This window comes from Nocardia sp. NPDC056000 (assembly GCF_042269265.1).
Taxonomy (GTDB): Bacteria; Actinomycetota; Actinomycetes; order Mycobacteriales; family Mycobacteriaceae; genus Nocardia.
Map to the genome: position 1 here is coordinate 1 of NZ_JBHJXS010000007.1, position 115,343 is coordinate 115,343.

111 protein-coding genes are annotated in these 115,343 nt (G+C 65.3%); 38 read left to right on the forward strand and 73 right to left on the reverse strand.

The features are described from left to right. Positions 1-471 (reverse strand): TetR/AcrR family transcriptional regulator (locus ACFC4D_RS20895; protein ID WP_376065572.1); only part of this gene is annotated, 471 nt, incomplete at its 3' end. Between the two features lie 335 nt (positions 472-806). Between ACFC4D_RS20895 and ACFC4D_RS20900 the strand changes: the two genes are divergently transcribed. Together ACFC4D_RS20900 and ACFC4D_RS20905 are read left to right on the forward strand one after the other, a co-directional pair. After that, positions 807-1,904, forward strand: coding sequence for a ferredoxin reductase (locus ACFC4D_RS20900; protein ID WP_376065574.1), 1,098 nt, complete (start codon positions 807-809; stop codon positions 1,902-1,904). Between the two features lie 15 nt (positions 1,905-1,919). Next, a complete protein-coding gene (locus ACFC4D_RS20905) occupies positions 1,920-3,248 on the forward strand; it encodes a fatty acid desaturase family protein (RefSeq protein ID WP_376065577.1) in 1,329 nt (442 codons plus the stop codon). A 47-nt stretch (positions 3,249-3,295) separates the two neighbouring features. Here the strand turns inward: ACFC4D_RS20905 and ACFC4D_RS20910 are convergent, their stop codons facing one another. The 3 genes from ACFC4D_RS20910 to ACFC4D_RS20920 all read right to left on the reverse strand — a co-directional run bounded on the left by ACFC4D_RS20910 (position 3,296) and on the right by ACFC4D_RS20920 (position 6,239). Then, complete coding sequence (locus ACFC4D_RS20910) at positions 3,296-4,588, reverse strand: YhgE/Pip domain-containing protein (protein WP_376065580.1); 1,293 nt, start codon at positions 4,586-4,588, stop codon at positions 3,296-3,298. Positions 4,589-4,824: 236 nt separating this feature from the next. Then, the gene (locus tag ACFC4D_RS20915; RefSeq protein ID WP_376065583.1) at positions 4,825-5,667 is read right to left on the reverse strand and encodes an IPT/TIG domain-containing protein; all 843 of its coding nucleotides are present in this window, start codon (positions 5,665-5,667) and stop codon (positions 4,825-4,827) included. Positions 5,668-5,861: 194 nt separating this feature from the next. Continuing rightward, positions 5,862-6,239, reverse strand: coding sequence for a hypothetical protein (locus ACFC4D_RS20920; RefSeq protein WP_376065584.1), 378 nt, complete (start codon positions 6,237-6,239; stop codon positions 5,862-5,864). On the opposite strand from ACFC4D_RS20920, the gene ACFC4D_RS20925 reads away from it, so the two are divergent. Next, complete coding sequence (locus tag ACFC4D_RS20925; protein WP_375956789.1) at positions 6,229-6,453, forward strand: hypothetical protein; 225 nt, start codon at positions 6,229-6,231, stop codon at positions 6,451-6,453. The genes ACFC4D_RS20920 and ACFC4D_RS20925 overlap by 11 nt on opposite strands. Before the next feature lie 12 nt (positions 6,454-6,465). Here the strand turns inward: ACFC4D_RS20925 and ACFC4D_RS20930 are convergent, their stop codons facing one another. Together ACFC4D_RS20930 and ACFC4D_RS20935 are read right to left on the reverse strand one after the other, a co-directional pair. Next, positions 6,466-7,470: a MaoC family dehydratase gene (locus ACFC4D_RS20930; protein ID WP_375956786.1), complete on the reverse strand. Its 1,005-nt coding sequence runs from the start codon at positions 7,468-7,470 to the stop codon at positions 6,466-6,468. Next, positions 7,467-8,357 carry an HpcH/HpaI aldolase/citrate lyase family protein gene (locus ACFC4D_RS20935; RefSeq protein ID WP_375956783.1) on the reverse strand — a complete coding sequence of 297 codons (891 nt, stop codon included), beginning with the start codon at positions 8,355-8,357 and terminating at the stop codon, positions 7,467-7,469. Before ACFC4D_RS20935 ends, ACFC4D_RS20930 begins: the two co-directional genes overlap by 4 nt. Before the next feature lie 93 nt (positions 8,358-8,450). Here ACFC4D_RS20935 and ACFC4D_RS20940 point away from each other — a divergent pair, with 93 nt between their 5' ends. After that, a complete protein-coding gene (locus tag ACFC4D_RS20940) occupies positions 8,451-9,608 on the forward strand; it encodes an acyl-CoA dehydrogenase family protein (protein ID WP_376065586.1) in 1,158 nt (385 codons plus the stop codon). 162 nt (positions 9,609-9,770) lie between these two features. On the opposite strand, the gene ACFC4D_RS20945 is transcribed toward ACFC4D_RS20940, so the two are convergent. The 18 genes from ACFC4D_RS20945 to ACFC4D_RS21030 form a co-directional block, all read right to left on the reverse strand. Continuing rightward, positions 9,771-11,081 (reverse strand): phytoene desaturase family protein, encoded by a 1,311-nt coding sequence (locus ACFC4D_RS20945; RefSeq protein WP_375956777.1) that lies wholly within the window; start codon positions 11,079-11,081, stop codon positions 9,771-9,773. Between the two features lie 14 nt (positions 11,082-11,095). After that, on the reverse strand, positions 11,096-11,959 hold the full coding sequence (locus tag ACFC4D_RS20950; protein ID WP_375956775.1) for an SDR family oxidoreductase: 864 nt from the start codon (positions 11,957-11,959) through the stop codon (positions 11,096-11,098). A gap of 39 nt (positions 11,960-11,998) precedes the next feature. Beyond that, positions 11,999-13,162 carry an acyl-CoA dehydrogenase family protein gene (locus ACFC4D_RS20955; RefSeq protein WP_375960694.1) on the reverse strand — a complete coding sequence of 388 codons (1,164 nt, stop codon included), beginning with the start codon at positions 13,160-13,162 and terminating at the stop codon, positions 11,999-12,001. Further along, the gene (locus ACFC4D_RS20960; RefSeq protein ID WP_375956772.1) at positions 13,162-13,965 is read right to left on the reverse strand and encodes an enoyl-CoA hydratase/isomerase family protein; all 804 of its coding nucleotides are present in this window, start codon (positions 13,963-13,965) and stop codon (positions 13,162-13,164) included. Before ACFC4D_RS20960 ends, ACFC4D_RS20955 begins: the two co-directional genes overlap by 1 nt. A 75-nt stretch (positions 13,966-14,040) precedes the next feature. Further along, entirely contained in the window at positions 14,041-15,234 is a 1,194-nt protein-coding gene (locus ACFC4D_RS20965; RefSeq protein ID WP_375956769.1) for an acetyl-CoA acetyltransferase, read from the reverse strand. After that, entirely contained in the window at positions 15,231-16,616 is a 1,386-nt protein-coding gene (locus tag ACFC4D_RS20970) for an OB-fold domain-containing protein (protein ID WP_375956766.1), read from the reverse strand. The genes ACFC4D_RS20965 and ACFC4D_RS20970 overlap by 4 nt, the downstream gene beginning before the upstream one ends. Then, positions 16,613-17,809 carry an acetyl-CoA C-acetyltransferase gene (locus ACFC4D_RS20975; RefSeq protein ID WP_375956763.1) on the reverse strand — a complete coding sequence of 399 codons (1,197 nt, stop codon included), beginning with the start codon at positions 17,807-17,809 and terminating at the stop codon, positions 16,613-16,615. The genes ACFC4D_RS20970 and ACFC4D_RS20975 overlap by 4 nt, the downstream gene beginning before the upstream one ends. Next, complete coding sequence (locus ACFC4D_RS20980) at positions 17,806-19,065, reverse strand: acetyl-CoA hydrolase/transferase family protein (protein ID WP_375956760.1); 1,260 nt, start codon at positions 19,063-19,065, stop codon at positions 17,806-17,808. The genes ACFC4D_RS20975 and ACFC4D_RS20980 overlap by 4 nt, the downstream gene beginning before the upstream one ends. Beyond that, a complete protein-coding gene (locus ACFC4D_RS20985) occupies positions 19,062-19,298 on the reverse strand; it encodes a hypothetical protein (protein ID WP_375956757.1) in 237 nt (78 codons plus the stop codon). Before ACFC4D_RS20985 ends, ACFC4D_RS20980 begins: the two co-directional genes overlap by 4 nt. A 9-nt stretch (positions 19,299-19,307) precedes the next feature. After that, on the reverse strand, positions 19,308-19,793 hold the full coding sequence (locus ACFC4D_RS20990; RefSeq protein ID WP_375956754.1) for an aromatic-ring-hydroxylating dioxygenase subunit beta: 486 nt from the start codon (positions 19,791-19,793) through the stop codon (positions 19,308-19,310). Then, positions 19,793-21,064, reverse strand: coding sequence for a Rieske 2Fe-2S domain-containing protein (locus tag ACFC4D_RS20995; RefSeq protein WP_376065588.1), 1,272 nt, complete (start codon positions 21,062-21,064; stop codon positions 19,793-19,795). The genes ACFC4D_RS20990 and ACFC4D_RS20995 overlap by 1 nt, the downstream gene beginning before the upstream one ends. Then, complete coding sequence (locus tag ACFC4D_RS21000; RefSeq protein ID WP_375956748.1) at positions 21,061-22,773, reverse strand: class I adenylate-forming enzyme family protein; 1,713 nt, start codon at positions 22,771-22,773, stop codon at positions 21,061-21,063. Before ACFC4D_RS21000 ends, ACFC4D_RS20995 begins: the two co-directional genes overlap by 4 nt. Then, positions 22,770-24,425 (reverse strand): class I adenylate-forming enzyme family protein, encoded by a 1,656-nt coding sequence (locus ACFC4D_RS21005; RefSeq protein ID WP_375956745.1) that lies wholly within the window; start codon positions 24,423-24,425, stop codon positions 22,770-22,772. The genes ACFC4D_RS21000 and ACFC4D_RS21005 overlap by 4 nt, the downstream gene beginning before the upstream one ends. Positions 24,426-24,433: 8 nt before the next feature. Further along, a complete protein-coding gene (locus tag ACFC4D_RS21010) occupies positions 24,434-25,207 on the reverse strand; it encodes an enoyl-CoA hydratase/isomerase family protein (RefSeq protein WP_375956743.1) in 774 nt (257 codons plus the stop codon). A 1-nt stretch (position 25,208) separates the two neighbouring features. Continuing rightward, positions 25,209-26,018, reverse strand: coding sequence for an enoyl-CoA hydratase/isomerase family protein (locus ACFC4D_RS21015; protein WP_375956740.1), 810 nt, complete (start codon positions 26,016-26,018; stop codon positions 25,209-25,211). Beyond that, on the reverse strand, positions 26,015-26,812 hold the full coding sequence (locus ACFC4D_RS21020; RefSeq protein ID WP_375956737.1) for an enoyl-CoA hydratase/isomerase family protein: 798 nt from the start codon (positions 26,810-26,812) through the stop codon (positions 26,015-26,017). Before ACFC4D_RS21020 ends, ACFC4D_RS21015 begins: the two co-directional genes overlap by 4 nt. Beyond that, positions 26,809-27,555: a 3-oxoacyl-ACP reductase FabG gene (gene fabG / locus ACFC4D_RS21025; RefSeq protein ID WP_375956734.1), complete on the reverse strand. Its 747-nt coding sequence runs from the start codon at positions 27,553-27,555 to the stop codon at positions 26,809-26,811. Before fabG ends, ACFC4D_RS21020 begins: the two co-directional genes overlap by 4 nt. Then, positions 27,552-28,004, reverse strand: coding sequence for a MaoC family dehydratase (locus tag ACFC4D_RS21030; protein ID WP_375956732.1), 453 nt, complete (start codon positions 28,002-28,004; stop codon positions 27,552-27,554). Before ACFC4D_RS21030 ends, fabG begins: the two co-directional genes overlap by 4 nt. Positions 28,005-28,158: 154 nt before the next feature. Between ACFC4D_RS21030 and ACFC4D_RS21035 the strand changes: the two genes are divergently transcribed. After that, the gene (locus tag ACFC4D_RS21035) at positions 28,159-28,857 is read left to right on the forward strand and encodes a TetR/AcrR family transcriptional regulator (RefSeq protein ID WP_375956729.1); all 699 of its coding nucleotides are present in this window, start codon (positions 28,159-28,161) and stop codon (positions 28,855-28,857) included. Between the two features lie 5 nt (positions 28,858-28,862). On the opposite strand, the gene ACFC4D_RS21040 is transcribed toward ACFC4D_RS21035, so the two are convergent. The 4 genes from ACFC4D_RS21040 to ACFC4D_RS21055 all read right to left on the reverse strand — a co-directional run bounded on the left by ACFC4D_RS21040 (position 28,863) and on the right by ACFC4D_RS21055 (position 32,646). Further along, positions 28,863-30,017, reverse strand: coding sequence for an acyl-CoA dehydrogenase family protein (locus ACFC4D_RS21040; protein ID WP_375956727.1), 1,155 nt, complete (start codon positions 30,015-30,017; stop codon positions 28,863-28,865). Between the two features lies 1 nt (position 30,018). Continuing rightward, complete coding sequence (locus ACFC4D_RS21045) at positions 30,019-31,167, reverse strand: acetyl-CoA C-acetyltransferase (protein ID WP_375956724.1); 1,149 nt, start codon at positions 31,165-31,167, stop codon at positions 30,019-30,021. A gap of 85 nt (positions 31,168-31,252) precedes the next feature. Continuing rightward, positions 31,253-31,852 carry a TetR/AcrR family transcriptional regulator gene (locus ACFC4D_RS21050; RefSeq protein ID WP_375956722.1) on the reverse strand — a complete coding sequence of 200 codons (600 nt, stop codon included), beginning with the start codon at positions 31,850-31,852 and terminating at the stop codon, positions 31,253-31,255. Then, positions 31,849-32,646 (reverse strand): SDR family NAD(P)-dependent oxidoreductase, encoded by a 798-nt coding sequence (locus tag ACFC4D_RS21055; RefSeq protein ID WP_375956719.1) that lies wholly within the window; start codon positions 32,644-32,646, stop codon positions 31,849-31,851. Before ACFC4D_RS21055 ends, ACFC4D_RS21050 begins: the two co-directional genes overlap by 4 nt. Before the next feature lie 102 nt (positions 32,647-32,748). On the opposite strand from ACFC4D_RS21055, the gene ACFC4D_RS21060 reads away from it, so the two are divergent. Then, a complete protein-coding gene (locus ACFC4D_RS21060) occupies positions 32,749-33,627 on the forward strand; it encodes a PaaI family thioesterase (protein WP_375956716.1) in 879 nt (292 codons plus the stop codon). A gap of 356 nt (positions 33,628-33,983) precedes the next feature. On the opposite strand, the gene ACFC4D_RS21065 is transcribed toward ACFC4D_RS21060, so the two are convergent. After that, positions 33,984-34,250, reverse strand: coding sequence for a hypothetical protein (locus ACFC4D_RS21065; protein ID WP_375956713.1), 267 nt, complete (start codon positions 34,248-34,250; stop codon positions 33,984-33,986). Positions 34,251-34,540: 290 nt separating this feature from the next. Continuing rightward, complete coding sequence (locus tag ACFC4D_RS21070) at positions 34,541-34,825, reverse strand: hypothetical protein (RefSeq protein WP_375956710.1); 285 nt, start codon at positions 34,823-34,825, stop codon at positions 34,541-34,543. Positions 34,826-35,116: 291 nt separating this feature from the next. Here ACFC4D_RS21070 and ACFC4D_RS21075 point away from each other — a divergent pair, with 291 nt between their 5' ends. Genes ACFC4D_RS21075 through ACFC4D_RS21085 form a run of 3 tightly spaced genes read left to right on the forward strand, consistent with a single transcriptional unit; the run spans position 35,117 to position 38,664 of the window. Further along, positions 35,117-36,577 (forward strand): glycosyltransferase family 87 protein, encoded by a 1,461-nt coding sequence (locus tag ACFC4D_RS21075; RefSeq protein ID WP_375956708.1) that lies wholly within the window; start codon positions 35,117-35,119, stop codon positions 36,575-36,577. A 60-nt stretch (positions 36,578-36,637) separates the two neighbouring features. After that, positions 36,638-37,648 (forward strand): alpha/beta hydrolase, encoded by a 1,011-nt coding sequence (locus ACFC4D_RS21080; protein ID WP_375956705.1) that lies wholly within the window; start codon positions 36,638-36,640, stop codon positions 37,646-37,648. Between the two features lie 38 nt (positions 37,649-37,686). Then, complete coding sequence (locus ACFC4D_RS21085) at positions 37,687-38,664, forward strand: alpha/beta hydrolase (protein WP_375956702.1); 978 nt, start codon at positions 37,687-37,689, stop codon at positions 38,662-38,664. Positions 38,665-38,678: 14 nt separating this feature from the next. Here ACFC4D_RS21085 and ACFC4D_RS21090 read toward each other — a convergent pair whose 3' ends face one another. Both ACFC4D_RS21090 and ACFC4D_RS21095 read right to left on the reverse strand, forming a co-directional pair. Then, a complete protein-coding gene (locus tag ACFC4D_RS21090; protein WP_375956700.1) occupies positions 38,679-39,458 on the reverse strand; it encodes an IclR family transcriptional regulator in 780 nt (259 codons plus the stop codon). Positions 39,459-39,978: 520 nt separating this feature from the next. Continuing rightward, a complete protein-coding gene (locus ACFC4D_RS21095) occupies positions 39,979-43,272 on the reverse strand; it encodes a BTAD domain-containing putative transcriptional regulator (RefSeq protein ID WP_375956697.1) in 3,294 nt (1,097 codons plus the stop codon). 389 nt (positions 43,273-43,661) lie between these two features. Here ACFC4D_RS21095 and ACFC4D_RS21100 point away from each other — a divergent pair, with 389 nt between their 5' ends. From ACFC4D_RS21100 to ACFC4D_RS21145, 10 genes are read left to right on the forward strand one after another with little or no spacing between them, the layout of a single operon-like run. Continuing rightward, a complete protein-coding gene (locus ACFC4D_RS21100) occupies positions 43,662-44,492 on the forward strand; it encodes an ABC transporter permease (protein ID WP_376065591.1) in 831 nt (276 codons plus the stop codon). Continuing rightward, on the forward strand, positions 44,489-45,349 hold the full coding sequence (locus ACFC4D_RS21105) for an ABC transporter permease (protein WP_375956691.1): 861 nt from the start codon (positions 44,489-44,491) through the stop codon (positions 45,347-45,349). Before ACFC4D_RS21100 ends, ACFC4D_RS21105 begins: the two co-directional genes overlap by 4 nt. Positions 45,350-45,351: 2 nt before the next feature. After that, the gene (locus tag ACFC4D_RS21110; RefSeq protein WP_376065593.1) at positions 45,352-46,410 is read left to right on the forward strand and encodes an MlaD family protein; all 1,059 of its coding nucleotides are present in this window, start codon (positions 45,352-45,354) and stop codon (positions 46,408-46,410) included. Beyond that, positions 46,407-47,414, forward strand: a complete 1,008-nt coding sequence (locus ACFC4D_RS21115) for an MlaD family protein (protein WP_375956686.1) — start codon at positions 46,407-46,409, stop codon at positions 47,412-47,414. Before ACFC4D_RS21110 ends, ACFC4D_RS21115 begins: the two co-directional genes overlap by 4 nt. Further along, the gene (locus ACFC4D_RS21120) at positions 47,402-48,433 is read left to right on the forward strand and encodes an MlaD family protein (RefSeq protein ID WP_375956683.1); all 1,032 of its coding nucleotides are present in this window, start codon (positions 47,402-47,404) and stop codon (positions 48,431-48,433) included. The genes ACFC4D_RS21115 and ACFC4D_RS21120 overlap by 13 nt, the downstream gene beginning before the upstream one ends. Further along, a complete protein-coding gene (locus ACFC4D_RS21125; protein WP_375956680.1) occupies positions 48,433-49,536 on the forward strand; it encodes an MlaD family protein in 1,104 nt (367 codons plus the stop codon). Before ACFC4D_RS21120 ends, ACFC4D_RS21125 begins: the two co-directional genes overlap by 1 nt. After that, positions 49,533-50,600, forward strand: coding sequence for an MlaD family protein (locus ACFC4D_RS21130; protein WP_376065596.1), 1,068 nt, complete (start codon positions 49,533-49,535; stop codon positions 50,598-50,600). The genes ACFC4D_RS21125 and ACFC4D_RS21130 overlap by 4 nt, the downstream gene beginning before the upstream one ends. Then, positions 50,597-51,577, forward strand: a complete 981-nt coding sequence (locus tag ACFC4D_RS21135; RefSeq protein WP_376065599.1) for an MlaD family protein — start codon at positions 50,597-50,599, stop codon at positions 51,575-51,577. Before ACFC4D_RS21130 ends, ACFC4D_RS21135 begins: the two co-directional genes overlap by 4 nt. Before the next feature lie 26 nt (positions 51,578-51,603). After that, the gene (locus tag ACFC4D_RS21140) at positions 51,604-52,197 is read left to right on the forward strand and encodes a hypothetical protein (protein WP_375956671.1); all 594 of its coding nucleotides are present in this window, start codon (positions 51,604-51,606) and stop codon (positions 52,195-52,197) included. A gap of 37 nt (positions 52,198-52,234) precedes the next feature. Then, positions 52,235-53,467, forward strand: coding sequence for a DUF445 domain-containing protein (locus ACFC4D_RS21145; protein ID WP_375956668.1), 1,233 nt, complete (start codon positions 52,235-52,237; stop codon positions 53,465-53,467). A gap of 6 nt (positions 53,468-53,473) precedes the next feature. On the opposite strand, the gene ACFC4D_RS21150 is transcribed toward ACFC4D_RS21145, so the two are convergent. Both ACFC4D_RS21150 and ACFC4D_RS21155 read right to left on the reverse strand, forming a co-directional pair. Further along, positions 53,474-53,707, reverse strand: a complete 234-nt coding sequence (locus ACFC4D_RS21150) for a hypothetical protein (protein WP_376065601.1) — start codon at positions 53,705-53,707, stop codon at positions 53,474-53,476. Positions 53,708-53,831: 124 nt separating this feature from the next. Then, complete coding sequence (locus tag ACFC4D_RS21155; RefSeq protein ID WP_375956662.1) at positions 53,832-55,319, reverse strand: cytochrome P450; 1,488 nt, start codon at positions 55,317-55,319, stop codon at positions 53,832-53,834. A gap of 106 nt (positions 55,320-55,425) precedes the next feature. Between ACFC4D_RS21155 and ACFC4D_RS21160 the strand changes: the two genes are divergently transcribed. From ACFC4D_RS21160 to ACFC4D_RS21175, 4 genes are all read left to right on the forward strand, one after another. Continuing rightward, positions 55,426-56,979, forward strand: a complete 1,554-nt coding sequence (locus ACFC4D_RS21160) for a succinic semialdehyde dehydrogenase (RefSeq protein ID WP_375956659.1) — start codon at positions 55,426-55,428, stop codon at positions 56,977-56,979. A 27-nt stretch (positions 56,980-57,006) separates the two neighbouring features. After that, the gene (locus ACFC4D_RS21165; RefSeq protein WP_375956656.1) at positions 57,007-57,810 is read left to right on the forward strand and encodes an SDR family oxidoreductase; all 804 of its coding nucleotides are present in this window, start codon (positions 57,007-57,009) and stop codon (positions 57,808-57,810) included. A gap of 48 nt (positions 57,811-57,858) precedes the next feature. Then, a complete protein-coding gene (locus ACFC4D_RS21170; protein WP_376065603.1) occupies positions 57,859-59,634 on the forward strand; it encodes an AMP-dependent synthetase/ligase in 1,776 nt (591 codons plus the stop codon). Positions 59,635-59,716: 82 nt separating this feature from the next. Next, positions 59,717-60,349 carry a TetR/AcrR family transcriptional regulator gene (locus ACFC4D_RS21175; RefSeq protein ID WP_375956650.1) on the forward strand — a complete coding sequence of 211 codons (633 nt, stop codon included), beginning with the start codon at positions 59,717-59,719 and terminating at the stop codon, positions 60,347-60,349. A 90-nt stretch (positions 60,350-60,439) separates the two neighbouring features. On the opposite strand, the gene ACFC4D_RS21180 is transcribed toward ACFC4D_RS21175, so the two are convergent. The 5 genes from ACFC4D_RS21180 to ACFC4D_RS21200 form a co-directional block, all read right to left on the reverse strand. Next, the gene (locus tag ACFC4D_RS21180) at positions 60,440-61,264 is read right to left on the reverse strand and encodes an SDR family oxidoreductase (protein ID WP_376065605.1); all 825 of its coding nucleotides are present in this window, start codon (positions 61,262-61,264) and stop codon (positions 60,440-60,442) included. A gap of 1 nt (position 61,265) precedes the next feature. Continuing rightward, positions 61,266-61,790, reverse strand: coding sequence for a hypothetical protein (locus tag ACFC4D_RS21185; RefSeq protein WP_375956645.1), 525 nt, complete (start codon positions 61,788-61,790; stop codon positions 61,266-61,268). A 75-nt stretch (positions 61,791-61,865) separates the two neighbouring features. Next, a complete protein-coding gene (locus ACFC4D_RS21190) occupies positions 61,866-62,741 on the reverse strand; it encodes an alpha/beta hydrolase (protein WP_376065607.1) in 876 nt (291 codons plus the stop codon). Positions 62,742-62,902: 161 nt separating this feature from the next. Continuing rightward, entirely contained in the window at positions 62,903-64,441 is a 1,539-nt protein-coding gene (locus ACFC4D_RS21195) for a flavin-containing monooxygenase (RefSeq protein ID WP_376065609.1), read from the reverse strand. A 96-nt stretch (positions 64,442-64,537) separates the two neighbouring features. Further along, the gene (locus ACFC4D_RS21200) at positions 64,538-65,551 is read right to left on the reverse strand and encodes an oxygenase MpaB family protein (protein ID WP_376066493.1); all 1,014 of its coding nucleotides are present in this window, start codon (positions 65,549-65,551) and stop codon (positions 64,538-64,540) included. Between the two features lie 42 nt (positions 65,552-65,593). Between ACFC4D_RS21200 and ACFC4D_RS21205 the strand changes: the two genes are divergently transcribed. Next, positions 65,594-66,232: a TetR/AcrR family transcriptional regulator gene (locus ACFC4D_RS21205; protein WP_375956634.1), complete on the forward strand. Its 639-nt coding sequence runs from the start codon at positions 65,594-65,596 to the stop codon at positions 66,230-66,232. 201 nt (positions 66,233-66,433) lie between these two features. Here the strand turns inward: ACFC4D_RS21205 and ACFC4D_RS21210 are convergent, their stop codons facing one another. Next, the gene (locus ACFC4D_RS21210; RefSeq protein WP_376065612.1) at positions 66,434-67,336 is read right to left on the reverse strand and encodes an oxygenase MpaB family protein; all 903 of its coding nucleotides are present in this window, start codon (positions 67,334-67,336) and stop codon (positions 66,434-66,436) included. A gap of 64 nt (positions 67,337-67,400) precedes the next feature. Continuing rightward, positions 67,401-68,030, reverse strand: a complete 630-nt coding sequence (locus tag ACFC4D_RS21215) for a TetR/AcrR family transcriptional regulator (RefSeq protein WP_376065615.1) — start codon at positions 68,028-68,030, stop codon at positions 67,401-67,403. 359 nt (positions 68,031-68,389) lie between these two features. On the opposite strand from ACFC4D_RS21215, the gene ACFC4D_RS21220 reads away from it, so the two are divergent. Next, complete coding sequence (locus ACFC4D_RS21220; protein WP_376065618.1) at positions 68,390-71,110, forward strand: alkaline phosphatase family protein; 2,721 nt, start codon at positions 68,390-68,392, stop codon at positions 71,108-71,110. Positions 71,111-71,190: 80 nt separating this feature from the next. Here the strand turns inward: ACFC4D_RS21220 and ACFC4D_RS21225 are convergent, their stop codons facing one another. Beyond that, complete coding sequence (locus tag ACFC4D_RS21225) at positions 71,191-71,406, reverse strand: hypothetical protein (protein ID WP_375956624.1); 216 nt, start codon at positions 71,404-71,406, stop codon at positions 71,191-71,193. A 369-nt stretch (positions 71,407-71,775) separates the two neighbouring features. Between ACFC4D_RS21225 and ACFC4D_RS21230 the strand changes: the two genes are divergently transcribed. The 3 genes from ACFC4D_RS21230 to ACFC4D_RS21240 all read left to right on the forward strand — a co-directional run bounded on the left by ACFC4D_RS21230 (position 71,776) and on the right by ACFC4D_RS21240 (position 75,454). Continuing rightward, a complete protein-coding gene (locus ACFC4D_RS21230; protein ID WP_376065621.1) occupies positions 71,776-72,801 on the forward strand; it encodes an alpha/beta hydrolase in 1,026 nt (341 codons plus the stop codon). A 429-nt stretch (positions 72,802-73,230) separates the two neighbouring features. Next, positions 73,231-74,457, forward strand: coding sequence for a S1 family peptidase (locus ACFC4D_RS21235; protein WP_376065623.1), 1,227 nt, complete (start codon positions 73,231-73,233; stop codon positions 74,455-74,457). A gap of 28 nt (positions 74,458-74,485) precedes the next feature. Beyond that, positions 74,486-75,454 carry an alpha/beta hydrolase-fold protein gene (locus ACFC4D_RS21240; RefSeq protein ID WP_376066496.1) on the forward strand — a complete coding sequence of 323 codons (969 nt, stop codon included), beginning with the start codon at positions 74,486-74,488 and terminating at the stop codon, positions 75,452-75,454. Between the two features lie 175 nt (positions 75,455-75,629). Here the strand turns inward: ACFC4D_RS21240 and ACFC4D_RS21245 are convergent, their stop codons facing one another. The 26 genes from ACFC4D_RS21245 to ACFC4D_RS21370 all read right to left on the reverse strand — a co-directional run bounded on the left by ACFC4D_RS21245 (position 75,630) and on the right by ACFC4D_RS21370 (position 101,353). Next, entirely contained in the window at positions 75,630-76,547 is a 918-nt protein-coding gene (locus tag ACFC4D_RS21245; RefSeq protein WP_376065626.1) for a DUF4913 domain-containing protein, read from the reverse strand. Continuing rightward, a complete protein-coding gene (locus ACFC4D_RS21250; RefSeq protein WP_376065628.1) occupies positions 76,544-78,409 on the reverse strand; it encodes a type IV secretory system conjugative DNA transfer family protein in 1,866 nt (621 codons plus the stop codon). The genes ACFC4D_RS21245 and ACFC4D_RS21250 overlap by 4 nt, the downstream gene beginning before the upstream one ends. Positions 78,410-78,473: 64 nt before the next feature. Continuing rightward, positions 78,474-79,760, reverse strand: a complete 1,287-nt coding sequence (locus ACFC4D_RS21255; RefSeq protein WP_376065631.1) for a hypothetical protein — start codon at positions 79,758-79,760, stop codon at positions 78,474-78,476. Next, the gene (locus tag ACFC4D_RS21260) at positions 79,757-80,542 is read right to left on the reverse strand and encodes a hypothetical protein (RefSeq protein ID WP_375956604.1); all 786 of its coding nucleotides are present in this window, start codon (positions 80,540-80,542) and stop codon (positions 79,757-79,759) included. The genes ACFC4D_RS21255 and ACFC4D_RS21260 overlap by 4 nt, the downstream gene beginning before the upstream one ends. Before the next feature lie 334 nt (positions 80,543-80,876). After that, positions 80,877-81,809 carry a hypothetical protein gene (locus ACFC4D_RS21265; RefSeq protein ID WP_376065633.1) on the reverse strand — a complete coding sequence of 311 codons (933 nt, stop codon included), beginning with the start codon at positions 81,807-81,809 and terminating at the stop codon, positions 80,877-80,879. 140 nt (positions 81,810-81,949) lie between these two features. Beyond that, positions 81,950-82,807 (reverse strand): hypothetical protein, encoded by an 858-nt coding sequence (locus ACFC4D_RS21270; protein ID WP_376065635.1) that lies wholly within the window; start codon positions 82,805-82,807, stop codon positions 81,950-81,952. Next, positions 82,804-83,715 carry a hypothetical protein gene (locus ACFC4D_RS21275; protein ID WP_376065637.1) on the reverse strand — a complete coding sequence of 304 codons (912 nt, stop codon included), beginning with the start codon at positions 83,713-83,715 and terminating at the stop codon, positions 82,804-82,806. The genes ACFC4D_RS21270 and ACFC4D_RS21275 overlap by 4 nt, the downstream gene beginning before the upstream one ends. 85 nt (positions 83,716-83,800) lie before the next feature. After that, complete coding sequence (locus ACFC4D_RS21280; protein ID WP_376065640.1) at positions 83,801-84,673, reverse strand: hypothetical protein; 873 nt, start codon at positions 84,671-84,673, stop codon at positions 83,801-83,803. 70 nt (positions 84,674-84,743) lie between these two features. After that, a complete protein-coding gene (locus tag ACFC4D_RS21285) occupies positions 84,744-85,742 on the reverse strand; it encodes a hypothetical protein (RefSeq protein WP_376065643.1) in 999 nt (332 codons plus the stop codon). Beyond that, the gene (locus ACFC4D_RS21290) at positions 85,739-86,170 is read right to left on the reverse strand and encodes a hypothetical protein (RefSeq protein ID WP_376065645.1); all 432 of its coding nucleotides are present in this window, start codon (positions 86,168-86,170) and stop codon (positions 85,739-85,741) included. Before ACFC4D_RS21290 ends, ACFC4D_RS21285 begins: the two co-directional genes overlap by 4 nt. 134 nt (positions 86,171-86,304) lie before the next feature. Continuing rightward, on the reverse strand, positions 86,305-86,721 hold the full coding sequence (locus ACFC4D_RS21295) for a hypothetical protein (RefSeq protein ID WP_376065648.1): 417 nt from the start codon (positions 86,719-86,721) through the stop codon (positions 86,305-86,307). Between the two features lie 137 nt (positions 86,722-86,858). After that, complete coding sequence (locus ACFC4D_RS21300; protein WP_376066499.1) at positions 86,859-87,914, reverse strand: C40 family peptidase; 1,056 nt, start codon at positions 87,912-87,914, stop codon at positions 86,859-86,861. A 63-nt stretch (positions 87,915-87,977) separates the two neighbouring features. Further along, positions 87,978-89,696 (reverse strand): hypothetical protein, encoded by a 1,719-nt coding sequence (locus tag ACFC4D_RS21305; RefSeq protein WP_376065651.1) that lies wholly within the window; start codon positions 89,694-89,696, stop codon positions 87,978-87,980. A 38-nt stretch (positions 89,697-89,734) separates the two neighbouring features. Continuing rightward, entirely contained in the window at positions 89,735-91,210 is a 1,476-nt protein-coding gene (locus ACFC4D_RS21310) for an SCO6880 family protein (RefSeq protein WP_376065653.1), read from the reverse strand. After that, positions 91,207-92,658, reverse strand: a complete 1,452-nt coding sequence (locus ACFC4D_RS21315; protein WP_376065655.1) for a hypothetical protein — start codon at positions 92,656-92,658, stop codon at positions 91,207-91,209. The genes ACFC4D_RS21310 and ACFC4D_RS21315 overlap by 4 nt, the downstream gene beginning before the upstream one ends. After that, the gene (locus ACFC4D_RS21320; protein ID WP_376065658.1) at positions 92,655-93,035 is read right to left on the reverse strand and encodes a hypothetical protein; all 381 of its coding nucleotides are present in this window, start codon (positions 93,033-93,035) and stop codon (positions 92,655-92,657) included. Before ACFC4D_RS21320 ends, ACFC4D_RS21315 begins: the two co-directional genes overlap by 4 nt. 432 nt (positions 93,036-93,467) lie before the next feature. After that, positions 93,468-94,049 (reverse strand): hypothetical protein, encoded by a 582-nt coding sequence (locus tag ACFC4D_RS21325; RefSeq protein ID WP_376065660.1) that lies wholly within the window; start codon positions 94,047-94,049, stop codon positions 93,468-93,470. 80 nt (positions 94,050-94,129) lie between these two features. Then, positions 94,130-94,363: a hypothetical protein gene (locus tag ACFC4D_RS21330; RefSeq protein ID WP_375956566.1), complete on the reverse strand. Its 234-nt coding sequence runs from the start codon at positions 94,361-94,363 to the stop codon at positions 94,130-94,132. Next, positions 94,363-95,367 (reverse strand): alpha/beta fold hydrolase, encoded by a 1,005-nt coding sequence (locus ACFC4D_RS21335; RefSeq protein WP_376065663.1) that lies wholly within the window; start codon positions 95,365-95,367, stop codon positions 94,363-94,365. The genes ACFC4D_RS21330 and ACFC4D_RS21335 overlap by 1 nt, the downstream gene beginning before the upstream one ends. Further along, positions 95,364-95,657: a hypothetical protein gene (locus tag ACFC4D_RS21340; protein WP_376065666.1), complete on the reverse strand. Its 294-nt coding sequence runs from the start codon at positions 95,655-95,657 to the stop codon at positions 95,364-95,366. Before ACFC4D_RS21340 ends, ACFC4D_RS21335 begins: the two co-directional genes overlap by 4 nt. After that, a complete protein-coding gene (locus tag ACFC4D_RS21345) occupies positions 95,657-96,199 on the reverse strand; it encodes a hypothetical protein (protein WP_376065669.1) in 543 nt (180 codons plus the stop codon). Before ACFC4D_RS21345 ends, ACFC4D_RS21340 begins: the two co-directional genes overlap by 1 nt. Positions 96,200-96,319: 120 nt before the next feature. Continuing rightward, entirely contained in the window at positions 96,320-96,832 is a 513-nt protein-coding gene (locus ACFC4D_RS21350) for a hypothetical protein (protein WP_376065672.1), read from the reverse strand. 320 nt (positions 96,833-97,152) lie between these two features. Further along, a complete protein-coding gene (locus ACFC4D_RS21355; protein ID WP_376065675.1) occupies positions 97,153-98,685 on the reverse strand; it encodes a cutinase family protein in 1,533 nt (510 codons plus the stop codon). A 6-nt stretch (positions 98,686-98,691) separates the two neighbouring features. After that, positions 98,692-99,786: a lipase family protein gene (locus ACFC4D_RS21360; protein ID WP_376065677.1), complete on the reverse strand. Its 1,095-nt coding sequence runs from the start codon at positions 99,784-99,786 to the stop codon at positions 98,692-98,694. Then, positions 99,783-101,027, reverse strand: coding sequence for a cutinase family protein (locus ACFC4D_RS21365; RefSeq protein WP_376065680.1), 1,245 nt, complete (start codon positions 101,025-101,027; stop codon positions 99,783-99,785). Before ACFC4D_RS21365 ends, ACFC4D_RS21360 begins: the two co-directional genes overlap by 4 nt. After that, a complete protein-coding gene (locus ACFC4D_RS21370; protein ID WP_376065682.1) occupies positions 101,024-101,353 on the reverse strand; it encodes a hypothetical protein in 330 nt (109 codons plus the stop codon). Before ACFC4D_RS21370 ends, ACFC4D_RS21365 begins: the two co-directional genes overlap by 4 nt. 1,241 nt (positions 101,354-102,594) lie before the next feature. Here ACFC4D_RS21370 and ACFC4D_RS21375 point away from each other — a divergent pair. Next, entirely contained in the window at positions 102,595-103,404 is an 810-nt protein-coding gene (locus ACFC4D_RS21375; protein WP_376065685.1) for a helix-turn-helix domain-containing protein, read from the forward strand. Between the two features lie 989 nt (positions 103,405-104,393). Here ACFC4D_RS21375 and ACFC4D_RS21380 read toward each other — a convergent pair. Further along, positions 104,394-104,555 (reverse strand): hypothetical protein, encoded by a 162-nt coding sequence (locus tag ACFC4D_RS21380; protein WP_376065687.1) that lies wholly within the window; start codon positions 104,553-104,555, stop codon positions 104,394-104,396. 157 nt (positions 104,556-104,712) lie between these two features. Between ACFC4D_RS21380 and ACFC4D_RS21385 the strand changes: the two genes are divergently transcribed. Continuing rightward, on the forward strand, positions 104,713-105,579 hold the full coding sequence (locus tag ACFC4D_RS21385) for an alpha/beta hydrolase (protein ID WP_376065689.1): 867 nt from the start codon (positions 104,713-104,715) through the stop codon (positions 105,577-105,579). Here the strand turns inward: ACFC4D_RS21385 and ACFC4D_RS21390 are convergent, their stop codons facing one another. After that, entirely contained in the window at positions 105,580-106,158 is a 579-nt protein-coding gene (locus ACFC4D_RS21390; protein WP_376065693.1) for a GNAT family N-acetyltransferase, read from the reverse strand. It lies immediately after the preceding gene. Between the two features lie 299 nt (positions 106,159-106,457). On the opposite strand from ACFC4D_RS21390, the gene ACFC4D_RS21395 reads away from it, so the two are divergent. After that, the gene (locus tag ACFC4D_RS21395; RefSeq protein ID WP_376065696.1) at positions 106,458-106,997 is read left to right on the forward strand and encodes an NUDIX domain-containing protein; all 540 of its coding nucleotides are present in this window, start codon (positions 106,458-106,460) and stop codon (positions 106,995-106,997) included. Here ACFC4D_RS21395 and ACFC4D_RS21400 read toward each other — a convergent pair. Then, positions 106,978-108,540 carry a hypothetical protein gene (locus tag ACFC4D_RS21400; RefSeq protein ID WP_376065699.1) on the reverse strand — a complete coding sequence of 521 codons (1,563 nt, stop codon included), beginning with the start codon at positions 108,538-108,540 and terminating at the stop codon, positions 106,978-106,980. The two genes, ACFC4D_RS21395 and ACFC4D_RS21400, sit on opposite strands and share 20 nt — an antisense overlap. Before the next feature lie 198 nt (positions 108,541-108,738). Between ACFC4D_RS21400 and ACFC4D_RS21405 the strand changes: the two genes are divergently transcribed. The 5 genes from ACFC4D_RS21405 to ACFC4D_RS21425 all read left to right on the forward strand — a co-directional run bounded on the left by ACFC4D_RS21405 (position 108,739) and on the right by ACFC4D_RS21425 (position 111,276). Then, positions 108,739-108,993, forward strand: a complete 255-nt coding sequence (locus tag ACFC4D_RS21405) for a helix-turn-helix domain-containing protein (protein ID WP_376065702.1) — start codon at positions 108,739-108,741, stop codon at positions 108,991-108,993. Continuing rightward, positions 108,993-109,370 (forward strand): hypothetical protein, encoded by a 378-nt coding sequence (locus ACFC4D_RS21410; RefSeq protein WP_375956520.1) that lies wholly within the window; start codon positions 108,993-108,995, stop codon positions 109,368-109,370. Before ACFC4D_RS21405 ends, ACFC4D_RS21410 begins: the two co-directional genes overlap by 1 nt. A 47-nt stretch (positions 109,371-109,417) precedes the next feature. After that, the gene (locus ACFC4D_RS21415; RefSeq protein ID WP_376065705.1) at positions 109,418-110,170 is read left to right on the forward strand and encodes an SAM-dependent methyltransferase; all 753 of its coding nucleotides are present in this window, start codon (positions 109,418-109,420) and stop codon (positions 110,168-110,170) included. A 107-nt stretch (positions 110,171-110,277) separates the two neighbouring features. Beyond that, positions 110,278-110,493 carry a hypothetical protein gene (locus ACFC4D_RS21420; protein ID WP_376065707.1) on the forward strand — a complete coding sequence of 72 codons (216 nt, stop codon included), beginning with the start codon at positions 110,278-110,280 and terminating at the stop codon, positions 110,491-110,493. A 252-nt stretch (positions 110,494-110,745) separates the two neighbouring features. Continuing rightward, positions 110,746-111,276, forward strand: a complete 531-nt coding sequence (locus ACFC4D_RS21425) for a DUF6879 family protein (protein ID WP_376065710.1) — start codon at positions 110,746-110,748, stop codon at positions 111,274-111,276. Positions 111,277-112,265: 989 nt separating this feature from the next. Here the strand turns inward: ACFC4D_RS21425 and ACFC4D_RS21430 are convergent. Continuing rightward, a complete protein-coding gene (locus ACFC4D_RS21430) occupies positions 112,266-112,424 on the reverse strand; it encodes a hypothetical protein (protein ID WP_376065713.1) in 159 nt (52 codons plus the stop codon). 168 nt (positions 112,425-112,592) lie between these two features. Between ACFC4D_RS21430 and ACFC4D_RS21435 the strand changes: the two genes are divergently transcribed. Then, positions 112,593-112,769, forward strand: coding sequence for a hypothetical protein (locus ACFC4D_RS21435; protein WP_376065716.1), 177 nt, complete (start codon positions 112,593-112,595; stop codon positions 112,767-112,769). 309 nt (positions 112,770-113,078) lie between these two features. On the opposite strand, the gene ACFC4D_RS21440 is transcribed toward ACFC4D_RS21435, so the two are convergent. Next, the gene (locus ACFC4D_RS21440; RefSeq protein WP_376065719.1) at positions 113,079-113,240 is read right to left on the reverse strand and encodes a hypothetical protein; all 162 of its coding nucleotides are present in this window, start codon (positions 113,238-113,240) and stop codon (positions 113,079-113,081) included. Positions 113,241-114,745: 1,505 nt separating this feature from the next. Between ACFC4D_RS21440 and ACFC4D_RS21445 the strand changes: the two genes are divergently transcribed. Then, on the forward strand, positions 114,746-115,060 hold the full coding sequence (locus tag ACFC4D_RS21445; RefSeq protein ID WP_376065721.1) for a MerR family transcriptional regulator: 315 nt from the start codon (positions 114,746-114,748) through the stop codon (positions 115,058-115,060). Positions 115,061-115,343: the final 283 nt, after the last annotated feature.

Sequence of the window (115,343 nt, forward strand, 5' to 3'; positions counted from 1 at the left end):
GCCCATCAACCGGAGCACCGCTGGATCGACTCCGGCGCCCACCGAGGGCACAACCGCGAGCTCGTCGACGGCGGCGTAGAGCCGGGCCGCCACCGGAGTGAGCTGCTCACGCAACTCGGCGTCCGTGCGCGCGGCGATCAGCAATTCGAACCAGACCGCGTTGATCTGCGCTCGCGACTGGTTTCGCGTCAACGCGAGCATCTGTTCGACGGGCGCGTCACCGAGAGCGAGAAAGCCCGCGAGGTGTCGGCGACCGACCTCTTCGGCAACCTCGACGACCAGCGCGAGCCGCGAGTCGAAATGGCGGAACAGCCCGCCCTTGGATACCCCTGCCCGGGTACAGATCTCGCCGAGGGAAGCACGGTAGTAGCCGATCTCGGCGATCGTGTCGATCGTCGCGTCCACCAACGCCGCCTTCGTGGATGCCGTGCGCTCGGCCTGGGTGCGGCGCACATGCTGGGTTTCGGTCACACCGCAGATTGCAACCAATCGGTCTCTAAATGTCAATAGGGCGAAGTTTATTGGGGGACATAGACATTCGAGCGGTGCAGCTCGAGGCATCACGGGCGCAAAACCATCTCGGTGACCGGGACTTGCCCTTGCCACTGCGGCTCTCGCACCGCCTCGGTCAGCGCGGCATGGGCCATGAGGGAATGCTGGATGTTCGCCGATAACCGCTGTCAGCAGTGACAAGGGTGGCAGTCGGGTGAACGAGCGTTCTCCCGCTCGCGGCGATTAATTCGACGGTTTGTAGGGACATCTCACAACCGGTGTTTAATTCAGTGCACAGGTGTTACGCCTCTTACATGGCGGAACGGGGTGCTCGACCGAAAGTATCGCGCGGGAGGCTGGTGCTCCTGCGAGCGATCAGACATCTGTTCACACCGCTGCGGCCTGACGACTACCTGGAGATGATCAATCCGCTGTGGACCACGCGTGAGTTGCGTGGGCGGGTGGAGAAGGTGGTGCCGGAGGGGTCGCAGGCGGCGTCGGTGTTCATTCGGCCCGGGTACGAGTGGGGTGGGCATCGGCCGGGTCAGTATGTTCGGTTGGGGGTGCTCATCGATGGCATATTCCATTGGCGCGCATACTCTTTGACCTCGGATCCGGATGCGGCCGACGGGCTGATATCGGTGACGCCGAAAGTCGTGGAGGGCGGGGTTGTTTCGCCGTATCTGGTCCGGAAGATCCAGCCGGGCGAGGTGGTTCGGCTCGGTGAGGTCGAGGGCGTGTTCACCCTGCCCGAACCGGCACCCGCGAAGCTGCTGTTCCTCAGCGCCGGAAGCGGTATCACGCCGATCGCGGGCATGCTGCGCAGTTTGGATCGGCGTGGATCGCTCGGCGATGTGGTTGTCGCGCATTCCGCGCACGAGCCCGCGCAGGTGATGTTCGATGCGCTGCTGCGGGATCTGGACCGCCGCTATCCGGGTCTTCGGCTGGACATCCGGCTGACGGGAGAGCACGGCAGGCTCACCCCCGGCGATCTGGACACCCTGTGCCCGGATTGGCGTGAACGAGAGGCGTTCTGCTCCGGCCCGCCGGAAATGCTGGACGCGCTCACCGCGCACTGGGACACGCACGGCATCGCGGACCGACTGCATATGGAACGCTTTCAGCCCATCATCGGCGGCGCGGAGCACAGCGGGCAGGGCGGACTGGTGCACTTCCGGCGCAGCGGCACCGACGCCGAATGTGACGGCGGCACACCGATTCTCGTCGCCGGTGAACAGGCGGGACTGGATCTGCGGCACGGCTGCCGCATCGGCATCTGCCATACCTGCACCGGTGTCCTGCGCTCGGGCAAGCTGCGCGATCTGCGCACCGGCGAGATCGGCGAACCCACCGGCCAGGCGGTGCGGATCTGTGTGAACACCGCCGAGGGCGACATCGACATCGACCTCTGATCGAAAGGATCCACCATGACTGCACCCAATCCCCTTGCACACCTGAGTGATCGGCAGCTGGAACAGCTCGCCGAGGAATGCGACGCCATCCACGCCGAGGTCTACGCCGACCTCGGTGATCGCGACCGCCGCTACATCAAATCCGTCATCACCACCCAGCGCCAGCTCGCCGTCGCCGGCAGGGCCCTGATGCTGGGCTCGGTCTCCCCACCGGCCTGGTTAGCCGGCACCGCTTGCCTGGGCATGGCGAAGATCCTGGAGAACATGGAGATCGGCCATAACATCATGCACGGCCAATGGGATTGGATGAACGATCCGGACATCCACTCCACGGTCTGGGATTGGGACACCGCCTCCACCGCGGAGGCATGGAAGCACTCCCACAACTACATTCACCACACCTTCACCAATATCCGTGGCAAGGACAAGGATCTCGGCTACGAGATCATGCGGATCGACCCGAACCAGAAATGGAGTCCGGTCTACCTCGCCCAGCCGTTCTACAACGTGTTGCTCATGGCCTTCTTCGAATGGGGAGTGGCCGTGCACGATTTGGATATCGAGGCCATTCGCGCCGGGGACAAACCGATACCCGAGGTCTGGCAGGACCTCAAAGGCATCGCAGGCAAGGCACGAGCGCAGATCACCAAGGACTACATCGGCTGGCCACTGGTGAGCGCGGCGGCGTTCGGCGCGGCGCAGCTGGTACTGCGCGGGCGACTGCCGCAGCCCAAGACCTCACGAATCGGCAAGGGGCTCAGGGCAATCAGCGGCAAGCGCGGTGTCGGCACGACCGCAAACCTGCTCGACAGACTGCTCCCCGGAGCCGAACGCACCTTCCTGGCCACCGTCGCCGCGACGTTCACCGCCAACATCATTCGCAACGTATGGGCGCACGGCATCATCTTCTGCGGCCACTTCCCCGACCAGACCTACACTTTCAGCCAGGACGAGGTCGACAACGAAACCCGCGGCGGCTGGTACGCCCGGCAACTGGTCGGCGCCGCCAACATCGAAGGCAGCCCGCTGTTCCACATCATCAGCGGCAACCTCGGCTACCAGGTCGAACACCACCTGTTCCCCGACATGCCGAGCAGCCGCTACGCCGAAATCGCCCCTCGGGTCAAAGATCTCTGCGAACGCTACCAACTCCCCTACAACTCCGGCCCCCTCACCCGGCAGTGGGCAATGGTCCACCGCACCATCGCCCGCCTCGCCTTCCCCGGCGGCGAGGCCCGCCCGAAACCCGGCCCCTACCACCGCGACACCGACCCGTTCACGCCGAACGGCCCCAGCGAATCCGACCGCTTCCGCAACCGGATACCGGCCGACGACAGGGCGTGAGTTTCGTATTCGCACTCTGATCGTGTAGCGGAGGCGGGGCGGTAGGTTCACTCCTCGGTAACACGGGTCCGATCAGCGCTGCGGTGCAGTCCTTTTCGGTCGTAGAAGGCAGTGATCGCCGCACCGAAGCACAGTCCGATCAGCAGGCCGAGCAAGGTCATCCAGGTGCCGTGGGCCAGACCTGAAGAGCCGCGGGCGTCGAAGTACAGAATGGCCCGGATGCCGAGGAAGACCTGGTGCATCGGCTCGAAGGTCGAGAGCCAGCCCATGGCTTTCGGGGTCGCTTCGATGGGGACGGATCCGCCTGCGGAGGGCAGACCGAGCACGATGAACAGGATCAGGTTCACCAACAGACCGGCCGATCCGAATGCGGCGAGCACCGAGAGCGCGGTGACGCCGACCGCGATGATCGCCAACGTGCTGTAGAGGAACAGCATCGGTGCCCGGTCGATGGGCATGTCGAGAAGTGTTGCGACGGCGAGGAATACGGCCGAAACGAGCGGTGCGACGATCGCCACGATCCCCCACTTGAGCAGCAGAGTCCGCAGCCGCGAGATGGGCGTCGATGGATAGTGCACGTACCAGGGGCCGTATTCGGTCGGGGTGAAGCCGAGGGCCGCGTCCACCATCGTGTGGATGATCATGGCTCCGGTGAATCCGGCCAGCAGCACCAACAGCGTGTAGAAGAAGGCCGACAGGCCGCCGCCGGTGCCGTCTGGCAGCGGTCGGAATGGCGTGATGACCACATCGACAGGTTCGGCGAGGGTCAGTTGAGCGGCCCCGGACACCGGTGGCGCCGCAGTGTCCGGCGTCGGACGGAGTTGGGCGTCGACGGTGTCGGTGAGTTGCCTGCCGACCGTCTCGTTCACCTTCGCCAGCGCCTGCTCGGTGATGCGCAGGGTGATGCTGGTGGCGTAACTACCGATGCGAGGATTGGTCTGGATGGTGATGACGGGTCGCTCTACCTTGCCGGAGACAACGCTGGCGGTGCCGAGAATGCCGAGTCGCTTGGTGAAGTCGTTCGGGATGATGATCGCGCCGTAGATCTTCCCGTCCAGCAACAGCTTCTGCATTTCGGGGATGCCCGTGACCGTCAGGTCGACCTTGTCTGCGGGAATGTTCTGCGCCAACGCGGTCGCGATCTGGTCGCCTACGTTGGTGGGCTGTCCACCCAATGTGTCACCGACGTCCTGATTGACCAGCGCGATCGGAAAGTCGTGCAGATTCTTCTCGGGGTTGACGACGTACCCGAGATACATCAGAGACAGCAACGCCATCAGCAGACCGACGACCACGATGGGCCGAGTCCATACCTGCGCGCGAACGGGTTTCCCTGTCATCGAACCGGCCCCTGTTCCTGACGATGTTCGAGAACTGCTCGGTGATCTGGCGAGAGCTAAGGCGAATTTTGCCACCTCATCGCGACTGCACCGCGGCGGCGAGCCGGGCAATTGGCGCAGCGGGTTACGACGCTCAATCCAGAGACACCCTCGACTCGCCACCGAAACGAGCACCCTGAACTGTCACGAGCAAGGTGCTGTCGCACAGCGGTGATCGGCGTCGGGCCTGTGCGCCGCTAGTCCTGATCTCCGAACTTGATTTCCAGGTCGATAACACCGGCGGTCTTGCCCCAGACCACTTCGTTGGTCGCATTGATCTGCAATCCGGCTCGGCTGGCTACCCCATACTTGTGATACAGGTTGTATGTATCGCTATCCATATGGTCGCCGCGGCATATGTACCAGAAATGTGGCACGTCTTTTGTGGTTGCTCGGACGGTGCCGCTCATACTGCCCGTGAGCTTGTTGTTCTGATTCGGCACCAGGCTGATGCTGATGCCGAATTGCAGTTTCCCGCATGGGATGTGCACGACGGTGTCGCTCGGGTCGGTAGCGCGAACGGCTCGCCATAGTTGCGAATCCGCGCCCGGCACGCCGGGCACTACTCGAACCAAGCCGTCGGCTCCGGCAACGAGCTGGCCCCAGCCGTTGAACCTCGTTTTCCCATAGATTTTGTGTCGGGATGTCTGCGTTACGCGCTGACGTGACGGCCACGTTTCGGCGAAAGCCCAGTTGAGCGCTTCATTCTCTGAATCCGGACAGATAGAAGTATCCGGCGGCGCTTCATCCTCCGCGGTGCTCGGCTCGGTGAAGTGGAACTCGCTGTCGCGACCACCGTTCGCGGGCTTCTCGCCATCAGCGAGGACGATCAGGTGCGTCCAACGGTCGCGATCGAGCGCAGGGCAGGTCAAAGTCATCTGAGTATCGCTGTTCACAGTGAACTGCGCGGGGTACTGCCGGGAGTCCCCGTCCTGGAAGAAGACCCGGGTTGCGCGAGTGAAACCCGACCCGGAGACGAATATCTGTGCACCGCCGCCGAATTCAGCTGCGTTGGGATTGATGCTGGTGACTTGTGTCATCGATCTGCGCCTCCCCTGTATCGGCGCAGAATCGGCGACTTGCGCTCACTGGTGACACTGCGACTGTCGAACCGTCCAAGATGCCTTCTGGCACAAAGGATCTGGGCGCGACCAACCCCTCAAGCCTCCCACAGAACACCACTCTGCCGCAGGCGAACGAGGTTGCTCGTAATCGGCGCCGGACGGGATTGCGGTCAGCCCCGGAACTCGATCCAGAAGGCGAAAGTGCACGTCTCGTTCTCGACGTGATCCCACGAGAAGGTCAGCACATCCGGGATCGTGACAACCGTGTTGACTTCGGTGCGTTTGACCAGGTACTCGATCGGGGTCAGATCATCTGCGGTCTGGTCGATCTCGCCATCGTGAGAGTCCTCGAGAAGGGCCGATCGAAAGTCCACGACACCGATTGTTCGCGGACGGAACACCAGGCTCACCTGATCCCTGTCCCAGTCCTTGGTTACGGTGCACGTGCCCCGGATGATCTCGCGGCCATCGACCTCATCGACGGTGTACCCGTCTACGAGAGCTTCCCCGCCGTGCTCGTTGACGAGCCTGACATTCGTGATCAGCACCGACTATCCCCTTTCAGTTCGCCCCGAGGCGTTGGAGGACGCTTCGGTCACGAGGTTATCGCAGGTTCGGCTAACCAGGTGCAACTATTGTGCGCCAACCACTTTCATCGAGGCGGTCGTCGCCGCTGAAGAGCATCAGCGCAAGGGAATCGCCAGCCGTGATCGCCGCCGCACGCCGGACCGTCCAATTCACTTCCGGCCGCTGACCACGTGAACCGGACGGCACTCAACGGTTCAAGGCGAGGAAACGCCAGTCCAGGACCGACACGCTCTCACCATCGCGGTCTGCTGATACAACTGCCCGCAGGTCGAGCAGTGTGCCGTGGGCGCCCACCGAGGTGAGGTTCTCGATCGTCAAGACGGTGCGGAGGGTGTCTCCCTCGTAGACGGGCGCGGTGTGATCGCACCCGCGCCACGCGGGGACCGTCACCAGACCCGGCAGGTCACGGTTGATCTGGGCGAGCGCGATGGCAATGGTGTGACCACCGTAGACCAGTCGGCGACCGCCTGCTGCTGACGAATCATGGTGCACCGCTGCGATGTTGAGAGTGAGGCGGGCCAGCTCGGGAGCGCTGGAGACGACATCGCCTCCCGTGATCTCCCAGGACATGCCCGCGGACAGCTCTGATGCGGATGGGGCGGATGCCGGTAGGGCGGACAGGTCCCATCCCGCGAATGAGGCTGCGGCGGTGGCGATATCGGTCTCGGTGCCGAGGGTCGTGAGATCGTCATGGCGACCGGTGTCCGCGCCGGGGTCGCGGAGAGGGATCATGGCGCAGCGGTGGAAGTCCAGAATCGGGCGGTCCCGTTGGTCGACGGTGACAACACGGAGGACGGCCATGCCGGTGTCAGCGCGGTCGGGTTTCAGCGAATTCTGCCGTAGCGCAACGACGGTGGTGGTTGTGCGCAGCGTGTCGCCGATCGCGGGGGCGCGATGGAAGGCCAGACCGCGGTAGAAGAGGTTCGCCTTCACCCGGCGTGTGGCGAGAGTCGATTGCCCGATGGCGAGATTCCAGACGAGTGCCGGATGCGCCAGCGGACCGCGACCGGTGACACGTTGGGCGAGTTCGGTATCCAGTGGCAGCCGAAGTCGGTCGCCGACGATCGACTGGTGCACCGCCGCGTGCCCGTGCGTCAGGGTCACCGCGGGTGCGCCGTCGAATCGCATACCGGGTTCGAGGTCCTCGAAGTACGGGCCATCGGTCGCGAATGACTTGGTGGCGAATGTCATTGCCGCTCCTGGATGTCGCTGATCGCCGAACCTGCGCGGGCCAGTACTCGGCGCGCCTGCGCCGCGACAGCGTCATCGATCATTCGACCGTCCCGGGTGAACGCACCGATCCCGCGCCGGTGATTCGCGTGCACGGCCGCCACAGTGGCTTCGGCGTCGGCGATCTCGTCCTCGCTGGGCCGGAAGGCGGCATTGACCACCGGCACCTGCCGGGGGTGGATCACCCACTTGCCATCGAAACCCAGTCGCGCGGATTCGGTTGCACTGGAGGCGAATTCGTCATCGACGAGCACTCCCAGCTGTGGACCGTCTATTGCCTCCACACCGGCCGAGCGCGCGGCGAACAGCATCGCGTCCTGTGCGTGGCACCAGCGGTCCACTCCCCTGCGGCCCAATGACGCTCCCAGATCGGCATAACCCAGCGCCACACCACGCAGCAACGGTGAGGCGTGCGCGATCTCCCTCGCGGCCGCGATCGCGGCCGCAGATTCCAGGAGTGCGTACAACCGCACCGGGTCGGTACGGCCCGAGCGGGCCCGCGTACCGTGCAACAGTCGATCAGCGAAGGCGATATCTCCTGGACAGTCGGTCTTGGGCAGCATGATCGAATCGGGGCCGCCCGGCTCGGCGCAGGCGGCCACATCCAGGTGGCACCACGGCGTACCGGGCGCGTTGACCCGGACCACCAGCACCGGTGCACCGGCCGCCCGCGCACGGGCCAGCATGCTCGCCAATCCTGCGCGTGCCCCGTCTTTTTCGCTCGGCGCGACCGAATCCTCGAGGTCGATGATGATGCCCTCCGCGCCGGAGTGCACCGCTTTGCCGATCAACTCGGGCCGGGTGGCCGGGACCGACAGCCATGATCTCGGCGCAATCTGCTGACCCACGAATCATCCTTTCATCCGCCTCATATTTTAATCTATATTAAAGTAAAGAACCGAGCGAGGCAGGTCCAGCTCGGCGGTGAACAAGGGAGTACCGTGAGCCAGCTGTCCGAAGAAGAGCAGTTCGTCGTCCGGACGGTCCGGGACTTCGTCGAGCGTGAGGTGCGCCCGGTGGTCCGCGAGCTCGAGCACGCGAATACCTATCCGGAGGCGTTGATCGAGCAGATGAGAAAGCTCGGCATCTTCGGGCTGGCGATTCCCGAATCCTTCGGCGGCACCGCGGTTTCCATGCCCTGCTATGTGGGCGTCACCGAGGAGCTTGCCCGCGGCTGGATGAGCCTGGCCGGGGCCATGGGCGGACATACCGTGGTATCGAAGCTGCTGTTGGCCTTCGGCACCCCAGAGCAGCAGCAGCGCTACCTGCCACGCATGGCGACCGGCGAAATCCGCGCCACCATGGCCCTCACCGAACCCGGCGGCGGTTCGGACCTGCAAGCCATGACCACCACCGCCAAGCGCGACCCCGACGGCTACACGATCAATGGCGCGAAGATGTGGATCAGCAATGCTCGGCGCTCCCAGCTCATCGCACTGCTGTGCAAGACCGATCCGATGACCCGTCCACGTCATCGAGGCATCAGCATCATGCTGGTGGAACACGGCCCGGGACTGACGGTCTCGCGTGATCTGCCCAAGCTCGGCTACAAGGGCGTGGAGAGCTGCGAACTGTCCTTCGACCGATACCGCGCACCGTTGGATGCCCTGCTCGGCGGTGTCGAGGGCGAGGGCTTCGCCCAGATGATGAAGGGCCTGGAGACCGGCCGTATTCAAGTGGCATCACGCGCGCTGGGTGTGGCCCAGGCAGCCTTCGACGACGCCTTCCACTACGCCCAGTCCCGTGAAAGTTTCGGCCAGCCCATCTGGAAACACCAATCCATCGGCCACTATCTGGCCGATATGGCCACCAAATTGGCGGCCGCACGCCAATTGGTGCTGCACGCCGCCGATCGCGCCGATACCGGCCAGCGCTGCGATATGGAAGCCGGGATGGCCAAACTGTTCGCCTCCGAGGTGGCCATGGAGATCGCCCTCACCGCCCTGCGCATCCACGGGGGCAACGGATATTCCACCGAATACGACGTCGAACGCTTCTTCCGCGACGCCCCGCTCATGATTGTCGGCGAAGGCACCAATGAGATCCAGCGCAATGTGATCGCGGCGCAGCTCGTGGCCCGGGGTGGGCTCGACCACTGAGTGAGCCGACGCGGATCACGTTGCACGACAGAGTGATCCGCCAGTCCGGCTCCGGATACGATGCTGCCCCCGTCACCATATGCGGTGACGGGGGCAGCGTCGGGGTTCAGCCGCCGCGGAGAACGCGGGAACCGCAAGCTCGGGCGCGAACGAGTCGAATCGTCATCCGCGCGCGGGCACCGGATGGGCGTCGTGGATCTTGTCCACGACGAGTTTCGCGGTTTCGGCGCAGGCGGTGGTGCCGCCGTTGGCGTATTCCTTCACACCGTCACCGACATTCCACAGATTGGCGATCGGAGTGTCGTGCGGCAGGTCGAAACCCGCGACGGCTCGCTGCGGCGGCCAGGCATCACGGGTGACCGCGATGGACAGGATCCGGGCAGAGTCGAAGCCCGCGATCTCCTCACGCAAGTCGTCGAGAATCAGTGCGGTTTCGGCCTTTTCGTCGAAGTCGCCGATGGCCGGTTTCGGGATGCCCGCCGCCGCGTACAGGTGCCAGCCCGCCGGGGCCATTTCGGGGCAGGTGGCGGTGAAGTTGGCGACGTAGCAGAGGCGGCGGCTCTTGGCGAAGCTCAGCATGCCGGGAGCCTGAGACAGCGGAGTTTGGCTGGCGAAATTCACGGTGATCATGGCGCAAGGACGATCGGCCGCCGCGACCCGATCGATGTATTCGGCGGGCAGGTTGTGCTTGCCTGCCAACTCGACGGTGGCGGCGGGGCCGATATCACTCACCGCGAAACGGCAACTGATATCGATGGTTTCGCCATCACGCTCGATGCGCGCACCGCTGACCAATCCATCATCGAAGGTGAGTTCACGTACCTCACCCGATAGCCATACCTGCCCGCCATTGGCCTCGATCACCTCGGCCAGGGATTTCCAGACCCCGATGGTGCCTTCGGGGCAGAACCCGAACTTCTTGAAGGCAGTCTTGCGTGTGAAGTAGGTCAGGAACACTCGCGCGGGTAGTTCCTCGGAGCCGACCGCGAAGATGGATCCACACATATTGCGGAAGATGCCCTGGACCGATTCGTTCTTGGTGTACTTGCGCACCCAGTCCGCGGTGGACAGTTCGTACTCGGGCAGTCCGCTGTCATCTCGTGCCGCACCCAGGCCCTTGACGAGTTTGGCGCCCTGGCGGGTGAGTTTGGACAGCAGCAGTCCCCAGCCGCCACCGGTGACGTCGACATCCTTGCCGCCGATGCGATACAGGATCGGCGGATTCGCCGGGCGCACATCGAATTTCGCGCCGACCTCATCGAAGGTTTCCTCGGTGATGCTGCCGAGTTCGATGACGATGGCTCCGTTGTTGACCTTGAATCCGTCGATCTCGGTGGTGGAGGCACGCCCGCCGACACGGTCCAGGCGCTCCACCACCAGGGTGCGATATCCCAGGTGCGAGAGTCGTGCGGCAGCGAGGAGCCCGCCCGCTCCGGCTCCGATTACCAGTGCGTCCCAATTGTTTTCGGTCATCTCAGTACCTCGATTCAGCCGAGCGGATTGGCGCCGGGTTCCGCGCCCGACATATCGGTGATCAGGTCCCATTGCGCGGCGACCTCGTCGATGCTCGGCGGCGCGGCGAAGACCGCGCCCTTGTTCTGAAACTGCTGCACGCGATACACCCGCCCGCCTCCGGCGACCACCACCGTCGCGGTGTCCGAACATTCATCGCTCATGAGATAGCCGACAACGCCCGCGACATGAGCGGGCGGCAGCTGATCGAGCATTTCCTTGGGCGCGATATCCGCGGTCATGCGGGTCGCGGCCAGGGGTGCGACGGCGTTGGCGAGGATATTGTTCCGGCCACCCTCGATGGACAGCGTGTTGACCAGGCCGACCAAGCCGAGTTTGGCCGCGCCGTAGTTGGCCTGGCCGAAGTTGCCGAACAGACCGCTGGTGGAGGTCGCCATGACAATGCGGCCGTGGTTCTGCGCACGGAAGTACGGCCACGCGGCGCGGGAGACGAAATAGCCGCCCCACAGGTGCACCCGCTGCACCGATTCCCAGTTGTCAGCTGTCATTTTCGCGAACGAGCCGTCGCGGAGGATGCCCGCGTTGTTGACCACCCCGTGCACGGTCCCGAATTCGTCGACGGCGGCCTTGACCAGGTTGGCCGCGCCCTCCTCGGTGGCGACACTGTCGTAATTGGCGATCGCGGTACCGCCCGCGGCGCGGATCTCCTCGACCACGGCATCGGCCATGGACTCACTCGCGCCTGAGCCGTCGCGGGCACCGCCCAGGTCGTTGACCACCACCAGCGCGCCCTCGGTGGCGAGCAGCAACGCGTATTCGCGCCCCAGTCCCCCGCCCGCTCCGGTGACGACGATGACCCGATCGGTTACTCCAGGCATGATTCTCCTTGCCCTGCTGGCTATTTCGACGTGTGGATATCAGTAGGATGCGGGCAGACCGAGCACGGTCTGCGCCACGAAATTGAGCACCATTTCCCGGCTGACCGGCGCGGTGCGCATGAGGCGGGCCACGAACCACATTTCGGCGAGGCCGTACTCTTTGGACAGACCGTTGCCACCGTGGGTCTGAATGGCCTGATCGAGAGCCTTCAGCGACGCCTCGGCGGCGGCGAACTTGGCGATATTGGCCGCCGCGGCGGCATTTTCGCCATCGTCGAAGATCTCGGCAGCCCGATACATGGACAGGCGCGCGAGTTCGACGGCGATATGACATTCGGCGAGCGGATGCGAAACGCCCTGGTGCGCACCGATCGGCACCGACCACACCCGCCGGTCCTTGGCATACCGGACCGCCTTGTCGATGGCATATCGCCCGATGCCCGAACTGATGGCCGCAGCCAGAATCCGCTCGGGATTCAGACCGGCGAATACCTGGCGCAGCCCACTGCCGTGCTCACCGATGAGTGCCTCGGGACCAACGCGTACCTCATCGAAGAACAGGGTGAACTGGTGATCCGGCGAGACCACGGCGGTGTCCAGGGGCTGGCGCACCACGCCCGGGGCGTCGGAGGGAACCACGAACATGGACAACGGGTTTCGCTTACTATCGTCCAGATCCCCGGCGCGGGTGATGACCAGTAGCGCGTCGGCTTCGTCGGCTGCCGAGATGAAGTATTTGCCGCCCGAGATGATCCAGTCTTCACCGTCGCGGCGAGCAGTGGTCTTGACCGCGTGACTGTTGGATCCGGAGTCGGGTTCGGTGAGGCAGAACGCCATCTTGGCGGTGCCGTCGGCCAGTTTCGGCAGCCACTGCCGCTTCATCTGCGGTGAACCGTGCGCGGCCACGATGGAACCGCAGATGGCCGGCGAGATCACCGTCAACAGCAGGGGAATACCGTGCGCGGCAAGCTCGTCGATGACCACCGCGAGTTCGGCCAGCCCCGCTCCCCCACCGCCGTACTCCTCGGGCAGGTGCACACCGAGCATTCCGGCGGCCCCCAGCTCGGCCCACAATTCGTCGACCTTGCGTCCTTCCCGCGAGCGCTCCAGAAAGTAAGCCGCACCGTACTTTTCGGCGATCTTGGCCACGCTGTCGCGCAGTAGCGCGCGCTCTTCGGTGTCGATGACAAGTCCCTGCACGATCACTGTCCTTCGAAGGTCGGGCGCCGCTTGGCCATGAAGTCGGCGATGGCGCCGGTGGCATCGGCGGTGCGGGCGGTGCGGCGCAGCGCATCGGTTTCGGCCGCCAATTGCTCGAAATACGTGCTGTTGCCGGAATCTCGGAGCAGGCGGCGCATTTCGCCATAGGCGCGGGTGGGCCCTGCGGCCAGGCGGCGGACCGCGGTGTCGGCGGCCTCGGCCAACTCATCGGCGGGCACCGTCCGGGTGACCAGGCCCCATTCGGCCGCGGTGTCGGCATAGATCACGCGATCCTCGAAGAACATCTCGGCCGCACGCCGATGGCCGATGAGCCGTGGCAGATACCACGAGTTCCCGGCATCGCTGGAGATGCCGATCCTGCCGAATCCGGTGGCGAATTTGGTGCCCTGCGCGGCGATCGCGATATCGGCGATGTACAGCAGTGAGAGTCCGCCCCCTGCGCAGGCCCCGTGCACCGCTGTCACGATCGGTACCTCCAGACGCGAGAGCAGCCGCAGCGCTTCGTGATACGGAATGGCCATCCGGGTCAGGGTCTCGGCCATCTGGTCGGGGCTCGCCTCGTTGAATGCCGCGATATCCCCGCCGACGCTGAATACCGGGCCATTGCCCGTGATCAGCACGGCCCGCACGCTCCGGTCGCCCGCCAGCTCGGTCGCGATCGCCAGGATGGCGTCACCGAACTCCTGATTCATGGCATTGCCGACCTGCGGCCGGTTCAGGCGTATGAACGCGATGTCGTCCTTGACGTCGTACTCGACCACGGGCGCATCGGCCTCGGCTGTCACAAGCTCACCTCCATTTGAATTTAATATAGATTAAATATTGGCAACCGGTCAATGAGTGCGCCGATCACCGAAACCTCAGCCCAGCTCGCGCCCTACCACCGTGATCGCCGAAACACACGCGCCGGGTCGGCCACCGAGATTGTGGGTCAACGCCATTCGCGGATCGGGTAGCTGCCGCTGCCCCGCCGCACCGCGCAACTGCAACCAGCACTCGTAGAGCATGCGCAGGCCGCTCGCGCCGACCGGATGGCCGAAGGACTTCAGACCACCGTCGATATTGATCGGAAGACGACCGCCGGCATCGAAATCGCCTGCGAGACTGTCCTTCCAGGCCGAGCCGGGGTCGCTGAATCCCATATCCTCCATGAGCACCAGTTCGGTCGGGGTGAAGCAGTCGTGCACTTCGGCGAAGTCCAGGTCGCGACGCGGATCGGTGATACCCGCCTGGAGGTACGCATCGCGCACATTGCGCACCACCTCGGGGAAGGTGGTGAAGTCGTAGGCCGGATCCACCGCTCCCCGGCCCGGACTTCCTACTGCCGAAACAGCTTTCACGTATACGGGGGCATCGGTGTAGTCGAGCGCGCGGTCGGCGGGGACGATGACCGCGCAGGCCGCACCATCGGAGACGCCGGAGCAATCGAACACTCCGAGCCGTCCCGCGACCAGTGGCGCAGTGGAGATTTTCGTCTTCGAGACTTCGGAGCGGAACTGCGCCTTGGGATTTCGCGCGCCATTGACGTGGTTCTTCCACGCGACGTGGGTCATGGCATCGCGCATGGACACGGGGTCGACGCCGTAGCGGGCGCAATAGGCCGGATCGAGCATGGAGAACGCGGCGGGTGCGGTGACCGCCAGTTCCGAGGCGGTGCCGTCGTTGGGCGGATCGCCACGTAGCAAACCGGAATAGCCCGAATCCTTGAGCTTTTCGACCCCGGTCGCCACGACCATGTCATAGGCCCCGGAGGCGACCGAGTAGCAGGCATTGCGGAAGGACTCCGTGCCGCTGGCGCAGTAGTTCTCGACGCGGGTGACCGGTGTGTAGTCCAATCCGAGCGCTTTGCTCACCAGCAGTCCGCTCTGCGCGCTGGACAGAGTGCCCAGCCAATAGGCCTCGACCGCCGTGCGATCGAGCCTCGGATTACCGGTGAAGCATTCGTCCACCGCATCGATGATCAGATCCTCGGCGGAACGATCCCAGCGTTCCCCGAAGCGGGTGCAGCCCATCGCCACCACGGCGACCTTGTCGCGAATACCTCTGCTGGTCACAGCAATACGGCCTTCCAGAAGTAGTTGTGGACGCCGCCGGCGGTGTACAGCCGCCGAAAGACCGGGCGTACCCGGCTGCCGACCGCGAGCATCTGCGCCGCACCGTCGGCGAGTTCAAGGGTGTATCGGCCGCCGCCGTCGAAGTCGACCACGGCCGCCACCACCGGCGGCGCCGGAGAATATGCCAGCCGGTCCACCGTGAAAGTCGCGACGGTGCCGGGCATATGCGCTCTCGGCTCATCGGTCATGGCATCGACACTGCGGCAGTTCTTGCACACCCGTGCGGGCGGTAAATGGACGAAACCGCAGGTGGTGCACGAGCTTGCGGTCAGTCCGAACTTCCATGCCACACCACGTGCCGACGGTGGGGCGGCAGGGCGATCGGGTTCGGGCCGTCGCGGCGGTTCGCGATCGAGCAGCCCGCGCCAACTCAGATAGGTGGTGTAGGAAACATCCACTCCGGCAGCCAACTGGGTAGCCACCGGCACCCGCTGTCGTCGCTGCTCGATCAGATCGGTGGTGCGCAACAGGATCGCATCGCACCCGTCGGCCGCCGACACCACGAGAATCGTCTCGTCGGGCCCGGCGGTATCGAGGATTCGCGCGAGCGCCAGCCCCAGATCTGCCGTCCCGCTGTGCCCGATGGGCGACACGGTCGTGGACTTGCAGCCCGACCACCGCTTTCCGGCGGTCTTCACCACACCGGCATTGGGTGAGACCACCACCAGGTGGTCCGGCTGATCACCCACCGCCATCGAATCAGGATCCCCAACTCGCGCCAGGATCGCCGCCCAGGCCCGATCGATGAGGGGTCCGTACTGGTCGACCCCGAACCTCTCTTCCCACTGCTGTCCCGCAACAGCTCCCGGCGCGCGCCACCGGTCGAGGAACTCGCCCGTGATGCTCACCTGGGAGACGATCGCGGCGAGCGAGTCGGTGGCGGGGCCGAAGACGAAGGCCGCCGCCCCATCTCCCCCACCACGTTCATCCGACGATCCGGGCCGTCCGACCCGCACATCCGCGAAAACCGCCAGTCCATGTCCGGCGGCCGCACTTCGCCACGCCGCCACGGCGCTGCGCGCGGACCCGCAGACGTCGGTCACGAAGACATCGGCGGGCAATCCCAGCGCGGCATGCACCGCCGTGGCATTCGTCTTGTCCGCGTAGGCGGGTGTGGTCGTGGCAAAGTGCAGTGACCGCACACGCGCGCGGTCCAGTGCGGCCGCCGCCGCGGCTACCGCCAGCGTGGTGCTGTCCTCGTCGTAGCCGGCGACCACCCGCGAGCCGGTGCCCGCGTCGATGGTCAGGGCCGCGCCGAGGTCGGCCAGCCGCACCCGGAAGGCGGGAAGGTAGGTGGCGTAGGAGACGATGCCGGTACTCATGCGGCCTCGAAGATCGCTGCCATGCCCTGGCCACCGCCGATACACATCGATTCCAGGGCGTAGCGGCCGCGGCGGCGTCGGAGTTCATGGACCAGGGTGGTGAGGATACGAACGCCGGTGGCTCCGATGGGGTGGCCGAGGGAGATGGCGGAACCGTTGACGTTGAGGCGGTCGTGATCGTCGAAGCCCCAGCCCTTCAGTACGGCCAGGACCTGGACCGCGAAGGCTTCGTTGAGTTCGACCAGGTCCATATCGTCGAAGGACAGTCCGGTGCGGGCGAAGAGTTTCGCGACAGCCGGAACCGGGCCGATGCCCATGCGGGAGGGGTCGCAGCCCGCGGCGGCCCAGCCGTGCAGAAAGGCGATGGGGGTGAGGCCGAGTTCGTCGAGCTTATCTTCGGCAACGATGAGGCAGGCCGCGGCGGCGTCGTTCTGCTGGCTCGAATTGCCCGCTGTGACAGTGCCATTCGGGGTGATCACCCCCAGTCTGCTCAGCGATTCGGACGTCGAGTCGGGCCGGATGCCCTCGTCGCGGGTGAACAGGACCGAGTCACCCTTGCGCTGGGGCACGTCGACCGCGATCACTTCGCTGTCGAATCTGCCGGATTCCCATGCGGCAGCGGCTCTGCGGTGGCTGCGCGCAGCGTACTCATCGGCGGCGGCCCGGGTGATCGCGTAGTCGGTGGCCAAATTCTCGGCGGTTTCGATCATGCCGCTGATGCGTCCGAAGCGCGATTCCGGTTGGGAGCGTTCACGTCCCCGGTCGAGGCGATCGTAGAAGGTGGCGTTGCCCGAGCGCGCACCCCACCGCATGTCTCGGGTGTAGTACTCGATATTGCTCATCGATTCGACCCCACCGGCCAGGACCGCGTCGGCCGCTCCGGTCTGCACCATCATGGCGGCCGTCACCACCGCTTGCAGTCCGCCGCCGCAGCGGCGATCGGTCTGAAAGCCGGGCAGCTCCACCGGAAGTCCGGCTTCCAGCGCCGCCCAACGGCCGATGCACGGGGCCTCGGAATTGGCATAGGACTGGGCCATGGCCACATCGTCGATGCGGGCGGGGTCGATACCGGAGGTGGCCACAACGGCCTTCAGTATCGTGGCGGCGAGCTGCTCGGCCGGCAGTGCGCGCAATGCGCCACCGAACGAGCCCACCGGCGTGCGCAAGGGGCTGACTATCGCGGCCCGTTTCATAGTTGTTCCTCCATACGAGCTTTCGCGAGATGCTCGCGGTGGTCGGGATGGGCGATGTCGATCAGGCGATCGGCGCGCTCGGCGAGCGAGAGGCCGCGCAGGTCGGCGATGCCGTATTCGGTGACGAAGATTCCGGCGTCCGAGCGGGCGGTGCTCACCGGGCCGGACAGGGTGGTAACGATGCGACTGCGGGCCCCGGCCGTGGAGGGCAGGGCCACGATGGGGAGCCCGCCGGGCGAGGATGCCGCCGCGCGCAGGAAATCCGCCGCCCCGCCTACCGCGCCGACGTAGGTGCCGCCCGCGACTTCGGCGTTGACCTGTCCGGTGAGGTCTACCTCTATCGCGGAATTGATTGCGGTGAAGCGGGTCTGGCGTGCGAGCACCTCGAGGTTGTGGGTGTAGGACGCGGGACGCAGTTCGATGGTGTTGCCCAGGTGTGCGGCCTCGAACAGGCGCCGGGTTCCGATCAGCATGGCCCCGATCGCCAGCGCGTGGTCTGCCCGCTTGCGGGTACCGGTGACCGCGCCGCATTCGATCAGGTCCACGACCGCGTCACCGAGCAGTCCGGAGTGGATGCCGAGGTGCCGGCGGTCCTTCAACTGCCGCAAGACCGATTCGGGAACCGCACCGATGCCGAATTGCAGTGTGGCCCCGTCCTCGATGAGATCGGCGACCGATTCGGCAAGACGGATCGTGACAGGATCCTCGGACAGTGCGGGCAATTCCACCGGTGGCCTGGAGGTTTCGATGAGGACGTCGATATCGGCATCGGTGAGATATCGCATCCCCGCCGTCGCGGGCACCTGATCGTTGACCTCCGCGATGACGACCCTGGCGGAATCGAGTGCGGCGGTGAGGTAGTCGTCGGCCAGTCCGAGGCTGTAGCGGCCGTCATCGCGCGGTGCGCACTGCACCAGCACCACGTCGGCACGGAGCGGACCCGCCGATACCAGCCAGGGCAGTGTCGAGTAGTGGCCCGGATAGATATCCAGCACACCGGCTTTGGCGAGCGCCCGGTTCGCACCGGTCCCGCAGTAGGACACCAGTCGCAGGTGATCGGCATGCTCGGGCCGGACGGTGCCCGCGAACTGGATACCGAGAAAGCAGCGCAGCCTGTCGAACCGGTCGCGCTGGGCCACCAGGGCCTCGGTGAGCGTGAGCGGTTCCGCGCACGCCTGCCCCCACACGAGGGTGTCCCCATCGCGCAGATAGGGACCGAAGTCGAAGGTGTCCGCCGGAACACGTTGCGGTGTCACCTTTCTCGCCACCGGTTCGCCGAAGGATCGAGCAGTCGTTCCATCTGCCCTTCGGCCAGCCACACGATGGTCTCCAGCTCCAACGCGTCCAGGTACCGCACCCGGCCGGTCTTCAGATCGTGCAGGCGCAGACGTGGACCGTTGGCGGTCTCATCGATACTCACCGCCACCCGCGCGAACTCACTGTGCACCACGCCCTGCCCGGCCGGCGGTGGCCTGCGCTCCGATTCCATTGCCGTATCTCAGATCAGGAAGCCGAGGGTGGGAAGCGCCTCGGCGCTGTTCACCAGGACCACGGTCTTACGCGCGAGCTTGAGCTCCCCCGCGACCCAGCGCACCACATAGGTGACCCGTCCTGCCCAGGTCTCGATACCGCGCGGCTTGGATTCGTACAGCACGAAATTGGCCCCGGCGGTGGTCTCGTCCCCCGACCGCTGCAGGATCTCGACATTGGAGATCGTGCGCCGCAGATTCGACGGCGGCGACTGCGCGTACCGCTTACCGGTGCGCAGTTGCTGCAATCGGGTCGTGATGCGGCGCCGGTTGTCGTAGATGACCGAGACGTGCGTGGCCGGATCGTGCGCGCCGCCGTCGACCGGCACCCAGTAGATGGCGTCATCGGTCCACAACGCCTCCCACGCGGTGTAATCGTGTTCGTCGGCGTAGCGGGCTTCGCGGTAGATGAACTGTTCGATCGTGTCCAGACCGATATCGCTCAGGCTGCCCATCACGCCTCCATCAGGGTCTTGTAGTGCTGCCAGAAGGCACGCATGGCGGTTTCGTCGGTCGCGCCACCGATACGGAAACCGGTGTCGTCCAATGTTTCCCGTGCCACACCACGCCGGATGTCGAGCCATTCGGGCCGTAGCTGCGCCACGCCTACCTGATTGCGCTCGTACATTTCGGTGTCATCGGCCAGCAGCATGCCCGCGGGCCCGATCGAGCCGATCGATTGCGAGAGCATGCGCCGGTTGAGCTCGTTCGCTCCGTCCAGTTGCACCGACGTGGCGAACTGCACGCATTCGGTGGCCGAAACCGGCTGGATATTGAAGACCTGGATCTCGGCGATGAACAGGTTGGGAAAGATCATCACGTGCGGTGCGCCCTCGATCATGATCTGGTCGGCTGCCGCGCCGTGCACCTCGCGCATCGCGGCCACGTACTCCGGGACGCGGTCGGCGGTGGTGCCGAACCAGCGCATGGGTTCGGCGAATTTCCGGAATTCCGGACGTAGGTCGTTCTCACTGTGCCCATTGCCGAGCGCACGGGTCACAGCGGTGGAGGCATCGCTGTAGAGCGGGCCGATGGTGGAGCCGGTCACCGAGAAGATCGAGCCGTGCACGAATTGCGGGTGGTAGCCGTCGGTTTCGTTCTCCGCCAGCAGTTTCCAGTTGGCGCGGGTACGGTGCCGGAGCCAGCCGGTGTCCAGGCGCACCTTGCCGGTGGGCGAGAGCCGTGCCAGCCGATCGATCTCCCCGGCAGCGGCGCCGAGATGTTCCAGCAGCGGCGGTACGTCGGGATTGAAGCTGCCGAACACGAACCCGTGGTAGCTCTCCACGCGCGGTACCACACCCAGTCCGAGGTCCAGCTTGACCTTGCCGTAGCCCTTGTTGAACGGATAGCCCAGCAGCTCACCGGTATTGCGGTAGGTCCAACCGTGATACGGGCAGCGGAACGAACTCGAATTGCCCTGCTGCTCATCGCACACCAGATTGCCGCGATGCGCACAGCGATTGCCGACCACGTGCACATCACCGCCGCGGTCACGCAGCAGAATCACGTCCTGCGGACCGATATTCTTGCGCACGTAATCGTTCGGCTGCGGCACCTCGGATTCATGACCGACGAACACCCAGCCGCCGTACCAGATGCGCTCGAGTTCGTCGGCGAAGACCGCCGGATCGGTGTAGAGCGATCCGTGGACGCGCTCGGGCTGGATGAGTTGTGAATAGTCCACGCGCGGAAACTCTTTCGTCACCGGCGGAATCGTCACCGTCATAGTCGCTCCATTCGTGCCTTGGCGTATTCCACGAGACGGAACTTCTGCACCTTGCCGGTCGGAGTGGTGGGAAGCTCTGTCGCGGTGAGGAATACGACGTGCTTGGGAACCTTGAATCGAGCCAGGTTCGTCTTACAGATTTCGATCACCTGCGCGGCCCCGACCGTCGAGCCCGGTGCGCGCACCACGCACGCGCACCCCACCTCACCCCAGCGCTCATCCGGTACGCCGATCAGGTACGCCTGGCTGATCTCGGGATGCGCGGTGAGCAATTCCTCGATCTCCCTGGGCATCACCAGTTCTCCGCCGCTCTTGTAGAGCTCCTTGGAGCGACCGGTCACCTCGAGATAGCCGTCCGGGCGCACCCGGCCCAGATCGCCGGAGTACACCCAGCCGTCGCGCAGTCCACGCGCGGTTTCGGCGGGCTTGGCCCAGAAGCCGAGCATGGCGGTCGGACCGCGGGAGACGAGTTCCCCTTCGGTGCCTTCGGGTAGGAACGCACCGGTATCGGGATCAGCGGTGCGGTACTGCACGAGCGCGCCCGCACAGTCCGTAAGTCCCGCGGCCCCGGCCATTTTCGGCGCGCCGACCGTCGTCGAGGTGAGCTCGTAGGGATCCTCGGGGCGGGTCAGGGTCATGGCCCCGCCGGTTTCGGTCATGCCGTAGCCGGTGACGATCTCGCTCGCACCGAGTTCATCGCGAACCCGCTCCCACAGCCACACCGGTGCGGGCGCGGCCCCGGACAACACCGCTTGCAACGAGGACAGGTCATAGCTGTGGCGTTCGGGATGTTCGAGCAGTGCGATGGTCATGGTGGGGACGCACAGGATGTCGGTGGCCCGGTGTCGCTCGATGCCGGACAGGTAGCCCTGTGGGCTGAACGACGGCTGTGGGATGACTGCACCGCCGACCATGGTGGCGGCGATGATGCCCTCCACGTAACCGAACATGTGATAGCAGGGCAGCGAGAACAGGATCCGGCGGCCGTCACCGAACGCGCGGGTCAGCGCGGAGGCGAATCCGGTGCGCAGTACGGCGTCATGGGTCACCATGACGCCCTTGGGTGAGCCGGTGGTACCGGAGGTGTACAGGATGTCGCCCACGGCATCGGGGTACACGATGCGTTCGGCTGCCGCACCGCGATAACGGTCTCCGAGTAAACCGAGCTCGGCGACGGTGAGCACACCCGCGCGCTCGCGCCCATCGGTGCTGAACTGAATCACTGTGTGCAGCTGTGGAAGTCGGGTGCCGTCGCGCTCGAGCTGCTCCCAGCCGGGCATGATCTCATCGAGCATGCCGAGATAGTCCAGCTCGGCGAAACCCGTCATGGTGATGAGCACCCGGCATTCGGATTGACCGAGTACATAGGCCAATTCGTCGGCGCGGTACAGGTAGTTCAACGGCACCGCGACCGCGCCTGCCTTGGCGATCGCGAACTTCAATGGCACGAACTGCGGATAGTTGGCCATCAGCAGACCGACATGATCGCCCTCGCACACACCCAGAGCGGCGAGTCCGTCGGCGAATTCGGTGGCGAGCCGGGCGGTCTCGGCATAGGTGAGGATGAGATCATCGGTGAGTACGAGTGGTCGATCGCCATAGGTCGCGGCCCGCTCGTCGAGCCAGCTCCCCAGTGAGCACGGTGTCCAGTCCTGGAATTGCTCGCACAGCGCCGCACGCCGGGACGCTATATCGGCCACCGCGCTCACCTGATCTCGTCGAAACGTCCGGCCGAGATCGCCTGTACGACCTCGAATTTGCGCACCTTGCCCGAGGCGGTGACCGGGAGTTCGTCTGCCACGAACCAGCGTTTGGGCTGTTTGAAGGTCGCGAGCCGGTCGCGCACATGCGCGCGTAGCGAATCCGCCGGATTCGTCGGTGAGTCCGCGCGCAGCACCACGACCGCGCTGACCGCCTCACCCCATTTCGGGTCGGGTACGCCGACCACGGTCACCTGAGCCACCGAATCGTGCTCCAGCAGCAGTGATTCCACCTCGGCGGGCGCGATGTTCTCACCACCGCTGATGATCAGATCCTTGAGTCGGCCGGTGAGAGTGATATAGCCGCGGGCGTCCATGGACCCGAGGTCGCCGGTGTGCAGCCAGCCGTCGGCGTCGACGGTGGCGGCCGTGGCAACCGGATCGCCCAGGTACTCGATCATTTGCTGATATCCGCGGGCGCAGATCTCGCCCTCCTCCCCCAGAGCTGCCACGCTGCCGTCCGCGAGCCGGGCGATCTTGCACTCCACCTGGGGAATCGGCCGACCCACAGTGGTGAGTTGATCGTGCGGACTGTCCTGGCGGCGGATCATGGTGAGCACCGGAGCCAACTCGGTTTGGCCGAACAGGTTGTGCACCGTGCCGCCGAACACCGTGCGCGCGCCGTCGATCAGGACCGGAGCCACCGTCGCGGCCCCGCCGAGGATGCTGCGAAAGCGTGGGGCGGGCAGATCGCTTCCGCGCAGGGCGTCCAGAAGTGCGCCGAGTACGGTCGGTACGAAGAACAACACGCTCGCCTGCTCGGCGACGGCCCACTCCAATACCGCTCGGGGTGCGAAGGTTTCCACCAGTAGCAGAGTCCCGCCGATATACGCGGGACCGAGGGTGCTGATCACGCAGGCCGCGGTATGGAACATGGGCAGCGGGCCGATACACACCGCGCCCGATTCGATTTCGGCCGCGCTCATAGTCATCTTGGCGACATTGACCAGCGAGCGATGGCGCAGCAGTACACCTTTCGGGTTGCCGGTGGTTCCGGAGGTGTACTGCAACATGACCGGGGCATCAGGATCGGTGGCGTTGGGTCCGCGAACGATCGGTATGGCTCCCGGCTCGGCCTGCCAGCGCGCCCGGTCGGCAAGGCTGATGATATGGGAACATTCGGGCACTCGCGCGGCGGCCTCGATCGCCGCCGCGGCCATATCGCTGCCACGGTTGGATTCTGCGTGCAGCAGTACGGTCGCACCGGAGTGCCGGAGTACGTATTCCAATTCATCGACCTGGAAGGCCGGATTGACCGCGACGAGCACGACACCGGCCAGCGCCGCACCGTATTCGATGATCGGCCATTCCAGGACGTTGGGAGCCCAGAGCGCGACGTACGCACCGGGTTCGGTGACGCGCAGCAGCGCGGTGGCGACGCGTTCGGCCCGCTCGTACAGCTCGGCGTAGCTGAGCCGTTCGATGATGGTGCCGCCGTGTGGTGTTCCGGCGAGTGCCAGGCGTTCGGGGTGGGCCCGCGCCCGATCGGCGAGTAGTGAACCGACGGTGTGCTCCGAGAGCGGCACACCGGTATCGGCGCGACGATACGCCTCGGGGAGAGAATCGAAATCGACGGGGGCCAAATGGGCTTCGATGGCCATGCGCGCTCCTAGCGGCCGTGAAATTGCGGGGCGCGGCGTTCGTGGAACGCCGCGACACCTTCGGCGAAATCCTCGGTGTCGAAGAGCCGGACCTGCGCATCGACCTCGTGATCGAGCATCGCGACCGGATCGGCGGGCCAGCGGCCCAGCGAAGCCTTCAGTTCACACAGCGCCAACGGCGCGACGGTGGCGATCCGCTCGGCATCGGCCAGCGCGCACTGCAACGCGGTGCCCGCGGGCACCACCGAGTCCACCAGGCCCAGCTCGAAAGCCGCACTGCCGGAGAGCTTTTGCGGCAACAGCATAAGCTGCTTGGCACGCGCCCACCCGACCCTGGCCGGGAGCGAGGCGAATATGCCCATATCGCCGGCCAATCCGACACCGGTGAACGCGGTGCTGAACACCGCGTCCTCGGCGGCCACCACCCGATCGCACGCGATGGCCAGTGACACGCCCGCACCGAAGGCGGCCCCCTCCACCGCCGCCAGCACCGGCTTGGTCCCGGACCAGATCGCGCGCACCACCCGTTGTGCCGCTTGGGCTCTCGGTCGGCTCGCCTCCTCCGGCATGCGCTCCATGGTGGAGATATCGCCGCCCGCGCAGAAGCCCGGACCCGCACCGGTGAGCACGATCACCCGCACCGACGGATCGGACATGGCCTGCTCGAGATGTTCGGCCAGGGCAACGCGCAAACCGATATCGATGGCATTGCGGCGTTCGGGCCGGTTGAGAGTGACGATCCGGATCGTCGCGCGATCCTCGATGAGTACGACCTCGCCCATATCACTTCCCAACGAACACGGGCGGGCGGCGTTCGATGACCGCGGCCAGTCCCTCGAGCGAATCCTGAGTACCGGACAGCTCGGCGACGGTCCGCGCCTCCTCCGCCAGCCGTTCCGGCACGCTCGCGCCCACGCCGCCCCACACCAGGCGCTTCACCGCGGCAACGGCTTTCGGAGCCATATCGCCGAAGTGCGCAGCGTAGGTGAGAGCTTCGATCTCGAGCGCGTCATCGGGGACCACCCGGGTGAGCAGACCGATCTCGAGAGCCTGCGCGGCGCTCAGCGTCGGATTGGTCAGCAGCAGTTCCATGGCCTTGCGGAGCCCGACCAGTTGGGTGAGCGTCACCGACACCCCGGCGTCCGGGGCCATGCCCACCCGCACCGCACCCGACATGAATTTCGCCGATTCGGCGGCGATGACGAAGTCCGAGGCGCAGACCAGGCCGAAACCACCTCCGCCCGCCGCGAATCCGTGCACGGCCGAGATCACCGGGACCTGGAGTTCGAGCAGCGCCGAGACGGTGATCTGCAACCATGCGGTCGCCTCACGCAGGTAGTCCGGGAGCGCTCGGCCTTTGGCGGCGAAGACCCGCACATCACCACCGGCGCAGAAGTTCGGACCGTTCCCGGTGATCAGTACCGACCTGACCGACCGATCGCCGTGGCAGGTCATGATCGTGGCGTGCAGGGCACGCAGAAACGGCACATCCATGCCATTGGAGGCCTCGGGGCGGTTGAGCCGGATGCGGGCGATACCGCTGTCGGCCATTTCCAGCAGCACCGGTGCGCGGTCCGGTGGTGAGTCGCTCATCGTGATGTCCTTTCACCGTGGGCGTTTCGGTCGGACTGATCGCGCGCGGTGAAGGCCGCGATGCCCGCACCCGCATCGCCACCGGCGAGGTGGTCCAGAACGGTGCGCTGTTCGAGGTCGAGTCCCTCGGCCAAGGGCAGTCGCAATCCCTGCTGGACAAGAGATTTCGATGCGGCGAGCGCGGTGCGGTCGCGCCGCGCCAGTCGTGCGGCGAAAGCGGGTACGGCGGTGTCGAATTCGGCGGCGGCGTAGACACGGTAGGCCAGGCCCCAGTCCAACGCCTCCGCCGCGGTGAGCCGGTCGGCGGTGAGAATGTGCGCGAGGGCGCGCTGGCGGCCGACCAGTCGAGGCAGTCGCTGACTACCGCCACCGCCGGGGATCTGACCGAACTTGGTGTGCGTGTCCGCCAGTATCGCGTTCTCGTGCAGCAGGACGATATCGGCGGCCTGGGCGAGCTCGAAACCACCGGCCATCGCGAATCCCTCGACCGCGCAGACCACCGGCACCGGCAAGGTGCCGATGAGTGAGCAGGCGGCGGCGAAGTTCGTGAACAGGCGCGCCATCGCCTCGCGGCCCTGGGCGCGCAGTCGTTCGAGTTCGCGGAAATCGCCACCGGCGCAGAAGTTTCCACCGCTGCCGCGAATGACGATGACGCGCGCGTCGCGGGCCGCGTCGAGCAGTGCGTGTTCCAATGCGCGCCCCAACTCGACCGTGATGGCGTTGAGTTGTTCGGGACGATTGAGGGTCAGGGTGGCGACATCACCGGCGCGGGAGGTCAGCACGGTATCACTCACATCAATCGCCCCCCACCGACTTCCAGGACCGCACCGGTCATATAGCTGGACAGATCCGAGGCCAGGAACAGGGCCGCACCGGCCACCTCGCTCGGTTCGCCCGCCCGCTTCATCGGAATGTCGGCCTCGCGCGCGGCGAAAACCTCGGGATTCATCGCGGCGGTCATGGGCGTGCGAATCAGGCCGGGCTGGATGGCGTTGACGCGAACACCCTTGTGCGCCAGCTCTTTCGCCGATGCTTTGGTGAGCCCGACGATGCCCGCCTTGGCGGCGCTGTAGTTGCTCTGCCCCGGATTGCCGGACTTGCCCGAGAGCGAGGACATATTGACGATCGATCCGCCACCGGCCTCGCGCATGACCGCCGAGGCCGCGCGCACGCCGAGCCAGGCGCCGCGCAGATGGACCGCGATCACCGTATCGAAATCGTCGGTGGTCATCTTGCGCAGCGACGCATCGCGGGTGACACCGGCATTGTTGACGAACACATCGAGCCGCCCGGACCAGCGCAGGGTCTCATCGACCAGTTGCTGCATCGACTCTTGTTCGGAGACATCACATTTCATGCCAATCGCGCGGCCGCCGACCACCTCGGCCGCAGCGCGCACACCGGGTTCGTTCAGATCGGCGAGCACGACGGCCGCGCCGTGCGCGTGGAACAGTTCGGCCACCGCCAGCCCGATACCACCCGCCGCGCCGGTGACGATCGCGGTCCGGCCATCGAGCAACCCGCTCGCGGCGCTCACGCGAGGAACCGGGCGATCGACTCGGCGACACAGGCGGGCTTGGCCGCGCCGTCGATCTCGATGGTGGTGATCAGGGTGGCCTGAATGCCGCCCGGCACTTCGCTGACCGACTCGAGGCGTGTGCTCGCCCGGACCCTCGAGTTCACCGGCACCGGCGCGATGAAGCGCACCTTGTCGAAGCCGTAATTGACTGCCATGGAAAGCTTTTCGATCGTGTACAGCTGATGGTTCAGCACCGGCAGCAGCGACAGCGTGAGCAGCCCGTGCGCGATGGTGCCACCGAACGGCCCGGCCGCGGCCCTGTCCGGCTCGACGTGAATCCACTGCTGATCACCGGTGGCGTCCGCGAACGCGTCGATCCGTTCCTGGTCGATGTCCAGCCACTGACTGGTCCCCAGTTCGGTGCCTGCCGCAGCGGCGAATTCGTCCAGATTGCCGAAGACCTTCACACCCATACTCCTTGATGGTTTTGAATTTAATATAGATTCAGAAAGTGACACAGGTCAACAGTTCCTACATCCCGTGCGGCACACTCCAGCGCTGGCAGAACCGCTGCGGCGCGGGCTGGCGAGTGCTGACCTGCGATAGCCGTATAGTCGACATGTGGTTAGAAAATCCGCCGCGATCGACGAGACGCCCGCCGCTCCGCCCACCGCCGCGGAGACCAAGGCCGCCCGCACCCGCACTCGCATTCTGGACGCGGCCGCATTCGTATTGAGCCGCAAGGGTTATGGCGGCACCCGGCTCTCGGATGTGGCCGAGCAGGCGAATCTGCAGGCGCCCGCGATCTACTACCACTTCCCTTCCCGCGAGGACCTCATCGAAGAGGTCATGTGGGCCGGGGTGGCGAGCATGCGTGAACACGTCACCGCGGTACTGGACGCACTGCCGCCGGAAACCGCACCGCTGGATCGCATCGACGCGGCGGTCGAAGCGCATCTGCGCCATGAACTCGAGATCTCGGACTACACGACGGCCGCGATTCGCAATGCCGGGCAGATTCCCGAGCGCATTCGTGCCCGCCAGGTCGCCGAAGAAAACGCCTACGGCGATATTTGGCGCGCGCTGTTCAGCGCCGCCAAATCCGAAGGGCTGCTGCGGCCCGAACTCGATCCGCGCGTGGCGCGCATGCTGGTGCTCGGTGCGCTCAATTGGGCAGCGGAGTGGTGGAATCCGCGCCGCGGCTCACTGGACGCGGTGGTGCGCACCGCGCAGACCATGGTGCGCAACGGGCTGTCCGCCGAGGCGGAAGACAGCGACACCGCGAAACCCAAACGCCGCACCCGCCGCGCCACCGCCTGAACGAATCAGCGACCGCTTGCGAGATCACGACCGATGAGTTCCTTCATGATCTCGGTGGTGCCCGCGTAGATCGTTTGGATGCGAGTGTCGGCGTACATGCGCGCCACCGGGTACTCGAGCATGTAGCCGTAGCCGCCGTGCAGTTGCAGGCAGCGGTCGATGACGCGTTTCTGCAACTCGCTCAGATACCACTTGCCTTTGGCGGCATCGATGGCGGTGAGTTCCCCGCCGTTGTAGGCCAGGATCGCCTTGTCCACGTACGCCTCGGCGACATCCAATTCCGTTGCCATTTCCGCGAGTTCGAACCTCGTGTGCTGGAAATCCGCGACCGCTTGCCCGAAAGCCTTGCGCTCGCGGGTGTATCGCACGGTATCGGTGAAAACTCGACGCGCTCCGGCATAGGAGACGGCAATGATCCCCATCCGTTCGGGGACGAGATTGTCGAACAGGTGAAACAGGCCGCGCCCTTCGGTGCCGAGCAGATTCTCCTGTGGCACAACGACATTGTCGAAGTACAGCTCGGCGGTGTCCTGACCGTGCAGACCGAGTTTTCGCAGTGGCGCACCGCTGCTGAATCCCTCGGCGCCGCGTTCGACCACGAAAAGGCTCAAACCACGTGAACCCGCCCGCGGGTCGGTGCGGGCCGCGACGATCACGATATCGGCACTGGTGCCACAGGAGATGAAAGTCTTCTGCCCGTTGAGAATCCAATCAGTCCCCGACCGGACGGCCGTGGTCTTGATGCCCTGGAGATCTGAGCCCGCCCCCGGCTCGGTCATGGCGATGGCTCCGATGGTGTCGCCGGTGGCAAAGCCACGCAGCCAACGCCGCTTCTGTTCCTCGGTACACAGATTCAGCAGGTAGTGCAGGATGATGTCCTCCTGCATGCTGACCGTCACCATGAACGAGGTGGCGTACACCCGCGCGGATTCCTCCCGCACGATCATCGGATAGCGGTAGTCGGTCTCCCCTGACCCACCGTATTCCGCGGGCACCGACAGCCCGAAGATCCCGTTCTCGGCGGCTGATCGAATGGCATCTCGATCGACCAGATACTGTTCGTCCCAGTGCTCGATATGGGGCACCACCTCCCGTGCGAAGTATTCGCGCACGGCCTCGCGGTAGCGCTCGTGATCGGCGGTGTACAGACTCCGTCGCACCTCAGAGCCTTTCGATAATGGTGACGTTGGCCTGACCGCCGCCCTCACACATGGTTTGCAGACCGTAGCGGCCACCGGTGCGCTCGAGTTCGTGCAGCAGGGTGGTCATCAAGCGCGCTCCGGTCGCGCCGAGGGGATGACCCAGAGCGATGGCGCCGCCGTTGATGTTCACCTTCGCCGGATCGGCCTTGGTATCTTTCAACCACGCCTGCACGACGCTGGCGAAGGCCTCGTTGATCTCCACGGCGTCGATATCGTCGATCGTGAGGCCGGTCTTCTCCAGTGCGCGCAGGGTTGCGGGGATCGGGGCGGTGAGCATCAGCACCGGATCGTCGCCGAGCACCGAGAGGTGGTGAATGCGGGCGCGGGGGGTGAACCCGTGGTCGGTCAGTGCCCGCTCCGATGCGATCAGCAGGGCCGCGGAACCATCGGACACCTGGCTCGACACCGCGGCAGTGAGTCGTCCGTCCGGCACCAGGGTTCGCAGGGCGGCCATTTTCTCGGGAGTGGTGTCCACGCGTGGGCCCTCATCGCGGGTCACACCGTCGAACGGCTGGATCTCACGATCGAATCGGCCCTCGGTCTGAGCGCGAATGGCGCGCGCATGGCTCTCGAGGGCGAAGGCTTCCATATCCTCGCGGCTCAAACCCCAACGTTCGGCGATCATTTCAGCGCTGCGGAACTGGGAGATCTCGGTCGTGCCGTAGCGGGCCTGCCAGTCCCGTCCGCCCCACGGATCGGTCGCGCCATACGGCTCGCCCGCCGCGAACGAGCTCAGGATCGGAAACTGCGTCATCTTCTGCACACCCCCGGCAATCACCAGATCCGAGGTACCGCTCATGACCGCCTGCGCGGCGAAATGCACTGCCTGCTGTGAGGATCCGCACTGGCGGTCGACGGTCACCCCGGGCACGGTTTCGGGCAGTCCCGCCGACAACGCGGCCGTGCGCGCGATGTCACCGGCTTGTGAGCCGATCGTGTCGAGACAACCGAAGACGACATCCTCGATGGCGCCGGGGTCGAAATCGCCACGTTCGACCAGGCGGCGAATGACGTGTGCGCCGAGATCGGCGGGATGGGTGTCGGTGAATCCGCCTTTGCGCCGCCCCACCGGGGTGCGGACCGCGTCGACGATGTATGCCTCTGGCATGGTTGGCCTCCTGAACTTCTTCTCATTGCTTAATTGAAATTAGATTTGATTTGTCCAGCAGAGATTGTGCGGCTCCCAGTTACCGCTAGGCCGCCAGGCCACCGCGCACGAGCAGCTGCGCGGTCATGATCACCTCGGTGACCGAGCCGCGCTCCCGGTCCCACCACTCCGCCGCCCAGTTGAGCGCGCCGACCACCAGCATGCGGGCGGTACGCAGATCCAGGTCCGCGCGAATCGAACCGTCCTGACGGCCCTGCTCCAGCAGACCGCGCCAAAGTGCGTGGTACTGCGCACTTTCCGCCGCGACGGGGGCATGCATATCTGGGGGTAGCTGGCCGCTGTTGCGGCTCACCGCGCGAGCGAAATCCGACAGTTCCAGCTCGACCCGCAGATGCGCCTCAACCGCCGCGTCGATGCGATCGAGCGAAGTGGCGTCTCCGGGAAGGGCGGCCAGCGCATCGGACACGTGCGTGCGCACCCACCGCTGTCCGACCACCATGACTTCGCCGATCAGCTCCTCGCGGGAGGAGAAGTAGTAATACATCGCGGGTGCGCGCAACTCGGCACACCGGGCGATATCACTGAGCCGGGTACCGGCGTAGCCGTTGCGCGCCAGCACCGTCGCCGCGGCGGCGAGTATGCGGTCGCGGGTGCCATTGCCCTGCTCGGATTTCGGCTCGGTCATGGCATCGTGTATCCGCCACTGACCGAGAGCACCTGACCGGTGACCTGCCGGGCCGCGGACTCCGAGGACATCCAGACCACGGTGTTGGCGATGTCCTGGGCCACGGTGAGCCGACGCAGCGGAATGTCCTTGCGCAGGAAATCGATCTGCTGCTCGTTGAAGACCGCGTCCTGTCCCGCTGCCCAAAGACTGTCCGCGCCAACAGCTTCCGGGCCTTCCGGAATGACCAGGCCCGGGCACACGACATTCGAGCGGATGCCATGGCGACCGTGCTCACGCGCGGTGGTGCGTGCCAATGCCAGCAGCGCCGCCTTGGTCGCGCCGTAGACGCCCTGGCGGATCTGCCCGAACGCGGCGTCGCTGGCGATGAATACGATCGACCCCGCGCCCGCGGCCCGCATGGGCTCGATGGCTGCCTGTGTGCACGCGATAGCGGTGAAGATATTGACCTCGACCAGGCGCTGCCAGCGCCCCCGATCGGTGTCCTGCGCAAGGAAGTTCGGCACGCTCCACCCCGCGTTGTTGACCAGCGCGTCCAGCCCGCCCCACGCCTGCACCGCACATCCCACCGCGGCCTCGGCCGCGCCCTCGACGGTCAGGTCCCCCACCGCCAACTCGACTTCGGCCGCCCCGAGCACGAGCGCTTCCGCGCGCACCCGCTCGGCTTGCGCCTTGTCGATATCCCCCAGCACGATCCGCGCGCCTTCCCGCGCGAACCCGTGCACGATCCCCCGTCCGATATTGGATGCCCCACCGGTTACCAGCACTCGCGCCCCGGCCAAACCCAGATCCATGAACGCGACCTTCCCGCCCGAGTCATATAATCTATTTTCAATTCAAAAAGATACGGCGCGCCAGCGCCGGTGGCAAGCACCGCCCTTGCCGGGAAGGCCTCCATGACATCGACCACCGCCGCGCCGGGATCGGGCACCCCCGCCACCACCGTTCGCGCCGCCGATCCCGCGCGCCGCGCAACCGAGGTCTCGGCCTACCCCACCCTCCCCACCGAGCGCCGCTTCCGAATCCGCGTTGTCGCGACCGACGCCGGACGGGTACACGCCCAGCAAACGTTGCCCCTCGAGACAGCCCGCACCGGCACCCATCTCGCCGGATCCCTCGGCCCCCTGGTCGATTTCACCATCGGCCGCGCCACCCAGACGGTCCTGTCCCCCACCGTCGCCATCCGCACCGCGGGCCTGCGCATGGACCTGCTCAGCACCGCCCTCACCCCCGGCGAGATCATCGAAGCGCATTCGCGCATCCTCGACCTCGACAACTACTCGGTGTACGGCGAAGTCCACATCACCACCGCCGATGGCCGCCCCGTGGCCCGCGCCTCAGCCCGAATGCTCATAGTGCCCGGCGAAATCGGCCCCACCGATCCCGCCGACGCCGTCACCCCACCCCACCCGCCAACATCCTTGGCCGCCCTGTTGACCCCTCTCACTCATCCGATGTCCGCGGGCGGGGTCACTCTCACCGCCCCCACCGCCCCCTGGATGACCAACCCCTGGGGCATAGCCCACGGCGGCATCCCTGCGGCCTTCGCCGGCCTAGCCCTCGAGGACGCGGCCCACATCACCGCCGGCCCAGTCCGTTTCATCGACCTCTCGCTCACCTACCATCGCCCGATTACGCTCGGCGAAGACGATATTCACACCGATGCCCGCATCGACCGCCTCGGCGCTCGCACCCTCGCCGCCACCTGCTCTGTCTACCAACAGGATTCGGACCGTCCGGCTGCAACAGCCACGGCGAGTTTGATACGTATGTGACTCGCCTAATTGGTTGCGTCGGGGCTGGTCGCGGGAAACGCCGACGCCCATCGCTGGGCACGGCGGAGCAAAGCTTTCACGAACACGGCCGCCACCTGACCGCGGAGCCCTCAACTCCGTTACCGCAATTCCGGCGGCATCTCGCACCGCTGGCAGGCGTCAGGGTTCGATGCGAACGCGTGGAGCCTGAAAAGTCAACGAGCCGTCGGCATCTGAATCGATCGCACTACCTGACTCAGCAAACCTGGAAGCAGGATTAACTCATGCTCGACTACATTCTGCGGGTACTACGCACTCCTGTACCTGCCCGGTGGCCCCGGGTTCGCACACACCGCGCAGCCCCGGGAACCGGAGAGTCAGGTTCGGAGACGGCGGCTGACATAGGCGACGATCCGACGCACCGAACTGTTGTTCTCCGGCTTCCAGTCGTCCTCCGGGATGTCGATGCCGAACCGCTTGCCGACCTGTTCGCGCAGTTCGGTAAAAGCGATCTCGTCCAGATGGTGGATGGGTTGCAGTCCGTCATCCAGGTCGATCTTGTAGTCGCGCTCCTCCGCCGCCGGGAAGATGATGTCGTTGAACAGGATATGACGCACAGCCGCGATGATCTCGTCATCCTTCATGAAACACGCACCGCAATCTCTACAGTCCGGCAACAGTTTCGGGCTGACGCCCAGCCGGGCACGAATACCATTCTGAGGCTCCGGTGCCCACGGCGGTCGGTCAATGCCTCACATTCGATGCGGCACGCACAGGATTCATCAGCCGCTCACTTCAGCCTGGGCGCAATGGGAACTTGCTGTCGCCCAAGCAGTTCGGATGGCCGCCCAATGCCTGGGTCACGGCGATAGCAGAGGTCGGGATACAGCCTGCCCGTCGCCGTGGACGGCAAGCTGCGCTCGCTGGTGGCGAGTCAACGGGTGGGTGTGCCTCTGGCGTAGCTTCCGACGCTGGAATCATGGCCGGGCCGCAGGATGTAGGTTTCGGGCGGGTAGGTCATGCGGACCACGACGAACTGCTCGAGCGGGTCGAGAGATCGCGGTCGCGGGTCGGCGTCGGCAGGGCCGGGGCCGCAGGCGGCGAATGCCAGCGCCAGCAATGCGATCGTTGCCGCGGTCGCGGTGATCACTCGCTGTGGCCAGCGGTCGGGGATGGGTAGATCGTTGTCCAGAGCCGTCCCGTGGGTCGATTCGTGCACTCGCACATCCCCTTTCGGTGGGCCGCGGATTCCCGCCCGGGCGAGCAGATGGAACCCGGGCGGGAATGCGCAGCTGTTCTCAGATGACGGCCAGGATGATCCCCAGGATTGCTCCCAGACTTGCAACTGCGAGGCCGGCCGCGCTGCCGATACCGGGCAAGAACATGATTCCTCCATTGGTCGTCGGATTTCTTGGTGCCGGCCATTCGAGAACGCCGGTCGAGTGATTTCTAGCCGCGCATCGGCTAGGGGCACAACGGTTCTCCCGTCTCACGGGAATCGCGCAGATCGGTGACCACCTATGGGACCGCCGTCGCGCGCCGGATTGCTCTTACCACGGCGTTGCACGAGTTTTCAGCGATCGTTGAACGGTGGGTGGAACGTTGGGAATTCCCTGCCGCATCACGGAGGAGCAATTTCCGAGGAGGACATATGGACCCGCGTCGAGGTGGCGAGCGGATCCGCGCCGTCGCATCGGTCAGGCGATTTCTCCTACCGGCAGGCACTACTCCCGCGACGATACTGCCGATAGTCATGTGGCCTATCGCCATTCTGACAATGCTCGACGCCGTGGTCTTCAGGGCATTCGCAGGCGACGCCACCGACGACTTCCGACCGGTTCGTCTTGCGGTGACCGCATTCCTGCACCATCGCCCCGTCTATACCGAGAACCTCGACACCACCGATCCGCACTACCTGTATCCGCCCGGCGGAACCCTGTTGCTGGCGCCGCTCGGGCCCATCGACGAACAGGTCGCCCGGCAGATCTTCGTCGTGGTGAACGCGGCCGCGATCGTTGCGGCGATCTGTGTGCTGGTCCGGATGTTCGGCTATCGGCTCGATACCGGGATCGCTCCGATCGCTTTGACCTTCGCATTCTTGTCCGAAGCGACGATCAATACTCTGACTTTCGGCAACGTCAACGGGATCATTCTGTTGCTGGAAGCGGTATTCCTGCGAGCGCTGCTCGCGCGCAGGAATATTCGGGCGGGACTCGTGATGGGACTGACGATCACCGTCAAGCCCACGCTCGCACCGCTGCTGCTGATCACCATCGCTCGCCGCCAGTGGTCCACCATCGTTACGGCGGTGATCACACCGGTCGCGATCACCGCCATCGCGTGGCCGCTCTCCACGGACCCGCTGGCGTATTTTCAGCGAAATCTGCCCTACAGCATGCACATTCGCGACTACTTCAACTCGTCGATCTCCGGAATGGCCCGCTACTACGGAATCTCACCGCCGCTGACACTGATCCTGCGCGCGGGAACCGCTATCCTGATCGTCTCGATCCTCTGGCTGCTCTACCGCTATTACCGTCGCGACGAAGTGTTCTTCGTAGGCACCACGGCGGGGGTGTTGATGCTCGGATCGTTCCTGCTGAGTTCGCTGGGGCAGCAGTACTACTCGATGTTCGCCTTCCCGCTGCTGATGACGGTGACGCTGCGGCAATCCCTGATCCGCAATTGGCCGGCTTGGGCAGCGATCTTCGCCTTCATGAGCTACGACAAGTGGCTGCTGGACTCGAATCAATCCTTGGGCCGCGCCCTCGAATACTGGCGTGTACCAATAGGATGGGCCGCACTGCTCATCGTCATGGCATGCGTGTTGACCGACCGCTACCTCGCCGCTACACGTGAGGGCCGACTCGCAGACGGGATCGACCCCCCGCACCTTGCCCCCGATCTCCCAGGCCGAGCGCACACCCCCAGCAGCCACCTGGACATTGCCCGGTCGTTCAACGTTTTTTGAGCGGCGTGTGGATCCTTGGTGCAATTCGCAACGCGTGAGCCAAAACTGAGGAGGGACCGCATGACTCAGTACCGACGGCCTGCCCGGATCGACGATTTCGCGGCAGATTCGCTGCGAGCGCTCGGGGTGCTCGCCGCACACGGTCAGCAGGGGCGAGCGCCCGCCGATCCACGTCATCGGCGCGTCGATCCGGCGGTCGCGGCGTTGATTCGCCCGGGTCCCGCGCTCGCCGAGGTGTCCACCATCTCGATGCCGGGTGAGGTGAATCCGCTGGCGCTGCGGACCTATCGGCCGACTCATGATCCGCGGCCGCTACCAGGCATCGTGTACTTACACGGTGGTGGTTGTGTACTGGGAGGTTTGGACAGCCACGACGCGTTCCTGCGCACCCTCGCCGCCCAAACCGGCCATCTGGTGATCTCGGTGGACTATCGGCTGGCCCCGGAGTTCCCGTTTCCGGCGGCGATCGATGACGCATGTGCCGCAACGGAATACATATTCGACCACGCGGACCGCTTCTGCCTCGACCGAAGCCGCTTCACACTGGCAGGAGACGGTGCCGGCGCTGCACTCGCCGCGACGGTGGCGCAGCTGACTCGCACGGCCGCGATGCCGACCCACCAGGTGCTGATCAATCCGCAAACCCGATGGCAACCCGCGACAGCCAGCCGCATGGCCTTCGCCAGCGGCACCTATCCGACTGCGGCACTGCTGAATTGGTTCACCGAATGCTATCTGCCCGATCCGGACGACCGCCACGACCCGCTAGCCACGCCCACGCTGAGCGGCCGCCTGGGCGAGCTGCCACCGGCGACGGTGATCACGGCCGAACTCGATCCGCTCCGCGATGAGGGTGAGCTCTACGCCCGGGCGATGAGCGATGCGGGCGTCGATGTCGCACATTATCGAATGCCGGGCGCTTTTCACCTGCTGTGGCTGGCGACCGCGATCAATTCGCTGGCCCAGCGCCGCGTGATCGCCTTCATCGCGCGGCGCATCGCGGGCGGCATCCCCTGCCAATCCACGCCCGCTACCGAAGCCCCCTGGCGACGTCGGCTATTTCTGACGTAATCACGACCGGCACACCGTAATACGAAATCGAGAATGGGATGACGGACGACAATGACCAGCCCCGCAACGGGCACCGCGCGATCGACTACTCCGGTGACACTCACCTCGCACTGAACCACCTGTCCTCGGCCCCGGACTTCTTCAGTGCACCGATAGCGACCCAGCGCCGCTACGCCGATCGCCGCTGGGCCGAAATCGCATCACCACCGCCGCACGTGCCCTCGGTGGTGACCGTGACGATGCCGACCGCGGCCGGACTGCTGGCCCTGCGGATCTATCGCCCCGCTCTGGTGTCGAGGCCGCGGCCGGGAATCCTGTATTTCCACGGGGGCGGTTTCGTGCTCGGCGGGTTGGACAGCCATGATCCCTTCCTGCGCACCCTGTGCGCGAGCCTGGGCAGCGTCGTGGTCTCGGTCGACTATCGGCTCGCACCTGAGCATCCCTTCCCCGCCGCCGCTGAAGATGCCTGTGGGGCAGCCGATTACCTGATCCGTCATGCCGATGTCTTCGGTATCGATCCCGAGCTGATCACGGTGGCTGGTGATGGCGCGGGTGCGGCGCTCGCCGCAACAGTGGTCCAGCACCGGCGGGCCGCGAACGAGAGCGGGATCATCCACCAGATACTCATCACTCCGCTGCTGCGCTGGCCGACCGAACCGGACACGATGAGTCGGCGCATCTTCTCCGAAGGCTACGACCTCACCCTCGAACTGCTGGACTGGTTCGCCTCCTGCTACCTGCCCGATCCCGCCGATCGGCTCGACATCCGCGCCGCGCCCGGGTTGGCAAAGGACCTGCGCGATCTGCCGCCGACCACCGTGATCACCGCCGGGCTGGATCCACTGCGGGATGAGGGCGAGCAGTACGCCGAGGAACTGGCGGCGGCGAACGTGGATGTCGCTCTGCGTCGACTCGACGGCGCCTTCCACATGCTGTGGCTGGCCAGCGCCATCAGTCCCGCGGTGCAGCGCACCGTCATCGACACGATCGACCTGCGGCTGGGCCGCCGACTCTGAACCATCGGCAGCGCTCACGCCACCGTCTCATCGGACGACTTCTCTAGTGCGACAACGATTTCGGCCAACGCCTGCCGCATCAGGATCGCCGCACCGATATGGTCGTCCAGCTCGCCGGAGCGGCCCGACATCGACAATGCGGCCACACCCGCCCCGGCGACCATGATCGGCATCCCCACCGCACTGCGTCCGGGGGTGAGCCAGCCGTGGCTGAGGTGATATCCCCGCGTTTGCGCTGCGGCCAATTCCCCCTGCAGCCCCACCGAATCGGGGGTGGAGGCGGTGAATCGACGCAGCGACCCGCGCAGCACCTGCCCGCGAATCGGTTCGGGCGCGACCGCGAGCAACGGTGTGACGCCCGCGCCCGCGTGCAGGCTGTGCACCGCGCCGGGACGCAAAGCACCTGTGGCCGAACCTGATTGACGGGCATCGAGACATACCGCAGTGCAATGGACGCGCACGGTGAGCGCGACGTCGAGCCCGGTCTGTTCGGCGAGTCCGGCGGCGATCGGGCGCACCGCCCGCATCAGCTCGGCATGGTTGTGCCCGCATCGGTCGGCCAGGCGCGCACTGGGAATCAGGGCGCCGTCGATCTCGGAGACGAATCCGGCGCTTCGTAACAACCGCAGATAGCGATAGGCCGAGGAGGACGGGACCGCCGTCGCCTCGATGACCTCCGCCGCCGTGACCGAGCCACGATCCTGAATGAACGACAGAATGCGCAGTCCCCGATCCAGTGGCGACAATTCACGGTTCGCGACATGGTCGCCGGACTTCGGAACAGAACTCGTCACGGGTACCTCCCAAGAGCCGGGTTCGGACGAGACATGACGATAATCGCCGATTTCTGTTCCACCTACAGCCGTTGACCTGGTCATTCCAGGGATTTTCAACACATTTTGAACAGTGGTCCAGATGAACGGCCCCGTTAACGAACCGAACCCGGCTCTCGTGTTGTGGGGGGATCACGAGTGCCGGGTTCGGACGTGTAGCCGGGTCGTAGTGGAGTGAGGGAAACCGGGCGGCCCGGAGACTAGAGGAACGCCGCCCGCAAATATCGACCCGGATGCTGACCGCAAGGACCAGCCAACGCGCAGTAACACGATTTCTCTGAGTTCACCTCCTTGGCCGAATTCGGCGGCGCACTCGGATAATCGGGCAGATTCCGAGTTGCACGTCACCGAATCCCGTTGTGCACCAATCGAAATAGGCAGTCATCAATTGGTACACAACCGAGCCTATTGCCGAGCCTCGAACACGACAACGGTCGCTGAGCTGAGCGTTCACCCGACGTTGAGCGGTCCTCGAGCCGTCCTATGCGCGCATGGTCGCCTCGCTGCGTTCGGGCCCCGATTCGTTTCCGAGCGTGCGCCGTTCGGCGTCCAGGCGAGTCAGGAACATCACCGCGCCCCGTTCTTCGGCAAGGGCGTACGCCTCGGCCAGTATCGTGCGCGCGTCCGCGCGGCGTTCCCGCGCGGCATAGCGGCGGGCCAGATCCAGCAGCGCGGTGAGCAGGTCGACGATCGATTCGCTGCGCCGCAGATGCCGAACCGACGATTCCAGCAGCGTGACCCGCTCTTCGTCGGGTGCCGTGCGCGCGACCGCGCGCAATGCGATGCCCAGGCTCCGATCGCAATTCCAGCGTTGTGCGAGTTCGAGTTCGGTGGCGGCCAATTCGGCGGCCCGGCCGGTATCGCCGAGACGGAACAACTCCCCCGAGGCCAGACTGCGCCACGGCACGAACGCCGGATTATCCAGTCCCCAGGCCACCGCCCGGCGGCCGGTCTCCAGGAAACAGGCCGCCGACTCGCGGGGGCGCCCGCGCAGGGACGCCAGCACACCGCGCGCGGTATTGACCGTCAGCCATTCCCACAGCTCCGGATTGACCGTGGCGGCCGCGTGCTCGATCCAGCGCTCGGCCTCGTCGACGCGGCCCAAGCCGATCAGCGCATAGGCACGATAGGTGGCCAGGGTCGCCGGATATCCCGCTGCGCCATCCTCGTCATAGGCCCCCAGCAGCCCGCATTCGAGCAGAGAGCGATCGAATTCCGCACGCCGGAAACATATTTCGGCGCGCAGGGCGGCGCGGTGCACATCCACCGAGGCGAACAGCCGCGGGTCGCGCTGCTCCCCGAGCTGCCAGGCCAGGGTCAGCTCATCGGCCCACAGGGCGATCTGCGCGTGCATCCCGGTCAGTTCCCGGGGTAGCACATCGGCGTGCAGCCCGAGTTCGCCGGAGAAACACCGCAGCGCGTCGGCGGCCGGAATGCGGACTCCGAACGCGTCATCGAGGATCGTGACCGCGGCGGCCACCGGATCATCCACCGCTTCGCGTTGCGCGGCAACGAATGTCGACCATGTCTGCGGCCGCAATGCCGCGATCACCCATTCGCAGGCGTGCACGGCCTGCGCGGCCACCGGATCGCGGGCCTCGGTCTCGGCCAGCACCTCGGCGAGCAGCGCGGCGGCGGCATCGACGTGCCGCTGGGTGGCCATGGTCCACAGCAGCGGCACCAGCGCGGTTGGCGCGCCCCCGGTGCGGCGTTGATCGCGCAGCGCCTCATCCAGATACAGGCGCGCCGCAGTGGGATTGGTGAACTGCGCCAGGCAACCCAGCCGCAACAACACTTCGTCGTGCGGGTCCGGCACCGCGATCCGCCGCGCGGCCTCGAGATGGCGGACCGCGTCCGCGGCGTCGAGGCGTGCGACGCAATCCTCGGCCGCGGCGATGAGCACACTTACCCACTCCGCGTATTGCGGCCCCTCCAGTTCCAGCAGATACGAGGCGGTTTCGCGCGCGGGTCGACCGGTCAACACCGCATGGCGGGCCGCGGCCACCAGGATCCGCGCATCGTCACGCGGTTTGAGCACGTTCCCGATCATCGTGCCGATGAGCGGATGACGGAACACCGGCGGATCCACCGACCGCAATACCCCCGCGGTATAGAGCAATTCGCACCGCTCACGGGTCGCGGCCTCGGGCTCACCCACCACCGCCGCGACGACCGGCAGCGTGGCCCGGCCCGGCGGCAACGCCACGATCGCGTGATAGGTGGCGAGCAATTCCGGTGTGCCCGTCTCCAATTGGCGACGCACCGCCAGCGAGTACGCACCATCGGGAAGGTAGGCGGGAAGCACGTCACGATCGGGGAATCGGCGCAGATCGGCCAGCAGACCCGTCAGCAGGTCGGGGATTGCGACCGTCGCCCGGCAGATCTCCTCGACCAGATCCGGGCTCGGCACCGCACCCAGTCTCCGGGTGATGATCTCGACGATCGATCGATCATCGAGCACCCCGACCCGCACGATCTCGTTCGCCGCGCGTTCGAGCGCGGCCTGGCGCATCGCGGCATCCGGTTCCCATTGCCGGTCCTCCATCGCGGCCACGACCAGCACGGCCATCGCGTGCAGCCGGACAGCGACCGAGCACAGCACTCGCACCGAGGTCTCGTCGGCGTCGAAGACGTCATCGACCAGGATCAGCAGCGCCCGCTCCCGCGCGGCCATGGCCAGTGCCTCGAGCAGCGCATCGGCATACTCCGTATCGGTGGCATCGTGTTCGATCATCCGAACCGAATCCTCCGCTACCGCATCACAGATCGCGGTCAGCAGCGGCGGCTGCCCGGCCCGCTCGGCGTGACCGGTCCCGACCCGGACCACCCGCAAATCCGGCGATCGCCGATGAAGTTCTTGCAGCACAGCCGATTTGCCGTACCCCCGATAGGATTCCAGCACCACGAAGGCACCGGTTCCTTGGGCGGCCCGTTGAGCATAATCTCGCAGCACCGCGAGTTCGGATTCCCGGCCCGAGAACATCGGCAGACTCGGTGTGCTCGAAGTCTGCTCGCCCCCGGCCGGGGGCGGTGAAACAGGCGGCGCGACGGGGCTGTCGACCCCTGCCAGTACCTGCCCGTGCACTGCCCGCAGTTCCACCCCGGGCTCCACACCCAACTGGTCGACCAGCACTCGCCGCGTCGACCGGTACACCTCGAGCGCCTCCGACCGCCGCCCGCGCGCATGCAGCGCCCGCATCAGCAACACCGGTGGCCGCTCGCGCAACGGTTGCTCGGCCACGAACCTGCGCAGCCGATCGATCACCTGCTCGGACCGATTCGCCAGCACCGACGCTTCCAGGCCATCCTCCACGAGCGAGAGTCGGCGCTCGGTCAACGCGGCCCGCTGTCCAGCCGCGAACGGTCCCGGAATCCCGGACAACGCCTCCCCCGAAAACACTTCCAGCGCAGTGTCGTAACGCTCTTGCGCCCCGTGCCAATCCCCCACTTCCCGCAATGCCTCCGCCTCGGCCACGAGCCGCTCGAACACCCCGAGATCGCACTGCTCGTCCTCGATCCGCAACTGGTACCCGCCGTGCCCGGACACCAACACCGTAGGCGGTGTCCGCGGCGGTCGGTTCGGCTCCAGCACCCGCCGCAACGCCGACACATGTGTCTGCACCACCCCGACACCGCCCGTCGGCTGCTCCCCGTCGTACAGCGCGTTGACCAGCGTCTCCACCGGCACCCACTGCCGCCGCCGCAATGCAAGTACACACAGCAGAGCACGGCGCTGCGGCGGACCGAGGTTCGACAGCTTCGCGCTTCGCCACACTTCAACGCCATTGAGTAGAACCAGCCTTACAACATCCGGCCCGTCTGCGTTACGCCCCATTACTGGTCCACCAGCCCTCCTGTGGGTTGCCAGAATATTGCCACGGCTCGACAGCAAGCATCGCGGCGGTCCACGATGACGCTGTCGAGCTCCGACCAACCGGGGGCAACTCCGGACACCTGGTTAACCACCGGTAAACCGCGTGAGAAATCTTGACACAGTGCTGTGTCTACTGCCAGAGTGTGGCCACAGTGTGTTCGCCAAGTCACATCCACCCCGGTGGTGTTCGACAGTTCACACTGTTCGGCCGCGCGGGGACGGCGGCGATGCGGGGCGTTGGCAGGAGGTGCGCGATGCGGGTCTTACCGCGTGGGCGCGGCGAAGGAAGCATGACAAAGGGTGGATCGCCCGCATTGCGGGCATTACGAGCCAACACGGGCGAGACCATGGGGTCGAGTCTCGGCACGCTGGGGCGGGCGGTGCGATCGGGGCTCGAGGCCACGCGGATCGCGGTCACCGATGCCGCACGCGGGCGGTTACAATCGCGAGAAGCGTTGCGGCAGGCGTGGTTTCTGGTCACGGTCACCACCATCCCGGGGCTGTTGATGGCGGTGCCGTTCGGCGTGATCGTGTCGGCGCAGGTCGGCAACGTGGTACATCAGCTCGGCGCGAATTCGCTCATCGGGGCGGCGGGCGGACTCGGGGTGATCAAACAGGGAGCACCTCTGGCGACCGGAATCCTGTTGGGCGGGGCCGGATCCGCGGCGATCGCGGCAGACCTGGGGGCACGCACCATTCGCGATGAGATCGACGCCATGCGGGTCATGGGAATCGATCCGGTGCAACGGCTGGTGGTACCGCGGTTGGTGGCGATGCTGGTGGTCGCACCCCTGCTGAACATCCTGATTCTGGTGGTGGGCATTGTCGCGGGCTACATCGCGGCGATCGCGGCGCTGGGGGTGACACCGGGCAGTTACTGGGAGTCGTTCGGCGGCTTCGCCTCCTCGGCGGATGTGTGGCTGTCGCTGGTCAAGTCGGTCATCTTCGGCTACATCGTGGTGGTGATCGCCTGCCAGCGCGGACTCGAGGCCCGGGGTGGCCCCCGAGGGGTGGCCGATGGGGTGAACGCGGCGGTGATTCTGTCGGTGGTCACCATCGCGGTGGCCAATACCGGAATCACGCAGGTGGCCACCATGTTTCTGCCGACCCGGGTGGCATGATGGCCGCGCCGTATGTTCCGGTACTGCTGCGCCCGCTGGACCATGTGCGCAGACTGCGACCGCTGCGACCGCTGGACGAGATCGGCTTCGTGCTGGTGTTCGCCTGGCAGGTGCTGGCGGCGATTCCGTTGACGCTCAGGCACTATCGCTCGCAGGTCGTGGTGACCATCACCAATATGACCTGGGGTCGCGGCAGCGTGATCGTCGGCGGCGGCACCGCCGCCGTCATGGTGGTCATGGGCGCGGCCGTAGGCGCTTCGATCGGCATCGAGGCCTACGGTGCGTTGAACACCGTTGCGCTGGGCCAAGTTTCAGGGCTCGTGTCCGCGTTCGCGAATACTCGTGAGCTGGCACCGATCGCGGCGGGAGTCGGTTTCGCGGCACAGGCGGGGTGCCGGATGACCGCGGAGATCGGGGCAATGCGGATCTCCGAGGAGATCGACGCCATCGAATCGCTCGGCATCCGGTCGGTACCGTTCGTGGTCACCACACGGGTGATCGCCGCGGTGGCCTCGATCGTGCCGACCTTCCTGATCGCGCTGATCGTCAGTTATGTGTCGGCAGCACTGGTGGTGACGACATTGCACGGGGAACCGAGCGGGGTCTACAACCACTACTTCACCAGTTTCGTGGTCGGCTGGGACATCCTGGCGGCGGTACTCAAAGTCGCGGTGTTCGGCGTGGCCGTCATCCTGATCCATTGCTACCAAGGGTTTTTCGCCACCGGCGGACCAGAAGGCGTCGGTATCGCGTCGGGACGGGCCATCCGCGCCAGCCTGGTCGCCATCGTCGCGCTCGACATGATCATGACCATCGTGCTGTGGGGCTTCAACGCCCCCATCACCTTCTCGGGGTAGGCATGCCTGTATTCGGACTTCCCGGGGTGAGCGCCACCCCATGGTGCGTGCGCCTGGTCGGGGCCATCACCGCCGCAGCCGCCGCGGCCGCCGTGATCGGCTGGCACTTCGCCCCGCAACGAACATCGCCCGATCGCGTCACCGTGCAGCTGCTCACCGAGAGTGTCGGCAACGGAATCGAATCCGGCAGCGACGTCCGCCTGGACGGCGTGCGCGTGGGGTCGGTAGCGGCCATCGCCACCGCAGGCACCGGACGCCAGAGCATCCATATCGAGCTGGACCGCACCCAGATCACGGGCCTCACCGATGCGCTCGGCGTCGATTACGCACCCGGAAACCTGTTCGGCGTCAGCGAGATCGAGTTGCGCCCTGGCTCGGGCGGCGCGCCACTGCGTGATCGGACGGTCGTGGACCTCACCGGTGATCGTGCCGTGCGCGCCCGCGACGCCACCATATCGACGCTGCTGCGATCGCTGGGACAGCTGACCAATGACGTCGTCACACCCCAGATGATTTCGGTGCTGCATCGGATAGCCAGCGATACCCGCGCGTTCACTCCCTTGTTCCAGGCCATCGTCACCACGGCACAATCGGTGGCAGATACCCAGCGGCTGCCCTCGTCATATCTCTTGCGCCAGTACGGCTCCACCCTCGCGGGCGTGCCGCCGACGGTGCAGGGCGTGCTGGATGTGTTGAACGCCCCGTACTCCGACCCGTACCTGCGTCAACCCGACAAGCTGGCGAAGTTCGACGCCAGCGTGAGCATGGTCGCCAATAATCTGATCGGTGCCTTGACCGGGGCGCTCGACACCGGGAACGCCTACTACGCGGGCTGCGCGGGAGTCTTCGTGCCACTGTTGTCCGCGCTGGCGGGCACCGTTCCCGATCCCGATGCGACCTCCGACCGGTTGACCGAACTGCTGCGGCGGGTGGGTGCGGCCATGCCCGAGACACCGGACGGTCCGATGGTCAATATCACCGTCGACCTTCGCGGGGTTCCCGCTCTGGCCGTACCGCTCTCGGCTCTGCTGGACGCTCGCGCGGGCGGAGGACAACGATGAAACCACCACTGTCGCTGGGCATTCGCCTCGGTGTGTTCGCCACGGTCATGATCGTGTTGTTGGTGGGCGTATTCACCGTCCTGCAACGCCCGATCGATGGCGACTCGGTCACCTACACGGCGGAGTTCACCGATGCCAACGGCCTGCGCGCGGGCAACGATGTGCGGCTCTATGGCGTGCGGGTCGGCAAGGTCGGAGAGCTGAGCCTGGACGGGGCGAACGCCAAGGTGACGTTCACGGTGTCGAGCGATCGTGTCCTCTACGGCAACACCAAGTTCGCGGTGCGCTTCCAAAGTCTCACCGGGCAGCGGTATCTCGACATTCAGCCTGCCGACGCGCCGACCAACCGGCTCGATCCACGCACCACCGTCGGCATCGCGCAGACGATTCCGGCATTCGACATCACCATGCTGTTCAACGGTCTGCAGCCGGTGTTGGCGACCCTGACGCCGCAGGACATCAATACCTTCAGCACCGGCATGCTGGGCGTGATCGAAGGCGACGGCACCGGCTTGGGTCCGGCATTGGATGCCATCGAGAAACTCGCCCGCTACACCACCGACCGCCAAGCGGTGCTGTCCACGCTGATCCGCAACCTGTCGCAGGCCGCGGACATCATAGGTGGCCGCTCCGGCAATGCCATGGCGATCATGGCGCGGCTCACCGACATTTTCGTCCAGTTGCAGGAACGTATCGGCGGAGTCATCGATTTCGCCGTCAACATCCCCCCGGTGCTCACACCGGTGCTGAGCCTGCTGCGGACCGTTGGGCTCACCGGCGATCCGAACCCCGAGCTGAACCGGGCCGTCAAAACCGCCTTCCCCGACCCGAAACAGGCCGTCGACACCTTGAATCAGGTTCCGGCGCTGCTGAACTCACTCACCGCGCTGATTCCACCGGCCGGGTCTCCCGTGGACCTTAACTGCTCACACGGCGCAGCGCCCGTGCCGCAGCAGCTGGCGGTGCTCATCGGCGGGCAAAGGATCGTATTGTGCAACAGCTGATTCGCTCGATTCCACTGCGGCGTCGCCGCGCCGGACCACTCGATGAACCGGCGGCCCGCCGCCGGGACCTGCGCTGGGGCATCACCACGCTCATCACCGTGGCAGTGCTCGCGATCGCCATCGGTGTGGTGTCGGTGGTCCACATCGGTATGGCCACCTACAGTGCTTATCTCAGCGATGCCGCCGCGCTGCGGGTCGGCGACGAGGTACGCATCGCGGGGATCACCGTCGGCGAGGTGAAAGCCATCGACCTCGAATCCGACCGTGTCGCACTGCAATTCACGGTGCGGCAAGGTGTCTTCGTAGGTGATCAGTCCACGTTGTCGGTGCGCATGCTCACCATCGTCGGCGGGCACTACGTGGCGGTATTGCCCGCCGGTGCGAAACCGCTGGGCAAGACGCCGATTCCCGCGGACCGGGTAGTACTGCCTTACAGCCTGCCGCAGCTGTTCCAGGACGCTGTCCGCCCGGCCGAGCAGATCGACGCCGAAACTTTGCGCCGCAACTTCGCCGCCGTCACCACCGCCGCCGCGGGCAGCCCGGAGGGCCTGCGCCGAGTGATCGACGCGGTGGGATCGATCGTAGACCTGCTCGACAAGCAGAATGCCGAGATCTCTCGATCCCTCGGTGTCGCAGACGAATACGTGACGGCCATCGCCGCGAACAGGTCCGCGATCGGACAGTTGGTGGCCCGGCTGCGAATCCTGGAGACCGTCATCGCAGACAACAAGGCAGCCGTCGGGGAGTCGCTGCGCAATGTCGCCGTTCTGGTCGGCCAGCTCGCACCCGCGGCACGGCTGTGGGAATCGGACCTGAAGCCATCGGCACAGGCGCTCATCGACACGATACCGGCGCTCGATCAGCTCGGCGAAAAGCTTGGGACGCTGCTGGATTCGGTACGCGGATTCGGCGAGCGCCTGCAAGGGCTACTGACCCCGCAGGGCCTCACCGTCGATCAATCGGCCTCCACGATCACCGCACCTGCGTTGTGTGTGCCGGTGCCGGGGAAGGGGTGCTGATGCTCACGAGAGTCTTCTCCTCCCGCGCGTTCGTATCCTTCGGTCTCGTCGTGGTGCTCGGATTGGCCGCGGCCGGGGTGTACACGACGCTGCGGCCGCACCCGATGATGCGCGCCTACTGCGCCGATATGCCCGATGCCATAGGTCTTTTCGAAGGCAGCGACGTCACGGTCATGGGTGTGCGGCTCGGCCGGGTCACCAAGGTCGCGAACAATGGCGCGACGGCGCGCGTGAGCTTCGAGATTCCCGCGTCACGCAAGCTGCCCGACGACGTGGGCGCGACCACCTTGGCCGATTCCCTGGTCGCCAATCGCCGGTTGGCGCTCATCGGAGCCGAACCCACTGGGGCGGGCCGCAACCCGAACACCTGCATCACCCGGACGGTCACCCCGAAGAGCCTCTCGGAAACCTTCACCGCGCTCTCACGGCTGGCCGACGAGCTCAACGGCACACCGGATCCTGGACAGACCGGCGCGGTCGGGCAGGGCCTGACCGCGCTGAATTCGCTGACCGCGCACACCGGCCCACAGCTCAACGCCATTCTGACCCGGCTCGGCACGGCCCTGCACTCCCCCGACGCCGCGATCGGTCATATCGGCGACCTCATCGACGCGGTCGGCTCCCTCGCGCGCGACGCCGCCACGTACTGGCCGGAGATCCGCGACATGCTGACCCGGCTGACGGGCACCTTCGACGATGTCTCGAATATCGCGGTGCCCCCGGTAGTCGCGATCCTCGACAAGCTCGTCGACGTGCTACCCGCGCTCAATGACCTCACGGTCACCCTCGGAGGTCCGCTGCTGCACCGACTCGATTCGGTCGAGAACCTGCCACAGCTCATACGGTCCGGAGTCGAAGGACTGCACGGCGTGCTGGCACTGGCTCCCGCGGTGTCGAGCGCCTTCGCGGCCGTCATCGATCCCGCCACCGGGGCGATCTCGATGGCCTACGCACCGCCACGGGTGGCGATTCCACAACCGGACGCCGCGGCCGTGTGCGCAGCGATCGACGCGGTCACACCCGGGACCTGCACGAGTACCACCGACGGGATGGTGAATGTGTCACTGGCACAGGTGATCATGGGACAGCTGGGGGCACGATGAACAGCATTCGCACTCGTCGGATTCGCCTCGCGGCCGTGCTGGCAGGTCTGGTACTGACCGTCAACGGTTGCGCGTTCGACCCGTCCTCGGTGCCGATACCCGGCACCACGGTCTCCGGGGATACCTATCCACTGCACATCGAATTCCCGAATGCGCTGAACCTGCCGCCGGGAGCCAAGGTGATCGCCGATGGAGTGGAGGTCGGCAATCTGCGTCGACTGCGCATCATCGATACCGATCCGGCGGGAAAACCCGTGCGCGGCTATGTGATCGCCGATATCGCACTCGCCCGATCGGTATCACTGCCCGGTGATGTCACCGCGACACTGCAGCAATCGACCCCGCTCGGCGATGTCCGCATCGCGCTCACCAGTCAGCCGGGCAGCACCGCCGCACCGCTGGCCGCCGACGCGGTGATCCCGCTCGCTCGCACCCGGCCATCCACCCAGATCGAGGACACCCTCGCCGGATTGGCGACCGCGCTCGGCAGCGGCGCGATCACCGATATCCAGAACACGGTGCGGCAGATCAATACCGCCCTGCCGCGCGATCCCCGCGACACCGCCCGCATCTTCGGGGTCCTGGGCTCGGATCTGACCGATGTCGCCGGTGATCTGGGCAGCCTGGATGCGATGCTGAGCGGACTCACCGCGGTGAACGGTACGGTCGCCGAGAATCTGCCGCTGCTGGATGAGATGTTGACAGACAGGGGAACTCGGCATCTGCTCGATTCGACGCAGTCGGTGATCGGGGTGCTGTACATCTTCACCAATCTCGGACCGGTGGCGCACTCGGCGGCGTGGCTCGCACCGCTGCTGCAATCGGCCGATGCCGCCACGCGCGCCTACGTGCCGATGCTGTTCAGCGCCCGCCCCCTGGATCTGGCCGGACCGTCGAATCTGACGATGCTGATCGACCTCATCCAGAACAAGCTGATCCCGTTCGCGCAGCGCGGACCGAAGGTGAACCTGACCCAGGTCACGGCCGATGACACGGCCGGGACGGTCACCGACCGCACCGATCGGATTCTCGACACCCTGCGCATGATCGGAGCCGTGCAATGAGAATCCGCCTCGGGCGACCGAAAACCAGCTCGATCGTCTCCCTCGGCGCACTGGCGGGCGTCCTGCTCATCGGCATCGCCTACCTCGGACTGGGCGTGCTGCGCTATGACCCGTTCGCCGACCTCACCCGAGTTCGCATGGTGCTGGCCAATTCCGGCAGCATCGGCATCGGCACCCCGGTACTGCTGACCGGCATCCCGATCGGCACGGTGACCACGGTGCGGCGAGGCACCGCCGGGGTGGAGGTGAGTCTCGAATTCGCTGGCGCACACCATATTCCGGTCTCGAGCGCGGTCAAGATCGAGAACCTGTCGGCACTCGGTGAGCCCTATATCGACTTCCAGCCGCCGGATACACGAGGTCCCTACCTGCGAGACGGCCAACAGCTCGATACCGCGAAAGTCCAGGTGCCGCTGCTGATCCCGGATCTCTCGGTCAAGGCGGTCCAGTTCATCCGCCAGCTCGATCCGGCCACCATGACCTCGCTGGTCCACACTCTCGACACCACGCTGACCGGCACCGAAGCACAGCTGCCCCAGCTCGAGCGCGCCACCTCGCTGCTGGCCGCGACGCTGCTCAGCCGCACGGGAACAATCCGGCAGCTGCTCACCGACCTGCAGACCACGGGTGCGGACATGGACTGGACCGGTCCCGCGCTCGCCGCGTCCGGACCCTACTGGTCACTGCTCGGGCAGCGGCTCGAGGAGCTCATCACCACCGCCTCACGGGTGATCGAGAAGGGCGATGCACCCCACGACTATCTCACCGGCAATGGTGTCGTGCCGTTCCTGAACCAGTTGAACGCCACCATGACCCGGCTCGGACCCGAATTCACCCAGCTCGTCCCCGTCCTGCAGCCACTGACCGCCGACGCCACCAGCTCGCTCGGCCGCCTCGACATCAGCGCGTTGATCGCCCAAGCACTCGGCACGGTCGGCGACGACAGCGCTGTACATCTGCGCCTCAGCGTCAAATGACCACACACTCACAGGAGCAGCATCTCATGACAAAAAACGACCCGGCCGAAGCAGCAGAATGCGTTGCCCCGCAGGATAATTCCACACATTCTCCGCGTGAGATCTCACTGCGGCTGTCCACGGTCCTGACCGCGGTGGCGCTGGCGGTGTTGACCGTGGCCACCATCGCGTTCGGCGCACTGTATCTGTCCGACCGAAGTGAGCTCCGGGACCGCGATACCGCCGCGGCCGATCGCGCGCACGCCGAGCGGATCGCCATGGACTACGCCCTGGGCGCATCAACCATCGACTACCGGGACACCAAATCCTGGCTCGGCAAGCTCAAGTCCGGCACCAGCACCCAACTGGCCGGCAAATTCGACGCCACCGCACCGCAATTGGAGCAGATCCTGCTGCCGCTGCAATGGACCTCCAAGGCCACCCCCATTCAGGCCACGGTGGCATCGGAGAACGCGGGGGTCTACAAGGTGAACGCCTTCATCGATGTCAACTCCACCAGCGTGCAGACCCCGCAGGGCGGCAGCGTCACCGTGGCCTACTCGGTCACCATCGACCGCAACGCCGACTGGAAGATCACCGCGGTCGGCGGCGGGCTCGACGGCGCCCTGACCACCAAATAGCGCGCGCTGCCACCGATTTCGAAGGAACAACAGAACAATGAACTGGGCCGACATCGTCGCGGACCTGCGCGACCACTGGTACCTGTACGCGGTGATGCCGTTCTTCGCGTCCGCGATCGGCTGGTTCACCAAACTGGTCGCGGTCGAAATGCTCTTCAAGCCAATGGAATTCAAGGGCATCCCACCGTACCTGGGCTGGCAGGGCCTCATCCCCCGCTATTCCGCGCGCATGGCCACGGTCGCGGTGGACCTCATGATGAACCGCCTGCTCGACCCACAGGAGATCATCAACCGCATCGATCCCGTCCAATTGGCCAAACACGTTCAGGAACCGATGCTCGACACCGTCGAGGGCATCGTCGACGAACTCATGATGCGGCACCAGCCGCAACTGTGGGTGCTGCTACCGGATCAGGTGCGGCGCATGCTGATTCGCCGCGTCCAGGCCAACGCGCCGCAGATCATCGCCCAGATGATGAGCGACCTCGAAACCAATGTGAACCTGGTGTTCGACATGCGCACCATGTGCATCGACGCCCTGATGCGCGATAAGAAACTCACCATCCGGCTCATTCGCGATATCGCCACTCCCGAAATGCGGTTCATCGTCCGCTCCGGCCTGGTATTCGGATTCCTGCTGGGCGGAGTGCAGGCCATCGTCTGGGCGCTGACCCATTCGGCCCTGGTCATGCCGTTGTTCGGTGCGTTCGTCGGTTACTTCACCGACTGGCTGGCGCTGCAGATGATCTTCCGCCCCATCCAGGAACAGCGCTACCTCGGCGTCTTCCGCTGGCACGGCCTGTTCCACAAGCGCCGCGACGAGGTCGCCGTCGACTACGGCACCCTGATCGCCACCGAAATCCTCACCCCCGCCAACATCATCCACGCCATGATGACCGGCCCGCAATCGGACCGCCTGTTCAGTCTCATCGAACACGAAATCGACCGGCTCATGACTCAGCAACTCGGCCGCGCCAAACCGGTCATCGAATTCGCCTTCGGCCGAGGCTCACTCGACGCCATGAAATACGACATCGTCGCCACCGTCCGCGAACGCCTCCCCGAGAGCACCCACAACATCGAGAAATACACCATGGACGCTCTCGATGTCCCCAGCCTCATCATCGAAAAGATGCAGCTCATGACCAACGAGGAATACGAAGATCTGCTCCGCCCCGCCTTCAAACAGGACGAATGGAAAATCGTCACCGTCGGCGCCGTCCTGGGCTTCCTGATCGGCGAACTCCAGGTGCAACTGCTACTGCACTGAACCCGGTCAGCCGAGTTCGAGCGACAGCTTCCAAATCCGGACCAGCGCGTTCATCGCGCGGTCCGGGCCATCGGGATCGGCCAGGAACACCTCGATGTGCCGGCCGGTCGTCACCGCCATCCCGATCAGCATCCGCAGCGTCGAAAGCTGTTCGGGGGCGGCCGATTCCACGCCGGTGATGTCGGCCATCTGCCGCGCAACGCGCTCGACGTCCACGTCCACGTCCACGTCCACGTCCACGGACCACATCATGAGCCCACGCAGTTGCCCGTCGTGGGCGCTGCCCTGCACGCAGGCGTCCACCACCGGCAGGTGACCGGCATTGACGACCAGAGTCGCGCTCAGCGCCCGGAACAGAAAGTCATCAATCGCCTAGCCCTGTGTGCGGCGCGGGACCTCGTCGATCGCCATATCGACCGACCAGGCAAACTGGCAGGCCGTCCACAACTTCAGGCAGCGATTTCGCCGCGTATCGCGGGAGGTAATCCGGGCCGACAGACCATTCGAATCGGCACAGCATCTGATGCAACGTCGCTTTGATCTCCATACCGGCGAAATACATGCCGATGCACTTGTGCACGCCACTGCCGAACGGCACCCAGGCGTTCTTGTGGACCTTGTCCTCACGCCGCTCGGCGGAAAAACGTTCCGGATCGAAGGCCTCCGGGTCCGGCCAGATCTCCTCGAGATGATGGGTCAGTTGCGGCACCAGACCGACGAAGGTGCCCTTCGGCAGGTGATAGCCCAGGACTTCGGTGTCAGCGAGGGTCGCGCGGACCATGGTGCGCACCGGCGGCACCAGACGCAGCGCCTCCTTCAGCACCAGATCCAGACTCACCAGCCCCTCGAGGTCGTCGTATGAGGGGAATTCGGTTCCGAGCGCGAGTGATTCGTCGCGGCAGCGGCGCTGCCACTCCGGGTTCCTGGCGAGGTGGTAGAGGATCGTGGTCAGCGTCGACGAGGTGGTGTCATGGGCGGCAAAGAGCAGAAAGATCATATGGTTGATGACGTCGGCGTCGGTGAACGACTCCCCGTCCGGTGTGCGGGCCCGGCACAGCACACTGAACAAGTCTTTCCCATCACCCGCCCGTTTGGCAGGGACCATCGCGGCGAATTCGCGTTCCAGGAAAGCACGGCTGCGCAAACCCACCGCCCATTGGGTGCCCGGCAGCCGGAACCTCGCCCCCGGCAAGGGAACCCGGATCGCTGTCGTGGTGGCTACCAGCAGATCACCGAACGCCGCGATCATGCGGTCCGCGCGCGGGCCCAGCTCCTCACCCATGAAGGTGCGAGCCGCGATGTTGAGCGACAGTTGCTTGATCGCGTGCGAGATCAGGAAGCCGGACCCGGTGCTCCAGCCGTCCATGCTCGCCGCGATGACCGGATTCATGCCCGACAGATAGGCGTGCAGTTCCTGGCGACCGAACGCACTCTGCAAGATCCGGCGATGGTGCATGTGCTCCTCGAAATCCATGAGAAGCACTCCGCGGGTGAAGAATTCACCCGCGAACCAGCCCCAGCCGAGCTCGTGACTGAAGGCCCGATCCTTGTTCGCCTGCACCACGCCGAACGCCTCGGGCCCGAGCAGCGCCACGACCCGCGTGCCACCGAGGTTGTGCCAGGAGACCGGGCCGAAGCGCCGGTACTGGCGCATAAGCCAGTCGACGGTGTCAGTGAAGTAGAAGTAGGTATCGCCGACCAGGGGTAGGCCGGGCGCACCGGGGATGGACTTCAGGCCGCTGCCCGGCGGCGGCGCCGCCGGCGGCTTCATCCACGGTGCGGGAATCGAACCCAGCAGGGCGACTGCCGAATTCCGCAACGGTTCGGGAAGGGTCAGCGAGGGCGGCTTCATCGACGATCTCCTGATAACGACGGAACGCGGGGCGGATCACCCGGCGTGGCTCTCTCTCACAGACTGAATCTTGACATGGTCCTGTGTCAACATTCACGATGATGGCATGCCCGTCCCGTCTATGACGACGTTCGACCGCTTGCGCACGCTGGCGGCGTTAGAGGATCCCGATGGCCGACAAGCCGCACCCGTCCGCGAGGTGTTCACCGGCAAGCAGATCACCACCATCCCGATCGGTACCGCCGAGGACGTGCTCTCGGCGATCACCAAAGCCCGTGCGGCCCAGATCGAATGGGCCGCACAGCCGATCACCGAGCGGGCACGGATCCTGGAACGCTTCCGCGATCTCGTCCTCGCCGACCGCGACACCATCATGGATGTCGCTCAGGCCGAGACCGGCAAGGCCCGATGGTCCGCGCTGGAGGAAGTGCTCAATATGGTGCTGAATTCGCGGTATTACGCGCAGCACGGCCCCGCGCTGCTGCGGCCCCGGCGTGTGCAGGGGGCACTGCCGGGGCTCACCAAGGCGGTGGTGAACCATCAGCCCAAGGGCGTCGTCGGCATCATCGCTCCGTGGAATTACCCTATGGCGCTGTCGATTTCGGACGCGATTCCGGCGCTGATGGCGGGCAACGCGGTAGTGATCAAGCCGGACAGCCGCACTCCGTACTGCACCTTGGTCAACGCGGATTTGCTCTACCGCGCTGGATTGCCGCGTGAGCTGCTTGCCGTGGTTCCGGGTCCGGGGTCGGTCGTGGGCTCGGCCATCGCCGAGCACTGCGACTACCTCATGTTCACCGGATCCTCCGCGACGGGGCGGCTGCTGGCCGAACAATGCGCGCGGCGGTTGATCGGCATCTCCGCGGAATTGGGCGGCAAGAACCCGATGATCGTCGCCCGGGGCGCGAACATCGACCGCGTCGCGAAGGCCGCGACCAGAGCATGTTTCGGTAATGCCGGGCAGCTGTGCATCTCGATCGAGCGCATCTATGTCGAGGCCCGGATCTTCGAGGAGTTCATCGAGAAGTTCGCCGCGGCAACCCGTTCGCTGAAACTGGGCACCCACTACGACTTCACCGACGCCATCGGCTCATTGATCTGCGCCGATCAGCTCAACACCGTCGACGCGCACGTCGAAGACGCGAAAGCCAAGGGCGCCACCGTGATCGCGGGCGGGCGAGCCCGGCCCGATATCGGTCCGCACTTTTACGAGCCGACCATTCTGACCGGCGTCACCGATGAGATGGTGTGCGCCCGTACCGAAACCTTCGGGCCCGTGGTGTCGGTGTATCGCGTCGCGGACATCGAGGATGCCATCGCCCGCGCCAATGACAGCGAGTACGGGCTCAATGCCAGCGTCTGGGCGGGCAGCGACGCCGAGGGCGAGCGGATCGCCGCTCGACTGCGCACGGGTTCGGTGAATGTGAACGAGGGCTACGGACCGTCCATGGCCAGCCTGGCCGCCCCCATGGGCGGCATGCGGTCCTCCGGTCTCGGCCGCCGCCACGGCCCGGACGGCCTGCTCAAGTACACCGAGCCGCAGACCGTCGCCACCACCCGACTGCTCGGCCTGGACCCGCCGTTCGGCATACCCGATCACCTGTGGCAGGCATCGATGGCCCCGTTGTTCCAGCTGATCCAACGCCTTCCCGGCCGCTGATCACTCTGTCCCAGAGGAGAATTCGACATGACGGTAGCCGCCATCACCGGCGCGGGCCGGGGCATTGGACTGGCCATCGCGCAGCGATTCGCCGCCGACGGCATACGGGTCGCCATCGGCGATATCGACGAGACAGCGGCGATCAACGCGGCCACCACTGTTCCCGGAGCGGTGGGCCTGCACCTGGACGTGGTCGAACCGGCGTCGTTCGAGAAGTTCCTGCGCGAAGTGGAGGAGCAACTGGGACCGATTGACATCCTGGTCAACAATGCGGGCATCATGCCCATCGGCCCGTTCCTCGATCACGACGAGCCGCTGCGCCGCCGCACCGTGGATGTCAATCTGCACGGGCCGCTCAACGGCATGGCCGCGGTACTGCCCCGAATGCGCAAGCGCGGCAGGGGACATATCGTGAACATCGCCTCCACGGCGGGCGTGGTCCCGGTGCCGGGCGGGGTCGTGTACTCCGCTACCAAACACGCCGTGGTCGGGATGAGCGAGGCCATCCGGCAGGAGCTGGCCCGCGACCGCATCGCGGTCAGCACGGTGTTGCCCACCTTCACCAATACCGAATTGATCGCGGGCACCAAGGGATTGCGCGGGTTGCCGACGGTGGAACCGGCCGATGTCGCCGACGCCGTGGCCGCCGCCATCGCGCACCGGCGGGCGGTGGTGACCGTACCCCGCTATCTGCTCAGCCTGTTCAAGGTGAGCACGCTGGCACCGACCTGGATGTCGGATCTGACCATGCGACTGTTCGGCGGCGACACCGCCTTCCTCGACATCGATCACACCAAGCGCGACGCCTACGACACGCGTATCGGCCGCTGACGCCGAATCCTGCGCGCTGCCAGCAAATTTCACCGGACTGGAGTTTCCATGCCCACCTTCGCCTCCGCCTCCGCCACGCTGTGCGAGGCATTCCAGGCCACCGTCGCCCGTGATCCGGACAAAATCGCGATCCGCACCCCGGGAGGCGCGAGCACCCTGACCTTCCGCGAGTGGGACGCGCGCGTGCGACGACTGGCAGCCGGGTTCGCCGCACTGGGTGTCGGCCGCGGCGATCGGGTCGCGCTGATGATGACCAACCGGCCCGAGTTCTATCCGATCGATGTCGCCCTGCAACACCTCGGGGCGATCGCGTTCTCGGTCTACAACACCTCCTCACCCGAGCAGATCGACTATGTCCTGGTCGATTCCGGTGCGCGGGTGATCGTGTGCGAGGAGCAATTCGTCCCCGTGATCCGCAAGGGTGTGGCGGGTACTCCCACCGTGCGGATCGTCTGCCTCGATGCCGCTGGGCCCAACACCGTCACCCTGGAAGAGGTCGGTGCCCGCGGACTCGACAGCTTCGACTTCGAATCTGCTTGGCGCGCAGTTCAACCCGACGATGTCCTGACCCTGATCTATACCTCGGGTACCACCGGAGATCCCAAAGGCGTGCAGCTCACCCACGCCAATATGCTGGCCATGGTCGATGGCACCGAGCAGCTCACCACCGCCACCGCCGAGGAACGAGTGCTGTCCTTCCTGCCCTCGGCGCATGCCGCGGACCGCTGGTCGGCGATCTATATGCTCGAGGTCATCGGCAACCAGGTGACCACTGTCGCCGACGCCCGCACCGAATTCGCCGCCGCACTGGTGGATGTGCGGCCCACGGTGTTCGGTGCGGTCCCGCAGGTCTGGCAGAAATTGAAGGCCGGTATCGAACTGCGGGTCGGCGAGGCCTCCGGAGCGCGCGGCGCACTGGTCGATTGGGCGTTGTGGGCCGGTCGCCGCGCCTCGGACATGCGGCTCGACGGCGACTCGGTACCGTGGCCACTGCGCCTACAGGCCGAGCTCGCCGACCGCTTGGTGCTGTCCGAACTGCGTGCAGCGGTGGGTCTGGACCGGGTGCGGCTCGCCCTGTCAGGAGCGGCACCGATCTCGCCCGAGGTGCTGCGCTTCTTCAATGGTGTGGGCATCGCGGTCTCCGACGCCTGGGGCATGTCCGAACTCGCCGGCATGGCAACCATGAGCCCGCCCGGCAAGGTCCGTCTCGGAACGGTGGGCGCCATCGTCCCCGGCAGTGAGATCCGGATCGCCGAGGACGGCGAGGTACTGGTGCGTGGGCCCATAGTCATGAAGGGCTATCTCAACAAGCCTGACAAGACCGCGGAGACCATCGACGCGGACGGCTGGGTGCACACCGGCGATATCGGCGCACTCGATGATCAGGGCTACCTGCGGATCGTCGATCGCAAGAAGGAACTCATCATCAATGCCGCGGGAAAGAACATGTCCCCCAGCGTCATCGAGAACTGGATCAAGGCCTTCGCCCCGCTGATCGGCCAGGCAGTGGCCATCGGCGATAACCGCAAATACAACGTCGCCCTCATCTGTCTCGACCCCGACGCCGCCGCGATCCACGCACGGCAGGCCGGGCTGACCTGCTCGGCCGAGCTCCTCGCCACCGATCCGGGCGTGCACGCGATCGTCGAAACCGCTGTGGCACAAGCTAACACGAAGCTCTCACGAGTCGAACAGATCAAGAGGTTCGCCATCGTCCCCGACTTCTGGCAGCCCGGCACCGATGTTCTCACCCCGACGATGAAGCTGCGGCGCAAGCCCATCGCCGAACGCTACGCCGGGCTCATCGAGGGCCTGTACCGTTGAGCCGGACGACCCTGGCCACGGTGCGAGGACGCAGCGGCGTGTGTAATTGACACACGTTCGTGTCAACAGAAAGCATGAGGCAATGGCCAGTGTCGTACGCCCGTTCCGGGGTGTCCCCGCCGAGGATCGCCTCGCGCAACGCCGCGCGGACCTGCTGGACGCCGGACTCGACGAGGTCGCCGAGGTCGGCGTCGCCAAACTGCGCATGAGCACGGTGTGTCAGCGAGCCGGACTCACCCAGCGCTACTTCTACGAACACTTCCGCAATCGGGACGAGTTGCTCGAGGCGATGATCGACGCCATGATCCGGGATCTGCTCACCGGGACCGTCGCCGCGGTGGAGGCACAACCCTCGGACCTGTTCGCACGCTCGCAAGCGGCGATGGACTTCTTTCTCACCACGATCATCGAGGACCCTCGGCTCGGCCGCCTCTACGCCGAGGCCGACACCCTGCCGAGCCTGGCCGCCCGCAAGGCTACTGCTCTCACCAGCTATGCCGAATTCGCCACGAGCCAGGTCATCTCGCTGTACGGCACGACCGATAACGACACACAACTGCGAATGCGGCTGGCCGCACAGGTCATCGTCAGCGGTCACGCCAACACCACGCTCGCCTGGCAGCGCGGCGAAATCAAGCTGGCCCGAACCGAATACGTCGACACCATCGCCAAGATGTTCGTCGACGCACTGCTCGGTATCCGCAACCCCGCTTAGCGTTACCCCGTAAGAGCGTTCCTCATCGCAACATCCAACATCCGTGAAACGCATCCGGCTATGGATGACCAGGCCGCTGACCGCCGGAATTCACTCGGTAAGCCGGTGAATTCTCTCGTCGTATGCGCGGCGGGCGGTCAGGTCGGTCGCGCGTGCGCGGTACCGCGTCAGTCGGCCACGAACAGCGCCGATCAGCGGATCGGGCAGTAGTGCGGCAGCAAGCTCGTACTGTCGCATCCACCCGGGTACCGCCACGATGGCCTGGCGGTACCGGCAGGAATCGACAATCGCGTCAGCGACAGCCTGAGGATCGACCGTCGGTAGCCCGTCCGTTCGGACACCTGCGGCCAGTTCCGTACGGACGGCGCCGGGCAGGATCGCTGTCACCGTCACCCCGGTGCCGGCGACCTCATCGCGGATTGCTTCGCTGAAGCCCACCACGGCAAACTTGCTGGCACAGTAGGTCGCTGCTCCCGCGGTCGGAATCTTGCCGACATAGGAGGCCACATTGACCACGTGGCCCCTCCCCCGAGCAATCATGCCCGGCAACACGAGTTTGGTGCCGTTGAGCACTCCACGCACGTTCACATCGATGATCGAGTCGGTGAGCCCGTCATCCTCTTCGACGAACTCTCCGATCGGCATAATCCCGGCATTGTTGACCAGTACGTCCAGCGGCCGACCGGCACTGCCGACAGCGGAGAGGAAGGCCGCGAAGGAATCTCGGCATCGCACGTCCAGAGGCAGACCTCGCACCCCGATAGCCGCTCCCGCGGATTCGACGAAATCACCGTCCAGGTCACCGATGAACACCGAAGCGCCCTTCGCCGCAAAGGCTTTGGCGCTCGCGTAACCGATCCCGCGGGCACCGCCGGTGATCGCCACCGTCGCTTCCCGTAGTGGTAACGACCTCATATCACCGCACCTCCGCGCCGTCTACGATGCGCCCGGCGTCGGTTCGGTCATCCCGAATCGAGCGGCCGATGAACCGCCGCAACGCGAACGAGAACAGCGGTCCGGTGAGCGTCGTGACCCGTCGAAATTGGAGACCACGCAGCAGCGTCGGCTCGGCGGCGATGGTGTAGGTCACGGCGCTGCGTTCGGGACCGATTTCGTCGACGGTCAGCCTTTCCGCGATCGCGCGAAATCCCGGTATCGGCATCTCCCCGATATAGAAAGCCAATTCGCGGCCTGCCTCGAATCGGGTGACGAACTCGTTGCTGACCAGCAGCGAGCCCAGGGTAAGTCGGCGGCGCGATCCCGGACGGTGCGGTTCGGGGGTGTCCCAGGTCGCGTCGACGATCGGAACCCAGCCGAACTCTTCGACCTCACGCCACGTTCTCTCGGCCGGTACGTCGAACTCGGCGCGGCCTCGAAGGACGATCGGCGCGTACTGATAGAAATCGGAGGAGGCCGCGATGGCGGCTGGACGAAATGGCATGGTGGAGAGCCCCTTTTCTGATCTGGTACGGCCGATTGCCGTCCTGTAGCGGTCGGCGTCGCTGCTCGACCTCGGTCATATCCGCCGGCCCCTGGCCCTTCGGCGGTCCGGTTCATCGATCGAGCGATAGAACTCGGCGATCTCCCGGATCGCGGCGCGGGCATCGGGCAGCATGTCGGCCGCCAGGTGGAAATCGTGAATCGCTCTGTCCCAGACCTGAAGCGTGCACACCACATTCGACCGAGCACATCGAGATGCCAGCAGTTCAGCGTCATGTCTGAGTACTTCGTCGGAGCCGACCTGAATGAGAATCGGTGGCAGACAGTGAAACTCGTGATCCAGCGGAGACCGAATGTCCTGGAGGGCACCGTATCGCTCCGCGTGCACCGCGACAGGTACTGCCAGCGTCGCGGTGGACAACACAGCGTCACGCGAGTCGTCCGCACGACGACCAACCGGGTTGTAGTCGGCCCATGGTGCGATGGCTGCTATCGCGCCGGGCATCGGCAGGCCGAGTTCTCTGGCCGCCAGTGCGAGGGAGAACGCGAGCCCGGCACCGGCCGAATCACCACCGAGCAGGATCCGGGCCGGTGCGAATCCGCGCTCCAGCAGATAGCGATATGCGGTCAGCGCGTCCTCGACGATATCGCCGAAACCTGCGGTGGGTAGCAGTCGGTAGTCGACATTGAATACCGGGAGCGCAGCGGCACGGGCGATCCGAGCGGCGAGACGCCGATGGCTGTGCAATCCACCGGCAAGGAACACACCACCATGGAAGTACAGCACCACCGACTGATCGACACAGCTCGGGTCGGAATGTGTATTGTGCCATAGCCATTCGGCGCGGAAATCCGGGAACCGGACGCGCTGGATCCGGGTGCCACGCGGTGCGGGAACCACCGCCATCGCCTTCTCACACGAATTGGCCAGCTTCAACATCGAAGCGCTCATCCATGGCCTGCGAGTCCTGAGTGCCGCCGCGAAGTCCAGCGCAGGCCGAACCGTTGCCCGTGAGACCGCTTGCGCTGCCAACATTCCGAGTCCTGCGCGATTCATCACCTCGATGCGCACGGGCTCGGCAATCGACTCGCTCGGATCCACGACCGGCAGGCTCATGCCGGAATTCCGTTCTCCACGGACGTCTCGAACAGATAGTCGTCGAGCGGATAGGTGCGATTGGCACGCTGCGCCTCGAAGAACCCGGACGGCCGGATATATGTCGTATCCCCCTGGGAGTTGCGGTAATACGTCCGAACGTGACCGTTCAACTCGTTCAGGTAATAGCGCAGCGATTCCCCGCGCGCGTATACCTCACGATGGTAGGCATCGGCCGCTTCCTTGCGGATCTCACAGCTCACCGCCCCGCGCCTGCGCGCCTCGGCGATGGCCCGTACGGCGTGATCGCTGGTCATCTCGACGAACGCATGCCATCCACTACCCGTCCACGAGTACGGTCCACACAGCGTCCACCGGTTGGGCAGACCGTGTACCGACACACTCTCGTAGGCTTGCAGGCCCTGCTCGGCGTAGAACTTGGCCAGGTCGAATCCCTTGCGCCCCAGTACAGTTCCCGGACGATAGGTCTCCGGATCGGAGAAGACCTCGTATCCGGTCGCCAGGACCAACACATCCAACCGGTGCCCAACGCCATCGCGGGTCTCGACGCCGGTCGCGGTGATCCTGTCGATGCCCGCGGTCTCCAACGAAACATTGTCGCGATTGAAAGCTTGCAGATAGCTGTTGGAGAAGGTGGGCCGCTTGGCGGCGGGACCGAAGTCGGGCGTCAGCCGCTCACCGGTAGCCCGGTCCTTGACGACCAGGTTCACGTACCGACGGTAGGCGGAGATCGCGGCGCGGTCGAACCGGGCCATCAACGGATGCACCGTGTGGCTCGAGCCCCTGGCCAGACCCCGCAACATCAAGTCGAGGGGAACGAGCAAGCTGGCATGCAGGCCGGTTTGCACGCCGGGAACCGACAGCAGCAGCTGCGCGGCGCGCGGCAGTGCGAAATCCGGCTTGGGTAGTGACCAGACCGGGGTGCGCTGAAAGACGGTGAGGTGCTCGACGTCCGGGGCGATGGAGGGAATGATCTGCACCGCACTCGCGCCCGTACCGATGATCCCGACGCGTTTGCCGGTCATGTCGAATCCATGATCCCAGCTGGTGGGTCGCTGGACCTTGCCGCCGAAGCTCTGACGCCCGGGGATACCGTCGTCCTGCTTCGGCCGGACGAAAGCCCCCACGGCACTGATCAAGAACCGCGCGGTAACCACCGAACCGTCCGCGATGTGCAGCTTCCAGTCGCTGTCGCCGTCATCCCACTGCTCACGCACGACTTCGGTACCGAACCGAATTCGCGGATAGAGATCAAAGCGCCGCGCGATGTCGATGTGATACTGCTCGACCTCGCCGCCCAGCGGAAAAACTCTGCTCCAGTGCGTGTTTCGGGCGAACGAGTACTGGTAAGCGAAGGCAGGCACGTCCACGCCCAAACCGGGGTAGTTATTCTCGTGCCAGCTGCCGCCCACGTCATCGGCGCGCTCGAGGATGACGAAATCGTCGATTCCCGCCATTCGCAGCTTGGCACCCGCGGCGATCCCGCCTGGGCCCGCACCGATGACTGCGACTTCGTATCGAGGTGTGTGAATCATGCTCTCGGCCCTTCCGAGCTCAACGCCACAGCGCCGCTATCAGGCGCCGGCGATGGAAGAAATGTTGTACGCCAGCTGAATACGGGAGTTCGGCCGTCAACGGACCATGGTCAGCGACGGAGTTCGCCGCGCCCGTCGCCGCGCCCGGTAGGTACTCGGCACATAGCGCAGTCGTTCGGGAATGAACGGACCGACGATCTGGACCGAACGCACCAGTGCGTCGGCTTTCCACTGACGCCTGCGGGTCCAGGTGTACCCGGCATACTCGCCCAGCAGGTCTCGTAGCAGCGGCGGTCCGTACGCCGCGATCACGAACAACGCGAATCCTCCGGCCACGCGCCCGACAGGCGACCAGAGCGCACGCGGTACGTACGGTGGCGCGGGAATGACCGAGAAGACCTCCAGCCCGGCCGCCATATCAGGGTGGCCCGCACGCAGCTGCTCCAACATGCCCGCCAGATAGGCTTCGAAGTCCTCCAGAGTATCGGGGATCATGCGCTCGGCGACGCCGAGAATCCGGCCCAGATCCTGCATTTCGGTGTACAGCTGCCGTTCGGTCTCACGTGTCACCGGCTCCCTCGAAAACGAACGCACGGCCGGCAGGAACGTGAACCAACCGGTGGCCCAAACCCACGCGTACGGTTCGGCGTTCAGCGCGTGATACCGCTTTCCCTCGTAGTCGCTCCCCTGGATGGTCCTGTGGATGTCGCGAAGCTTGCGCGCTTCGTCGTAGGCTTGCTCGCCGCCGTAGATCCAACGCTGGGTCGCCTCGAAGGATCGGATGCCGCGGCCGTAGGGATCGGTGAACACCGTCGAATGGTCGAAAACCCCTTTGGCGACAATAGGATGCGTGCCCTGCAGCACGAACGCCGCGGCTCCGTAGATCAGCCAAACTCGCATGTCACCTCCCCACTCCCAGAGATGGGTACCTGGCCCGAACGGTCGTATCGGGCGGGCCTCCGATCTCGCTGTCACTGGGATGTGCACCTGGGAATTGATGGGACAGGTCATCGCTGAACTCCTTTGTCCGGGCCGGTGCACCACATGCCGAGTGCCGCCAAACCGATTCTGATGCACACCTGCATCAGAATTTCTGATGCAAGCGTGCATCAGAATTGGCGGCAGGTCAAGGCCATAGGGCACAATGCCGGAATGGCCGCAACACGCAACTACGGCGGAGTGTCCGCCGCCGACCGTCGCGCCATCCGCCGCACCGCTCTGTTCGAGGCCGCCTTGGATCTGGTCACCGAGGAGGGCGCGAGCGCGGTCACGAAGAAGGCGGTGTGCGTGCGCGCGGGACTAACCGACCGTTACTTCTACGAGCATTTCGCGGACCGTGATGCGCTGGTGGAATCGCTCGCACACGAACTCACCGAACAGGGACTAGCGGCCGGCCTGGCCGCTATCGTCGCGGCCGAACCGCAGATCCCCGCCCAGGTACATGCCGCCATCGAGGCCGCGGCGACCTTCATCGACGAAGATCCGCGCCGGGGCGCGCTGCTGATGTGCGCCCCGACGATCGATGCCATCCAGCGAGCCCGCAAGGATGCCATCAGCACGGTCGCCAATACTCTTTCCGCGCTCATCCCGGAACTCACCGGCGACGATCCCGCCGATCGGACCGACACCGACATGGTGTGCTTCACGCTCATCGCCGGACTGGTGGAACTCGGGGTGGCTTGGCTCCGAGGCGAATTCGCGGTCAGCCGTCAGCATTTCATCGACTTGGCCACCGCGATACTGTTGTCCGGTATGCGGATCCCCAGCCAGCTGCCCGCTTCACCGACCTGATCCCACAGATCTGCCGAATAGTCCGCACCCGGAACCACTCCGAGGGATTGACCCGTGAAGCGATTCGGGCACGGTCGCGCTTGGGGGGCGGTCGATGAACCGAACTCGGACACCCGGCGCGCGGCATCTCTGCCCGAGCTGGGGGCTTCGCGCCGAGAGGGATCAGCCGGTTATGCCAATCGGGCTGGGGCTCAACAGATCTCAGGCGACAATCCGCAGAGCGCCGTCGGCCTGTTTCTGTTCGCGTTCGATCGCTCGTGCTTCGCTCAGGAGTGCGTGGATGTCGCCGCGATTGATGTACTGCTCGACGAGATCGCGCACAGGTGCGAGGGCGGCGACGGCGAAGAAACTCCGGCCGAGCAGTCGGGCGGCGGCCAGGCGGGTCTTGGATCTGGTGCCGCGCAGCAGGATTCGCTCGGTGTCGTCGAAGGTCGCAAGGGTGAGCTCGTTCACGAAGGCCACGGTGGCCCGGATCGCAGGGCGAGCCCACGGCGGGGCGAAGGATGCTGTGTGCATGTTGGCGAAGGCGTGTTCGGACGCGACGGAATAGTTCATGCGCGGGAAGAAGTCGCGGCGGTAAACCTCACACCAGTCACGGTAGGTCGCGGGCATGGTGGATACTTCGAGCCCGAGTAGACCGGCCGCGATCAGTCCTTCCTGCCAGTACTTCTCGCGCTCATCGTCGGTGAGGCGGCGGACGTAGGTCTCGTACGAGGCGAGCAGCGACAGCCACGTCAGGCCGTGGCCGACGATGGCCAGGTCGCTGCGGGTGGGGGTGAAGTCGGTGTCGGTGACCGGGTCGTGCCCGCGTACCCGGTTGTGCCTGCCCTGCACGAACTTTCCCGCACGACGGGCTTCCTCGGTATCACCGAAGATGGCCGTGTACACGTAGTACATCGTCTCGTCACCCCGCCCGAGCGGATCGACCCGCATCACGCTGGTGTCCTGAATCGATTGCGCCACTTCGGGAAACAGCAGCGCGATGTACGCGCCATTGAGCATCCCCGCGAGAGTGGCCGGATGCCCGGCGATTTCCCACGCCATCGAACCGGGACCGAAGTAGCCGTTGTCGCGGCGCGCACCGGCGCGTTTGGGAACTACCATGACTCGTTCTCCTGCTTCCTCGGAGGATCACGGCCGGTCCGCTCCGGCCGAGACGTGTTGGCGCTCAAACCATTCGGCACCCGAGCAGCGGCATGATGGTGGTCCGGGCTATGTGCTCGACGTGCGCGCGATCGGCGAGCGCGGGCATGGGATGTAACAGCATCGACAACGCCAACCGGACACACATTTCGGCGGCCGCCGCCGGATCCGCCGCGTCCGAAGCGCCGATCTCCTTGGCGCGCTCGATCGTCCGGGTCATATAGGCCGTCCCCGCAGATACGAACAGGTCCGCACCCGGCCCGGTGGTCAACATCGGCAGCATGGTGTCCGGATCTGTGGTCAGCAGCCTGCGTAGCAGGTTGTCACCCGTCAAACGCGTGGCCACCGCGACTACACCGGCGACAATCCGCTCTTGCGGCGGCTCGACCCCCTCGACCGCCTGGGCCACCTCGGCCAAGAAACGCCGGATATCGCGCGTCACCACCGCGGCCAGCAGCACATCCCGGTTGGCGAACCGGCGGTAGAGCGTAATCGGTGAAACCCCAGCGGCTTTCGCGATCCGATCCAATGACGTGCGCTTGAGCCCGTGCTCGAACAGCTGAGCCTCGGCGGCCACGAGAATCCGCTCCGCGTAGACGTCGGCCTCATCGGCATCCGGGCCGCGCAGCATCTCATCGACCAGAGATAGCAACATACGAAAATACTATCTCTCTACCTAGGCGGTGGCAATCATCGATCGTCACCGGCTCGGACTATCGGTACAGCGCCAGCAAGTGCCAATCCGAGGATGGGCCGCGCGCCGCCGTCGCAGGCCGCGGCGACCGCAGCGCGCACATCGATTAGCGGCATGCTCGCCCACCGGTTCGGGGGGTGTGGTCGTTGTGCGGCACCGTGACTGTCCTGACGGAGGTCGCCGACTCAACAACCGCTCAACGTTCGTGAAACACAGCACAGTTACTCGTTCGCACCTGTTGAAGCGACCGGATTCGGACCATAGTCTCGCTCTGGTCTCACGGCCGCTTCTCCCAATCATCGACAGGAGCACACGGGCGCATGGATCGACGAAACTTCATTCTCGGCGCGATGCGCACAGCGGGCGCGGCAGGTGCACTGTCATTGCTTCCGGCGAGCCTGACCAAAGCGCTGGCCGAACCCGCACCCGCGGGCGGGCTGGAGAATGTCGAACACGTGGTGATCCTCATGCAGGAGAATCGCTCGTTCGATCACTATTTCGGCGGATTCGCGGGTGTGCGAGGGTACGCCGATCTCAACGCACTGCAATTGTCCAGCGGCCGTACGGTTTTCCATCAGCCGCAGGGCAGCGGGTTCGTACTGCCGTTCACCACGGACCTGGAGAATCTCGCGGGCACCGACCATATGCCCAGCAGCGGTCATCGCGCGTACGCGCAGGGGCGATACGACAATTGGATCGGAGCCAAAGGCCCGGACACGATGGCCCGGTACGACCGCGAATCACTCCGGTTCTATCACCAACTCGCCGACGCCTTCACGATTTGCGATCGGTACCATTGCTCGGTCAACGGCCCCACCGATCCGAATCGGATGTATCTGTTCACCGGGGTGGTTCGCAATCCGTTCGCCCTGGAGAATTTCACCTCCGAACTGCAGGCACGCTTGTACGGCAGCGCCGAAACCATCCGATGGATGCGGTCCCTGCCGGTACCGCAAGTGCTCGATGCCTTGGCGGCGGTCCTGAGCGGAGTCACCAACGCGGTGCCGCGCGCCGTGCTCGACGCGCTCGCCGGATGGCTGACCGAGGTGACCGGAAGCGGGATCCCCGTGCCGATGTTCTCCCACGAGGCATTGCGCACACCCGATGCGTCGAATCTGTTGCGCGACATCCTCTTCGGATTGCCGTGGACAACCTACGCCGAGCGCCTACAACAACGCGGGGTCAGCTGGCAGGTCTATCAGGAATGGGACAACTACGGCGACAACTCCCTGGAATACTTCACCGCCTTCCGCACGGCGGCGCGGGCAGCGCTGAAGTACACCGACGCCGGTGGCGGAACCGCGTTCGAGAACTTCCCTTTCTTCTACGACGCCCTCAGGCAGCAGCCCGACCGACGTGCTGCGTTGGAAGACGCCCTGCGCCGCGGCATCGATGAGCTGTCCGAGGCCGATCAGCAGCTGGTGCGGCGCGGACTACTCCGGGTGCCCGAGGGTACCGTCGCCGAACGGCTGCGCACCGATGTGGCGACGGGGAAACTCCCCAAGGTGTCGTGGATTGTCTTGCCCTACAAGCTTTCCGAGCATCCGAGCATGGGTCCGCGAAATGGTCAGGCCATCGTGCACGACGTGCTCGATGCGATCGTCAGTACTCGCGAGGTATGGAACAAGACAGTGTTCATCCTCAATTACGACGAGAACGACGGCTACTTCGATCACGTACCCGGTCCGGTACCGCCGCCGGGCACCGCCGACGAATACTTCGGTGCGGCGAATATCGGTCTGGGCAGCAGAGTTCCACTGCTGGTCGTTTCGCCGTGGAGCAAACATGCCACGAGCTCGCAGCTGTTCGATCACACCTCGGTCCTCCGTTTTCTGGAGCAGGTGACCGGCGTCGAGGAGCCCAATATCAGTTCATGGCGGCGCATGATGTGCGGTGATCTGACCTCGGTGCTCGATTTCGGCGAATCCGGCCCGGCCGTGCTGCCCGTCGCGCGAGCGCAGGCATCGCAACCCGAAAATGGTGTCTCGCAGCAGGTTCCCGCCGAGCAGCGGCTACCCGAGCAGGCCAGCGGATATCGGATTCGCCGACCCCTGCCGTATCGGCAGCTCGCGGTGGCCCGGCAGAATCCGCAGGCGGGGACCATCACCGTCGTGCTCAGCAACGACGGCACCGAGGCAGCGCATTTCGCGGTGCACCCCAATGCGTTCACCGCGGACGCCGCGCCTGAACTGTTCGACGTGGGCGCCGGCGATACGGTGGTGCGCGACTTCGCCGCGCCCGCAAGATGTTACGACTACACGGTGTACGGCGAGGACGGCTTCCAGCGCCGCTATGCCGGCCATCTGAGCCGCCGCGGCGTCTCTCTGGAAGTCACCGCGACGATCACTGCGGCGGATACGCGACGAATCACCCTCACCTGCGCCAATGGCGGGCCTTCGGCCGCGGTATTTCTGTTGTGCGCCAACGCATATCGTGAGGACGGCCCGTGGTCGATCGAAGTGCCCGCAGGCGGGTCGGTGGATCAGGATTTCGCACTCGATACCGATGCGGCGGTGGCGGGCTGGTACGACTTCACCGTCACCTCATCCTCGGACGTGGGTTTCCTGCGCAGGATTCGCGGTTATGCGGAGAACGGCCGCCCAGGGGTCACCGCCGATGACGCCGCACCGTTCGATCGCCTGCTCATGGATCGATCCATGTATGAACCGGGCCGTGATCCGGTGGTCCGCTACTGCACGAAAAATGTTGTGGGCCAGCACAGATTGGCGATGTACGCGGGCGCACCCGGCGCGGCGGGTGCCGTACCGGCATCGTCGCCGGTTCGCGTGGTCGTATTGTCCGAGGGGCGTACTCGCGACGAGCTCACGATCCCGGTCGGGATCGCCACGGGCTGGGATGCCACCGGAAGTTCGAGCGGACCCGATACCGGCAGCGCGGTGGGTAGCTCGGCATTGGGCAGCTCCTCCGGGAGCGCGGCCGGAATCGGCAACGCCCCCGTGCCCTCTGGCGAGTACGTGCTGTATCACCTCGACGAATCGAATTCGCCACTGGCACAGCCGGTTCGATTCCTGGTGCTGTGAGCGAACGGGCGGCGATCCGCGCTCGCCGCCCGTTCTGTTCGGTATTTCATTGTCCGCGAGGCCGAATCAGCCGCGCGGGATCAGCTGCCAGTCGAGCTACCCGCGTGACTACCGTTGCCGGAGCTGCCGGTCGACGGAGCCGGTGGTGGGTAATATGCGGGCGGACCGGTCAGAATGATCTGATCGACCGGATCGGCGTCGAGCGGCAATGGCTCGGCCAATGCCGCGCCTGCCTGCCCGACCAGGAGCGCCGCAGAGAACAATCCGGTGGCGAGTGCCACGGCTGCTTTGGACATCGGTCAATTCTCCTTCGGATTCGAATTGGATCTCAGATCACGGCGAGAATGATTCCCAGCATTGCTCCCAGGCTCGCGACGGCCAGGCCCGCGGCACTTCCGACACCAGGCAAGAACATTATTCCTCCATTGCTCGTGGACTCGTTTCGAACCCGGCAGATCGCTGCCGGTGAATGTGTTTCTAGCCCTGGGCAATACAGCAGGACAATGACTTTCCCGCCGCGCGGGAATGACGGCTCCGGCGTCATAGCAGGCACACCCGCTCTCGCGCCCGTGCATTCACCTCGGCGTTGTCCGGGCTTTCAAGCCCTGTTGAACCCTGAGTGGATCCTGGGAGTGAAACGGTATTCCGCGACACAGGAGGACCGCATGACCCAGCACGTTCGGTCTGCCCGGATCGACGACTTCACCACGGATACGACAATCGCACTCGCCGTTCTGGACGAGTACGGTCAGCGCGGTCAGGCGCCGACCGACCCCCGCCATCGGCGCCTCGACCCGGCAATCGGCGCGCTGATCCGACCGGGGCCCGACAACATTTCCGTAACCACCACTTCGACTCCCGGCTCGCCGAATCCGCTGGTATTGCGCATCTACCGGCCCATGGGAGTCCCGCGGCTGCTGCCCGGTCTGGTGTATTTCCATGGCGGCGGATGCGTCCTGGGCGGGCTGGACAGCCATGACGCATTCCTGCGCGCGCTCGCGGCGTACACGCGCCATCTGGTGGTATCGGTGGATTACCGCCTCGCCCCGGAGCACGAATTCCCGGCGGCGATCGATGATGCTTGCGCCGCAACCGAATACGTCTTCCAGCATGCGGACATCCTCGATATCGACCGATCCCGATTCGTCGTGGCAGGCGATGGGTCCGGGGCGGGTCTGGCCGCGGTGGTGGCGCAGTTGGCCGAGACCGCGATAGCCGCGGTGCCCACCCATCAGGTGCTGATCAATCCGCAGACCCGCTGGCTGCCGGCGACCGCGAGCCGCATGCTCTTCGCCGGCGGACCCTATCTCACTGCCGCACTGCTGGATTGGTGCATGACGTGCTATCTGCCCGATCCCAGCGACCGCCATAACCTGCGCGCCGCACCAGGTTTGGCCGGATCGCTCGACGGGCTCGCACCGGCAACGGTCATCACCGCCGATCTCGATCCACTCCGCGACGAGGGTGAACACTATGCCCACGCCCTGGCGGTCGCGGGCGTCGACGTCGGACTGTATCGACTACGCGGTGCGTTCCATCTGCTGTGGCTCGCGACCGCGATCAACCCGCTGGTGCAGCGCAAGGTAATCGGCTTCATCGCGCGCCGACTCGGTACCGGCACCGACGATCATGAGGCGCTGGCACCCGGTTTCGACTTCAGCGCCGCCGGCGGACGCCTCTCAGCGTTTTGACGGAAATGACCGTGGCACACCCTATCCCACATCGGCGGATCGCATGACACACCAGAACGACCGGGCGCGAACCGCGGTCACTGGTCCGCTGGCGCGGCGAGGTGAGCACGGACGTAGTCGGCGGTGCGGTCGCCGGTGATCACCCACAGGGTGGTGGAGCGTCGATGAGTGAGGACGCATTCCGCCAACGAGTAACGGCCCGCCTGGAGACGGACGCGACCGGATATGTCGGCCCGAATGACCGCGCCCTTGCAGGTCGTTCAATGAACGTTCCACGGTTTTTCAACCATGTCCGCAAGAGTGCATTCAACGTCCGGACTGCGCACCGCGTCGGCGCGCCAGGTCGAAGGAGTAGCGATCATTCGAACACCAACGGGTTTCCCTTGGCGGAGAGGACTTCTCCCGCTACTGCTCACCGCCTGTGCCGCGGTGGCAACAGTGGAGATCGCCTCGCTACCCGAGGCGGTGGAACCACCGGACGAGTATGCCGCGGCGGTCCCGCCCACGCTGTCCGCAGCGCTCTCGCGCGACCTCGGCCTGGATCCGCCGCAGTATCTGCGCCGGGCCGAGGCCGCCCAGCGATTGGCTACCTTCCGAGCCGCAGCAGACCGCAGCTTCCCGAACACGGTTCGCGGTATTCGCCTCGACGGCGCGGGCCGGCCGATCGTCACCCTCGAGCTGGGACCGTCGACACCGGTCGTACGGACGGCCGCCGAATCCGCCGGTTTCCTCGTCGAAACCGGCGACCGGACAACCTCGACCGAATCATTCGACGCATCCGCCGCGGTGGATCATCTACCCGCACAACCGATCCCGGACCCGCCGGTGCTCGGGGCGACGCTGTTCCGCACCGTGCGCGACGGCATTCCGCGGTTCTGCCAGACGGGTTTCAACGCCACCGACCGAGACGGTGCCGCCCTCGCCATTGTCAACAATCATTGCAACCGCAACACCGGCAGTCGCCATGACCCGCCCGGCATCGTTCCCGACGCCGACACGGTCCTGATGCTGCCCGCCACCATCGACCAGGTGCGAACCGCTCCGCTCGGCGCGCCGATCGGGACCCTGCAGATCGCTCCCGCGGACAGCGGCGTCGACTACGCGCTACTACGAATCGACGATGCGGCCGCACCGCGCTTTCGGAACAATCTCGTCGCCGTGCGCGAGACCGCACCGATCGCCATCGACGGCATTACCGATCCCGTTATCGGAGCGCCGATCTGCAAATCCGGCGTCCTGACCGGTTTCACCTGCGGGACCATCACATCGGTCGACACCGAATACGCCGACAACGGAGCCACCGTCACCGGGAGCATCGCGACCGGAGTGCACGCCGTGTCCGGTGAAGGCGGGGCGCCATTGATCAGCGGAACCAAAGCGGTCGGTATCGCCAGCTCGAAGTTCTTGGCACGTCAGGCAAGCGCCGAAGTCCAACTGTACTTCGAGCCGATCCGAAAGATCCTCGAAGCCGAACCGGGACTGACCTTGCGAACAACATCCGATTCCGCTGATCCCAGCGCGATCTCGAGCTCAACTCGTCGACGTCGAAATCTCGCGACGCACAGTCGGATTCGCCGGAGATCACTTCGACGATGCAGCCGATGGCAACCCATGGATTGGAACCGACTCTTCGATGAAACTCTCTGCACTGCGTAGAACGACCGGATTTCGACCTGCCGTTGTGATGTTCGCGGCCGCCCTGACGATGGTGATAGGCGGCGGCACGACGCCGGCGGAACCGACGAAGGCTGTAGCTGTCACCTCCCTCGTGAAGGAGGGGCGCACTTGGCATCTGAAGGTGTACTCCGTCGCGATGGATAAGGAGATCACCGTCGAAGTACAACGTCCGGCCGACGAATCCCAGCCCGCACCCAATCTCTACATGCTCAATGGTCTGGACGCGGGCGAGGGGACAGCGAACTGGAAAACCCAAACGAAGGCGCTCGATTGGCTGGCCGACAAACCAGTCAACATAATCCAACCGATCGGCGGTCGCGGCAGCTACTACACCGACTGGCAACAGCCCGATCCTGTTCTCGGCGTGAACAAATGGAAGACCTTCCTCACCGAGGAGTTGCCTCCGCTGCTGGACCGAGAACTGCACTCCACCGGCCTCAACGCGTTGACCGGACTATCGATGTCCGGGACATCGGTGCTGCAACTGGCCGAGGCCAAACCCGGGTTGTGGAGCACTGTCGCCGCCTACAGCGGATGCGCGCAGATCGCCGATCCTGTGGGTCAGCAACTGGTCAAGCTCGTCGTTGAAACCCAGTCCGGTGGCGACGTGCGAAACATGTACGGTCCCCCGGATAGTCCGATGTGGTCACAGAACGATCCCGTCATCAACGCCGAGAAACTGCGTGGCACCCAGCTCTACATCTTCACCGGGAGTGGGATTCCCGGGGCGGACGATGTTCAGTACTACCTGAACACTGTGCCGGGCCCCATGGGTGGGGTCAACCTCGCTCTCGGGATGCTGATCGAAGCCGCAGTCAACGGCTGCACACACAATCTCAAGAACAAGCTCGACTCGCTGAACATCCCGGCGACCTACCACTTCGACCCGGTGGGCACACACTACTGGCCGTACTGGGAACAGGCACTGCATGATTCATGGCCGCTACTCGCCAAGGGAATGGGCCTGACGAACTGAGAACAATGGCCGACCTGGACGATGCCCTGCTGTATCCGGCTCGGCCAGGACTGGATGCGGGTCGATAGCCTGCCCGCTATTCGGAAATAGCGCGCCCTTGAGTCCAGTAGCGCCAGCCATCGAGAACGGTTCTGGACCACCGGTTTCTTAAATCTTCTACGAATCTGCACGCACTTCATAACCAGCTCGTCATAGCCACGGCAAGCTGCATGCCTGCATCGGCTCGAAAAGGCCGGAAGTCCGGGCCGAAACCCAGTTCGTCGACCGGCACGGGGCCACCCTCAGGACCGAACCATCCTGTCGGCACCGAACCGAAGGGAAGACCGGGCTGGGGTACATGACGGTCAGGGGTACAGCGATGCAGCGGACCCTGCGCGGCATCGAGAATGACCCGCATATGAGGGTCGATATGCGATACGAAAAGGGTGCTCATCGCAGCCTTATCCTCTGCGACCCTCGCGGCTTCGAAGACCGCGTGTAGTGCGGCGAACCGCACCGCCACACCATGGTGTGCCCACCACTGTCGGCACCAGGTGTATTGGCCCTCACGGTGATTGGCCGCGATGCGCACCCCGGTCACCGGGAGAAGCCAGTGCTCGACGAAGTCGGCGTAGTGCGTGAATCGCGGCGGTTTGCGCTTGCGCGCAGTGTCGGTGCTGTCCCCCGTCGGCACTCGTCGTGGTGCGCCGAACCAGCCCGAGGGGATCGGGTCAGCGGAAAGAGACTGCAGGGCTATGTGTTTGGCACGCGTACAACGATGCAGAGGCCCATTCGCGGCGTCGAGAATGACCCGCATATGGGCGTCGATGTGGCTGAGCAGGAAAGTGGATATCGCGCCGCCGGACTGACTGCGCCGTGATGCTTCGAATGCGTTGTGCAGGTGCGCTATCCGCACCGACGCCGGACGATGGCGCCACCATTGCATGCACCAGGTGTAGGTCTGCTCTCGGTTGGCTTCGGCCAGTCGGACGCTCTGGAAGGGGAACAGCCATTGCTCGGCGAACGTCACGAAATCCGGGAACGCCGGGGGCCTGGGTGGCTTGCTCTGTGCACCGCCCTGCTGAGGCATGGCATTGGCGGAGGCTGCGGTCATTGCTCGGTATCTCCGCTCGGCTCGGAGGGCGGGATCGCGCGAGGGGGTTTGCGCAGCGAGACAGCGACTTCGAACTGGTGCAGTGACGTGGTAACGAGTGGCTCGAAGGCCGGATGGTTCCACCAGAAGATCTTGCGCACGAGCACCGGCTGATGACCGGGTAGCCGCACCAGGGCCCGATCTTTGGGCAGGGCACCGAGTTTGGCGATGTTCAGCACCGGTTCGGCCCGCCAGGAGATGGTGCGGTTGACACCGCCCGGCCCGCGGGAGCGGGAGTGGTCGGCGACGTCGTGGTCATCGATCATTTTGGACCACTCGTCGAGGTATGCGACCGAAGCGATATTGCCGCCGTAGAGTTCGATCGACTGGGCGCGCATGATTTTCACGCCGTTGACCCCCCAGAGGTCTTCGCCTTGTTCGAGGACCTGAATGATGGTCATGAGAATGATTCCGCAGCCCCCGCAGTAGGTGTAGTAGCTGGGCAGCTCACCGATGCGGGCGCAGTTGGCGGCTTCATCGAGCACCGCCAGCAGCGGTACCGCGAGGCGGCCGTCCCAGCGTGAACGCGCCACCGCAAGTGCGGCTTCCAGGATCTGACCAACCAGGGCGGCGGTGAGTGGACCGGCCGAGTCGGGGCCGGTCATTGACAGGGCGTAGAGGGTATCGGTGCTGGCGACGAAGTCGGCGGGTATGAACTGGCGCAGGCGATGTCGCGCGGGTTCGTGCTGGACATCGATGATGATCCCCTTCTCACCTTCGTAGACGCTGAACCGTTTGCGGGCAGGGGGCGTGACTATGCGGGCGTAATTCTCGTCGGAAAGCACGTTGAGGAACCGTCGCCCCATGTCGTATAACCCATCTCTCTGGCGGGCATACAGGCTCTGGGCGTCCATGATCCGTTGCGCGGGCCGATGGTGGCCGTGACGGCGCAGGATCAGTGCGGGGGTTTGGTCCTGGTCGCCCGAGAGCCATTCGGCTACGTGCAGCAGGTCACCGCCCGCGCACGCGGCGGCAAAGGCGTACAGGCTCAACAGTTCCTGCGCGCCACCGTCGAAATAGGAGTCGACCTTGGCATTGGCTTGCTGGGCCGCCGAGCCGGACGAGCCACTGACGAAGAACGCGGCGAGTTTGCGGGCCGCGGGCAGGTTGGTCACCTGGGCGAGCAGATCGACCCAGAAGTCGCAGTCGGGGTACCCGCACACAGCCTGCAGGTCGCACAGCCAGATACGGCCGCGTTGGGCGCGCCCATAACGGGTGTGCCGGTACAAGTCCGGCTTGTTACTGGTCGCCAGTGCTGGTCCCCACGCCGACAGGACCGCGGGAATGGCCCACGCCATCGTCTTTCCGGTCCGTTGACCAGCAGCGATGAATACCCCCAACTCGGCGGGGACAAACAGCTCGATGTTGTTGAGCACGGTGCGGCCCAACGGAGGCCCGGGCAGTTCCCGCACCCGGTGTGGGGCGTCCTTGAGCAGTCGGGTAGCCGCAGCGCGGTTGTCCTGGTGCCGAGCGACGGTGATCGAGCGCGGCGGCGCCATGGTCCGAGCCGCCGAGTCGATGCCGGTCCGGTGCGGCAGGTGAGGACGGAGCATCACTGCGGCACCGATTGCCGTGACCACGAATATCACTGCGACACAAGATGATTGCCATGGCCATTGTCTTCGTCCCAACGCCAGCTCCAGATAGGCGGCCACCGGGTTTGCGGTCATCGGCAGCCCGGCCCACCACTCCCCCAGACGCAACGCTCCCCATCCGGTCAGGCCCACCAGGACCGCAGCAAGAAACAACAGGAGCAGCCAGGTCTCCTCGCCGAGCCCGCCGGTGGTGCGGCGTCGAGTTTCTCGCGCGGGCACCGCGCTCACCTCCCTTCTGCTGCCGGTGCGAGCGAGGTGGCTAAGGCCGGGTTCTGTTGTTGCGCAGCCGGTGTCATGGGTCCACACCCGCGTCATGGTCGGCGGTTACCGGCGTTCGAGCCTGCGCCCGATCGGTCGGAACCCATAGGCCCTCATCGGCAGCGGGGAGCACAGCGTCGATGGCTGCCACGATGCGCGCACCGGCCGCAGCCAGCTCGTCGGCCGCGATGTCGCTGAGATGCGTTCTCTCACTGCCGGATCCAGACGACACCGAGGTCTCCCCGTGTAAGCCAGGACCATGGTGAAGATCGTTGCTCATCCCGGTAGTAGAGCTCGCGGCAGAGAGTGCGCGGTCGCGTTCGTCGGTCAGTTGCGCGATGCGGCCCAGACGCGGGTGGGCGGGTTCGGTGCTCCAGTAGATGCCGTCACGCCCCAGCAGATAGGCGCGGTCGATGTCGGCCGCATCCACCCCGGCTCGTAGCGCGTCGCGGCGAGCGGCGCCCATCCCGTCGCGCAGGGCCTCGAGTCGCACGATGCGGATCTGGTCGTTATGGCCGTCGAAACCCTCAGCGACAGTGCTGTGTTCACAGGACAGGTCCTGGATTTCCCGTAGCAGCGCCGCGTGCCGCAACTCCCATGCGGCGGACTCGGCGTAGTTGTAGGAGATCGGTGCGTCACGAATCGCGCGGGGCAACAACGCACTGCGCGCGTCGCGGCCGGTGTCGAGGTCACCACGGCGTTCCTCCGCGTCCATGGCTTCCTCGGTCGCCGCGACCACACGATCGATCTCGTCCAGGGTGAGGTCAGCGGACAACGCCTGGGTATCGCGGGGTGCGCCGAGGGTGCGCTGCACCCTCGTACGAGCGTCAGGCTGCTGCGGTGCCGATACCGACACCGAGGCAGACCCTTTCTGCGCGTACAAGTTCGGGAACCGCCGATGAGCGTCGAGATCGGACTCCGTGGTGGTGCCGAGACCGTGACCGGTGATGGCGCGAGCCTGGTGCAGGCTGCGCCACACCACCTCGTCGATGATGACTTCTCCAACAGCTCGAGCACGAGCGAGTTGGTCGAGGTTGCGTCGTGCACGATCGGGGTGCGCGCCCCACTCGTTGACTGCTGACCGCAGCGTTTCCCACGTGTGTCGGCACTGCGGGGATTCATGCTTGCCCCACCGATCAGCGAGGGACTCGGCATGCGCGATCATCTCCGCGCTATCGGCGTCGGTGAGTCCGTACGGGGCGATTTCTCGAAGCTGGTACGACTTGGCGAAATCGGCGCGCAGTTGTCGTTCGATGCTGTCGGCGGCATCGACGTAGTAGTCGGGGTTCGCATAGCCGATTGGTTCGGCGATCCAGGTCACGGGTCGACTCCCGGCTCGGGCTCGGCGGTCGGGGATGCCCGGTTCGTGGATTCAGGAGATGAGGCCTGGTCGTGGTGCGCGGGCGAATCAGTCTGTGGGAGTGCGGCATCGACCGCCGAGCTGATACGTCGGCCGAGGGTGGGCTGCTGCTCGGTCGGCGTGATATCGACGGTGTCGAGGAGGTTGGCGACGACCAACGTCGCGTTCACTTGCCGCAGTGCGTTCAGCGACGCCAACGGCGGGCGCGGTCCTGGATCGGTGCCGGTAACCGGGCCTTGCCAGTCGGCATCGACCAGGTCGACCAGCAGGGAACGCAGGGCGTTCTCGTTGCGGGTCAGGTGATCGCCGAGCGCGTCGATCGCGGCGTGGGCGATCTCGAGCTGGCGGGTGAGGTCTTGAATCTGTTCGAGAGCCTCGGTCGCGTGGTTCTCCGCGTGGTAGAGCTGCTCGCTGAGGTGTTCGAGGCGGCCGAGTCGCCGATGTGCGGGCTGGTGATCCCAGGAAACGCCTGTGCTGCCGCGTTTTTCGGCTTCGTCGATATCGGCGGTGTCGATTCCCGCGTCGGCGGCGTCGGTGCGCGCCTGTTGCAGGTCGTCGGTGATGCCGTTGACGAACATCGCCCAGCGGTGTGCCGGGTCGCCGATATCGAGGTCGTTGTCGACGGCGTCGCTCATCCAGGCCGAGAGCTGGCAGGCGATGTCTTGGACGGCTTTGAGCTTGGCCGCGTGGACGGCGTCGAGGTCCTCGCTCCCGAAGCGGTGTGCGATCGCGCCGTCTCGCAATGCTTGGGGTCTATCGAATCTCGACCTCGCTGCCCGGTGACCGGCATCCAGCGTGTGCGGTTCACGACTGTCCCGTCGCGGGACGGGCTCGGAAGGTGGCGGAATTTCTCCGCTGCTCGATAAGTCAGAAGTGTTGTCGGACATCGTGTTCCGCCTTCATGGTTCGAAGCGGACCGCCACGAATAGTGAAATCCGGTGCGGTGGTGGTGATGTCCCTCGCGGTGTGGTGCGACGGTTGTCGCGGTGGCAGCGCCGACGCCACGGCGACTCGATGAGGTGCGGCCCTGCTGGCCCCAGCAGGGATTCAGGGACGCGGGAGGTCTGCGTACGATGGTCACGGGTCGGGCCCGCTGCTCTGCGGTGGTTCCGCGGCGACCGGGCCGGACTCGGACAGCTCCGGCGCCCAGTTCCACGTCGAGTCCTGAGGTAGCGCGACATCGACCGCGGCCTCGATCCCCTGATGTCCGATGCCCGTCTCCCCTGCGCTGTCAGCACGGAGCGCGGCGGTGGCGTGGTCGAGCAGTTGCTGTGGGCTCGGCGGACGAACACCGATGCGGTGCAACGCTTCTCCGCGCTGAGCCTCGACGGGGAGGTAGGGCGGAAGCGCGGCGTCCGGGTTCGGTTTGCTGTAGTGCCGCCAGGCGAACTCGACCGCCAGATCGTCCCACCCGTTGATCGTGGCCGCCGCCATATGCCGCGCGTCGGCGGTCTGTGCTGTCCCCCAGAGCTTTTCGGCTTCGTGCACGGTGATCTCGGCCGCGTCGGCCAGAGCGCAAACCCGCGTATTCAACAGCTCCATGTTGCGCTGATAGTCGCGCCCGGCAAGGGGGTCGCGACCGAACTGGTATCCGGTGTCGGAGAGTCGAATCTCGCGCGCTGCGGCCACGAAGGCCATGCGCTGCAGGTTCCATAAGTCCACACCGAGCATGTCCAGGTAGAACTGTTTGGCTTCGCTCGGTTCCTCAGGGACCTCCGGTTGCCCCGGCGCTGCGATGCGCCCCGCGCCGACATCGCGGGCATGCTCGATCCACGACTGCGGAACCCCGGCCGAGAGCGCGATTCGCTCGGTCGATTCGCGTACTGCGGTCAATGCGTCGAGATGATCGAGCCACTCGGTTTCGGCATCACCGGCATTGCCGTCATAGCCCTCGGAGCCGAGACTTTCGATACGGACGAATTCGGCGGCCAGGTCATGGACTTGGCGCAGCAGAGTGTTCTTCCACCGCGAGATAGATACCCCGGTAGGTACCGGGTCGGGATCAGGCATCCTCATCACCACCTGAGGTCAGAGAGATTGCGGGACACACACATTCGGTAGACCCAGTCAGGGATCGGAAGCGCTTCCCAGATCCGGAGGGCAGTTGGGTCCGTCGATTCCGGCGAGGTGCGCCGATTCCGGAGACCAGGTCACCGCTCCCCCTCCGGCAATGCGGCATCGACCGCCGCGTTGATCGGATCAGGACCGGCGCTGTGCGGATCGGGCGGTGTCCCGATCGCCGCGCCCGCCTCGGTGAGCATGTGGGCCGGTGTCATCGGCATCTCGGGCAACGGGATATCGGGACCGTGCTGGCCGGCACGACGCAGGTTGCCGAGCGATTTGCGCGCCTCCGCGGCAATCGAGATATCGCCGTATCGGCGCCAGCGGGTGTGCACGTCGCCTAGGTCGGGGCGATCTAGATAGTGCTCGACCCGTCGTCGCCATTCCGCGGCTGTCACCGACCACAGCGCGGTGCGCTCGGCCGGGTCCATGCCGATGGACTGGGCGGTGCGTCCGGCGCGCATCCAGAGTGCGTCCATATTTCGACGGAACTGTTGAGCCACTACCGTTTCCACGTCCGAGGCGGGTTCTCCGCGCGGCCGGGAGCGCTCATAGGCGATATGAACCGCGGCCATATCTTTGAGCCGCTCGATATCACCGGCCACTCGTTGCACCGTCCGGCGCCTCCCCTGGGGAGCGGGGTCCGGTAACGGTTGGTCCGCGCGCCACTCGAGGCCGCGCTGCCCGAGCGTGCGCACTCGATCGATCCACTCGGCGGGCACTCCCGCGGCACGGGCTTTGATCTCGGTCAGATCCCGCTCGCGGTCCACAGTGTTGATCTGCGTCATAGCCTGCGTGGCCGAGGCCGCGTCACCACCGGATTCGTACATGCGCTGCATCAGTTGACCGCTGCGCAACGCCAGCCGCTGAATCTGGCGCATCAACTCGAGGTGCTCCGCCGGGATCTCGCGGCGGGCCTGCGGTACAGCGTCTGTCGGCTCGGTCATATCTCGGCTCCGGGAGGAGAGTTTGTGGCAGTCGGTCCGGCATTGGCATCGGAGGCAGGAAGGGGCTCCCAGCGCAGATCGGTGTCCGCCGAGAGTGCGGCGTCCACCGTGGGGTCCATCACGCCTGCCGCCGAGTCATCGACTCCCACCCTCAACGCCTGCGTCACCTGCTCGAACATGGTGTGCGGGTTCGGAATTGGTGCGAGGACCTCGGTGTGACTGGGGTCCATCCGCAGCACGGCCAGATCGCGATGGACTCGCTCGGCGATCCCCTGCCAGGCGAAGGCACGCCAGCGTTCTTCCACTCCCCCGGGGTCGTAGCGGTCGACCGAGGCGGCCAGGACCTGGTGCCATCCGCGAGTGTCGGTGGCCCACATTCCCGCTGCTTCTTCGGCGCTGAGTGAGATAGCCTGCGCGACAGCGGTGGCGCGCATCCATAGCGCGGCCATATTGCGTTCGAACTGGGCCGGTATCTGGGGGTCCTGGAAGTAGTGGGCGTCGGTGAGCTGGTGGTGATCGCGCACCACATGGATCGCGGCCATATGCTGCAGTTGCCAGGTGTCGTTGACGACACTGTCGGTCATCATCTCCCGGACCCGATCACCGGGTTCGGCGGTGCCGGCCGGGTCAACGGGCGCACGAAACCCTTGGTGCCCCAATAGGAGTGCATCACCGACGTCGATCTGGGGGATGCCGACCGCGAGAGCCTGGGTGACGATCTCCTCGCGGGAGGTGGCCAGCAGTTGCAGCTGCGTACGCCATGCCAGCACCACGGCGTCGGTGTCGCCGTCGCTCATCCGATAGCCCTGACGCAGAATTCGGGCACGATTGGCGGCCAGGTTCTGGATGCGGTCCAGCAGGCGCGTGTGCCACGCGGGCACCGCCGCTGGTCTATTCGACTCGGTCATCTCGCTTCCTCACTCGTCGAGTCATGGGTGTTGTGCAGCAGATGTCGTCCCGGGTCGGGATGTCGCCGACGGTCGGCGGCTCGCTTTACGGCTCGATCCCGGGCATCGTTGGGGCAGTAGCGGGTTCAGGTCGGTCCTCGGTGGCGGCGAACTCGGTGGAGGTGTCGTCGGTGAGACCGGCGGCATCGATCGCCTCCGATATCCGTGTGCCCGGCACCGCGTCAGCGGAAGGGGATTGGGTTGGGGTCGGCGACAAATGCGCACGGATCAACGCGGTCATGCCCGCCGCATTCGGCAGCGCATGGGGGCCAGCGGTAACTCCGGCGGTGTCGAGCGCTTTCGCCTGCAGCACGACCTCATCGGCAATGCTGCGGCCGTGTGCGCGCCACCGCTGCACGAAGGCATCGATGTCGCCGTCCCGCACGCTGTCGGCGGCGCCGGACCAGCTTTGTGCACCCCACAGCCGGTCAGCTTCACGCTCCGACACCCCCAATACGTGTGCCACAGCATTGATCCGGTAGCTCAGCAGGCGAAGCCCGCGGTCGAATAGCTGCGCGGTCCCGACCTCGGCGCGCGCACCGCGCTCGCCATACACCGTCGCGATCGCGGCCATGTCCTGCGCATGGCGCACGTGGGCTTCCAGCTTGTTCAGGAGTTGGTCTCGGTCGACGACTTTTGTGTCGCGCCAATGAAGGTCGGCACGCCACCGCATGCCCAACTCACCTCGTTGTCGGCATTGCTCGACCCACGCCGACGGAATACCGGCGTCGGCGGCGACATTCTCGAGCGCCTGCCGCAGGACGCCGCGAGCATGGAAGTCGTCGAACCACGACGTGGGCAGCGGGTCACCGGTGATGTCCTGCAGGGCGTTGGCGCGGTCCTGCATCAACCGCGCGATCGCCGCCTGATCGTGCACGGCCTTGAGAACCCGAGCTTGTATCCGGTTGGGCTTGTTCATCCCCGCCACCTGGGATCGAGTCCTGCTGCGCACCAGCGCCATTGGCGAGGACTCCGTGAGTTGTGGTGCGTCATGGGTCGACCCCGGCTTCCGGTGGCGACGATGAACCGGGTGTCGGCGCGCCGCCGGGATCTGGCCCGTCCCCGGGCTCGGGTTCCTCACCGAAGCCGTCGATGACTTCGACGTCGATGACCTCGGACATATCAATCGCTGCCGCGATCGCGGTGCCGTCGGCCTTGGCCTCCAGTTCTTTCGGCGCCTGCGCCGCCCTGTGCCGGGCGACGATATGGAAGGTCAGCTCATCGGCCAGCCCACGCACTGCGCGCCAGATCGCTTCGGAGGCTGCCGGGTTGGCTCCCGGAGCGTCGGCACCGGTCTTCATCAGGTCCCGAGCGGTGAGATCCGCGTCCTCGGTGAGCCGCTCGGCGAAGGCGTCGGCATGGGATCGATGCTCATCAGACAGATCCGCAGTGCTCGCGGCGGCCGCGTAGGCGGCTGCCGCGCGCATCGCGGCGGCCTCGTCGCGGTGATGGCCCGCGAGCGTTTCGCTGAATCCGGCGGCGCGACGGCGAATATCGATCAGGAGCTGCTTGTACGCCACGTCCAGGTCGTGGCGTTCTTTCTCCCAGTCCCCGCGGTTGAGCAGGTTCTGGCGCTGCAACCGATGGATCTCGTCCTTGTTCGCACGCTCGGCTGAGCTGTCCGCGACCCTGCGGTCCAGGTCCGCGTCGCCGCGTTCGAGTACACGCCGTTTGATCTGGCGTTCCAGATCATGCAACTCTTCTACCCGATCGATCTGACGCGTCTTGAAATGCTTCTCCAGCTGATGGAGCTCGGTCTCGTGACGCTGACGCGACTGGTAGCCAGCCACTTTCAGCTCATGCACTTCGGCGTTGTTCCGCGTGCGTACCTCGGAATCGTCCATGCGGCGCGCGAACTCGGTCTTCGACCGAGATTCGGCGCCACGACGCTGGAGCAGGTTCATCGTCATCGCCGCGGTCTGCATGGCCTGTACGAAGCCGGTGCGGATGGCTTGCCCGCCCTCGTCCAGAGGATCGCCGCCGCTCATGTCCTCACCTCCAACGCCGACATGCGCCATCGCGCAGACGAACTCGGTCGCGTGGCGCGCACATAGACCGTTAGCAGCAGCGGCTCGGCACCGTCGGAGGGGTGCAGTGCGACGCTGGCCACGCGCGCGACGTCGCGGTCGGTATCGGCCGGGTGGTCGTCATCGGCGAGGCGGGCGGTCGCGGTGACCACAACACCGGATTCGCGCCAGCGCTGCCAATGCGCACTCGTGATCGGTGCCAAGACTGGCGCTGTGTTCTCACCGCGAGCGACGAGTTCGGCGGTCATCAGCGGGATCGCCGCCCGGAAAGCCGAACGCTGGTCCGCCTCATCACTCGGGTGATAGGTGAACACGCGCTCGATCGCCGCGACCGCCACCGCCGATGCCGAGCAAGGATCGACATCCCGGAACGGTTTCTCGAAAGGCACTGTGGAACAACGACTCTCACGGCGAGCTTGGCCCGGATCCGGCGAGTGATCACAGGAGCTCGCTGCCGCGCCCATCACACACAGTCCGACGGTCAGGGCGCAGAGGCGTCGGGTAGGTCGTGCAGTCGGCGCGCTCATGCCATCCCCTGCCGGTGATGGATCAGGGTGCCGAGGTCATGTGTCCACCAGTCGATCCAGGACCCCACCGGATGCGCGAGGGCGGGGTTCGTACCCGGGTCGACGGCCAGCTCCAGGATCAGACCGCTCGCGATCGCCGCCACCTCGATCGCGGCGCGATCGAATCCCTGATTGGCCACCGTGAGCCGCAGTGTCGCGACGTCGGCACCCCATTCCTCGCGCGCTTTCGCCGCGATCCAGACTGCTTGCAGTGCACCAGCTTTCGCGGCGTCCACCGCACTGTCGAAAACGACATCGGCATGAAATCGGGCATGCCAGAACACCACGCCGTCGGGTCTGCACACCGTGAAGGTGCCCAAGGTGGCGGCATTCCAGAGCACCAGATACGGACCGCGCACCGCTACGTCCGCCATGCGTGTCTCGGGAGTAGTGCGCTCGCTCGAACGGGTGACCGACAGCCCAGGGGTTCTCTCGACACCAATGCCAGGGATCGGGTCGACTCTGTCGATGCCGCGTTCGGATCGGCCACCAAGCGGCATGTTGTCCTGTGTCACAGCTGTTTTCCTTCCGCAGAGGCCGGTTCGGCAGGCAGGCTGAATCGACGCACATCGAGGCGGTCGCCCGCCCATAGCGGCGCGACGATGACGCTCTGTCCGCTCTGGGGTGCGTGCAGGACCAGGTCCTGGCCGTTCTCGTTGCGCCCGTAGTAGATGACGACATGGTGGGAGCTGCTCTGGCCCGGCGAGGTGAAGAAGATCAGGTCCCCAGGTTGGCGTTGCTCGAACAGAATCACTTGCGCGGCAGGGTCGTCCTGCTGGGCTTGGGTGTAGTGCGCCAGTCGAATCCGGCCGCCCGACGCCTGATAGAGCGCGTACAGGGTGAGCCCGGAGCAGTCGAATCCCCCGCCGGTCGGACCGTTCTGATCCCCGCCGCCCCACACGTACGGGGTGCCGATCCACTTCTGCGCCGCCGCGATAATCGCCGCGCCGAACCCTCCCGCCCCCGCAGATAGCGGTGCACCCGATCCATTGGTTCCGCATCCCGACGCGGGTTGGCCTGCCTGCGCAGCGGGCATCGAGCCCGGTGCGAGATGCGCGAACTGCGCGTAGAGCCCTCGCGCCAAAGTCAGTTGTCCGGCATATGCATTGACCGCAGCGACCTCGACCGCCTGGGCCAGGTCGGCCGGGGACATCCGGTCGCGGCCGGTAATCATGTCGGCGCGGTCGTAGAACCAGTTGATCTGATAGATCGGGTTCATTAGGGTCGCGATCCCGACCGATCCCCACACACTCACGCGCAGCTGGTGCGGGCCGACCGAGTCGCCGTCGTGTCCGATCCCGTCGTTGCTGTACCGCAACGATTCTGGGACCGCCGGATTGGCCAGGTTCCGCAAGGTGGACTCGGTTGCCTGCGCCACCAGTTCGGCGAGGATCACCTGCTCCGGTTCGCCGCGCTGGATGCCGATCGCGACACCGTTGCGCGCCAGCTGCAGCTGAGCCTCGCTGAGCCCGTCGATCGACGCCCCGGGCGCACCCTGTACTCCGGTACCCGACAACGCCGCCGCGCATGAGGACGAAGTATCGGCACCGATCAGCACAACCAGCATCAGGATCAACACAGCGGGTAGCGACAGTGCCAGCACGACAGCCGATTTCGAGGTATTCACCGCTCATCGCCCCGCCTCCTGAATTCCGGGCTCCATGCAGATGGCCTCGTCGTCGGTCTCGGCGTTCGCGAGCGCGCGCTCGTCCTCGATGCCGGGTCGTAGATGGTCGAAGCGCTTATTGGTGTTGTGGATGTCGGAGGCTCGTTCGGTCGGGGTGAAGGTCATCCGGAACGCGATACCGGGTTCGGCGGCCTCACCGGTCTTGAGCAGGAAACAGCCTGTCCCCGGCGGTGTTTCGCGGATGACCGGACCATCGAGGCGGTCGTCGGTCGGTGGGCGCGGCGCGGCCCAGGAGGTCACCAGGAGCTTTTCGGTCTCGGTGATCGATACGGTCGAGCGGATGCGTTCGATCTCATCCGGGCCGACCGGGCCCAGGATCTTGGCACGGGCGCGTTCGAAGAACCCGAGGGCTTTTATGCTCGCGAGGTCCTTGATGGTGTGGCTGCACATGATCAGCCAGCACGCCAGCACCCGGTTGAGCCGAGTCAACGCATCGACGCGATCGACCATGAACTCCCCCACGCCCAGCACTCGCCAGATCTCGTCCATGACCACACCGAACGTGCGCGCGGGCGCCAGTCCCGCATCGGCGAGCGCGTGCGCGGCCGCGACCGCGCCGAAACCCTCGGACCAGCACGTCATCAACACCGCGGCAAGGAGTTTGGTGTCCCCTTCGGGAATCCGCGAGACATCCACGCATACCGCCGGGCTGTGCAGATCCAACGGTGTGCTGGTGTGACGGTCGAAGATCTCGCCCCACGGGCCTTCGATGAGGGCGCGCAGTGACCGTCGGAGCATCTTGGTGCTGGCACGGTAGGAGGGGTTGTCGTCCTCTTCGGCAAACTGGCGCAGTCGATCCGCGCCCTCGGAGATGACCGCCAGCAGATCCGACAACAACGGCGGCTGCACGGCGGTGAAACCCCCTGCGGGACTGTAGAGTTCACGCAGTCCGGCGGCGATGAGGGTCTCTTCGTAGTCCGCGATACGTGAGCCTCGTACGAGTTCGACGAGTCCGGCGACGATGGTGATCTGGCCCGCTTCCACCCGGGCAGCCACCCGACGGCGCCAATCCCCGGCGGGGAGGTGATCGATCACCGATCCCAGGGCGCCGACCGCGAGCGGGTTGATGCTGCCGTAGCCGTAGCCCAACTCGATGACCTGCCCGCCGAGTGTTTCCACCAGGTCGCGGTAATCGGGCTTGGTATCGCCCATGCACAGCACGGTCTCCCCCGTCGCGACCGACCCGGTCACCAGGCGGCGGATCAGCGAGCTTTTGCCGAATCCGTTGAGCGCCAGCACAAAAGCGATCGGCGCGGTGATATATCCGCGCAGGAACCAGCTCATCGGGTCGAAATGCACTGGGGCACCGGTGATGTAGTGCGTACCGACGGGTGTGCCGACCGTGGGTGCCGCGGCACCCACTGAGAACGGCCACAACCCGGCGACCTGCACCGTGGTCGAGCGCCATTCCGGCATCGCCGGAACCACGCTCGCGCGGCCACCTCCCAGACCGGAGTAGCCGCGGTCGGTCAGCGTTGCCAGGGGCCGGTGGTACTCGTCGTGCCGGTACTCATCGCCACGGCGAGCAGCGTTCGCGCGCCGATGATCATCCGACGAGAGCACCCACCGGGCGGGTAGCGCACGCAGTCCGCGCCGTTGCGCGGCGGTCTCGGCACGCGCACGGGCTTCGGGTGTCAGTACGCGAATTCCGCTGACTGTCATCGTTGTTCGCGCACGGGCCGAATGCGCAGGGAGGCGACTCATGCGGTCACCCGCTTGGAGATCGAGGCGTGTTCGGGAAGGATCAGCCCGATGCCCAGGCTCGCGGCGAACGCGGCGCCTTGGGCGGCGTAGCAGCGACGCACCCGCAGGCGGGCTGCTGAGGACATCGCCCGCACCGACGCTTCAATGCCTGGCATATCGCCGTCGAGTGCATCGGTGACGGTGATCAACACACCGAAGCGGGTCAGCCCGGCGCCGCGGGCCTGTTCTTGGCGCGCGGCACGGGTGTTGTCCACCCGGATCGAGGCCGACGCCGAGGCGATCCCCCGCTCGGTCTGCTCGGCAGCCAAAGCGTCCTTGTAATCGGCGTCGACGATATCGGTGGCCTCGGCCGCCGAATGCAGCCGATAGACCACGGCGACTCGTTTGCGCGGCACATCCACGCGCGGGCGCAGCAGCTCCTCCAGCCCAGTCTCGAGCACCGCACCACGTGGCGGTGCGTCCATTTCCCAGGTGATCGACCGCGCACCGTCGTGCACATAATGGTCCCAGCGATCCGAATGCGCCACCGGGCCGATGGTGTCCCACGATTGGGTCCGCAGAATCTCGCGCCCGGCCGCCTCGATATCACGGTGCGAGGCTACGTCGTAGCGAGAACGCACCAGCCCCAACACTTCCCACGCCTCCAACGGCGTGGCAGGCAGTCCCGCACGCGAGAGCTGAGACAGCACTCCCTGCAGGCGTTGTCCGATCTCGCGGGCTTGTTCGGGAGTGTCGCGCCGCATCCGGCCCTTGCCGATCGCGCGGTAGGTGAGCGCGATGCGGGCCTCGATGCGCACCCCCACTCCCCCGATATCGGCGGCGGCCTCGCGCATCACCGTTTGCGCGAACGCCGGGGCCTGCGGGCGCACCAATCGCGCGACCTCCCGGCGCTGTTTGAGCCGGGTCTCGACCACGGTGTCCAGCACCGAGGTCACTGCCACCACTTCACCGCCACGGGACTGCGCGGCCAGGAACGCGCCGTACTCCTCGACCCAGGAATCGATCTGCGCTTGATCGACGAGCTCTTTACCGCGCGGCAGCACCCGCAGCACCACGCAGTAGTGATCGGTCCGGCGGATATGGATCAGCGCGAACCGCCGACCACCCGGGGTCTCATATTCCGAGAGCCGCGAATCCGCCAGCAGGCCAGGCAATTTCGCCAATCCGGGAAGCCGCGAGAATCGCCCCGACCGGTACTCGAGCTCGCCCCGGGCGCGGGCCTGCGCGAACTGGGCGCGCAGCACCACCACCTCCCAGCCCGTGCGACCATTGATCGTCACCGCGAGCGGAATGAAAAGCATTGCGCTGCAGCCGATCACCACGCCGGTCATCATCAGCGAGCGGGTGAGCATGAAGGTCAGCATCACCACGATCACCAACCCCAACCCCAGCATGCTCACTCCCCAGGTCAGGCCGAAGAATCCGGCCGAGCGCGGCTTCTCCCACCGCCCGTACATCCGTGTGGACGTCATCGCCGCACCTCCATCGGTCCCGGCATATCCGCATCCGAACCGGCCTCGGTGGCCTCGCGGACGCTGCCTTCCACTGCCGAGGCAGTCTGTTGCGCAGCATGTTTCACGCCCTGAGCCGCCATGATCGCCACCCCGGCGGGCCCCGCGGCCGCGGCAGCACCACCCGATGCAGCCTCGCCCGATCCGGCCCCACCACTGGACTGACTGCCCGCTGCGGTATGACCACCACTCGCGGTCCCGCCACCGCTGGAACCACCTCCACCACCTCCGGAACTGCCGCCTTCCCTACCGCCACCGGACATCGGCCTACCGCCTCCGCCCCCACCACCGCCCGACGGTTCACCGCCGCTGGAGCCTCCGCCCCCATCGCCCGGCGCGTTCTCGCCTTCACCGACTTTGCGCGCGCTGGAACGATCGCCTCCCATGGCACCCATGGCGACACCGAACGCTCCACCCGCCAACGCCGCCGCTGCTCCACCCCCACCGCCCAACGTCGAGACCGCAGGCGCAATCAAACGCATCAGAGCAGGCAACACCACCGTGACCGACAGCAACAGCAGCAACCCGAGCAGAGCCACCTGCGTATCAGGCTTGCCGCCGCTGTCACTCCCGGCGGCAGTGAAAGCGATCGCGTAGACGAGAGCGCCGACCGGTTTCCACAGCACAAATGCCAACGCCCACGCCAGCATTCGCTTGTAAGCCTGCGAGCCCGGGCCGGTTCCGGCCGCTGCGGCCGCCATTGGAATCGCGGCCACGACCACGATCAGCACGGCCTGCCGCATCACCAGCATCACCAGCTGTACCAGCAAGCTGATGATCCCCAGAATGGCGAGCACCAGCATGATGCCTGAGCCCATGCCGTCACCGGAGCGCATATCGGAATCCACCAATCGCGAGACCGCGCCGTCCAGATCGCCCCGAGCCGCATCGAAGATCACCCAATTGCTGAACGCATCTCCGGCCTTGGTCCCCGTAGTGATCAAGGCCGCGAACATCATCGAGGCGAATACCGCGCGGGCGAAGATCAGGAAGCTCTCCTGCGCCTCTCCGGCGACTCCGCCGCGCTTGGCCATGGCCAGTCGCGCAGCCGCGAACAAGATGCCCGCGATCATCAGAAGAACCTGCAGTCCACCGGTGTATTCGCGGATCGAAGCAAGCGTCGGTCCTGGCTCACCTGTGGTAGACGCCAACTGCGGCGACGGGAAGGCGACCCACCACGTGATCGCCATGCGAAGAGCGATCGCCATCCCATTATCGAAACCATCGACTAGCTTGTCGAAGGCCGAGTTAGTCACAGCTCCAGCTGCTGACTGACCAAATTCCTTGAACTGGCAAACGGCACCGACAATGTTCGGGAGACCGCACGCGATTTTGCCGGGCGAGAACTGTGCATGCACCAGACTCGAATCGCCAAGCTGGGCAGCGTCTTTCAGGGCATCGGCGTTCATCGCGCAGTCGCCTTCCACGACCCGAACTCGGCCAGCGTGCCGACCGGGATCGCGGACTCCCAGAGAGAGTCGACGTCCTCGGGGACACGAACGCGCCAGTCGTCGTTGTGCCAGGCCATGGGCCAGTTGGCATACACCCATCCGCCGGTAGCTCGGACCGCGATCTGCACCACGGCGAAGTCCGGCCGATACCCGGGCAATATTCGCACCCCTTCAGGGACTACGAGATACGTAGCGGCATTAGGCGTTTCAGCACGGCTGCGGGCAATGCGATCGATGAGCGACTGTCCACCACCGAGGTAGCGCTCGCGAATGACGGTGCGCCAGAGATCTTCCGGCGCGGCGAAAGCGCGGGCGATCGCGTCACACGCGGCCAAGCCGGCACCCTGCGGCGTGTCCGCGAACCCCGACGAAACCCCTCCTGCGACAGTGGCCGGGCCATCGCTACCGGAGAAAGGCAGGGCCGCGCCTCCCCACCCTCGCTGCCATTGCAAGCGGGCCGGTGCGACAGTGAGGTAGTTCGGTTGCCTGGGATCCGGTCGCAAGGCCGGATCTTGCGCAAGCGGGTCTCCGGCTGGGTCCCGGGGTACATCGAGCCGATTCCCAAAGATATCGGTCGTCGGCGGGCCAGGAGCCTCCGTTGATTGGGCCACACTCGCCGGTGTTGTCGCAGAGTTCGTAACGGGCTCGTGTCCCTGACGCCGATGGTTGTTCGTGCCAAGCACGGTGAGGGCAACGACAACAGCAGCGGCGCTGATCAGCAAAATGGCCCGGGGGCGAGGGAGGTTCATGGCATACCTTCTGGTTGTTCAATGCAGTGGCAACGCGATCGCGTCCGCGGGCAGAGCCGGTACAGCGGTCACCGGAGCTGAGTGAGGTTGATTCGGCAGCAGCAACTTCCAGTCGTTGCCCTGCCAGATCACCTGTGCGGTGTTGCACGTGATCGACCGGTCCGACTGGGTGGTGTAGATAGCGACCTCGGCATCGGTCGAGCTGTAGTGCACGATCCGATAGCCACCGATCAGCGGCGCAGTGCCGGTGATGGGCGCGGTGATGGAAATCTGCGCGCGGGCCACAGCCCACGCGTCTCGCCCGAGTCCAGGCGCGAGCATCTGCTGGCCGATGGCGGCCCACTCACTATCGGTAGCCACCGATATGCGCACCGTCGCTTGGATCGCGGCCAGAGCTGCGCCAATGGGACCGCGGTCGAATCCGCTCACCACGGCTCCGTCTTGACTCCGTGGCCCCTGATTCGCGACTGGAAGCGAGATGCCCTGGAACAGAACCGATTTCAGGTTGGCAGGGCGTTCGTTGAGATCGGCGTCAGCGGTCGCACTGGGGCCTGGACTGGTGACGTGCTGAGTGCACCCAGCGCACAGCAGCGCCCACATCACTGCCCCCACAGCGAAGGTGGCTCGCGCGCGAGACCCCGAAATCCTCTTCATCTGCGCCTTCCTCTGGGGCCGCATGATCAGTGGGTGGGGAAGAGTGCGGCGGCGATGCCACTGGCTGAGCCGACCAACACGGCGGCGAGCAGAGCTCCGGCGAACCCTTCGATCGCTTCGTCTCGGTAGAGGCGGATCGCCAACAGACCGGCCAGATAGATAGCGCGCGCGATGCACAGCAGCAGCACCATCCACGCCAGCCACCCCAACAGTGGGTAGAGGTACTGAGTAACCTGTGGGGGAAGCGATTTCGCGCTCATCACCGGCTCTCCGATCCCTCGACTGCGGCCTCTCGAACGGCAGCAACGAGTAGGTCGGAATGGCGTCGAGACGCGACGGCGAGGGCTTGCACGACGGCCTCGGCGGCACGGGCGGGTTGCGCGTGCGGGAGCGAGTGCCCCACTCCGGGAAGGAGTTCGTAGTCCGCCTGGATCTTGTCGGCCAAGCGAACGGACTGCGCCGGTGGCACGATCCGATCACGTTCCCCGGCGATCACGAAAGTGGGAATCCGACCCAGAACCGCGGCCACGTCGGAATCGAGCGTGAAGCTGCCGTAGGCACCGAGTACATCCGTCAAGACCCGCGAATCGGCACGCTGCGTACCGCAGACCAGATTCGCCTTGGACCCGAGCCGCTGGCTCACCCGCCGGAAGCGGCGCTGTGCCATGGCGGTCGCGACGACAGCGACACCATCGAGGCGGGTATGTCGCCACCGCGGGAGCTTCGTAATCACTGTGCGGTAATGACCTGGCAGACTGGGGAATTCGGGGAACTCGCCCGCGCCGCTGAACATGACCAGCGCCGAGAGGGCTGCGGCGCGGGTGGGGTGATGCTGCGCGTACGCGCCGGCGAGGAGCGAGCCTGCCGAGTGGGTCACCAGAACTACATCACCGGTGGTGTGGGCCATGACAGCGTCGAGGTCGTCGACCAGATGGTGCAAGGTCGTGACGGAGCGCCGGTCGGGGCTGCCAGACCGACCGTGGCCACGCTGGTCAAAGACAATCTGGCTGATAAGCCCGCCGAGGCGCTCATGCACGTGTTCGGTCACCGACGCCCAGTACCGCCCATCGCAGAGCAGTCCGTGGATATAGACCACGGTCGCTGGTGCGTCCTCGGCTCCCGACCGGATGGCCGCCAGTCGCAGGTCGTCGGATATCGGAATGGTCAGAAGGCAGCTATCGGGGACAGACATAGCACTGGATTCCTCGCATGTTGGGGAGTCGGGAAGTGGTGAACACCAAGGGTTTTGAGCGCGGTACTTCATTTCGCGCTGGTGATCTGGGTCATGATGGTCCCGGCGCTGGTGGCGATGATGCCGCCCACCAGTGCGCCGAGGACGATCTTGGGAGCCTCGACCGCGCCGCCGTGCCAGCGCTCCCACGCGAACTTGCCACCGGCGTAGATCAGTGCCGCGATGCCGGCGAGCATCACGAACCACGACAACCAGTTCACGATCTTCAGCAGCCCTTGCGAGCCGGGTGGCGGTTCGGGGGTGATGTTGACCTGCTGCGCCAGCAGATCGACGGTGTCGAACAGAAAATGGACGCTCGACATCACGGACTTCCCGAATCCTGGGCTTCGGAGTCCGCACGCGTGGCCACGATGAGGGCAGTGATCGCAGCCCCGGTTCGGTGCACCTCGACGGGCACCGCAGTGGTCAGGTTCGCCCGCCGGGGTGGCGGCGGATCATTGGGCATGAACTGTGCGAGTTCGTCGATTTCGAAGACGATGAGTTCGTCGTGCCACTCGATCGACCAGATCGAGCCGTCGACCAGTTCCTCGACCAGGCGCCGATAGCGGCGAACCGCGGCAGGAACCTTGCCGGGCCGGACGGCGGTCACGACCAAGCCCAGCACCGTGACTCCGGGCGGGGCCAGCCCCGCATGCCATTCGCGGAGCCGATCTGCGGCAGCCGTCAGTCCCGGAATGCACTCGCGGGCGGCAACGACAACCCGCTGGGTGGTGCGCGGAGAGGCGGGCCATGCCAGCCCGGCGTCGGCCGCGTGCGCCCACCACCGCGCCAATGTCGACGTGCCCGCACCGCCATGGGCACCGAGCACGGCGAACAACGGCGGGTACGGTCCGGTTGTCGGCAAAGGCGTCTGCCGAACCGGTGCTTGATGTCCGGGAGATGGCAGGGCAATCGTGTCGGACTCCAGGCGGCCGACTGCAGTGGCGTTCCGGTCGCGAAGGTGAATAGCATTGGCGCGCATGGTCTATCCCTGCCGTTGGATGTTGGAGATCAGCGGCCCGGCACCGACGCTGCGGAGGTTGATCACCTGCAGGTAGTCGGTGCGGGTGTGGTCGGGATGCAATTCGGCCAGGTGCACGTTGGCCGCGGTATCGGCGATCGGCGTGATCGCCACACAATGCATGGTCCCGATGGGTATCGATGCGATCCCCGCCGCCAGCGTCTCAGCGGAGATCGCCGCCTCGGGCGTGAGCAGGAGCATGGCCGCCGCGGCCGAACGCAGGTGGTAGTAGGCGTATTCGAAAGCGGCGATCACCCCGGGCATCGTGGAGGTGTCCCCTTGTCCGCTGGTGATGGTCGTCGCGGACAGACCCGTGCACGCGCCCGCGACCGATGGCGGCGAGGTGCTCGGTGGCGTGGCGGGCCCGGGAGCGGCAGTCGTCCCGCCTCCGGAGTGCAGAGCGAAAACAGCGGTGATGGTCACGAGCGCGGCGACGCAAGTGGCGAGGATCGGGACTATCCGTCGGCGCACCGGCATGCGCGTCACCCGAGGCTGGGGCGTGCCCGAGTGGTATTCAGCTGCCCTACCGGCTCTCGAATCGCTATCCAGCCAAAGCCATTCGGCCTCGCTATCGGAAGGGTTCTGTCGGGAGATCGCAGGCAGTGGGGTTGGTGGCGTGTCGGAGAGCCAGCCCCACTCGTCGTTGTCGGTGCGGGTGCTGGTGTCAGTTAAATGGTTGTGGGGCATTGAGGTTCACCTCCAGCGCTGGTGCGCAAGCTGGGGCCCTTCGGGAAGGCGGCCCGCGAGGGACTGGTCTGGTTGTCTCGGCGCAAAGACCACCGCCTGCCCGAAGGGGTCTAGGGGGACGACGCCGTGGTGCTGGGCCGTCCGGACTGCGTTGTAACGGTCACTGATGAATTCGTCTGTGGCACCGAGTCGTTCGTCCTACTCGCTGACGTCGTCGTCGAGTAGGTGGTCGATCGCACGGGCACTGTGGTCGTGAGGTTCGTTGCCGCGATGTCCTTGGCAAGCGCGGCGAACCACTTCGCGGCGGCCGCCAAGGGGGCTGTCCCGGAGGCGTCGGCGGAGGCTCGCGTGTAGGAGTCGTGGCGTCCGGTGGTGTCGCTGTATCGCGTGTAGGTCGCCATGCTGTACAGGTCGCTGTCGTTCGTCACGGTGGAGGTGATCGCGGTGAACGCCTGGTTCACCCAGTTCAGCGCGGTCTGCGGCGGGATCAGTTCCACCACGGCGCCGACGATTTTCGCGCCGAGGGTCGCTAATGCGGCGATCGGATCTGCCATGCCAACGGTGGCCAATTCGCTGATGGTGCCGGTGGTGAAGACCTTCTTCGCGACGGACACCACGGTGTTGAGCCCGATGGTGCCCAGCCGGAACAGGACCGACAGGGCGTCGCTGATACCCGGGAGCGCAGTGGCGGGGTCGGAGGCGTCCACCAAACGCTGTCCGAGCGTTTTTGTCGGCTCGTAGGACAACTGATCGAGACTGGTGCCGGATAGGTCGTTGGCGATCACCCCGGCGGTGGTCTTCCATACCGTCGCCGCAAGCGCTTGCGCGATGGTGGAGATCGCCGTGATCGGATCTTTGGTATCGGATTGGGCGGCAATGTTTTTCACGGTCGTAGTGAGCGGTGTGTCCTGAGACGAGTCGCAAGTCAGGTCACCGGGAGTGCAGAAGTCGGCCACACGCCCGGCGAGAACGCCGTAATCGACAGTGGCGTTGCTGGCGATGCCCGAACCGCCGGTTCCGGTATCGGTCAGAGTGATCTGCGCGAGCGCTTTGCCGGAAGTCCCCGGGGCCGCGCTCGGTGTCGTTTGTCCCGGGCGGCCCGGAAGCACGGCGCCTTGTGCGCGTGTGGGATTGGCGAACAACGCGATCCCGGCGACCGCATCCGCGTTCACGGGGCCGTCACCGGCACCTACAGAGCGCGCGAACGCTGATACGGCTGCGGCGCCTTGGCCGTATCCGGCGACAGCGATGCGTGTGGCCGGGCATTGCTGAATGGCGAGTGCGGCGTTCGTGCCAAGCCGTTGCGTCGCATCGAGCACGGCCTGCTGATACGGGGTCTCGGTTCCGTCGTCGGCGTATCCGTACCGAATATAGCTGCGCTGCACTGTGTTTCCAGCTTCGGCGAGTAGAGGAGTGAACAACTTCCCCAGGGCACCGGTGTCGGTGGTCGCCGCGGCATCGGACGGACCTTCGTCGGTCCCTTGTACTCCGAGCACATACAACGCCGGACATGCGCCGTCGATCCGAACATCTGCACGCGACAGGGCGATCGCACCGACGAACAGACACAAACCAGCAGCCAGGAAGGCCGCAATCGGGCGCGCGCGGTGCGCACGAGGCTGCTCTCGTGGGTTGTGTGGCATAGCGATTCACCTCGATGTCCTGGGGCCCTGCAGGAAACCTGCGAGTGCCTCCATGACGTCCGGGATGCTGTCGATAGCGGCCCGGAAGTGGTTTGCGTCGTATTCGCACCAGCTGACACTCACCCCGCGCCGCTGATACTCGCCGAACAATCCGCTACCGGACTCCACCGGCACGACTCTGTCGGCACTGCCGTGGTAAAGGTGAACCGGAACCTCGGGAGCCCCTGCGCCGCTTCGACTTTCGTTGGTAAGGACGTAGCGCCAGACGGGGTCGTCCCAGGGGTACGGGTGCTTGCACCAGTGCTCCAGGGGCTGCCGAAACTGATCGAGTAGCACTGCGGCACTGAGGGTTTCAGCCTGCTGAGCGACACGGAGCCCGTCTTCGGTGAGGATGTGCCGTAACGGGAGGTGGTGGTAGGCGCGGGAGAGGCCGATCAATCCAGCCAGCGCCAATGCCGACCATGGACCGCCACGCCGGGAACGCACCAGTGCGCCTGGATCGCTGACCACTGCGCCCGCGGCTATTCCTCGCAGGTCGAGATCCGGTGCATAGGCGCGGTGGTGTTCGCCCGCCCATACCGCCGCACGGCCGCCATCGCCGTACCCCCACAGCACAATCGGGGCAGGGCTCTGGCACACATGCGCCGAATCCGACAGCGCTTGGGCGGCACGAGCAAGGTCGAGCGTCACGTGAGCTGCCGCGCGAGAGGCGAGAAAGGTATGCGGACCCAATCCGGGAATGCCGAGATTCTCCCCGTCCGGAATCGCGACCATCCACCCTTGATCCAGTACCGCCTGTATCTGGTCGAGCGCTTCTCCCCCGGTGACCAGCTGCTGCGACGGTGCGCATTCCCCACCGAGGCCGTGGAAACTGGTGCAGTACACCACAATCGGCGTCGTTGCCGATTCGGTGACCGGGTTCGACGTGATGACCGTCCCTGTCACTGGAATTCGCTCGCCGCGAGAGTCGTTGGACACGTACGCGATTCGCCACGCTCGCGTATGGTCTGACAGATATCGGACGCTGACCGGTTGGGTGCGAAGAAGGGAACCCGGCCGACGTTTACGCTCCACGGGCATCGGCGCATAAAACTCGGTCATGGCCTACTCCCGGCGAGGTCGTGGGCAAGGGCGATGAGCCAGGCGATCCCGGAACTCAATTGACCGGTCGAGGCGTAGCCGTTGTGACGAGCGACGGTGTCCGCGAATCGAATCAGTGTCGCCGGGTTCATCAGGTCACTGTTGTCGGCGATCAGCTGCCCCCACGCCGAGGACAACTGCCCGGCCATTTTCGGCAGCACACCCACTGGGTTCTGCATGACAGCGGAGGTGATCTCACCCCACCGCTTACCCGCCGCGCTCACATCATCGGGAGACGGCCCGGCTGTCCGAGGGTCTGCGGCATCGATCAGCCGCTGGGCCAGCGTCCGCGTCGGGCTGTAGTCGACATCGGCGACCTGGACGTGGAAATCGTTGAGCACCAGCGCTGTCCACGTATCGCCCAGCACCGAGGCCAGCAGTGACTGGATCGATCCGAGTGCGGTGATCGGATCGCGCAGGTCTGCTTGGGCGGCGAGTTCGGCACCAGCACGCAGAAGTGCCGCGTTGTCCGGGGCCGAGCAGGCCAGATCCCCATTGACGCAGATATCGGCAACGCGACCGGTCAACGCTCCGTATCCCGCATCGTCATCGGCGATTCCCCCGCCATCGGACGAGGCACCGGCCAGTTGAACTCCGGCCACCTCGATACCGGTGCTACCTGGGGCGGGATCGGGGACGCTCTGACCGGGCCGACCAGGGATTACCGAGGCACCAGGGGCGCGGGTCGGATTGGAGTACAACGCGATTGCGGCGATCTGCTCCGGCGCGACCGGCCCGCTACCGGAACCGACAGAGCGGGCGAACTCGGCTACCGCCTGCGCACCTTGGGAATAGCCGACCGCCGCCAGCATCGTGGCTGGGCAGGTCTGCACCGCTTGGCTCGCTGCGGCGACGAGCCCGTCGACCGCAGAGGCCACCGACGTCGCATAAGGATCAGCACCGCCTCCTGGCACCGCGCCACCGAACCCGGCCTCGTAGGGCACGTAGCTTCGCTGCACCAGCGTCGGCGCGGCCGCGACCACCGGGCCCAGCAGCGCACCGATCACACCGGTATCGGCGGTAAGACTGGCTGTCGGTGACGACTGGCCAGTGCCTTGGACGCCGAGGATATAGAGCGCTGGGCAGCCGGGACCAATCGGCATTTGCTGTGCCGCAACAGGTTTCGCCGCTCCCATCAGTGCGGTGCTGAACAGCAGGGTCATGGCCGCGCAACCGGACATCCGGAAGTTGCGTCGAGTCATGGCTGACCCACCCCCACCCCGGCGCCGAATCCCGCGCCGACGGTACCGCCGGCGACCGCGCCTACCAGCGCCGCCGGAATGCCTGCTACCGCCGCCCCCACTGCGGCCCCTGCCGCAGCACCGATCGCGGTCCCGAACACCCCGGATGTGACCGTCCCCAAGATCGGGACCGGCACGATGGTTCCGAGTGCCGCACCGGCGATTCCGCCGACCGTGCCGCCGACCAGACCGCCGATGACCGTGCCGATCGCGGCAACCGGGCCACCGGCGACTACCCCGCCCGCGGCAGCGCCGACGCCCGCACCAGCCAGCGTCGCGCCGCTCACCCGGTCGGATCGTCCGGCAGGTACGCCGACCGAGTCCAGGGCTGTCGCGACTTGAGCTTCCGCGTCTGCAGAGGTGTTATTGATCCAGTCGCGTACCGATGCGGGCAGCCACTCCGGCGACGGAGCTTGCCACTGACCGATCCGAATAGTGTTGTCCGGCGGCGCAATAGGGGCGACCGGCGAAACTGGCTCCGGCAAGTGCAGATCTTGCAGTAGCACCTGTGGTGCCGGATCTGGCGAGGGTTGCGGCCTTGGCGTCGCACCGTTGCGCACTTCCGGTGGTTGCTCACGATATTGCTGGACACTCTGATCCGGTGGAGCCTGATCACCGCCCGATGGCATCGGCGGAGCGACCGGGGCGACAGTGCCGGGCTGAGCAGGGCTGGTGATGCCTGGTTGATCTGCGACTGGATCGGGCCCGGCGCCCGAGGCAATGCCCGGTGCTGACAGCAATATCGACATCGGTACCGCGCCCGTGACAATGACGCGTACACAGCGGGCGATCTGTGGTCGAGATGCCAATGGGGCAGGCCGCGCGTGGGATTCGCGTGGTGTACACATCGCGGACCACCTGGGACTTGCCACAGTCCTTTTGGGAATTTGCACCTTTAATAACCCTTCATCAGAAGAGAGCAGTCCTGTTCGCAGTAGTTAGCGTTCAGAACTCGAGAGCACAGGGCTCCTGGCTGCGGCGATGCAGCCTGGAGCCGCTGCGCCAAAGATCGGGACTTACAGGAACTGTCCCACCAGCGAGATGAGCTGGGTCACAATGCTGAGAGCATTCGAGGCGATCGCCGAACCGAAGTTCAGGTAGGACAGAATTTCCATCGGATCCACGAGATTCCCTTTCGTAACATTTCGCTTGCCCCACCATCACAACTACGAAAGCGACTGCACACCATAGGTTTCGGTGGCGACAGATTTGCCAGGCGATTTCATTTCCACTCACGCCATGGTGGATATCCAGCAATTTCCGCGTTCAAGGGGCAATAGAATCACCGCCCGTATTCGATGTGATTCCGGCTGGAAACATCAGGGATGTCCGCCCCGTGCAACGATCGCGAACATCCCGCAATCCGTCGGGTGCAATCGCGTTGCCGGGATGCTCTACCCCTGGTAGGAACGGTCACGACTCAAGGGGGAGTTGAGCATTCACCGCGGTTAGCCAGGCGGTCCACCACATCCACAGAACGGGGGGAGAGGGCATGAGTCCATCTTCGAGAAGGAACATCCGCAGACGATTGCCGATCATCGACGACAGCGAGGCGGACGATCTCCAGATGCCGAATCTCGGAGCCTGGCTTCGACGCATCCGAGTAGATCAGCGCCTGAGCCGAGCGCAGACCGCCCAACGTGTGGCGATCAGCGAAACCTACGTCAAGCAGATCGAAAACGGCTATCGCCCAACCCGGGAGGTTCTCGAATGCTTCATCAAAGCGTTCGAAATGAGCTACCCACAGGCTCGGCACACTCGAGAACTATGGGGACCACCGGCCTACCTCCCCCCGATCGACGAGCTGCGCTCACGGATCAACACACCGGGCCGCATCGAAGCCCTCGCACACATGGACAAGATCGGCATGCTCTGCGTGTACACCGATCCGCTTTGGAACGTGCTGTCCGCCAACGAATCCTTCTATAGCGCGCTGCCGGGTCTCGACACAGCAGGGAACAACATCGCCGTGTGGTTCTTCTGCATCCACAGAAACTCTCGACCAGCCATGAGCGTGACGCTCGAATGGGATCACGAAGCCCACTTCCATGTCGGGATGCTTCGCGGACCGTTCGGCCTCTACCGAACCAGTCCCCGGGCGCAGGAACTCTTCGATCACCTTCGGCAGGACCGCGACTTCCGTCGCTTCTGGAACAACGACATCCACGTCGCTTACGCTCGTCAACCCAACGAGTTCGCCCACCTCCGCGACCCGGCTACTGGCGAGCCGTACTCCATCTCCATCGACATCGCGGAATTCGCCGGCACTCGCGATATCCGTGTTTGCCAGGCGTTCAGGCAACCCCTCATCGGACCGGCCACACCGCTCAATGTGTAGGGCATCATATTCAATAGCTATCGACATGTCCGGAGCCGCAGTTGAGGCCCGCAAGGGATTGCGGTCAACGAGTACCACTGCGGTTAGCAAACTCTCGATCAGATGATCGATGGGCCACGATTCCGCTCGAACTCGATCAGCCCGCCGTAGGCCAGTGATTCGGTCAATGGCGGCGGGCTGCCATGGCGTCGCGCGAACGCCGGTCGATCAAACAACGTCGCCCTCGTGTACAGGCCCGCTTTCGATCCGACCGGCAACGGGAGAACGCCAGACGTGGAAGCCTGTTCGCCGCGCCCCATCCAATGCACACACAAACGTCTATCACATCAGCACATGCACTTCCCCGATCGCGATGTCCTCGTAATTCGCTGGTACGAAACGGATTTCAGCTCTCCGACGCAGAGAAACACGGCGTGCCCGTAGGTGCGAGAAGCTACGCCGCGCCTGTGTACGAAAGTTGAGATCCGACTCGACAGCCGCGCAGCAACGGTGTTCGATGGATCCACTAGCGCTCCACCGGGAACCAGCACAGACGCTCTTGCGCGGCCACCGTCACCATCGCAGCGCAACCGCGGCAGGACAGGATGCCACCGTGGGATACGACTTCAATTGCCCCACATGCCAACACGACGACCAGGTACAGCGAGTCCCTGCCATCCGAGCCACAGGAACCTCGACCTACTACGGAACCGACTATTACTCCGGTATCGGCATCAGCGCCGGCGGACTCATCCCGACCTTCGGCTCAGCCACCATCGAGCGAACCCGCTCCACCCGTCTAGCAGAGTCACTCACACCCGAGCCAGCACGGCAGCGCTCAGGAAGGCTGGTCGGCTTCGGCTTTCTGTTGTTGCTACCCGCACTCTTCGTCGCAGTGGCTTGCGTCGCCGGAGCCCTCGACCCCCGAACGAATCTTGCCTCGCCCTTGCTTTTCATCTTGTTTTCCATCGTTCTAACGACCACTCTCGCAACCCCCTCACTCTTGCTCTTCACAGTCGCAATCCGGCGAGACCTGCGATATTGGCGAATCCTGAAGGGCCGCCCAGCCGCTCGCCACGTCTGGACTGCAGGGTGCTACTGCCACCGCTGCGGGTTTTGCTTCTGGCCTTACCCGGTCGCTCCAGGAATTCCAGTGCGCCAACCTCTTTCACCCGACCAGTTCCGTTGGATCGTCTGGAATGCAGGCGGATACGCGAAGCGCTAACTGCTTGGTGCTATCTCGGCCGACAGAGCAGGTGACGAGCGCAGGCTGCAACGCGGGGCCCGGGATGCGGGACGGCCCTCCATCTTCTCCACCAATCTGATTGGGTGACCCTCGTGCCCACGAACAGCATTCGCCGGATCCGCACTCTCGACGGCCTCTATCTAGCGGCCACGCTTGTCACCGCCGAAGGCCCTACGGATCGAGCCGTCGTCCTGGTGCACGGCGGTGGTGTCACACGGGAGGAGGGCGGTTTCTTCACACGTCTTGCCGCGGGCCTCGCCGAAAGTGGCGTGGCATCCATGCGGTTCGACCTCCGCGGCCACGGAGGCAGCGAAGGCCACCAGGAAGAGCTGACCCTGTCGACCACCCTCAACGATATCCGTGTCACGCTGGCGGAGCTTCGTGAGGACACTGGCGCACGAGAGATCAGTCTCCTCGGTGCCAGCTTCGGAGGCGGAGTCTGCTCTTACTACGCGGCGAATCGGCCAGACGAGTTGGCAGGCTTGATACTGCTCAATCCGCAGTTCGACTACAAGAAGCGAACCATCGATTCCCGAGATTACTGGACGAACGACGTCATCAACGACGAACGCGCCAAGGAGCTCAATGACACTGGCGCCGTGCAGTTCACGCCCACGCTGAAGCATGGCCGCCCACTGCTCAATGAGGTGTTCTGGCTGAAGCCGAACGAGATCCTCGGCGACATCACAACCCCAACTCTGATCGTCCACGGCAGCGCAGACACCCTGGTACCGATCGCCGGTTCGCGCGCGGCAGTCGAACAGTTCACTGCACCAGTGGAATTGGTTGAAATCGAGGGCTCGCAACACGGCTTCGCAGTGCACGACGACCCGCAGTACCTGAACCCGAAGAGTCAGCGATACCAGGCCGAGGTGATTCGCATCGTCACCAGCTGGCTAACTGACAGATCTACCTCACGACGGGGACGCGAGCTCAACGATAGGTACTGATCATCGCAGTTCACGAATGAGCACATCGAAATTCGGGGCGTCGGGCCAGTGCGGGCGCAACGTGCCAACCTTGCCCCAGCCCCAACGCAGATAGCGGGCGTAGGCGCGATCATTCGCCGGGTCAACGAGCAAGGTTGCCCGCTGTTCCGGTCTGCCACCGAGCAGTTCGTCTTGCATCGCGCGCGCAAGCCCTCGCCCGGTGAACTCTGTGCACACCATGATCTCGCTCAATGCGAAAGTGCGATTTCCGGTTTCCTCGATGAACCCGTTGCGGTCGACCTTCGGATCGTCCAGCACCAGTGCCGGCCACCACGCTGTGTTAGGAAGCAATGGCCATCCCCAGGTTTGGCCAGCCGGCTTCCCGTCGACTCGGGCGAGGACGTACTCGAAATCGCCGGATCGTGCGGGGTCGGTGTAGGCGTCGAACCGGCCCATGAACTCGTCCGGCGCTTCGAATGGGTCGCCCGAAGCGATGGCCTCGACGTACGAGCGTTGGAAGACATCTCGGACGGTGTCGCGTATTTGTCGGGCCTCTGCGGCTGTGAGGTGCTGAAAGTCCAGTCTGGATATCGCGTTCATATGGTGAGTGCTTTCTGAGCGAGGTCGTATCTGCGGCGGAAGTCGCTGCCGATCGCGAGTTGGTCTGCGGCTAGCCGAATCGGTTCGAGAACAAGGAGAGTGCGCGCTGCGACAGGTTGGAAAATTCGGTGACGACCGGTAGAGCGTCGTTCAGCGCTTCATTCAGGTCGCCCATGCGGGCGCAGGCCGCAGCCGACCAGGCCAGGCGGCCTTGTAGACGTTGTGACGGATGTCGATGACGACGATCTCTCCGACCGTAGTGACAGTTCGATCGAGGCCAACCGCGTACTGTCGAACCGGTGAGGCCAACTCAGTGGACGATCCTCGATGAACAAGTGGTCGACGAGAACCGTCACATTCGCTTGTCGACCGTCGACATCAAACTTCCCGATGGCGTCCAGTTCACACAGTATGTTGCCCGAATGCCCCGGTGCGCAATGACATTGGTGCTGAACGACCGCCGCGAGCTGCTTCTGATGTACCGGCATCGGTTCATCATTGATCGATGGGTATGGGAGCTTCCGGGCGGCTACGTAGACCATGCGGAAGATGTTGCAGCGGCCGCAGCGCGTGAAGTCGAGGAAGAGACGGGCTGGCGCCCACGGAACATGACGCACCTGGTGACCTATCAGCCGGCGATTGGCACCCTTGACCATCCGCAAGAGGTGTACCTCGCGCGCGGGGCGGATCTCACGAACACAACGCCCGATATCAATGAAGCCGAAGACATCCGATGGATCGGCCTCGACGAGGCGGTCACCATGATAGACCGGGGCGAAATTGTCGGCGCTGCAACAGTTGTCGCTGTGTACCGCGCTCTCAGTCTGACCGATTCGTGAGTTCGAGAACCTGCTGACGGAAGTCCGCGACCTCGCCGATCGAGCCGTATGGCCCGAGTCGATAGCGAAGGTCACGCAGATACGACAGACTACGGCGCGATGCGAGATCGGTGGCGATGGTAAGCGCTTCATGTCCGATCGTCACGGCCTCTCTTGGGTCGGTCGGTACCAGCGCCGAGGCGAACAGCGCGAGGTTGAACGCCCGTCCACGTTTGTACCCCTGCGACATCTTGAGGGCCTGTTCGGCGAATTGCGCCGTGCGCCTGTCGTCGCCCAGCTCTCGGAAACAATGCGCGATTTTCGCGGACAAGTAAGCCTCGTCAAAGTAGACGAGCCAGTCTGGCCGGTGGGTGCGGTCCGCACGGTCAAAAGCGCGTTCAGCGGCGGTAAGCGCGGCCAGGCACGCTGAGCGATCCTCACGCGCAGCGTGCCCGTGCGCCTCGACCATGTGGCATTCAGATTCGAGTGCGGCGAGTCCTGTTCCGCGGGTCGCTATCTGGGCCGCTCTGGCGAGGTCGACAGCGTCGCCCGGACGACCGACGTAAGTCGCTTGATGGCTCATTGCAGCCATGATTTCGGCACCGAGGCTGGTATCGCCAGCGCCACGAGCGAGTCGCAACGCTTGGATGAGATAGCGCTGGGCGAGGCCGTGGTCCTCTTTGTCGTACGCCGCCCAACCTGCCAGTCGGGCAAGCTCAGCGGTTGAGCCGAAGAGTTGACGCCCTATGTTCTCGGTGAAGCTGCCACGCAGCAACGGCGAGACTGAGCTGTGCAGGTACTGGACGATCGTAAGGCGCACTTTGCCTCCCCCGACTTTGTTGTCTAGGTCGCGGAATGCGGTCGCCATGGTCTGAACGGCGTCGACGTCGGTCTGACCTACTCGCCGTGAGGATCTGTTCGATACAGGGTGCTCTGGACCTGGCAGAGTGAGCCAGCGCATTGACGCCGCCGGATAGACCGCAACAGCGTACGAGGTGTCCTGTAGAAACCGTCGGTGTTCAACATCGCTGCGCCACAGTGCGGTTGCTGCGTCCACAGCATCGGAAAGGTTGAGCGCGAATTCGAGGCCGAGATCGGCTGTCGCCTCCGGACTGACACGCAAACCGCACATCGCCGGGGTGATCTTGCGACCCAGCAATTCAGTGAGGACCTCGGCAATCAGATCGGGTATCGGCGCTTGCGGCTGTTCACCGGCAAGCCATCGCCCCACTGAACTGTGGTCGTATCGAAGTTCCAGACCGCGGCTGCGGCCTCGGTCAATCACACGACGCGCCAGCGGTTTTCGAACGCCACCCGCCTCCTCGACCAGCTCCTCGAGCTGACGATTCGGCTGCTTCGGTCGACGTCCCATAACGGGAGTGTGGCACCAGAGAGAGTGACTGGCTATAAATCGACGATTGTGCACGCCCCTTCTGCACACACCTGCCCGGCGCACACATCTTTCCGCACCTGCGCCGATGTCGTGGACTTGCAAGTCAGTACCCGGCATCAGGCCGACCACCATATCCTTGGTGCCGGGTGCCCCCAGCCGTTCCAGGGACACGGAGCACACCCGACATGACAATCATCCTCATAATCTGCGTCGCCACGCTAGTAGGCATTGTCGCGACGACCCTAGGCCCCTTCGTCCGAGCACCTCGTCCACCAGACGCCGTGCCCTTCGCTGCTATCGAGGCACGCGTCGCGCGCGAAACAGGCCATACAGCAGGGTATTTCGATAGGCCGGGCGGAGGCGACGGCAATGGCTCTCAGTGAGTACGAGGCCAAGATCCTCGGCGCGATGGTGTCCTGGTCTCCCACGAAATCAGCGACCATCCGCGAACTCAGCCGTAGCACCGGGGTGCCCGAGGGATCGGTCCGGAGAGTCGTGAGGCGATTCGCACGCAACGGGTTTGCGCACGGGACCGTCCAGAGCCCGTCCCGGTGGCGACCCACCTCCCGGGGCCGGATGGCAATCGCGCGCCGGGCCTATCGCGAGTATGTGGTGGGTCCGTAATGACGATGCGCGCTATCGGCTATCTCGATCGCACGGTGTCGCTGCTTCGGACCGAGCACGACGAGTGCGAAATCCGCATTGCCGCCCAGCTTTTGGGTCGCGAACTCATCGCGCTCATCTACGCGCATGAGGACGCCTATCCGTCCGAGCGGCTGCTCGAGTACGTGACGTTCGAGGCCGCGCAATCGATCATCGTTCCGAGCCTGGCGCATCTGAGCGAGGACGATATCGCCGAGCTCTACAGCAGTACCGACGTGTACTGCCTCGCCGAATCCCGGCTGTACACGATCTATTGCGCGGACGAGGCCGAGCCCGAGGGCACTCTGCGCATCGCGCCCATGTGGACACCGAACGAGTTCGGGAAGGCTCGGCGGTGAGCGCGCGGAAGGTGCGCGCTCACTCGCACCAGTTCTGGACCGGGTGCATGACCCCCGAATCCACGCGTGTGCGCGACTACCTCCTCGGCGGCAAAGACAACTACATCTCCGATCGCGAAGCAGGGGCCAGGCTCTCGAATCTGTTCCCTGCCATGCAACAGCATGCGCGGGCGGCGAAGTGGTTCCATCACTGGGCCTGCACGTACCTTGCGAAACAGGGTGCGGCGCAGTTCCTCGACATCGGTGCCGGATTCCCCTCCCCCACCGACACCCACCTTGCGGTCCGTGGCATAAACCCCGATGCCGCAGTGCTGTACGTCGACGCTGATCGATTCGTGGCCGCACACCGCCGCGCATTGTCCTGCGACGAGCACACCAGGGCAGTGGAAGCAGACCTGGCTGCTACCGGCGCGTTGATCAACCGGGTGCGAGAGAGCGACTTCCTTGATTTCCAGGAGCCGATAGTCCTGTCGATCGGCGGGTGGGTCCTCGAGCAACTCCCGGAGGCCGCGGCTGCGGTTCGAGAGTTGTCAGCGGCCATCGTGCCCGGGTCATGGCTGGTGATCAGCCATCTCGTCTCCGATCCCGACGAACAGCTCGCAGAACATATCGGCGCGGAATGTCGATTGTGGATGCCGGAGTTCCGGCCACGCTCGGTCGGCGAGATCGAGACGATAGTCGCGGAGTACACGCTCCTCGACCCCGGGATCACTGCGCCGCAAGGGTGGGCGGAGAACGTGTCGGACTACCCGGAGACGTTGTGCCGCAGTGCGATAGGACGACTCGGAATGTCGCCTTAGGCGCGGGTCGGCGCACGCCGATCTGACGGACGCCCCCGAAATCCCGGTGCCCAGTCGGGGGCGCCCCTTGGTTGGGGCACATCTCTTGGAATCGAGGAATCCACAGTATGTTCGGCCACAATTCGAGTCTCGTCCGGGACCTCCGATACCTGTCGTGGCTTCTCACCGGCATCGGCGCCGTCGTCCTGGTCGCTCTGCTCGCCGACGCCTGGCCCAGCATTCATGGGGACGAGAAGTCCGGGATGATCACCCTGTCCCTCGTGTGCCTGGGCCTCGGTAGCCTGGCCGAGACGCTCGCCCATTACATCCTCTCCCACAAGTAATCAACGGACAATCGGTGCAATCAGTCCGCGAATCGCGGACGTCCGTACAGGTGCGCGATAGCGTTACCCGCTATCGAGGCACCGATGAAAACCGTTGCGGCGCTGGTCATCACCGGTCTGCCTGCCACCTGTGCGCCAGCCGAAGAGGATAGTTTCTCCCCACCACTAATGCGCTAGCTGGTCGATATCACGCAGGCGGGCCCTACCGGGTCACGGAGAGCGCGGTCCATTTCCTACCGAAGGACGAGATACATGGAGTTATTGACCGACGAGCAGTGGTCGGCGCTATACGCGTCGTGCACCGCATCGACGCTGCACTTGGAGCTTCGTGATGTCTATGCCGTACCTGACGAGGCAGAGCGCATTTCGGGATGGCGGTACGGCACGCTCGATGAGGCCGAGGACCGGGAATGGTGGGCGCCGTGGCTGTCAATGACGCGCGAAATGACAAGGCGCGGTGTGGATATGCGCCGTGCCCGTGTCGTGTCCGAACCGGTCTCGGAGTACATCCACTACGAGTGGGAGACCACACGGAATCCCGAAGGCGGCGAGCAAGTGCGCCGGCTGCCGCGGCACCGCACCACGACATTGGCTCTCTCACCCGTCGACTTCTGGCTATTCGATGACCGGCTGGTGGTGTTCAACCACTTCGACGGTGACGGCCGATGGTTCGGAAACGAGCAAACCCGTGCGCCCGACGTAATCGTCAGATGCCGTGATGCGTTCGAGTCGGTATGGCGGTTGGGAACTCCGCATGGTGAATACCGGCCCGCCCTGAAGTGAGCAGTACGCGCTCAGCGTTCCCAGGCCGACAGCAGCCGGGTGGCAGGTCCTTCGAGCACGGTTCCGTTCGGGCCGAATCGCGAGCCGTGTAGCGGGCAGTCCCATGATTCACAGCGGACGCGGTGCAGACGAAGAAGGTCGACCGGCGTCGCGGGTCCCCAGCGGGTACTCGTAGCCGCCTGGAGACGGCCCGTGGGTTCAGTGACAAGTGGTTCGCGCTGAGCATCGCTTCGGCGGGAACAGCACGGTTTCCCGCGCGTTGCCAGCAGGGGTTGCGGGACCGGCTTGGAAGATTCGAATCCACGCCGTTCGAGACGTTCGTGCCCTCGGTCACGGGTACGTCATGGGTTGGCCTCGATCGAGTACCAACCGGTTGGATGAGCGGGCAGGCTGGTGTGTGCTGGGAATGTCGGCGCAGCACGCGACCCGGGTGTCCGAGCCGATACGAGGGTCGCGCCCCGCACGCCCTCACCGGACGCGCGGGGCGAGGCCCTTGTCCACTCGACCCGGATGGCCCTTCGATGACACAGACCGCCCGCACCACTCCCCCGGCCCCACGCCGGTGGCGGGCGGTGCGCGCGCGGATCCGCGCGCTGTGGACAGCACCGGACGACCTCGACCGCTGGAACCTCGACCGCGCCGGACGTCCGGCGCGCCATCACCACCTTCACCTGCCCTACCGTTGAGGCCGGCCATGCGCGTCGCTCCGAGGCCACCGAGTTGATCTGGACTGCCAGTTCCCGGACTTCATTCCCGCCACCGGGTAACCCGTGTAAAACCCGCTGCGCCGATGCCCGCCGCCCTGCAGAAGTTGGTTAGCGTGGTCGAAGCGCCGGTGATGGATCGCTGTCGGCGCCGTCGGGACAGAGACCGTGGGTGCCGATGCGATGTCTTGCCCGCCCATCCTGCCTGGACGCACCCCGTTCCCGGGGCGGGCAACGCCCACACCCGGTGCGCGGCAGCAGAACTGGTATCAGCAAGTGCGGGTGTCAGTCGGTGCGGCGATGCCTGCCGGGGGTGGCGGGCAGCACGAGCGCGGGCAGTTCGAGGGTGGGGTCCTCGATCGTCGCGCGCAGGCGAGCGCAAAACGCCTCGACCGATCCGTAGCGAGACTGGACCTCGCGCAACAGGTCTCGAACATCGGCCATCGTGCCCCCTCGTATCGCTGCCGCCCGGCCCTGTACCCCTCGAACGGTCCCGGTGCGTGGTCACCGATGTGCGGGACCGTCGATCACTGTAGCCAGCGGATCGCCACGGTCCGGGCAAATGACCAAAAGGCCGGGAATCGGTGTCTGATCGGTGGCAATATCACGGTGGTGAGCTCCCCCGGCAACCCGCCAGACACCGCGATAGAGATCCAGACGCGGGAGCGCACGTTCCACCTGCACCATCATCCCGGGGTCCTGTGTGCGGTGGTCCTGCGCGAGATCGACGCGGCGCTGGCCGTTTTCACCGCGCAGCATCCGATCGATCTGGACGCGCTCGATCTCTGAAACCCGCCCCCCGCGGCCTGCGGCGCGGAACTGCCACGCCCGGTTCGGCGCTCTACTACCATGGCTTGCAAAGGATTTCGCCTTGCAGGACCAGGGGGTGGCGTGGCCGAGTTATCGAAAATCGTCCAGCCGGCACTGAGCGAACTCGAGCGCCTCACCGCGGCGATGCCGGTCGCTGACCGCCGACGGCTGCGATCGCGTCTGGACGCGATCGAACGGGTGCTGCGTGAGCTGGGATCGGTCCCACGGACCTATGAGAGGAACTGAGCACGCGAAGTCGGCACCCCGGCCATAGTCCGCCCGGTGAGCTCACCGGTCCCGCTCGTACGGTCCTGTCGCGGCGGGTAGTTCGGTGGTCGGATAGTCCAGCAGCAGGTACAGCTGGGCGCAGAACGCGTCGATGCTCCCGTAGCGGGCCAGCACGTGACCGGCGAGTCGACGCAGGTTCGCGATGCTGCGTGAATCCTGCACGGTGTGTCCCCTTTCCGCGACAGCTACGCCACACCACGGCAGGTTGGGGGTCCCGCTCGCCGGGCTAACCCAGGGCCCGGCGAGCGGGAATCTCTCTCCGAGGCACCGGGAAAGCCACACGCTGTTGCCGGAGCCACCGCAGAGACTACCGCCACCCACCGCACAGTGATAGCCGTTTCAAATAACTGATTGCGAGTGCCTACAGCTCACGTCCGCGTGAGCGAAAGCCGCGCCAGCGCTGGGCGATACGAGCCTGCCCGCTCCAGGATCGGCTCCTGGCGGGAGGTTGGGTGACTCCCGCCAGGCACCGCGTATCCAGTGAAGCTCCACCCCGCCGATACCGGAATTCGAGGGCCGCTTGGGCGTCACGACCACTCCCACCCCAGCTCGCGCCGATCGGGCAGATACTCCCATGCGGGGGTTATCCACGACTGACCGCGATCAAACAACAATCAGCAATGTCGTCGCAAATGTCCGTTCAATGCCGTTGCCTGGCATAGGAACCGAGAGAACCCGCGCCGTCATCTTGCATAGCTATCACCGAGGAACCCGGGGACGAATCTGCCTGAGAACTGAACTGTCCGTGGCTAGTACCGAGAAGTCCCATTCTCACTAGCAACCGCAGTGGGTTCGCGCGAACCGGCGCGCGTGCCTCGGCGGCCTGCCCGACCGCCTCGTGTCGGTTGTCCTCGACCGCGACCCGTTCCAGCAGTGGGGCTTCGCGGTCGAGCAGGCATGCGCTCTTGTCCTGGATCCACAGGCGAGAACATGTCGCCGTGCAGGTCGTTCATCGCGTCGAGCACCTGCCCCAACTCCTGGATCAGGCTCAGCTCCGGTAGTCCGGAGGTGACTGAGTCGGGTTGTCCGCCGCTCCAGAACCCCCCGATTATCTCCCAGGAAGTGTGGCACGCCGCTCGTACAACACCGCGCGCACCATGACCTCCTGCGCCGTGTTCAGCAGCCCCCGGGCCGCTTCCACCATTGCTCCGCCGCATGCCGCGGTCGTTGACCGTCGAAACGAGGGAGGCGGCGTAGTCAGCAACCGCGCTCATCTGCTCCGAGAGCGTCAGCCGCGCCAGCGCGCCGGCGCTGTAGGAGTACCGGTCCTCGTCGGGACCCGCTGCGGAAATAGCCATAGGTTTGGACGCCTGGTATGAGGTACGCCCGCCCCTCCGGCGAAGTCGAGACCGGCTGAGTCTTGTAGCTGGACCACCGCCGGAGGGGCAGGGGCGAGATTCGACTTCTGGGGCCGACGACTGATTTGTGCGGCTCTGTCGTGGTTACAGGCCTCGGCGCACCTCGCGCCGAGGCCTGCTCGTTGTCTCACCTGTTGTGAGATGTTGCGCGGCAATCGGATTCGGCGTTCGTGTGGTGCCGTCTCGGTGAGCGGTGAACGTTTCCCGCCGCCGGTGTGGGGTTAGCGGGCTGGGCCGAGACCGGCGGGTCCGCGTCGGCGCACGTGCGGGTTCCGGGCGTGGGGGTGACACGGTACGGGGGGTCAGGGGGTGTACGCGATCTCCGTGGCCGCGGAACTGGCCGGAATCGGGGTGCAGACCCTGCGCCTGTACGAGCAGCACGGCCTGATCACCCCCACGCGCAGCACAGGCGGTACCCGCCGCTACAGCGCCGACGATCTTGTGCGCCTGCGGCGTATTACCGACCTGGCGGGACAGGGGGTCAATCTCGCCGGTATCGGACGCATCCTGGACCTGGAGGACGCCAACACCGCGCTGACCAATGAACGAGATCGGCTACGCGCCGGTACCGGCAGCGCGCACGCCCCCGGACGACCGATGAACGCCCGAAAAAATCTTCAGTGACGGGTGTAGACAATCCTCGATTATCGTTGTACTGTCTCTCTCGTTCGGAAGATAAGAAGTTGCAAGAGGTCGTAGCAGGAAGCCGAACACGCTGCGGCTGGACGTTTGGTTGTACGCCCGGTTCCCTCCGGCGAATGAAAGACCATGGCAATAGGTAGTACTGCTGGAGGGAACCGGAAACACCGCACGACGGGCCGGAAGTCGCCCACAGTGACCCGCCGGCGACACCGCGCCCCGAAAGCCGGGCACGGCAGCGAAACTACGAGCCGGGAGGTGTTCCACG

Excerpts from the sequence above, each read along its gene's own strand:
- ACFC4D_RS20900 (WP_376065574.1), top strand. The coding sequence starts at position 807 with ATGGCGGAACGGGGTGCTCGACCGAAAGTATCGCGCGGGAGGCTGGTG.
- ACFC4D_RS20905 (WP_376065577.1), top strand. The coding sequence starts at position 1,920 with ATGACTGCACCCAATCCCCTTGCACACCTGAGTGATCGGCAGCTGGAA.
- ACFC4D_RS20910 (WP_376065580.1), bottom strand. The coding sequence starts at position 4,588 with ATGACAGGGAAACCCGTTCGCGCGCAGGTATGGACTCGGCCCATCGTG.
- ACFC4D_RS20915 (WP_376065583.1), bottom strand. The coding sequence starts at position 5,667 with ATGACACAAGTCACCAGCATCAATCCCAACGCAGCTGAATTCGGCGGC.
- ACFC4D_RS20930 (WP_375956786.1), bottom strand. The coding sequence starts at position 7,470 with ATGACATTCGCCACCAAGTCATTCGCGACCGATGGCCCGTACTTCGAG.
- ACFC4D_RS20945 (WP_375956777.1), bottom strand. The coding sequence starts at position 11,081 with ATGACCGAAAACAATTGGGACGCACTGGTAATCGGAGCCGGAGCGGGC.
- ACFC4D_RS20950 (WP_375956775.1), bottom strand. The coding sequence starts at position 11,959 with ATGCCTGGAGTAACCGATCGGGTCATCGTCGTCACCGGAGCGGGCGGG.
- ACFC4D_RS20970 (WP_375956766.1), bottom strand. The coding sequence starts at position 16,616 with ATGAGTACCGGCATCGTCTCCTACGCCACCTACCTTCCCGCCTTCCGG.
- ACFC4D_RS20975 (WP_375956763.1), bottom strand. The coding sequence starts at position 17,809 with ATGAAACGGGCCGCGATAGTCAGCCCCTTGCGCACGCCGGTGGGCTCG.
- ACFC4D_RS20985 (WP_375956757.1), bottom strand. The coding sequence starts at position 19,298 with ATGGAATCGGAGCGCAGGCCACCGCCGGCCGGGCAGGGCGTGGTGCAC.
- ACFC4D_RS20990 (WP_375956754.1), bottom strand. The coding sequence starts at position 19,793 with ATGGGCAGCCTGAGCGATATCGGTCTGGACACGATCGAACAGTTCATC.
- ACFC4D_RS20995 (WP_376065588.1), bottom strand. The coding sequence starts at position 21,064 with ATGACGGTGACGATTCCGCCGGTGACGAAAGAGTTTCCGCGCGTGGAC.
- ACFC4D_RS21005 (WP_375956745.1), bottom strand. The coding sequence starts at position 24,425 with ATGGCCATCGAAGCCCATTTGGCCCCCGTCGATTTCGATTCTCTCCCC.
- ACFC4D_RS21010 (WP_375956743.1), bottom strand. The coding sequence starts at position 25,207 with ATGGGCGAGGTCGTACTCATCGAGGATCGCGCGACGATCCGGATCGTC.
- ACFC4D_RS21015 (WP_375956740.1), bottom strand. The coding sequence starts at position 26,018 with ATGAGCGACTCACCACCGGACCGCGCACCGGTGCTGCTGGAAATGGCC.
- ACFC4D_RS21045 (WP_375956724.1), bottom strand. The coding sequence starts at position 31,167 with ATGCCAGAGGCATACATCGTCGACGCGGTCCGCACCCCGGTGGGGCGG.
- ACFC4D_RS21050 (WP_375956722.1), bottom strand. The coding sequence starts at position 31,852 with ATGACCGAGCCGAAATCCGAGCAGGGCAATGGCACCCGCGACCGCATA.
- ACFC4D_RS21055 (WP_375956719.1), bottom strand. The coding sequence starts at position 32,646 with ATGGATCTGGGTTTGGCCGGGGCGCGAGTGCTGGTAACCGGTGGGGCA.
- ACFC4D_RS21060 (WP_375956716.1), top strand. The coding sequence starts at position 32,749 with ATGACATCGACCACCGCCGCGCCGGGATCGGGCACCCCCGCCACCACC.
- ACFC4D_RS21065 (WP_375956713.1), bottom strand. The coding sequence starts at position 34,250 with ATGAAGGATGACGAGATCATCGCGGCTGTGCGTCATATCCTGTTCAAC.
- ACFC4D_RS21080 (WP_375956705.1), top strand. The coding sequence starts at position 36,638 with ATGACTCAGTACCGACGGCCTGCCCGGATCGACGATTTCGCGGCAGAT.
- ACFC4D_RS21085 (WP_375956702.1), top strand. The coding sequence starts at position 37,687 with ATGACGGACGACAATGACCAGCCCCGCAACGGGCACCGCGCGATCGAC.
- ACFC4D_RS21100 (WP_376065591.1), top strand. The coding sequence starts at position 43,662 with ATGACAAAGGGTGGATCGCCCGCATTGCGGGCATTACGAGCCAACACG.
- ACFC4D_RS21105 (WP_375956691.1), top strand. The coding sequence starts at position 44,489 with ATGATGGCCGCGCCGTATGTTCCGGTACTGCTGCGCCCGCTGGACCAT.
- ACFC4D_RS21110 (WP_376065593.1), top strand. The coding sequence starts at position 45,352 with ATGCCTGTATTCGGACTTCCCGGGGTGAGCGCCACCCCATGGTGCGTG.
- ACFC4D_RS21115 (WP_375956686.1), top strand. The coding sequence starts at position 46,407 with ATGAAACCACCACTGTCGCTGGGCATTCGCCTCGGTGTGTTCGCCACG.
- ACFC4D_RS21125 (WP_375956680.1), top strand. The coding sequence starts at position 48,433 with ATGCTCACGAGAGTCTTCTCCTCCCGCGCGTTCGTATCCTTCGGTCTC.
- ACFC4D_RS21130 (WP_376065596.1), top strand. The coding sequence starts at position 49,533 with ATGAACAGCATTCGCACTCGTCGGATTCGCCTCGCGGCCGTGCTGGCA.
- ACFC4D_RS21135 (WP_376065599.1), top strand. The coding sequence starts at position 50,597 with ATGAGAATCCGCCTCGGGCGACCGAAAACCAGCTCGATCGTCTCCCTC.
- ACFC4D_RS21140 (WP_375956671.1), top strand. The coding sequence starts at position 51,604 with ATGACAAAAAACGACCCGGCCGAAGCAGCAGAATGCGTTGCCCCGCAG.
- ACFC4D_RS21145 (WP_375956668.1), top strand. The coding sequence starts at position 52,235 with ATGAACTGGGCCGACATCGTCGCGGACCTGCGCGACCACTGGTACCTG.
- ACFC4D_RS21155 (WP_375956662.1), bottom strand. The coding sequence starts at position 55,319 with ATGAAGCCGCCCTCGCTGACCCTTCCCGAACCGTTGCGGAATTCGGCA.
- ACFC4D_RS21160 (WP_375956659.1), top strand. The coding sequence starts at position 55,426 with ATGCCCGTCCCGTCTATGACGACGTTCGACCGCTTGCGCACGCTGGCG.
- ACFC4D_RS21165 (WP_375956656.1), top strand. The coding sequence starts at position 57,007 with ATGACGGTAGCCGCCATCACCGGCGCGGGCCGGGGCATTGGACTGGCC.
- ACFC4D_RS21170 (WP_376065603.1), top strand. The coding sequence starts at position 57,859 with ATGCCCACCTTCGCCTCCGCCTCCGCCACGCTGTGCGAGGCATTCCAG.
- ACFC4D_RS21175 (WP_375956650.1), top strand. The coding sequence starts at position 59,717 with ATGGCCAGTGTCGTACGCCCGTTCCGGGGTGTCCCCGCCGAGGATCGC.
- ACFC4D_RS21180 (WP_376065605.1), bottom strand. The coding sequence starts at position 61,264 with ATGAGGTCGTTACCACTACGGGAAGCGACGGTGGCGATCACCGGCGGT.
- ACFC4D_RS21185 (WP_375956645.1), bottom strand. The coding sequence starts at position 61,790 with ATGCCATTTCGTCCAGCCGCCATCGCGGCCTCCTCCGATTTCTATCAG.
- ACFC4D_RS21190 (WP_376065607.1), bottom strand. The coding sequence starts at position 62,741 with ATGAGCGCTTCGATGTTGAAGCTGGCCAATTCGTGTGAGAAGGCGATG.
- ACFC4D_RS21195 (WP_376065609.1), bottom strand. The coding sequence starts at position 64,441 with ATGATTCACACACCTCGATACGAAGTCGCAGTCATCGGTGCGGGCCCA.
- ACFC4D_RS21200 (WP_376066493.1), bottom strand. The coding sequence starts at position 65,551 with ATGCACGCTTGCATCAGAAATTCTGATGCAGGTGTGCATCAGAATCGG.
- ACFC4D_RS21205 (WP_375956634.1), top strand. The coding sequence starts at position 65,594 with ATGGCCGCAACACGCAACTACGGCGGAGTGTCCGCCGCCGACCGTCGC.
- ACFC4D_RS21210 (WP_376065612.1), bottom strand. The coding sequence starts at position 67,336 with ATGGTAGTTCCCAAACGCGCCGGTGCGCGCCGCGACAACGGCTACTTC.
- ACFC4D_RS21215 (WP_376065615.1), bottom strand. The coding sequence starts at position 68,030 with ATGTTGCTATCTCTGGTCGATGAGATGCTGCGCGGCCCGGATGCCGAT.
- ACFC4D_RS21220 (WP_376065618.1), top strand. The coding sequence starts at position 68,390 with ATGGATCGACGAAACTTCATTCTCGGCGCGATGCGCACAGCGGGCGCG.
- ACFC4D_RS21225 (WP_375956624.1), bottom strand. The coding sequence starts at position 71,406 with ATGTCCAAAGCAGCCGTGGCACTCGCCACCGGATTGTTCTCTGCGGCG.
- ACFC4D_RS21230 (WP_376065621.1), top strand. The coding sequence starts at position 71,776 with ATGACCCAGCACGTTCGGTCTGCCCGGATCGACGACTTCACCACGGAT.
- ACFC4D_RS21240 (WP_376066496.1), top strand. The coding sequence starts at position 74,486 with ATGTTCGCGGCCGCCCTGACGATGGTGATAGGCGGCGGCACGACGCCG.
- ACFC4D_RS21245 (WP_376065626.1), bottom strand. The coding sequence starts at position 76,547 with ATGACCGCAGCCTCCGCCAATGCCATGCCTCAGCAGGGCGGTGCACAG.
- ACFC4D_RS21265 (WP_376065633.1), bottom strand. The coding sequence starts at position 81,809 with ATGCCTGATCCCGACCCGGTACCTACCGGGGTATCTATCTCGCGGTGG.
- ACFC4D_RS21270 (WP_376065635.1), bottom strand. The coding sequence starts at position 82,807 with ATGACCGAGCCGACAGACGCTGTACCGCAGGCCCGCCGCGAGATCCCG.
- ACFC4D_RS21275 (WP_376065637.1), bottom strand. The coding sequence starts at position 83,715 with ATGACCGAGTCGAATAGACCAGCGGCGGTGCCCGCGTGGCACACGCGC.
- ACFC4D_RS21280 (WP_376065640.1), bottom strand. The coding sequence starts at position 84,673 with ATGAACAAGCCCAACCGGATACAAGCTCGGGTTCTCAAGGCCGTGCAC.
- ACFC4D_RS21285 (WP_376065643.1), bottom strand. The coding sequence starts at position 85,742 with ATGAGCGGCGGCGATCCTCTGGACGAGGGCGGGCAAGCCATCCGCACC.
- ACFC4D_RS21295 (WP_376065648.1), bottom strand. The coding sequence starts at position 86,721 with ATGGCGGACGTAGCGGTGCGCGGTCCGTATCTGGTGCTCTGGAATGCC.
- ACFC4D_RS21300 (WP_376066499.1), bottom strand. The coding sequence starts at position 87,914 with ATGCTGGTTGTGCTGATCGGTGCCGATACTTCGTCCTCATGCGCGGCG.
- ACFC4D_RS21305 (WP_376065651.1), bottom strand. The coding sequence starts at position 89,696 with ATGACAGTCAGCGGAATTCGCGTACTGACACCCGAAGCCCGTGCGCGT.
- ACFC4D_RS21310 (WP_376065653.1), bottom strand. The coding sequence starts at position 91,210 with ATGACGTCCACACGGATGTACGGGCGGTGGGAGAAGCCGCGCTCGGCC.
- ACFC4D_RS21315 (WP_376065655.1), bottom strand. The coding sequence starts at position 92,658 with ATGAACGCCGATGCCCTGAAAGACGCTGCCCAGCTTGGCGATTCGAGT.
- ACFC4D_RS21325 (WP_376065660.1), bottom strand. The coding sequence starts at position 94,049 with ATGTGGGCGCTGCTGTGCGCTGGGTGCACTCAGCACGTCACCAGTCCA.
- ACFC4D_RS21330 (WP_375956566.1), bottom strand. The coding sequence starts at position 94,363 with ATGAGCGCGAAATCGCTTCCCCCACAGGTTACTCAGTACCTCTACCCA.
- ACFC4D_RS21335 (WP_376065663.1), bottom strand. The coding sequence starts at position 95,367 with ATGAAGTACCGCGCTCAAAACCCTTGGTGTTCACCACTTCCCGACTCC.
- ACFC4D_RS21340 (WP_376065666.1), bottom strand. The coding sequence starts at position 95,657 with ATGTCGAGCGTCCATTTTCTGTTCGACACCGTCGATCTGCTGGCGCAG.
- ACFC4D_RS21350 (WP_376065672.1), bottom strand. The coding sequence starts at position 96,832 with ATGCCGGTGCGCCGACGGATAGTCCCGATCCTCGCCACTTGCGTCGCC.
- ACFC4D_RS21355 (WP_376065675.1), bottom strand. The coding sequence starts at position 98,685 with ATGCCACACAACCCACGAGAGCAGCCTCGTGCGCACCGCGCGCGCCCG.
- ACFC4D_RS21360 (WP_376065677.1), bottom strand. The coding sequence starts at position 99,786 with ATGACCGAGTTTTATGCGCCGATGCCCGTGGAGCGTAAACGTCGGCCG.
- ACFC4D_RS21365 (WP_376065680.1), bottom strand. The coding sequence starts at position 101,027 with ATGACTCGACGCAACTTCCGGATGTCCGGTTGCGCGGCCATGACCCTG.
- ACFC4D_RS21390 (WP_376065693.1), bottom strand. The coding sequence starts at position 106,158 with ATGAACGCGATATCCAGACTGGACTTTCAGCACCTCACAGCCGCAGAG.
- ACFC4D_RS21405 (WP_376065702.1), top strand. The coding sequence starts at position 108,739 with ATGGCTCTCAGTGAGTACGAGGCCAAGATCCTCGGCGCGATGGTGTCC.
- ACFC4D_RS21410 (WP_375956520.1), top strand. The coding sequence starts at position 108,993 with ATGACGATGCGCGCTATCGGCTATCTCGATCGCACGGTGTCGCTGCTT.
- ACFC4D_RS21415 (WP_376065705.1), top strand. The coding sequence starts at position 109,418 with ATGACCCCCGAATCCACGCGTGTGCGCGACTACCTCCTCGGCGGCAAA.
- ACFC4D_RS21420 (WP_376065707.1), top strand. The coding sequence starts at position 110,278 with ATGTTCGGCCACAATTCGAGTCTCGTCCGGGACCTCCGATACCTGTCG.
- ACFC4D_RS21425 (WP_376065710.1), top strand. The coding sequence starts at position 110,746 with ATGGAGTTATTGACCGACGAGCAGTGGTCGGCGCTATACGCGTCGTGC.
- ACFC4D_RS21430 (WP_376065713.1), bottom strand. The coding sequence starts at position 112,424 with ATGGCCGATGTTCGAGACCTGTTGCGCGAGGTCCAGTCTCGCTACGGA.